Here is a 115,343-nt window from a genome sequence, read left to right on the forward strand (position 1 = left end):
GCAGATTATGCACGAATGTTAAGAAATCCGGAGTGCAAATATCAACCAAAAAGAAGATCGTTTTTTGATTTATGAAAGAGATCTAATAATGCTTTTATTTTTTATTGTTTGAATTGCGCTTTTCTTTTCATACTCAATAGAGGAGGTTTGAGTAGTATTTGATATTTTTGACATTCGCATTGCTTTGAAAGGTACAAAAATAGCTTTAAGTTCATCATAGGATGCTAATAGTTGAAGCTCGTTGTCGAAAGAAAGTTGTAGGCCACCCTTAATTTTTTCACGCTGCTCATATAAATAATTTAATTGATGTTCAGCTTGTGAATATTCAGCACTGCCCTTGGGGTACTGTTCTTTTTGGGATTCATAATGCTTAATATGTGATATCTGAGAATCTGTTAAGTGTCCTTTTTTATCAAGATGTAATAAAATTTTTTCTTCTAATAAAGTTAAAAAACTAGTTTTTCCGCTTCCATTTTTACCTGTAATAATTAAATTTCGTCCGTATAAAGGAATATTAATAGCTTCAATTTTTAAATGTGGAATCTCTCCACTGATTTGCATTAAGTATTTCATATATTAATAATAAAGGGCTGAATAATCAGCCCTTTATACACAAATTAGATTAAATTAACAACACCTTAAAGCGCTGCAATTTGCTCCATATTCGCTTTAATTTTCGCTAACTGATCAGCAAACTCAGCAAGTTTTACTTTCTCACCTTCAACCACAGCAGCAGGTGCTTTTGCCACAAAACCTTCATTGCCAAGTTTAGTGGCAATTTGGTCGTGCTGTTTTTGAACCTTGTCTAAGTCTTTTTGTAGACGAGCCAATTCCGCTTTAGGGTCAATTAAACCCTTCATTGGAACGAATACAGACACATGACCCACGACAGATGAAGAAGACAATGGCGGTTGTTCAGCATCAGCTAAGAATGTAATGCTTTCAACTTTTGCCAATGCTTTAAACAATGGTTCAATACGTGCGATTTGTGCTTTTTCAGCATCAGTGGTGTTTTGAAGTAGTACAGGCAACAAGCGAGCATTACCTAGACCCATTTCACCACGAATGTTACGTACAGCACCAATCAAACCTTGCAGCCACTGCATATCTGCTTCAGCTTGTTCATTAATCAATGCTTGTTCAGCAACAGGGTACTGCGCCAACATAATGGTTTCGCCAGAAATGTTCAGTTTCGGCGCAAGTGTTTGCCAGATTTCTTCTGTTAGGTACGGCATCAACGGATGAGCCAAACGTAAAGACGCTTCCATCACAGAAAGAAGAACACGACGTACTTCAGCTTTACGCTCAACCGATACATTTTCGTCATTCAGAACAGGCTTAGTCAGCTCTACATACCAGTCACAGTATTCATTCCAAATGAACTCGTAAATCGCTTGTGCAGCCAAATCTAAACGGTATGTTGCAAATGCTGTTTGCACCGCTTGTTCCGCCTTTTGTAGACGGCTTACGATCCACTGTTCAGGCAATTCCCAAAGGTCCTGACGCACTTCCTGACCAATCACTTGCTCTTCGCAGTTCATCATCACGAAACGAGTAGCGTTCCAGATTTTGTTGGCAAAGTTACGGTAACCTTCAACACGTTTCATGTCGAACTTAATGTCACGGCCAGTGTTCGCAAGCGCACAGAACGTGAAACGAACCGCGTCAGTACCGTAAGATTGAATACCTTCTGGGAATTCTTTACGTGTTGATTTCTCAATCTTCGACGCCTGTTTCGGGTTCATCAAACCAGTCGTACGTTTTTGTACTAACGTTTCAAGGTCAACACCGTCAATCAAGTCTAATGGGTCAAGTACGTTACCCTTAGATTTAGACATTTTCTGACCTTCGCCATCACGTACCAAACCGTGTACATACACAGTTTTGAACGGCACTTGAGGCGTACCATCTTCATTTTTCATGAAGTGCATCGTAAGCATAATCATACGAGCAACCCAGAAGAAGATGATGTCGAAACCTGTTACAAGAACATCAGTCGGGTGGAAGGTATTTAAGAAATAGTTTTCTTTATCTTTCGCTTCGTCACCTGTCCAACCTAAAGTTGAGAATGTCCAAAGACCTGATGAGAACCATGTATCCAATACGTCTTCATCTTGATCTAGTTGAACATCTGCAGGGATGTTGTTTTTCGCACGAACTTCATCTTCGTTACGACCTACATATACATTGCCTTCTGCATCGTACCAAGCAGGGATACGGTGACCCCACCACAATTGACGTGAGATACACCAGTCTTGAATGTTGTTCATCCAAGCCATGTACATATTGCTGTATTGCTCAGGAACAAACTTAATACGACCGTCTTGAACCGCTTCAATTGCAGGTTTCGCAAGTGGTGCAATCTTCACATACCATTGGTCTGTGAGTAATGGCTCAACAATTACACCTGAACGGTCACCACGAGGTGGCTTCAATGTATATGGTTGAATTTGATCTAACCAACCTTCAGTTTCCGCTTGTTCAACTAACTTTTTACGTGCTTCAAAACGCTCTAAACCAATGTAGTCTGCAGGCGCAGGGATGGTTTTAGAAATTTGCTCACCCGCTTTTGCGATATATTCAAACTCAGCCAACACTTCAGCATTTTTGTTGAAGATGTTGATAATTGGCAATTCGCAACGTTTACCCACTTCATAGTCATTGAAGTCATGCGCAGGGGTGATTTTTACACAGCCTGTACCGAATTCTTTGTCTACATATTCATCTTTAACGATAGGAACAGCACGACCTGTAATTGGTAGGATGATGTTTTGACCTACAAGGTGTGCATAACGTTCATCATCAAGTGCAACTGCAACAGCTGTATCACCCAATAAAGTTTCAGGGCGAGTGGTTGCCACAACAATGTGATCTTTACCATCGTGCGTGCGAAGTGACTTATCTTCAAAGAAATATTTGAAGTGCCAAAGCGAACCTTGTTCTTCTTTATCAGACTCAACTTCTAAATCAGAAAGGGCAGTTTGTAATTTTGGATCCCAGTTTACAAGGCGTTTACCACGGTAAATCAAACCTTCTTCATGCAGTTTTACAAACACTTCTTTTACCGCGTTTGATAAACCTTCATCCATGGTGAAACGTTCACGAGACCAATCTACAGAAGAACCTAAACGACGGATTTGACGGGTAATATTACCGCCAGATTGTTCTTTCCATTCCCATACTTTTTCGATGAACTTTTCACGACCCAAGTCATGACGACCTACGCCTTGTGCACCCAACTGACGCTCTACAACCATTTGCGTTGCGATACCTGCGTGGTCAGTACCCGGTTGCCAAAGCGTGTTAAAGCCAGACATACGCTTATGACGTGTCAAAGCATCCATGATGGCATTGTTAAAACCATGACCCATGTGCAAGCTACCAGTGACGTTTGGTGGCGGAATCATGATACAGAAAGACTCGCCTTTTTCAGACGGCTTAAAGTAACCGCGTTCTTCCCAAGTTTGGTACCATTTTTTCTCGATCTCGGTCGGATCGTAGGTTGTAGCAATATTTTGCGCTGAATCAGTCATAGTTCGAACAGATCAAAAGTAGATAAAAAATTGCATCTATTGTAGCAAAAAAAATGCATGGAGAGGCACGTTAAGCAAATGCATTCTCGTTTCAAATCACACACAATCGAACAGTAATTGATTTTGAATAACACTAAAGCCAGCGTCAACTCGCGGAATCGGCCTGACAATAAAGGATAACAATAGCATGACCTATACTATTTCTTTGCGCTTACAACCTGAAACTTATCAGCAATATCAAACCATTCACCAAAAACTCAATGCAGGAGATCGTGAAGCGCAAGCTAAAATTCTTGGAGATAATCTGTCCAAAATTGCTTGTGAGATTATTGATCAAGCCTTTGGCACACTGGTCAAAGATTCTAATGCAAAGGATCAAGACTCAGCAAAAGTATTGAAACAAGTGCAAGATGCAATCTTGAAATACATGCCTTGGTCGGTATCATTTTTTAGTAATGATCGCTTAATGCCTATGGTGAATCATGTACAAAGTTTGATGTATGAACAAGATGGAAAATACTATATTTCGTACCCAGTTGAAAAAGTTATTGTGAATGAGCTACTGGGCTGTGCAGAACGTATGCGTGAAGGTCAAAACCAATATGTTGCCCCTGGCTTAAAAGCATTCACTAAAGTGGTTGATCAAGGTGTTACGAGCTTAATTCGTGAACCTAAAAAAATGCTGAAATTTAATATGGTGGTGGATAAAACCTTAAATGGTGTGATCAGTCTGACCACAGGATTGGGCTATAAGCGATTTGAAAATTTAAGCAAAATTCATGATGCACAAAGTATCGTGAAGTACTTTGACCATTTTTTGGTTTTTCTTGATAATGAAGGACAGCAAAAAGCAAAATTAAATGCTTAAACCATAAGGATAAAGGGAATGGCAAAGTTGGAACAGCTTGATCAGAAAGTGGTGTGGATTACAGGCGCATCATCGGGTCTTGGTAAAGCGTTGGCTGCTGAATGTGCAAGTTTAGGGGCACAGGTTATTTTGACGGCTCGTCGTTTTGAAGAGTTAGAAACGGTTAGACAGTCTCTGGCGCACCCAGAACGACATATTTCCATTAAAGCGGATATCACGGATGAATCCCAAGTTCGGCATGCTTATGAACAAGTTCTCCAACAAAAGGGACGTATTGATTGGTTAATTAATAATGCAGGTCTATCACAACGTGCATTAATTAAAGACACGACCATGCAAACTGAACGTGCGATCATGGAAGTCGATTATTTCTCTCAAGTCTTTTTAACCAAAACGGTTTTGCCGACTTTTCAGCAACAGAAGTCAGGACGAATTGCCTTTATCTCAAGTGTCGCTGGGTTATTGGGTACACAATATCGTGCGACTTATTCGGCAGCCAAAGGTGCGATCCATATGTGGGCGAATAGCTTACGTGCAGAAGTTGCGCAAGATGGTGTGGGTGTCTCGGTGATTTTCCCGGGATTTGTGAAAACCAATGTGTCCTTTAACGCGTTAAATGGTGAAGGAAAGCCCCAAGGTTACCAAGATGAGGCCATTGAAAATGGTTTAGAAGCAGAGGAATTTGCTAAACAAACCGTACAGGCATTATTGAAAGGGGATGAGTATATTGTCGTGGGTGGAGCAAAAGAAAAATTAGGCGTTTTTATTTCACGGTTATCACCAGCAATACTGTATCGAATGATCCGAAAAATGAAAGTGAAGTAAACTTTAATGATCATGCGCATATCGATGAGAAAAATTTAATCAAATATGTTTGCATTTCTATCTCAATGATCATGCGAGTGATAAGGGATTTAAAGACTCCTCAAGTAAAGTGTACGGCTTGAGTGACTACTACATACCTGTAAGAAAAAGAGAGACTTTTAGTCTCTCTTTTGTATAGCAGTTCCGTAAGCGAAAACTTCAACCATTCCACCTTGAAGACCTAAATCTGTGGTGCTGAGTCTTAATCCTAAGATTTCAGTTGCGCCCATTTTTTCAGCTTCAAGTTTAAGTCTAACGATAGCTTCACGTCTTGCACGTTCAACAATACTTTCATAACTGCGTAAGCGTCCACCAAAGAAATTTTGGATTTGCGCAAGTACAAACTTAAAATAATCATGCGAAATCACCACATTACTGCTGATCATTTGTCCGTGGTTTTCAGAAGTTTTAAAACGCTGACTATCTAACTTGATATAAGCTAAGCGCACTTCTTGTTCATCAAGTTGCTTAAGATGCTTTTGTTCATTATAGCGACCAAATCCAAATCCAATACAAAATAGGATGAGAAAGATAACCACCTGAAAAATGATACCATCCATAACGAATCCTTAAGAGGTGAATGGATCAGGAATTTTAGGTGCATTCGGTGTGACATACACAGCTGTGCCATAAACAAATAATTCGGAAGCACCTTGGGTAATATTGGAAGTCGAGAAACGAATTCCGACAATCGCATTCGCCCCTAAGCCACGCGCTTTATCAATCATACGGTTCATTGCTTCTTGACGAGACTCTTCAAGTAATTCCGTGTATGCGGTAAGTTCTCCACCGACGATATTCTTAAGTCCTGCGAGTAAATCACGTCCAACGTGTTTACTTCTGACGGTACTACCATATACCACGTCAAATTGTTGTTGAATTTGATGACCAGGTACAGATTCTAAATTACTTAACAGCATGTGATTGAAGTCGTTATAAAAAGGATAATTAATGACAAAATATCAGTATTTGGGACAATAAAAAAGCCCACCGAAGTGAGCTTTGTTTAAACAAAAAATTACTTCTTGTCGTATTTTAAATCTGAGCTTGAAGGCTGATAAATCACTTGATCCGTAGTATTAGTTTTTAAGCCACCACCGAGTGATTTATAGAGCTCGATTTGGTTGTTAAGGTTCGCTTGTTCAAGCAGCAATAAACCTTGCTCAGCACTATACGATGTACGTTGCGCATCTAATACAGTTAAGAAACTGTCAATACCAGCGCGGAAGCGGGCATTTGAGAGTTTGTAGGTTGTATTGGTCGCATCAACTAAACGGCGTTGTGCAGTTAAACGTTCACCGATATTTTGACGCACTGCCAAAGCATCATTCACTTCACGGAACGCAGATTGAATTGATTTTTCATAATCAGACAATGCAATCTGTTGCTGTGTTTCAGAGACTTTAATATTGGCACGACGTGTACCCCAGTCAAAGATTGGAATATCTAGACTAGGACCAACAGACCAAACAAAAGCGCCAGACTTAAATAAATCACTTAAGTCTGTTGATGCATAACCTGCTGAACCTGTGAGGCTAATGGTTGGGAATAAACGCGCTTTTGCAGCACCGATATTCGCACCAGCCGCACTCAGCTGATATTCAGCCGCTTTAACATCTGGACGGTTGTTGAGTAGATCACTTGGCAAACCAGCCGCAAAAGCAGTGGTTGATGTCACACGTGTGATTCTCTCTTTAGGCAATAAATTGTCAGGTAGTGGTTGACCTACAAGGAGGTTTAACGCATTAACCGCTTGTGCAATTTGAGTCTTGTATTCAGCAACATCGCCACGTGCCGTTTCAACAGAAACTTGAGCCTGACGAAGCGGAACTTCACTGTCGATTCCCACATCAAAACGTTTTTTGTTGAGATTGTAAGATTCAAGTTGAGCTTTCAGCGTCTGTTCAGCGAGCTTAAGATTCGCTTGCGCATATGAGTAAGCCAACCAAGCTTGAGCTGTTTGGCTAATCAAGGCAATTTGAGTGGCATCACGTGCGCTTGCAGTTGAAAGATAAGTGTCTAGGGCATTGTCTTTCAAACTTCTAACACGACCCCAAAAATCAATTTCATAAGCCGTTAAACCTAAACCTACATTATAGGTTGTTACTGGGCTTGGCGAATTGATCGTGTCTTGTCGTAAAACACCACCACTTGCACCAATCGTAGGCAATTGATTGTTTTGGCTGATTTGAAATTGTTGACGTGCTAATTCGATATTTAGCGTTGCTTTACGAAGATCGCGGTTATTTGCCAAGGCTAAATCCAAAACTTGGATTAAGCGTTGATCTACAAAAAAATCCTTATAACCTTGCTCCGCAATAGATGGACCAGAAGCATTGCCAAGATAACTTCCTGGAATATTGGCTTGAGTGACCGGTTCTGGACCACGCATGCTTTGACATGCTGTCAAAGCAAGCGCAATTGCAGATACCGCAATGCTACGACCTGTAATAGACCATACGTTTTGCATCACGAAATTTGCTCCTGTTTATTTTGTTTTGGTTTTGTTTTAAAGATACTTCGGATCCATACATAGAACACTGGAATAAAGAAGATCCCTAAAAGTGTTGAGCTGATTACACCACCAAGTACACCATAACCCACGGAATGTTGACTTCCTGCACCTGCGCCAGAAGCGAGAGCTAGTGGAAGAACACCAAAACCGAAAGCCAATGTGGTCATAATGATTGGACGTAAACGCATTTTCGCGGCATGCAAGGTTGCTTCGAAGAGTTCTTCACCTTGATCTTGAAGCTCTTTCGCAAATTCTACAATCAAGATCGCATTCTTCGCGGACAAACCAATCACGGCAATAATCGCCACTTGGAAGTAGATGTTATTTGAAAGGTTTGGATCTTTCAAAATAATCATTCCCAAGAATGTTAAAGCAAGTGCACCAACAATACCCAATGGCACAACCATGAGTACAGAGAATGGGATAGACCAACTTTCATATAAGGCTGCCAAGCAGAGGAAGACAATCAATAACGAAAGAGCATAAAGGAATGGTGCTTGTGCGCCAGACTCACGTTCTTCAAGAGATAAACCAGTCCATTCGTAATCGAAGCCTTGTAAGCCCATTGAAGGAAGCTTCGCAATGATTTCTTCAACCGCTGCCATTGCATCACCCGAACTCACACCTGGAGCTGGAGTGCCTGTAATGTTCATGGAAGAAACGCCGTTATAACGCTCTAAACGTGGTGAACCATAAGTCCATTCGCCTGTTGCGAACGCTGAGAATGGAACCATCGTACCTTGGTTATTGCGGACATACCACTTGTCTAAGTCTTCAGGCATCATACGAGAGCTCGCTTCACCTTGGACATACACTTTTTTCACACGACCACGATCGATGAAGTCATTAATGTATGTACCACCCCATGCCATACCCATCGTACTATTGATTTCAGCAATGCTGACTCCCATAGCACCTGCTTGAGCATGATCGACGATGACACGATATTGAGGCGTATCTTCTTGTCCGTTAGGACGAACACCTGTTAAACGCTGATCTTGAGAAGCTAAGCCGAGTACAGCATTACGTGCTGCTAATAATTGCTCGTGACTTTGACCTGCAGCTGCTTTTAACTGTAGGTTAAAGCCTGCACTCACGCCCAACTCCGGCATTGCTGGAAGTTGAAGAGGCATGATATAGCTGGCATCTTTCACAATCATATTCAGTGCCATACCACGTTGGATAATTGCACCGACCTGAGATTCAGGAGAGGTACGGTCTTTCCAGTCTTTCAACTTAATGAAGGCAAGACCCGCATTTTGACCAATACCCGTGAACGAGAAACCAGCAACACTAAATACAGATTCAACATGTTCTTTCTCGTTATTGAGGAAGAAGCCTGTCATTTGATCAATTGTTTTACCAGTGCGTTCAAGCGTTGCATTTGGTGGTAGCTGAACGAGAGTCATCACCACACCCTGGTCTTCATCTGGTAAGAATGAAGAAGGAAGGTTGACAAACAACCAACCCATCACAGCAATCACAACACCATAAACCAATCCTGCAAATAGCTTGGCATGTGTTAAACGGTTTACGCCGTTTTGATATTTCACCGAAATTTTGTCAAAACCATTGTTAAACCAACGGAAGAAACGGGCAAAAATGTTATTGCTTTGAGGTTTGTTGGCATCATGTTTTTTCAACATGGTCGCACACAATGCAGGGGTAAAGGTTAATGCAACAATCAATGAAAGGATCATTGCTGTAACGAGTGTGATAGAGAATTGACGATAAATTACACCTGTCGTACCCCCCATGAATGCCATAGGTACGAATACTGCAGTTAAGACAGAGGTAATACCAATCAATGCACCAGAGATCTGTCCCATCGACTTTTCAGTCGCTTCCACAGGCTCAAGATGCTCTTCTGCCATAACACGTTCAACGTTTTCTACGACGACAATCGCATCATCCACCAAAAGACCAATGGCGAGAACCATAGCGAACATGGTTAATGTGTTGATCGAGAATCCGAACATGTTGATCACGGCAAATGTACCCAATACAACCACGGGAACAGCCATTGTTGGAATAATGGTTGCACGCCAGTTTTGTAGGAACAAGAACATGACCAAGAATACGAGGATAATCGCTTCAATTAAGGTTTTCACAACACTTTTAATTGAGAGCTCAATAAATGGTGTTGTGTCAAAAGCAAGTTTGTCCACCATACCTGTTGGATAGTTTGGACGTAATTCTTTTAAACGATCTTCAATCGCTTGGGCTGTATCTAATGCGTTTGCACCCGTTGCCAAACGAATCGCTACACCACCTGCAGGTTGACCATTAAATTTAGAGTCAAATGCATAGTTGTCTGCACCTAATTCAATTTTAGCGACATCACCTAAACGAACTTGTGCACCATTCGGTGAGTTCTTAAGGAAAATATTTGAAAATTGTTCAGGTGTTTGTAAAAGACTTTGAGCAGTTACAGTCGCATTTAAAACTTGACCTTGTACAGAAGGTGCACCACCTAACTGACCTACCGCCACTTGCGCATTCTGAGTTCTTAATGCATTTGCAATATCACTCGGTGTAACTTGCAAGTTGGCCATTTTGGATGGGTCCATCCAAATTCGCATAGCATATGAACCACCAAATACTTGCACTTCACCAACACCAGTCACACGGCTAAGTGGTTCAGAGATATTTGAGTTTACATAGTCTTTAATGTCATTTGCATCTAATGCATCTGACTCAGAATAAAACGCAATAACTTGTAAGAAGCTTGCGCCAGACTTGGTAACTTTTAAACCTTGACGTTGTACGTCTTCAGGCAAAAGTGCAGTCGCTGATTGAAGTTTATTTTGAACTTGTACCTGAGCAATATCAGGATCGATACCTTGTTCAAAGTTTAGTGTAATGGAAGCTTGTCCATTACCCGCACTGTTAGATGAGATGTAACGCAACCCATCCAAGCCATTCATTTGTTGTTCAATAATTTGCGTTACTGTGTTTTCAACAGTTTCAGCAGATGCACCCGGATATGTTGCAGAAATCGATACCGTTGGTGGTGCAATCGTTGGGTATTGGGCAATTGGCATCTTGGTGAGGGATAAAATACCCGCCAACATGATGACCAATGCAATCACCCAAGCGAAAATTGGGCGATGGATAAAAAAGTGAGCCATTCAGTCTACTCCTTATGCATTTGAAGTAGCTTTTTGTTCAGATTGAGCTGCTGGCTTTGCTTGTTGACCATCTTTGCCGGCTTGAGGTGCTGCAGCTTGAGGTTGGTAAGGTTTAGCTACAACTTGTTGTTCAGGTTTAACTTTCGCCACACCATCTACAATGACCTTGTCACCTGTATTTAGACCTTTGGTCACAATCCAATCTTTACCTTGAACACCTGCTGTCTCAATTGGACGTACTTCAACTGCACCTTTCGCATTCACGATCATCGCAGTCGCTTGACCTGTTGGTGTACGGGTCACAGCCGCTTGAGGCACTAAAATCGCATTAGGAATTACACCTTGCACAATTTGAGCATTAGTGAACATTCCTGGCAATAATAATTGGTTCGGATTTGAGAACACAGCACGAAGGGTAACTGTCCCTGTTTCTGGATTTACACTTGCATCAGAGAATGCAAGATTACCTTCAATAGGGTAAATGCTGCCATCTTCAAGTTTTAAACGAACTTTAGTATTGTTGCTGCGGTCGATGCTGCCTTGACTCAACTGTTGACGTAAGCGAAGAAGCTCTGCACTTGATTGGTTGATATCAACATAGATTGGATCAAGCTGTTGGATTGTCACCAATGCTTCAGGTTGATTAGCCGTTACTAATGCACCTGCAGTCACACTAGAGCGACCTGATTGCCCTGAAATTGGTGAACGAACAGTAGAATAACCTAAGTTAATCTGCGCATTTTTCACCGCTGCTTCTGAAGCTGCAACATCTGCTTGTGCCAATTTTACTTGTGCTTGTAGATCATCAAATTCTTGCTTAGATACAGCATTGATACCGACAAGTTGGCGATAACGGTCAGCTTTAACTTGAAGCGCATTGATATTGGCTTTTTGACGAACTAAGGCTGCTTTTGCACTGTCTAAGTTCGCACGGTTGGTATTTGCGTCAATTTCGTACAGAGGTTGTCCTTCACGCACAAAACTACCTTCAGCAAACAGACGCTTTAAAATCACACCGCTTGCTTGCGGACGTACTTCAGAAATTTGATAGGCTGAAGTTCGACCCGAAAGCTCGACAGTTTGTTCAACACTTTGTGGTTGAGCAACGATGACACCAACTTCAGTTGGTGGCATTTGCTGTTGTGCAGCGGCTTGCTCTGCATCTTTTGGATCTTTGCTACAACCCACAAGTGCAATACTTGTTGCAAGAGCACAAGCAGTGAGGGCAGGGGCCCAAAGCTTTGCCGACATCATTATTCCACCTCGTTAGATTTTTCTCTAAAAATAATTGTTTGCTTTGCTATCCGTTGTGATAGGACTAACCACAGTATAGTCAGCCATATCAACGCAATACTCCAACCTGCAACAACATCTGTCGGGTAATGAGCACCGAGATAAACCCGTGAAAAACCCATGCCAACAAACCATATACAGGCAGCGACAAAAATGATTCTACTTTGATGATGGTTTCGAAAGATCATGATCATCAAACCAGCAATCACTGCTGCATAGAGACTATGTGCGCTTGGAAATGCGGCTCCATAAGTTTCAACGATTTGATAAATTGCATTTGGACGAGGTCGGTCGAAAGCATATTTGAGTAACCAGCCAAGACAGGCACCACCAACGAGACCAAGTGAGATAAATAGACAGTTAGCATATTGTTTTAATCGCCATTGCTGTAAGGTCAAAATCGCCACGCACATCAGCATGATCGGTAAACCGCCAACATGAGACAATAAAACCGCAATTCCATCTATGAGGGGATAGCGGTGTTGACTCATCCATGAAACAGCAGTGAGATCGAGCTGTTGTATCGTTGGAATATAGATTCCTATACTACTTATCGTTATTCCTAAACAACCTATTAAAATCAGTAAGTAAGGCATATAAAATAACCTGAGTTATATTATAGTCGCATACATTTATTGCATGAATGCGTCAAAGTGTACTCGCCAGTACACTTTTTTTCAAGTCAGTGTAAAAGCATAATTTATAGTAATTTCATTACAATGTGCATCTTATTTTTAGCACAAAAAATAACACAAATATCTAATGAGAAGATTTCTTTGGTGAAATTGGATCTTCGACCTCTAAAGGCTGTTTTGGGGGCCAGAAAAAGTCCATTGGTCGTGTAACAAAGTGAGTAAATACTAATTTTGCCAGAGGTTTCCATTGTTCAAAACGAACACGTCGTGCGCGTAATGCCACAATAATAGTGAGACTAAAGCTGACAAATAAGTTGGTCAAACCAATTAATAATACACCAAGGAATGAAACAATAATGAGCCCTATTTCAGGCGTGCCATTGATACTCAATAGGCCCTGCATAAAGTTTGCTGAAGCAAAGGCAATATGGCGAATATCTAAAGGCAGACCAAGAATAAAACCAATTGTCCCCATGCTGCCTAGCATGATTCCGAACAGGAAATTCCCGGCTAGTGCTCCTAAATTACGTTCAATATAGTTTGCAAACTTTTCCAGTCTGTCAGCACCTAGCCAGTTTTTTAAGCGATGATGTGCTTTTAAGCGAGGTCCGACTTTACGATACACTGCCATGTTGTCGAAGTAACCTGCGATCAAACCAGATAAAAATAGACATACACCTGCAATAGCTGCATGTGGTACTGCTAGGGATGTAAAAGGATTTAAACTATGAAGTAAATATGTTGCTTTACTGTGATTGAGTAATTGTTCACCCAAAATCAACGGCCACATCATGGTGATCAATGCTGCAACCGGGATTGCAATGGAAATATTGCCGAGAATAGCGACAAACTGCGTACGGATAATATTGATAATCAGTGCAGCAAGTTCTGCGATTTGTGCAGTTCGAGACCCTTTCTTTTGTTGAACTGTCGCGGCTAGGGCAGCTGCAGTCATAGCAGGTTGTTTGGTCGCAACCGTAAAATGCAGTACATGGATTAACATGAAACCTAATGCATAGTTCATGCTATACGCGAAGGCTTGCATGATAGGTGCCATGGCGATGCGCGCAGTGAGAATCTTCAAGGTCGCCATGATAGCGATAATGACGCCTGCACCTGCGGCTGATTTGTACATACTGAAGAAACCAGCTTTATTGGTACTTACATAATGTTCACCTGTTTTACTGGCATTTTCAGTGACTTGTAATGCGATTAATTCACTGTTTGTTTTTAAAAGCTCTCGAACACTTCGCTCCTCATAGTGAGCCGCAACTAAATCTTGACATAACTCAGCTAGTGCTAAGTATTGAACTTTTCCAGTTTCAGTCAATAAGTTCAATAATAGTTCAATACGATCTAAACATTGCTCAAGCAAAGACAATAAATAAGTGAGACTTAAACTTACCCCAATTCTTTTCGTAGCACGACGAATCTTTAAAACAACATCGCGACACTGCTCAATCATCACCAAAGCTTGGTTGGCGTCGGGTACGACCATAGCTGTAAGATCATCAGCTTCACTATAATGTTTTTTGTATAGCTCAATAAATTCAATGATTTCACGATTCTGCACCAAAAAAGGTGACTCATATTCAGTCAGTTCTGGTTGTGCATTAATAAACTCAGGATAAAGTCCAATACCGCTGATACGGTAAGATAAAACAGTAATGGCTTTAATCATGTCGCGTTTGATGCCAAATTTTGCATCTAAGCTGCCATTACTTTGATTGACAATCTGAAAAAACTGAATCCATTGCTGATCTTCAATATTTTCTAGCCAATATTTATCGCTACGTAAATGAAAGACACGGAAGACTAAATCTTTTAAATCAGTTTCATCGGTCAAAAGGGGAAGAACATGCGCTCCCATTCGTTGACCCAACTGATTCCAAAAACCATCTAGAGAAAGAATCCCACTGTCCGCATAAATAGTGGTTTGTTTATAGCGATTGATCAGATGAACGATATAGGCTTGAAAAGTGGTGGCTGCAGTCGGCGTAATTAATAACGCTTGTATCAACGCCTGAAATTTTTGATTAATTTCTTCTAGGTTATAACTGTCTGATGGACGGATGCGATTAACGAGTTCAATGAGTATGTTTTCGTCTGGAGCAGCTTGATTATGGTCAAGTTGCTCCTGCATTTGTTTAAAAAGATCATTAAAGTTTATATGCATACGCAAATTTTTTTTAGTTGAAGTTTATTGGATTCGATCTAATGCTAATTGCGCCAAATTATCAAGCGCTTGACGATAAATACTTTCAGGCAGTTGTAACAATGCCTCACGAGCTGCTGTAGTTTCTTCAACAGCACGTTCGCGACAGTAATCTAGTGCACCAGAGTTTTGAACAATCTGAATCACTTGATCCAAATGTTCAGTCCCACCTGTAGTGATGCTACGACGGATAATATCGTGCTCTGCACCAGAAGTTTTTTGTAGAGCAGCAATCAGTGGCAGTGTTGGCTTACCTTCCATTAAGTCATCGCCAATATTTTTACCAAGTGTTTCTGCGTCAGAGGTGTAATCGAGTATGTCATCTATGATTTGAAATGCATTCCCGAAATGACCTGCGTATTTTCTGAGTGCTTCACGATATTGATGTTGATTGGCAAGAATCGCAGCGCCTTCAGTCGCCAATTCAAACAAACGAGATGTTTTGCCGTGAATAATGTCTAAATACGTCGCTTCAGTGGTTTCAGGCTGATGTTGAGATTGCAGTTGAAGTACTTCTCCTTCAGCAATTTCACATGTTCCTGTTGAGAAGTCTTTTAATAACACCATATTGTTCAAATCTACGAGCAAATCGAACGCTCTAGAAATGAGGAAGTCTCCAACGAGGACAGCGGTTTGGTTGTTCCATGTTGCATTCGCTGTAGGACGACCACGGCGTAACCCAGACTCATCTACGACATCATCATGTACCAGTGTAGCGGTATGCAGCATTTCAATAATTGCAGCTAACTTTTGGGCATGCTCTAGGTTGGTTTCACCGCAAGCGCGAGCAGCCAATAAACACATAATAGGACGCATGCGTTTACCACCTGCCTCAACCACATGTTTGCTGACTGACATCACCAAAGCAACTTTAGAGCTGATTCCTTCATTAATAAGTTGGTCCATCGCAGCAAAGTCTGTAGCAACAGGTGCGAGAATGTCTTGCTTAAAATCGATGGCCATAACAATGAAGTCCTTATACAAACAGTAGATGTTACTCAGCTAGTGTAACAATTTAAGTGAAAGTTTTGGTCGCTTTGCCACATGAATATGCATGATTTTCTTAATGTTGTTCAGTTTCTATTCATGTTTGTGATTTAATCTTCATAATACCAATAAAACTTGATATGTCATTTGATATTCGAAGTAGTTCATTTTGTGAATAAATATAGTTTAATCAATCAGCAAATTGTTATTTTCATGTAAGAAATAGATATTTCGGGATGAAAGTTAACTTTTAGACAAAAGACCTTGTTGTTTATTTCATTATCACTTAAAATCCTTGCCCTTGAATAACCCCCAGTGGCGTTCGTTTTAAGATCGATATATTCCTTTATCGGCACGACGACACGGGCCTGTTGGAGTACATTATGTACGCAGTAATCCAAAGCGGTGGTAAACAACACCGTGTTGTTGAGGGTGAAACCCTTAAAGTTGAATTATTGAAAGCTGAAACTGGTTCTACTATTACGTTTGATGACGTATTAATGTTAGTGAACGGTGATAGCATTCAAATTGGTGCTCCAGTTGTTGCTGGTGCTAAAGTAACTGCTGAAGTAGTTAGCCATGGTCGTCACGACAAAATCCGCATCATCAAAATGCGTCGTCGTAAACACTATCGTAAACAACAAGGTCACCGTCAATGGTTCACTGAGTTGAAAATTACAGCTATTTCAGGCTAATTACGAGGAGTAAATAGACATGGCAACTAAAAAAGCCGGTGGTTCGACACGTAACGGTCGTGACTCAAATCCTAAAATGTTAGGTGTTAAAATGTTCGGTGGTCAAGCTGTGACTGCTGGTAACATCATCGTTCGTCAACGTGGTACAGAGTTCCACGCTGGTGCTAACGTTGGTATGGGTCGTGACCATACTTTATTTGCTACCGCTGATGGCGTGATCAAATTCGAAGTTAAAGGTCAATTTGGCCGTCGTTATGTATCTGTTGAAACTGTATAAGTTTTATCAGGCATAACCAAAAAACCCACTCTTGAGTGGGTTTTTTTATATCTGAAAGAAAGTTTTTGAACTGAAGTGAATCTTCATCATGATGAAGTATTCTCAACAATTTAGCTAAATAACAATACAAAAGTTCTTATTTTCTCAATTATTAGCGATCAAATTTGGTTTAAGATGACTCCATATCAAATGATGATCAATAACAAAAGGTGGGATCATGACAATGCTTCGTAAAACGATTGGTGCAATTACAATGAGTGCTGCAATGATGGCACCAGTCGCAAGCACTCAAGTTTTCGCAGCGCCAGTGGCTGCTTCGGAGCAACAAGCGACCGCAAACTTGGTTCGTCAATTAAACGGAATAAAAAGTTTAACGGCAAATTTTGAACAAACAACGAAAGCAACTAAATCTAGTAAAGCACCACAAAAACAAGGTTTGAGTGCTCAACATATGAATCAGACTTTCACTGGGGTGATGAAAGTTGCTCGTCCAGGTAATTTCTATTGGGAAACTACAGCACCAGCAAAACAAACAATTGTGACTTCTGGAAAGATGATTTGGATCTATGACCCAGATCTACAGCAGGCAATTCGTCAAAATATGGATGAGCAAGTTGCCAATACTCCAGCATTATTATTGTCTGGTAACACTAACCAAATTATGCAGTCATATCGTGTAACACAGCCCAATAAAGCTAAAACTTATTACACGTTATATCCTAAGCAGAAAGATGGAGCCTTTCAGAGTCTGACCATTAGTTTCGGTGCAAATAAAGCGCCAAGCTTAATGATTTTAGAAGATTCATTAGGACAAACTACACACGTTAAATTTAGTAATGTGAAAGTGAATGCAGGTATTCCGGATTCGACATTTAACTTTACACCGCCTAAAGGCACAGACATTATTGACCAATAATATAAAAGCAGCGTTCATCGCTGCTTTTTTTTAACTACAAATTTCAACTGAATTCATGTCAGCTAGAATTTATAGTCTCTGTGTTAAACACTCATTTTTATTGGAGGCTATATGCTAAAACACATGAATCGGTTTGGAAAAGTGAGTGTTATTTGTGCATCAATGATCATGTTAGGCGCTTGTCAGCCTAAATCTGATGCAGAAACTAAAAAAAGCAATGAGACTGCTGCGCAAGTAAAACAATCAGAATCTTGGTATATCGAATCGAAGAATGTCGAATTAAAGCCTAAACAGAAGCAAGTATGCGATGAGGCAGGGTGTACAGAATATTCATTCCAAACGGTTGAAACTAATCATCCGTGGATTAATACGTATTTTAAAAATCGAATTGAAAAAGCAGACCCTATACCATTCCAATCGGCTACTAAGAATACAGAGACAACTACTGTGGATCCGCTGAAGTTGAGTCAGAGTCAGACTGTGGTACGTTATTTAAGTCAACATCAGAATATAGCGAGTTTTGAATATCTGAGCTATGTATATCCTGCTGGTGCAGCACATGGGATGTACCACAAAGAATATGTTCATTTCGATTTAAAAACTAAAAAAAGAATAGCACTACAAGATTTAATTGTGAAAGGTCAAAATAAAAAGCTATTAGAAACACTTTATAGTGCTAATAGTATGTGGCTTACAGATCACAATATTGAACAAGATAAACTCGAATTAAGTGACAATTTCTATTACGGAGTTGATGGTATCGTCTTTGTTTATCCGCTGTATGAACTCGCGTCCTATGCTGAAGGAATGTCTGAACTCACTTTACCTTATGTGAGTGTGAATGGTTTGATACAGTCAGAATATCTTCCAAACCTACCCAAACTCGCTGCTGAGTAATTGACTCTATTTTAATTTGATTCAATAAGCTTCAGCTGTCAGCGCTTCGACTGTATTTTTTTCAACGAAGCGCTTACACTATAGGCAGTTTTTTTCCCTGAAAAGATTAACCATGATCGACCCGAAATTACTTAGAAATAATATAGAGGCTGTAAATTTAGCCTTAGCTAAACGTGGCGTGCAACTCAACGTAGAAGAATGGGCATCTTTAGAGGCTCGTCGTAAAGAAATTCAGTCTAAGACTGAAGCTTTACAAGCAGAACGTAATTCGGGTGCTAAACAAGTTGGTCAAATCAAAAAAGCAGGTGGTGATGCCTCTGAAATCATGGCTCGTATGAGCGCGATCGGAGATGAAATTAAAGCCGCTGAGCTTGCGTTAACAGAACTACAAGCTGAAATTGAAGCAAAATCACTTTCTATTCCAAACCTACCTCATGAGTCGGTGCCAGAGGGCAAAGATGAGAATGACAACGTTGAAATTTTAAAATGGGGTACGCCTCGTGAATTCAACTTTGAAATTAAAGATCACACTGATCTTGGTGAGTGGATGGGTGGACTCGAGTTTGAAACAGCGACTAAGTTAACAGGTACTCGTTTCAGTGTGCTCAAGGGCCCGCTTGCACGTTTACAACGTGCACTAACGCAGTTCATGTTAGATACACATACATTGAAAAATGGCTATACAGAAGCTTATGTACCGTATTTAGTAAATGCTGATTCATTACGTGGAACTGGTCAGTTACCTAAATTTGAAGAAGATTTATTCAAGCTTCAAGGTGACAAAGAATATTACTTGATCCCAACTGCTGAAGTGCCTGTGACCAACTTTGTGCGTGATGAGATTATTGATCCTGAGCGTCTACCATTGAAATATGCTGCTCATACACCTTGTTTCCGTAGTGAAGCTGGTTCTTATGGCCGTGATACACGTGGTTTGATTCGTCAGCACCAATTTGACAAAGTAGAAATGGTTCAAATTGTTAAACCTGAAGACTCTATGCAAGCATTGGAAGAGTTAACAGGGCATGCTGAGGGTATTTTACAGGCGCTTGGATTGCCATATCGCAAAATCATCTTATGCGGTGGTGATATGGGCTTTGGTGCAACGAAGACTTATGACTTAGAAGTTTGGGTACCAAGCCAAAATACCTATCGTGAAATTTCATCGTGTTCAAACATGGGGGATTTCCAGGCTCGTCGTATGAAAGCTCGTTACCGTGCTGATCAAAAGAAAACAGAGTTTGTTCATACTTTGAATGGTTCAGGTTTAGCAGTTGGTCGTACTTTGCTCGCGGTAATGGAAAATTATCAACGAGAAGATGGTTCGATTGAGATTCCTGAAGTCTTGCGTCCTTATATGGGTGGACAAAGTTTTATCGATTAATCGATAAAACACAAAAAAGCTAACTCAATTGAGTTAGCTTTTTTTTTTGAGTGTTTTAATGAATGAGTTGAGCACTGCCTGTTTGCCTTTCAATAATTTTTTTTAAGGTCTCACTCGGTTTTTCCCCAAATGCATCTTTATACTCAAGTGAAAAACGACCTAAATGTGTAACACCCCATTTATAAGCAATTTCAGTAATATTAATTTTATGCGTAGACTGTGAAATTTCATTATAAATACATTTAAGTCGGTAATGGCGTATATAAGCATTTGGACTGCATTTTAAATATTTTTTGAAAATTGTATTCAGCTTTTTTTTGCTTAATCCAGATGCATATTCTAAATCTGAAATTTCAATTTTTTGATGTATATTTTTTTGTATGAATTCTAACAAGCGAGTAAAGAAGTCAGGATAATCTAAAGTATTTTTATAAATTAAATCACTATAGTTATTGGGTTGAGATAATAATAATGACTTCACAATAATATATTCAAAATCTGAGCGCATTTCTTGAAAAAATGAAGTATTGGTAAAATTGTTTGTGAAATTTTTAATACTGTCAATTAAATCCCACCATGCTTTAATTTTCGGGTTGTTTTGATCCATCACATTTTGAAATACCAAAGGTTCGGTAACTGGCTGAGAGATTAAATCTGAAAGTATTTTTTCAACAAAAGTCTTTGAAAAAGAAATGAATGTTTGCACACAGTCTTTGTCAATAATTAGTTCAAATTTATCTTCAGGTGAAACAATGGATGCTTGATCATAACAGGCGTAAAAAGTTTGACCATCTTTTTTAAATAGTGGTCGCCCATTTTTAGGGCGCGTTATACAAAAGTGGTTCATATTTTCATGCGTATGCGTTTTGAAAATTACATCTTTACCATATGTTAAATCCCCAATAATCATACGACCGATTTGCGATCCATTAAAACTAAAATCCAATGGTTCATATTGATTAAAATCGACTAAATCATGTGGGCCAATGATTAAATCAAGACAATGGTTGGCATCATGAATATTCTGCGTATGTGATTGAATCGTAGAAATAGACCTGTGTTGCTGGCTATACATAAATACCTCTATCCTTAGCTTGCTTATCATTACTTATGCAAAAATCAATCCATGATTTTGCTTTTTTTGTTTTATCTCAAATAAATAAATTAATCTAAAATAGTAGAATATAAAAATACTCTTTTGGTACTAAATTAGATTAATTTGATATGTTATTTAAAAGTGGTAAGCGACGCGTAACATAGGGCTACTCGCGGTCGCTCCTGAACCAGCAACACCAGATGCATCATTACCATATTTATTTTTCCAGTATTGATAAGCAATCCCAGCTTTCAATTTTGGTTGATTGGCAGATTTATCTTTAAGTAAAGAATACATTAAAGACATGTCTACAAAGATTTCACTGGCGGTAGGCTCACCAAAAGGATCTTTCCCTTTGGTACTCATCCAAACACCTATGCCTTGATAATTCCAATTCGATTGCATAATAGGAAAATCCCAAAGCACTTGAAGTGCTAAGTAAGGATCATAGGTATATTTTTTACTCAGTACATTAGCATCATTGCTCTCGTAATAGCCTAGCAAACTGAGATTAAGATAGCCTGGTGTATTTAATGTAACACTTGGACCAGCAACATACATTTGTCGATTTGAACCATAATCATCATTCTTTGTATTCCAGTCAAAACCTACTGTAAAACCATATGTCTTGAACCAACTAGAATCATTCGGTTTGTGTTGCGTGATACTTGGGATATCTAAGGTATGACGATAAATTGCATATGCCTCTTGAGCTCCTCGACCAGAAGCTTTGTTTGCATTTGGTTCAGCTGAGGATTGATGCATATTGAGTTGAAAAAAATTGGTGCCATATTTATAGCCGCTTAGGTGTACAAGACTAAAAATATATTTGTCAAAATCACCGTCTTTAAATGGTTCTGAGAAATCTTGACCATAACTGACAGCCAGTGAAGTATCACTCCAATTTGCCGCTTGAACTGCAGTGCCTAATGCAAAGCAGATTGATCCAGTGAATAACCCCTTTAAAATATAATTCACAGCTAAATTCCCTCTTAAAATAAATAAGCCGACAGTGAAACGGTCGGCTTAAGTGGTGGATTAACGAATATTATGCTTTTCCAAAATTGGTAAAACATGATCACGGAAATACGGAAATTCGCGGCTATAATCGAGGAATGAAAGAGTCGTTCCTCTAAAACCAGCTTCATGTAAATCTAAAATACCTTGCGCGACTTGTTCAGGTGTACCGACTAATGGAAAGCCACCATGGCCTACACTCATTGCATCTCGAATGGATTGTTGAACCTCTTTTGGGAAACTTTGAGCATGTGCAAACATTAAGCTCATCAGATTGTCAACGGCAACAGTATCAGCATTGTTTAATTGACGATCCCATTCTGCTTTGGCTTCCTCTTGTGTAGGTCTGCAAATGACATGGGAGAAGGTCATCACATTGACTTCTCGGTTTACGTCGCGACCTGCTTGTTTAAGCTCATCAATTTCAATCTTGCTTCTGCCCAAGTCTGAAGCTGGTGTAAAAAGAAAGTCCGCATTATTAACGGCAAATTCACGTCCATTTTTTGAACCAGCAGCATTGAAGATAGGCGGATGTACAAGTGGTTTTGGTTTTCCATAAGTTCCTTTGGTTTTGAAAAACTTACTTTCAAAATCAAATTTTTCTTCACTGGTCCATACTTTTTTAATCAGGTCATACCAGTCTTGTGCATAACCATAACGAGTTTCGTGATCATCAGGTAAATGTAGACCGAGTGCTTCATATTCAGGTTTATTCCAGCCTGCAACAATGTTAAGTCCAATACGACCTTGACTAATCTCAGATAGCGTTGCAATCTGCTTGGCAACTACAACTGGATGATTGGGGACGGTCTGAATTGTCGCAAAAACTGTAATGTCTTTGGTTAAAGCCAATAATGCGGCCGCCCAAGTCATGGTCTCTAAAATTGTTCCCTGAAAGTCTGTTTCACCGCCATAGCCTGTAAAGCGAGCAATCGGTAACATGAAGTCGATACCAGCTTCATCTAGCATTTTTCCAAGTTCGAGATTCTTTTCCCAGCTCGCACTCCATCGATCTTCAAGAGTTGAAATGGTCATTCCACCTGAGCAGTTAGAAGCAAATGAGCCGAGTAGAAAGCGATTATCATTGAAAAAGTGATGTTGATTCATTTTAAAAATCCTTAAATTTCGTGAATTCGCTATACACCAGCAAATGCTTGATGAAGATTTGCTTGTTTATATTGCCCGTTATGGAACACCAATGGATTTCCAAGCTGATTACGGCAGGCTTCAATTTGTCCCACAATAATGTAGTGATCCCCAGCTTCATGAAGCTCATACTGACGACAAACAAAAGTGGTTAAGGATTTATTTAGAATGGGGATGCCCATATACTCATCAACGTCATCTAAGCCTTCGAATTTGTCATCAGAAGATTTTGAGAAATGCTTAGACTCTTGATACTGATCTTCACTCAAGATATTGATGGCAAAATATTCTGCCTGTTTGAAATCTTCGAAATGTGTCGCAGATTTTGCGATGTTCCATAAAATTAAAGGTGGATCAAGCGATACAGAAGTAAATGAGTTCGCTGTCATTCCAATTTTTTTATGATTTGAATCTAATGCAGTTACCACTGTAATCCCAGTTGCATACTGACCTAAGAGTTGGCGTAACGAGCGTTGCTCCAACTGTATTACAGGTGTCATTTCATTTAACATGATCATAATCCTTCATCTTAATTCTGATTGTCAGAATGAGTTCCTTTATTCGCCAATCGGTTTATTTTCACTGGATGGCCAAGTTGGCATCAGTTCATTTGAGGGTAAAGTTTCATCTAAAAGTTTCTTGGCAGTTTCAACACCTGCAACAGGTAGTCCAGTTGGATCTAATACGCCAATTTGCACCAGTAAACTTGCCTGATCCCAATAGATATGCTCATGACATAGTTTCGGTCCACGGAACTTGATAATGCCGAGCATTGGAATCTCTACATATTTTCCCGTCGGTTTAATTCCAGGAATTAACCAATCAATTTCCTCATCATGAGTAAAACTCATAATGAATTCATCAACGACTTGAGTTGCGCCTACAGTTCGTGAAATAGGCGTCAGTTTCATATCTTTTGGATTGTTATGAACAAAATGGTATTGATAGAAGCGAGCTAATTGTTTGTAGCCGACGCCACCTGTCAATGTTGGAATGTGATTGACATAAGGCTCTGCCACCATTGTTGCCATCGTGTCTGGAACATTTCGAGTGTCAAATTCAAATCGAACATGCTCTTCCCATAGCGCAGCAAGGTCGTAATTTGGTCCTATTGCTTTGCGTAAAGCTGTAATGGTTCTTTCATGTGCCATGAGTGCACTAGGCTTGTGATAATGCATACTCTGTGGGCGAGCAAAGGCATGATCGACATCTGGATAAATATATGTTTCGACTTTTGAGTTGTTTTGCAGAGCAAGTAGGATTTGATCACGAGTGTTAGAATCACAGAATTGATCTTGTTCAGCAAAATGAAGAACCAGTTTGGATTGAATGTTGACTGCTTCTTCTAGGTTTTGCTCGATTCCTACACCATAGTAAGAAACAGAACAATTTAAATCTGGAATGCGGCAAGCTGCGAGATATGCCAATTTACCGCCTAGGCAGTATCCGACCAATCCAGTACCTGCATCTTGATCAACTGTTTCAAGGGATTTGAGTTTTTCAATTGTAGATTTGATATCTTCAATACCCAGATCTTGATTAAATTGAGTATATAAGTCATATGCTTTTTGAAAGTCTTCTTCGGTATAACCGAGTTCTACATTAGGTTGAATACGCCAAAATAAATCAGGAACAATAACGGTATAACCTTCTTCAGCCAAAAAATCTGCCTTTTGACGCATAACTTCATTAACACCGAAAATTTCCTGACATAACACAAGACCAGGACCTTTACCTACCTCAGGTACTGAAAGATATGCTTTAAACGAACCTGCTGATGAATGTACATCAATATATGAACCAGCCATCTCGATAATCTCCTTTACTGTTGAACTTATCATCGGCATCAGCAGGATTTTTGACTATCCAAATAGAGTTCAAGTTTTATCCGTTTTAGGTCCCTTCATCGATATGCATCTGTTAAAAAAGCTACCACTTGCTTACTTTTAAGCAGCTTGAGTAGTGGAGAAGGTGCTAAAATATAGTGGGCATATGAGGATCGATTCAGTGGATATTTTTCCAATTTCATTAAAATTGCAGCAGCAACCTTGTTTGATTGTCGGTGGAGGGCATATTGCATATCGCAAAGCACTGTTACTGCAAAAATCAGGAGCAAAAATTTCGGTTATTTCACCTGAGATTGAGGCGCAACTTTTAGAGATTGTCGAGAAAAGCTCTGGTCAATACATTCAAGCTCATTTTGAAGATCACGATTTAAAATTAAACGATTACCGTTTAGTGATTGCTGCCACAGATCAGCCTTTAGTGAATCAACAAGTTTTTGAAGAATGTGAAATCTTAAATGTATTGGTGAATAGTGTTGATGATCCACCACATTGCCGATTTATGGTCCCTGCAATTGTTGATCGCTCTCCACTTGTTATTTCAATTGCGAGTAATGGTGCATCCCCAGTATTGTCCAGACAGATTAGAACTCAACTTGAGACTGTTATCCCGCATGGAATGGGAGCATTAGCTAAAATCTCTGGTGAATGGCGACAACGTGTAAAACAAAAAATTGAAAATCCTGATGAACGCCGTATCTTTTGGGAAGAGCTGTATGCTGGACCTTTCAAAGAGCGTGTATTTAATAATAATCTGGCTGAAGCAGAAAAAATTATTCATCAATCTTTAATAGAATGGAACAAACCTAAAGGTGAAGTTTATTTAGTTGGGGCAGGTCCAGGTGATCCCGAGCTTCTCACACTCAAAGCTTTAAGGTTGATGCAACAAGCAGATGTTGTGATTTATGACCGTTTAGTTTCTGGTGCTATTATGGAGTTATGCCGCCGGGATGCTGAAAAAATCTATGTGGGTAAAGCAAGGTCAAATCATGCTGTTCCACAAGAAGGTATTAATGCTTTACTCGTGAAATATGCGAATGAAGGCAAACGTGTCTGCCGTTTAAAAGGAGGAGATCCTTTTATTTTTGGGCGAGGTGGTGAGGAAATTCAAGAACTCTATGAGGCAGGAATTTCATTTCAGGTCGTTCCCGGAATTACCGCAGCATCAGGGTGTTCAGCCTATGCGGGTATCCCTTTAACTCATCGTGATTACGCACAAAGTGTTCGCTTCTTGACTGGACATTTGAAGGAAGGTTCTCCTGAACTTCCGTGGAATGAACTCGTGTATGAACACCAAACATTGGTACTGTACATGGGGCTTGTTGGATTAGAAAAAATCTGTGAAAAGCTTATTCAACATGGTCAACGAGCAGACATGCCTGTTGCTTTAATTTCTAAAGGTACGACACCAGAACAAAAAGTTGTTGTGGGGACTTTGGCAGATATCGCTTCGAAAGTGTTAGAAAATCAAATTCAGGCGCCAACTTTGACCATTATTGGTGAGGTGGTGAAATTAAGAGAACAGTTGAAATGGCAAGACGAACTGTAAAAGTCTGCTATAAAGTTGAGAAATTATTGTGATTCATGTTGTTTTATACGAACCAGAAATTCCTGCAAATACAGGAAACATTATCCGTTTATGTGCAAATACAGGAGCACAATTACATTTGGTCAAACCGCTAGGTTTTGAGCTGGATGATAAGAAGTTAAAGCGTGCTGGATTAGATTACCATGAATGGGCTCGCATGCAGATTTGGGATAATATCGAAGCTTGTCTGGAAAATCTAACGAGTCAAGGTGTCGATCAAGATTCGATTTATCCTTTAACGACCAAAGGTACCGAAACACCACATACCTCGAATCTGAATAGACCAGTTGCTTTACTCATGGGGCCTGAAACGCGCGGACTACCTGAACATGTTCGTATGATGTTCCCAAAGCAACATTGGATTCGTTTGCCCATGGCGCCAAATTCTAGAAGCTTAAATTTATCTAATGCTACGGCAGTGATTGTTTATGAAGCATGGCGACAACAAGGATTTAAAGATTTAACTTAAGTCAGTAAGGTCATCGAAAGGTGACCTTTTTTAATGCATAAAAGTTTAGTAAAACTTGGCTAATATGATGAAATATTCATTAAGAATAAAATTAAAATAATGATTTTAAATACGATTTGATTTTATATTTCGGGAATCAAATTTTTTTGAGTAAAAGTCTAAAAAATATACAAAACGGTCAAATTTTTTCATTTGTTAATGAAATTAATATTTATATAAAACAGAGTGTTAGGTTTGATTTTTGTTGATCTTAAACTAGCTGTCATCCAAACGAGATATTAGAAATTCGACCAATTGGTATATTTGTTGCTTAGTTAAAGTGAATATATGGTTCCGATAAATTTGATAGACGAACTGTGATTTGTACATAAACGAAATGAATTTATCAATGTACAGCCAATGTCTAAAGATGTTCGACATTGGCTCACATTACCAATGGGGTGGTATGTGATGAAAGAGAATTGGTTTTCCAAATTTACTCCTTTTAAAGGGGATATTGAAAAAACTCCCGTTGCCATGAACGAGTACTTGCCTGCAGGACAAAGTATTGTACTTGGACTTCAACATACATTTGCCATGTTTGGTGCAACAGTGTTGGCACCGCTGCTCATGGGGTTTGATCCTAGTCTAACGATCCTGTTATCTGGTATTGGCACGATATTATTTTTCCTTATCACAGGTGGGAGAGTGCCAAGCTATCTTGGGGGTAGTTTTGCTTTTATTGGTGCTGTGATTGCTGTAACAGGCTATACCGGTTCAGGGTTAAATCCAAATATTGGGATTGCCTTAGGTGCAATAGTGGTATGTGGTATTTTCTATGCCTTGATGGGTTTACTTGTAATGAAAACGGGTTCTCAATGGATGGAGAATCTTTTACCACCAGTTGTTGCTGGTGCAATCATTATGATAGTTGGATTAAATTTAGCACCTGGGGCGATTAAAGCTGTATCAGGTAATGAGTTTGATACATGGATGGCTTTGTTGACCGCAATGTGTATTGGTGGTGTCGCAGTATTTACAAGAGGAATGTTGAGACGATTATTGCTATTGGTGGGTTTGATAGTTTCGTATCTTGTATATTTTGTTTTAGCTAACATGATGGGAATGGGTAAACCAATCGATTTTAGCTCGGTTTCAAATGCGGCATGGTTTGGTTTACCAACTTTATATCAACCTGAATTTCAAATGAATGCAATTCTGCTGATTTTACCTATCGCATTTATTCTTATTGCTGAAAATCTTGCGCATTTCAAAGTTGTAAGTGAAATGACTGGCAAAAATATTACGCCTTATATGGGTAGAGCATTTTTGGCAGATGGGGTATGTACCTCTATGTCTGGTGCTGTAGGAGGAACAGGATTAACTACATATGCAGAGAATATTGGGGTCATGGCGGCAACGCGTATTTACTCTACAGTGGTTTTTGTAATTGCGGGTATTGTCGCCATTATTCTTGGATTATCACCAAAATTTGGAGCACTCATTAGCACATTACCTGTCGCAATTTTGACAGGAACTTCAATGATTGTTTTCGGCTTAATCGTAATCGCTGGTGCGAAAATCTGGATCGAAAATAAAGTCGATTTTACTCAAAACGGCAATATTATTGTGGCATCTGTGACTGTGATTATGGGCGCAGGGAACTATTCGATTATGGTTGGTGGACTTGATCTCGGCGGCATTACAACGGCGACATTTGCGGGAATTATTCTAAATCTGATTTTTAATCGAGCTAAGCAAAAGCAGAATCAAATAGTAGCAGACGTTGTACCAGAAAAAACTTAAGTTTGAGACTTAGCTTTAAAGACAAATTTTAGCCAACCCTAAATTGTCGAAAGTTTCAGCAAGATAATGAACATGTAAAAGATGTATACCTGATACAAGGGGATAAAAATGGGAATACCAGTAATTGATTTAGCAGGCGTAGATATAAACAAACCAGAAAGTCAGGCGACTAAACGTGCAGTTGCTGAACTGAGAAAAGCTGCGATGCATTCAGGTTTTTTCTATGTGAAGAATCATACAGTTCCTTTAGAAATGATGACGCGACAGTTTGCATTAGCAAAAGAGTTATTGGCGCTTCCAGAAGACGTTAAGCAAAAATATGATGTACGTAACTTTTTTGGATTCCGTGGATTTGATAAGCTGAATGGTCAGCAATTAGACCCTTACGGCAAGCCAGATTATAAAGAAGGGTTTTATTGTGGTCGTAATTATCCTCAAGATCATCCTTTTGCAATCGCTAAATATCAAAACTATGGTCCAAATCAGTGGCCTGAAGAATTACCTCAATGTGAATTGATTTGTCAGGAGTACATCGATGAAATGTATAAACTGGCAAATTTTCTGATGCAACTTTTGGCATTAACGTTAAATTTGCCATCGAACTATTTTGATGCTTCAAGTAAAGATCCTATGGGAACATTACGTATGTTGCGTTATCCACCTACACCTAAAGATGATGAAACATATGGCGTTGGCGCGCATACAGATTGGGGGTCAGTCACCATTTTGGCACAAGATCAAATAGGCGGATTAGAAGTGTGCATGCCTGACGGAGAGTGGGTTGCAGCACCACCAATTGAAGGAACATTTGTAGTTAATCTAGGTGATATGATTCCAAAATGGACCAATGGTCTATATCACTCCAATCCACATCGAGTAAAAAATAGTTTTTCAAATGGTGCTTATCGTTACTCAATTCCATTTTTTTATGAACCAGACTATCACGCTGTGATTGCGCCAGTTCCAGGAACATTGAAAGAAGGTGAATTACCTTTATATGCACCATGTACAGTAGGGGAGCATTTAGAAGAAATGTATAATCGTTCGTATAAAAAAGCGGAAGAGAATGCGGTAGCTTAAATATCGCGATACAAAAAAAGCATTATCAATATAATGCTTTTTTTAATTATTCTAATGATTTATGAGCGATATTGATTGATAAAGTCCTCAGAACTTAGTCCTTTTTTAGCATGATGAATTGATGCTCTTTCCGCATATATTTGTCTGATATAGCGTGCTACTTCGCAGCTATCTGCAAACATATTATATTTCCAACCCAAACCATAGGACCATAAATTAATATTATCCACGGTCATGATTTCAATATTTGTATCCTCATGATTTAAATAATGATCAATCATCTTGCGAATGACCTCTTTGGTGCAGCTTAATTTATATGCATGCCATTCATCATGGGGACAAGCATTTTTTGGTGGCTGCCTAAATGGGTATTGAATGCCTCTTCCAGGGCGATTAAGACCGTGACCTTCCCATGGGCTGTATTCTTGGGACCATGTATTTAATGGCCCGTTTGGAACCGCAGGACGTATTTGCCCCCAATGTACCAAATTTTGATTTAACCAATCATCTGCAAAACTATCGCAGTTGAAAGGATCAAGCTTTCTAATCGCTTCTTGGTCATGTTGAAAAGAGATATAAGATTCGATTGGATTTTCGATTTTGAAAATACAGTGGCTATAGTCCATCGCCATTTTAAATGGAATACCTTGATGATTGACTAAAGCTGCAACTTTTTCTACCCGGCGATAATCTTCAGACCAATTATCTACGTGATTTTCAAAGGTAATGGTTATACCCTTACTTTGAGCATACTCATAAAAATATAAATAGGCATCAGCAACTTGTTGATCATTAAGACAGTTGAATTTACTGTCTTTTGCTGCAAGCATAATGTTGTGGTAGTTGGCGCCTACAGCACATGTAAGCTCGATATTTTCTTTGAATATTTTTTCATGTTCTCCCCAAATATAGCATCCGTAACCTGAATAAACTGGAATATTGTATTTTTGACTCCCTTTAATGTAATCATCAATCATTTCACGATGAGTCGGAATGTGATCGATAAAATCCCACACGCTCGATTCTGCAAGTAGATCGAATTTTTCCATTATTGATGGTTCTTTAAGAGATACTGGATGCTCAAATGATGTGGCTTGTATGCCTAGTCCAGCACAGCCTAATGGAAACATTTTTTTCATAAATTCAATACCAAAAATATATAATTAAATCAGTGAATTGATAATGCAAAAAAAATGCCTTAATCCTTTAATATTTCAATCTATTACATTATTAAAATGGCTTTTTTAAAATATCAGTTGTCTAATACGAACATAAATTTATCGAAATAAATTAGATAGGGGATGTATGATTAAAAACATTAAAAAATACAGCTATGGAATTATAGTAATCATCTGTGCAGGAATGACGACCTCTAAAGTGATGGCACAAAATGAAAATAAAGCACAAGCGGATTTAAATAATATTAATCCATTGACTCAACAGGAAATCGATCAAGCATTAGCTCAGATGAAAGCAAAAATGTTCAAAAATTTGGAAAATTGGAGTGCGGCGTTAAAACGAAATGATTTTGAGCGGACAGGAAAAAATTTAGTTTTAAAAAGTAAGAAACAGCTTGAATTATGTCATATATATCAAGCTTCTGTAGATGAAACATATTCTTTAGCGCAAAAAAATCGCCATCGTATGTCTATAGATGAACAGAAAATTGTGGATGATCGAAATAGGTTTATTGAGTATTTAGGATTCAAAGATAATCAAATTGATACTAAATTAGGTTTTAGTTGTCGATTAATTTAAAAAAGCACGGATGAAAAATCCGTGCTTTTTAAACTCTAGAAACGGTAACCAATTTTAAAGCTATATCCAATAGCTGTATTGTCTTTAAAATCTGCATCATAGCGATCGGTTCCGAACCAACTAGCAGATTGAGCTTTTGCATCACCTAACCAAAAATATCGTGCACCCGCTTGAATGAATGTATTTTTATTAAAGCTGTACTGACCACCTAATCCTGCACTCCAAAAACCTTCAGATGGACCTAAGGTAGAAACATATTCACCTGCACCAGAGTCCCATCCTCCGATAATGGTCAATGCGAGTTTTTCATTTAATTTTCTTGCGATACCGAATGTTGCAGATATTTGATCTTTTTCATAAGCGATTAAGTCGAAACCACGAGGTCCTTTACCTTGTCCCTCCGTAATCGAAGAAGTTAAAACTCCAAATTTGTATGGACGGATTTTGAACTCAGACCAATCTACCCAACGTAAATTGATATAAGCTAATGTATCAGCCATGATACCTGATTGGAAATCAAGGTTAACTGATTGTGGAGTTGATGCTGAGGTTTTACCTTCTGTATATTGGTAGTCGGTACCAAGTGCCCCAATTTTATCTACAATATGCCACCCAGGATGTACAATAGGTAATGTATCTGTAATCACTTCAGGCATACTTTCTTCAGCTTGAACTGAATAAGAAATTTTTGATCTGTAGGTTAATGAAGCTCTTAATGCAATTTCAGGAATTTGAAATGCAGCACCCGCTAGCCAACCAAAAGCACCTTCTTCAGGCATACTTGCTTTATAGCCTTGATAATCTTTTCTTGTATCACGACCAAGAAGATCTCTTGAACCTGTACCTTTTTCCTTAAAAGTACTACACAGTCCTACACCACTAGTCTGTGAATTACATAAATAACCACCTAATAGACTGTAAGCAGTTCCTTGTAAACTAAGATCACCTTTTACTGTTTGATAAACTGGGCCTGCATAAAAATTAAGGTGTTCATTAGGTTGGAAGCCTACGACTAGAGATAAACTATTTGTCGATACTTCAGCCTCTGTACTGCCATACTCACTGTGAAATGCACCATATTTTGTCGCAGATTCAAGGTCACCTAATGGCAATCGTCCTGAGCTGTTGACTCTGGAATGTTTTTTATCAGAGTTTGAATAAGAGGCTTTTGCTCCGAAAGGTTGGTCATAAATTAAACCTAATGAAATATTGTCAGTCACTTGAAATTTTAAATTAATATTTGCAAATCCGAACGTGTCAGCAATATCACTCAAATTTGAGCCCGCAATTTCCCCACCTGCATTAATATCATCTGCTGTAGGCATATTCCAACCATTCGGGTCTCTTAATCCTGCAGAAGCAGGGCCCGAAGGTTCAGTTCTCATTGTTCCTGAAAGATCAGCATCCAAAATTGAATAACTAAAATCTACATAGTTTCCTGGCTGTAAAAAGCCATTCATCGATTGGCCTGAACGATCCATAGCTGCAGCATAAGCGCCCGCGGTTGGAAACATTGCGACCAAAATCGCCCCAGTAAGTGTATTCAAACGCATTATTACATTCCATGTGTAATGAATATTATTAGAGCATTTACTCAAATATTTTGCTCTTTATACACATCGTGTAATTTTTGGTCAATGAGTATACTGACAAATATGTAATTTTTTGCCAATCATTTTTTATTTAATTTCATGTATTTACGTTTAAATGTGTTATTTCTCTCATTATTTTGAAATAAAGCTGCCTATTAGGATGTAGAGTTTATTTTTTAAATCAGAAATTTTGATTGATGTTTGATCATTTTGGTCAATTTGCATAATAAAAAAAGGCGCCTAAGCGCCTTTTCTAAAAAATCAATTTTTAACGATCATTAAACTCATCATGTTGAGGAGCAGGGTATTTAAAGCCTTTGGTTTTATAACCTAAATACAAAATACCACCAATCGCCCAAATCAAACCATATTTAAGCGATGCTTGATCGACCTCTAGCCACAATGCAAATACTGCAATAAAGCCGAGTAATGGTACGATAACGAAATTAATAATTTCTTTCGCTGTTTTAGTACGACCATCGCGTAACGCATACCGTGAGATAACAGATAAGTTCACAAAGCTAAATGCTGTTAACGCACCGAAGCTAATTAATGAAATAACAAAGTCTAAATCCATAAAACCAGCGGTTAATGCGACTGCACCTACGATCATGATGTTATATGATGGAGTGAAGTTTTTAGGGCTGATGTGACCAAAAATTTTCTTATTGATGACACCATCGCGTCCCATAACATACATGAGGCGTGATACACCTGCATGCGCAGAAATACCAGATGCCATAACAGTAATGATGGCAAATGCCAGTACATAAGACTGGAACAAAGATCCACCAACCAACAACAAAATTTCAGGTTGAGTTTCTGCAATATTCTGGAAGTATGATCCCGGATTATTAGGGAAATAGATCTGCATGAAGTAAGTGCTGACGATAAAGATAATCCCTGCAATTAAAGCAGTTAAGAAAATCGCTTTTGGTAGCGTTTTCTCAGTATCTTTAGTTTCTTCAGCGAGAGAACTGAGCGAGTCAAATCCTGTGAATGAGAAGCAGAGTAATGTCGCACCTGTGATCAAGGCACCCACTGAAGTTAACTCATTCCAAAATGGTTCTAAACTCCAAAGTTGGTAGCGTTGTTCAGCAGAGATTGGACCATCCGCGTTATATCCCATTTGGAGCTTGGTATAGACCATCCATGTAAATACAGCGATCACAATTAATTGTACGAATACGATTAAGCTGTTGAAATTTGCAACAAATCGCGCACCCCGAAGGTTAATACCCGTCATAAATGCTGTTAGCACAATGACCCAGACCCAATGATTGACATCAGGGAATAAAGCCTCAAGATAAATCACCGCAAGGATGATGTTGACCATGGGTGAGAGCAGGTAATCTAACCATGATGACCAGCCAACCATAAAACCAACGTTAGGGTGGATAGATTTTTGAGCATAGGTATAGGCTGAACCTGAAGATGGATATCTACGGATCATATGACCATAACTCAATGAAGTCAGTAAGATTGCAACAAGTGCAAAAATATATGATGTAGGAACGTGGAAATTACTTTCTTCTGATACTAAACCGAAAGTATCAAACAACGTCATTGGCTGAATATAAGCTAAACCGATAATAATGATGTGCCAGAGTCCTAGCGTTTTTTGCAGTTTAGCTGCCGATTGAGTCCCAGTTATATTAGTCAACGGCTTTATCCTCTTAATCGTTGATCAAGGATCAGTCAAATCAATTAAGGATCGTTTGAGACGAACGATCCCCCCTAATGTTTTTTCAAAAGTGCGCCAATCTAAACCAAATTGATGCAGTTTGTCAGTAGTTTGTGCGAGTTTTTTTAGCAGGATTTATGCCAAAGGTGTTGAACTCATGAGTTAAAACAACTAACAAATGAAAAGCCTGATGTCTAAAAAAACATCAGGCTAGTTTTAAGCGTATCTTTACTTATTTTGCGAAATTTACCAAGCTTTTTCTAAGATAGATTTCAAATCTTTTAATGTGGCTTCTTTAGGGTTGAAAATGATAGATCCGTCATTTAACGCTTTTTCGGCAACTTCATCTAATTGAGATTGCGTAACTTTGCCTGTCTCACGTAATGTACGTGGCAGTTTAGTTAAATCATAAATGCGATCACGCATTGTGTTGATAATCGCAATAGCTTTATCTGCACGTTGATTTGCTGGTGTCTGTGCATAGATATCAGTACCTGCAAGCGGTAGTAACAGGTCAGCAATCTTATCGCCATTCACATCCTTGTTGTAATCGAGCACATAAGGGAGGAATAAGTTCATGCACAAACCATGTGGTAAGTGAGCAACTGCACCTAGAGCGTGTCCAAGGGAGTGAACAATACCGACCATTGCATTTGAGAATGCAATTCCAGCCATGGTTGATGCTTGAGCAAGTTCTAAACGGGCATCAGCATCTTTAGGATTTTCCAAAACTTTAAACAAGTTTTCACTAATTTTTTTAATTGCAGCAGTAGCGTAAGCATCACTGATAGGATTCGCTGCCAAACACGTATAGGCCTCAACTGCATGTGTCATTGCATCCATTCCTGTCATTGCTGTCAGGTGTGGAGGTAGTGTTAAAGTCATACGTGGATCTAAAATTGCAGCACTAGGCATTAAATATTTTGAAGCAAATGCCATTTTTTGATTATTCGCTGTATCTGAAACCACAGCAACCATCGTGACTTCAGAGCCTGTACCTGATGTTGTTGGGATAACAAAAAAAGGCTTTAATGGGCGAGGCAGGTTGTGAGCACCTGAATATTTCAGCAGATCATCGCCTCCTTCCGAGACGAGAATATTGGCAGCTTTTGCTGTGTCGATGACTGAACCACCACCAATTGCAATGATGGCATCGCATTGATTGTTGCGATACATCTCAGTCACGGCTTTTACTGTTTCTAAACTTGAGTCCGGCGGAACTTCATCAAAAATTGAGCCAATTTTTACTTCTGTCGCTGCAAAAGCAGCTTCCACTGGTTCAAGTAGACCATTGGCACGTACGCCTTTGTCTGTGATGATGAGTGGTTTTTTTGAACCCATTGAATCTAGCTCAAATGGAATGTGTTCAAGCGCAGCATTACCAGCAATCACTTTAACTGGACAGAAAAATTCATAATATGGTTTAGCCATGCTTAAGCACTCCCTTTAATATATGACTGAGCAACTTTGAGATAAATATTTGCTGCACCTGTCAATTTTTCTTTTAATGACAGATTGACCGGATATTCTTTGACTGCAAGTTCAGCGACTAATTTTGGAAGAATAAGGGCTTCCATTTTATTTAGACAACGCACTAAACGTATTGCATGACCTAAATCGCCATCAGCAATCATACGGTCATTTGCAAATGCTTGTGCAGTACTTTCTTGGAAAGAAAATACCAAAAAAGCATGATGCATATGTTTAAAGGTAATCGTTAAATCTGGTTTTTTTGATGCATGGTCGACTAAGACAAGTTGATGTTGTGGATTCACTTGTGCAATAAAAGCCGCATCACTGTTGAAAACGTCCATTGAAATCGTGAAGCCGACAGGAAATTTAGCAATTTCCTGTTTTATTTCTTCATCGACTTGACTTGCCATCGCTAAGCCTCTGCCAATCACGTCAAGCATGAGTTTGACATAAGCTTGTTCTAGCGCGGGCTTTACAGAGTTAATAGAAATCACTCACTTGTCCCTTATCACATAGTTTTATAATTTAGAGTAAATACTCTAAAATTATCTAATGACAAAGTAAAGGAGTTTTAATGATCTTTCACGATAATTTGACTGAACAGGTCACTTTTTTTTAGATAGGCAATAAGGTCTTGAACTAGCGTATCGAAACTTGGGTAGGGATTTATCAAATCAGAGATTCTGACCATTTCAAGACCTGCATAACCACATGGATTAATGGTTTGGAAGCCTTCCAGATCACAATCTATATTAAGCGAGAGTCCATGATAGCTGCGACCTTTGCGGATTTTAAAGCCCAGAGATCCAATTTTTCTACCATAAACATAAACACCAGGTGCATCTGGTTTAGCATAGGCTTCGATACCGTATTTTTTTAATAAATCGATCATGACATTTTCTGCATAGCTGACCAAAGTACGGACATTCCAGCCTAATCGATTTAAATCAAACATAAAATATGCAACTAATTGTCCTGGACCATGCCAAGTGACTTGTCCACCACGATCAGTTTGAACAACTGGGATATGGCTAGGCACTAATATATGTTCTGGTTTGCCAGCTTGTCCTTGGGTAAGCACAGAATTGTGCTGCAAAATCCAAAATTCATCTGCTGTTTGTTCGTCACGCTGTTCTGTCATCAGCTTCATTTCTTGGAAGCGATCTTCATAAGAAGTGGTTTGGGTATAGTGACGAATAATCAATTGAGGTTTGGTTTTGACATCCACGGAGGTTAAGGCTCACATTCAAAAATAAGTTTTATTATAGACAATATTGTTGAATTAAGTGTGACCTAGGCACATACTTGATGAATAATTAACAAACATAAAAAAAACACGCATGAAGCGTGTTTTTTTATTAAAGTGCAGTTTTAATTAAAGGGCAAGCAGCCAAGTCTGCATAAACTTGATGTACTTGCTCAAGCTCTTCAAAACGAAGTTGCGCAGTAATTGAATGATACTTGCCTGTACGCGATGGTGTCACTGTCATTGCATTCCCATCAAAATCAGGGAAATGTTTAACAAAAATGTCATTCACTGCTTTGCGTAAATCCTCACCTGCAAGACCAATCAATTTAATTGGATAATCCATCGGAAACACCCAAAGATGTTCTTGTAGTTCGCGTGATGGAGTGCGATCGATCATGTCAGTCATAGGACACCTCATTAGTAAAAATACCTGCTATGCGCAGGTATTTAGAATTATTTGCTACATGCTTTATATTATGGGGGAGTGTCCCCCATATTCAAGCCTGTATTATCCTATGGATAGATTAGTCATTCTCAAGGAACGAGCGTAAATGTTCAGAACGCGATGGATGACGTAATTTACGTAACGCTTTTGCTTCGATCTGACGAATACGTTCGCGTGTTACATCAAACTGTTTACCAACTTCTTCCAAAGTGTGGTCCGTCGGCATATCAATACCAAAACGCATCTTCAAGACTTTAGCTTCACGTTCAGTGAGGTTTTCAAGTACCTCACGTGTTGCTTCTTTCAAGCCTTCTGAAGTTGCAGCATCAACTGGTGAAGTGATGTTACCATCTTCAATGAAGTCACCAAGATGTGAGTCTTCATCATCACCGATCGGTGTTTCCATCGAAATTGGTTCTTTAGCGATCTTAAGCACTTTACGAACTTTGACTTCGTCCATTTCGAGGCGTTCACCTAACTCTTCAGGTGTAGGTTCACGTCCCATTTCTTGAAGCAATTGACGAGATACGCGGTTGATCTTGTTAATGGTTTCAATCATATGTACAGGGATACGAATCGTACGTGCTTGGTCAGCAATTGAACGTGTAATCGCCTGACGAATCCACCAAGTTGCATAAGTCGAGAACTTATAACCACGACGGTATTCAAACTTATCTACGGCTTTCATCAAGCCAATGTTACCTTCCTGAATTAGATCGAGGAACTGTAAACCACGGTTGGTATATTTTTTCGCAATGGAGATGACCAAACGTAAGTTCGCCTCAACCATTTCTTTTTTAGCACGACGTGCTTTTGCTTCACCAATCGCCATACGTTTAGAAATATCTTTAATTTCACGTACGGTAAGGTCGAGATCTTTTTCGATATCAGCGATTTTTTGTTGGAAAGCAAGAACGTCAGGGCGTACTTTCTCTAAGTATGGTTTTTGGTCAGCAGTGGCTTTAGCAATTTGCTCATCTAACCAAGCTGGGTTTGATTCTTGACCAGGGAACGTTGTACGGAATTGAGTACGATCCATACGACCACGACGAACTGCGTAGCGCATTACTTCACGTTCTGCTGTACGAATTTGTTCATGCGTGCCACGAATCATTTCAGAAATGATGTCAAACAAACGTGGTGTGAACTTAAACATCATAAAGACGGTTGCGAGCGACTCAAGAGCTGCTTTACCTTCTTTACTGTTACGACCATGTTTTGCGATCGCATCCTTAGTCGCATTCCACGCAGCTTCTAACTCTGCAAAACGCACTTTTGCGATTTCAGGGTCTGGACCTGAATCACCCTCAGAATCATCATCACTTTCAGACTCTTCTTCATCATCGTCATCAAGTTTTACATCTTTAGTTGGTTTAGTCTCTGTTTCTTCTTCAAGATCAGCATCAACTTCTTCTAAAACTTCTGGAATTTCTTCATCAGACTCTGGATCTAAATAGCCTGAAAGGATATCGGCTAAACGACGCTCGCCAGTTTCGTAATCTTTATATTCTTGTAATACAACTTCAACCGCATTTGGCCAATAAGCAATTGAGTTTAAAACGTCACGAATACCTTCTTCGATACGTTTTGCAATCTGAATTTCGCCTTCACGAGTCAACAGTTCAACTGTTCCCATTTCTCGCATATACATACGAACAGGATCAGTTGTACGACCAGGCTCATTTTCTACAGATGCTAAAACTGCAGCTGCTTCTTCTTCAGCAACTTCGTCAGTCGTTTCTGCGCTACTACCATCAAACATTGCATCGTCAGATTCTGGCGCACGTTCGTGTACAGGAATACCGACGTCTTGAAGCATCTGAATGATATCTTCAATCTGTTCGCTTTCAGTGATCGAGTCTGGGAGATGATCGTTAACCTCAGCGTAGGTTAAGTAACCTTGTTCTTTGCCTCGGCTAATCAGAGCCGCTACTTGTGAAGTAGGGGAATGCATATCGCTCATCTTTGCTCTCTTCTCGTTGAATCTGTGGCGGGGAAAAACCGTGCATTCTAGCACAATTAACTTATCTTTAGTATCGTATTAACTCAGTATAATTGGTTTTGAAAACCAATGAATTAAGCTATTTAAGTCAATATTGGGTCAAAATTGTTCATTTCAAGCACATCATGCTTTTTATTTTAAACCAACAATAAGGCTCTGATCCTTGATTAAATAATGACATATTTTTTTGTCCAAAAAAAACTAAAATTTGTATAAATATCAGCGAAAAATAAAATAAAACTTGACAAGTTTTCTGAACAAAGATAAATAGCGCCTAGCCCCATTCATTTTTTCACACATGAGGTAGTTTTAGTGTCTTCTACAGATTTTGAACTAGATGATAACTACGGTGATGATGATGTTAGTTTTGATGAAACTACGAGCAAAATTAGCGCCAAAGAATCATTAGAAAAGCGTCGCTTGATTGATGACTTACTTGCACAGCGTCGTTTAGATCGTGAATTGAAAGATCTTGAATATGATTTTGACGATGATGATTTCGACGATGATGAAGACTAAATTAGATTGGGTATCCTGATCTAAAATGTTATTCTACGGAATTAAGATACAACCTTTGGAAATACAATGAGTGCATTAGATTTAGACTTGTTAAGTGACTACTTAGATGGCGACCAAAATGAGCATGGTCTAGATTTTGCTGCAACTCATGGTTTTTTGTGTGCGACAGCTGTAGGTCCTCAATTTGATCGTTGGTTGGATGAGTTATTTGACAATAATCAAAAGAAAGTGCCTGCAGAGATCGTAGCTCAAATTAAACTTTGGTTAGAAGATTTACGTCAAAAACTTGCCAATGAAGAAGGTATTGAATTTCCTTTTGAAATTGAAGAAGCAGATGTAGAGTCAAGCCTTGGGGATTGGAGTGTAGGCTTTGTCGATGCAATGTTCTTAAATGAAGATGCATGGTTCACACCTGAGTTTGAAGAGCAATTGGTTGATCTCACTCTGCCAATCATGGTGTTTAGTGGAGTTGACGAAGAAGATCCTCAAATGGAGTCTTTCCGCCGTAACGGTCAATTGATGGATGAGCTTGCAGAAGAAATTCCAGATAACTTGAATGAATTGTATTTGATGTATCACACGCCGAACTAATTAAAAAGCACCGTAAGGTGCTTTTTTATTTTGAGTGCTTTCTTTTTTGTCTGCGGTACACAATCCAAATGATTATGCTGATCACAATAGCAATAATTAGATAGCTGACTTGGCTAAATATTTTGTGCATCATTTCAGTATTATTTCCAAAATAATAACCCACATATGCTAAAAAGGTGGTCCATATAATCGTGCCTAAACCACTATAAAACATAAACTTTGCAAAAGGCATTTTGCTCATGCCTGCAGGTATGCTAATCAGAGATCGTACTGCTGGAACCATACGTCCAAAAAAAACGATTCGATGTCCATATCTTTCAAACCATTCTAATGATTTATCAACATCAGCTACTTTAATAAATAAATACTTTCCATATTTATCAACGAATGCATAGAGCTTTTGATCAGATATCTTACGTCCTAACCAATACAGCGTAGCGGCAGCTAAGAGCGAACCTATACTTCCTGAAATAATGACACCGATCAAAAGTAATTGACCCTGAGAAGCGGTATAGCCAGCTGAAGGCATAATAATCTCTGAGGGTATAGGTGGAAACACATTATCGAGAAACATTAATAGAGCAATGCCGAAATAGCCCAATTGCTCCATCACTGAAATGATCCAATCTTTCATAAGTGATTTGTATTTTAAAGTTAAACCTATGCTAGATGTTTTTAGGAAAAAATACAGTGAAATTAAGTTAATTCATTAATTCAGGATGTTGCATTTGTATAAGTGTATGAACATAGACTTCTCGTAGGATATAGCTAACGAGAAGGGGAGCTATGCTGATGATGAAGATAAGACTCATTGAATCTCTCATCTGAAAACCGATTGCTAAAGCAATAATTGCGCCGATACAAGCACCTAATGTTACGATAAAATAATGGGATTGGTTACGTATATGCAATTTAACATCAGAATTATGTGAGTCGATATATATAAATTTTAAATGTGTCGGTACAACCGATACATGATTTAAATGATTATGGTGAGCAAAATTTCGTTGAACAGGAAGATATTTGAATGGCACTCGATTCATGACTTTCATCCTTGAGCTAAATTTATTTCCTTCGTATTAAATTTATCTGAATGACTTCATGTGTTTTGTGTTGTTATAAAATAACTTTGTAATGGTGATATATCAGATTTGAAATTTTGTTTGTTCAATGTAAAAAGCGTCATCTACACTGTAATGTAGACAACGCTTTTGTAAGTTAAATAAAATATTTTTTATTTAGAGGCGTTTACGTTTTGCAGCAATAATCTGAGACTGGCGCATACGGAAACCTTCTTTCTGCTTTTCTGTTGTTTTATCGATACAATAAACACATGATACGCCATGTTCGTAGCTTGGTAATGCTACTTCTTCAGGGGTTAATGGCCAACCACAAGCATGGCACTTCACATTTTGACCTTCTTCCACTCCGTGTGTAACCGCAGTACGACCATCAAAAACAAAGCATTCACCTTCCCATAAACTTTCTTCAGGAGGGGTTTCTTCTAAATATTTAAGAATACCACCTTTGAGGTGATATACCTCTTTAAAGCCTTCTTGAAGAAGTAGTGAAGTTGATTTTTCACAACGAATCCCGCCTGTACAAAACATGGCAATCTTTTTATCTTTATGCTGTTCAAGATTGTTTTTTACATATTCAGGGAATTCGCGGAACGTTTCAGTTTTTGGATCAATTGCCCCTTTGAATGTGCCTGCTTTGTATTCGTAATCATTTCTTGTATCGACTAAGATCACGTCATCACGTGCAATGAGTTCGTTCCATTCTTTAGGGTCTAGATAGTGACCAACTAAGTCGCGTGGCTTCACTGGAACACCTAAAGTCACGATTTCTTTTTTATGTTTGATTTTCATTTTACGGAATGGTTTTTCGTCACTGTGTGACTCTTTATATTCCATGTCATTAAACCCTTCATTTAAAAGGAATTGATGAATGACATCAATTGCATGGCGGTCACCTGCAACTGTTCCGTTAATCCCTTCATGGGCAACAATAAGAGTACCGCATAGGTTGATGGTTTTTACCAACTCAAGTAATTTTTGTTGAAGTGCTAGAGAATCTTCAACTTCTTTAAATTGATAAAGTGCCGCAACAACCCAACCAGTGGTCGCTTGCTGTTCTACAGGTGCAAGCTGTTCTACAGTAGCGTTCATGGAGTACTCCAAATGTATTAATATAGGGATAAAATCAGGCGCGTATTCTAACGCGATTTTTGAAAATATGCGAGAAAGCCATAGAAAATTTATGGTTTTATATGAGGAAAATATTTTGAATACAGCGCGTCGAATCCCTTCATTAACACCATGTGCGGGACGTTGTTCAACAGTGTTTGGTGATGCGGTATGTCGTGGTTGTCGACGTTTTAATCACGAAGTAATTCAATGGAATACTTATAATGAGGAACAACGACTGAGTATTTGGAAACGTTTAGATCAACAACTGGATCAAATTTTGGTTCCAATGCTTCCTCATGCTCAACTTTCTGAGGTGGAAAAATTCATTGAATCAAAAAGAATCCGAGTATTGGAGAATGCTTCAAAAGGCCGAAAATTATATCATGCGCTTAAAATTTGCGAAAAAAACAAGCATTTAGCAGAGCAGAGTGGTTTAGGTATTTCAGCTCCACATGTTAAACCGATCTGGACTGAGTTTGAACGTCGGGTATTGGCTTTGGCGAATGCCAGTTATGAATTAGCTTGGCTAAGAGCAGATGGGATTAGCCAGAGCTTGCAGTTGGTGGATGAAGAGTAATTCTATGATAATTTGTTATAAAAAAACTCGCTAAAGTAAGCGAGTTTTTAGTCAATCATTAAGCAACTTGGACAGGAATACAATTTGCTGTGTGATTCACAGTGTTATCTGGATTTGCATAAACCAAACGTGGTTTATGTGCATCAGCTTCTGCAACAGTAAAATCACCGAAAGTCGCGATAATAATAATGTCACCTAAATCTGCTTGGTGAGCAGCACCACCATTTACAGAAATAATGCCTGAGTTTTCTTCACCACGGATTGCGTAAGTTGTAAAACGCTTGCCATTAGTTACATTCCAAATATGAATTTCTTCATATTCACGAATACCAGCTAAATCTAGTAATACACCATCAATTGCACATGAACCTTCATAATGAAGTTCAGCTTGTGTTACAACTGCACGGTGGATTTTAGCTTTTAATAAACGAGATAGCATGGGAAGCGTCTCCTGAGTTGTTCTAAGATTGTTTTATTATCTAGAAACAACAGTTTTTTAATTTGGGTGAAGCATTTGAAAGCGCATTTTGCCCTCAAATTTTCATCGTGGCAAGAAAAATTGTTGAACAAAAATTAAATTTATCAACTACGGCTTGTAGGCATTTATTTGATTCATTGCCTGCTGAATTTCACCATTCACTAATAATTTTGTACGACTTAGTGCGTGATGAATTGCATCGTCAATGAGCGTTTGTTCACTTGAGGGTGCTTTACCTAGAACATGACCTGATACACGGTCTTTTGATCCAGGGTGTCCAATTCCAATACGTAAACGATGGAAGTTAGGGCCAGTATGAGGAACAATGTCACGTAAACCGTTATGACCACCATGACCACCACCCGTTTTGAGGCGAATGATACCTGGATCCATATCAAGTTCATCGTGAGCAATAAGCATTGCTTCTGGAGAGATTTGGTAGAATTTTGCGAAGGGTACAACACTTTGACCAGAACGGTTCATAAAGGTTGAAGGTAATAAAAGTCGAACATCTTGTCCTTCTATATTACCGCGACCACTTAATCCATTAAACTTAGGGTCATTTTTAAGTGTTATGCCATATTGTTCTGCAAGACGTTCTACATACCAGAAGCCTGCATTATGGCGGGTTTGAGCATACTCTTTACCAGGGTTGCCCAAACCAACAATCAGTGAAATATGAGACACTAATTTACACCATCAACACTTATGCGCGTTTGAAGTCAGCGTGCATTGGAGTGTTTTTAGCTGGGTGACGTTGTAAAGCTTGGATTTTAACGCTTTCAACTTTACCATCAACATCAATTTCAATTACTTCTTCAAAGAAAGCGTTGTCTTCTAAGTATTTAACAAGCTGACGAAGCTCAAGTGTAATTGCTACAGGTGCAGCATCACCACCATAGATGATAGCAGGAACTTTAGATTGAAGACGAAGGCGGCGGCTCGCACCTTTCCCTTGTACTGCTTCTTCACGTGCTACTGCATTTAATACGAAGTTTGCCATGAGAGACATCCTATTTAAGTTAAGTGAACTAGATCTGCGACCGATCTAGTGATAGAAAGCCCTACCAAAAGGCAGGGCTTTAAAATTTTAGCGCTCTATTATAGATAAGAATCAAACATTGCGCTAATAGATTCTTCGTTGTTAATACGACGAATTGTTTCAGCAACCATACTCGCAACTGAAACTTGGCGAATCTTACCAAGAGCTAAAGCTTCTTCTGAAAGCGGAATTGTATCTGTCACAACAAGTTCGTCGATAACAGAGTTTTTCAAATTCTCGATCGCTTTACCAGATAAAACAGGGTGAGTAGCATATGCTACGACACGACGCGCACCAAAAGTCTTCAATGCATCAGCGGCTTTACATAAAGTACCAGCTGTATCAACCATGTCATCAACGATCACACAGTCGCGATCTTTAACATCACCAATCAAATGCATCACTTGTGATTCATTTGCTTTTTGACGACGTTTGTCGATGATAGCTAAATCGATATCGCCCATTTGTTTCGCAACAGCACGAGCACGAACAACACCACCAACGTCTGGCGAAACAACCATAAGGTTGTCATGAGACTGTTGACGTAAGTCAGCTAAAAGCGCTGGCGTACCGTAAATGTTGTCTACAGGGATGTCGAAGAAACCTTGAATTTGGTCAGCATGAAGATCGATCATCACAACACGGTCAATACCTACAGTTGTTAGCATATCTGCTACTACTTTTGCAGTAATTGGAACACGTGAAGAACGAGGACGACGGTCTTGGCGAGCATAACCGAAATAAGGAATCACAGCAGTGATACGACCAGCACTTGCACGACGCAATGCATCTGCCATTACTAAGATTTCCATAAGGTTATCATTAGTTGGAGCACAAGTAGGCTGAACGATGAATACGTCTTTACCACGGACATTCTCAGTGATTTCGACAGCGATTTCACCATCAGAGAATTGACCTACAGATGCAGCACCTAGAGGGATATGCAAGTGGCTAACGACTTTTTGGGCGAATTGTGGATGCGCAGTTCCACTAAAAACGACAAGATTGGGCATGAAGCACCCTTGGCGGTTGAAATGTATAGAATGAGATGGCAGGGGCGGCTGGATTCGAACCAACGGATGGCGAGATCAAAACCCGCTGCCTTACCACTTGGCGACGCCCCTAATGCGGCAGAACTTTAATGGTTTTATATGGGTTTGTCAAGATTGTTTGACTCAACTCATGATACCAATGTTCTGTCTTTTTGAACTAAATTGGCAGGGGCGGCTGGATTCGAACCAACGGATGGCGAGATCAAAACCCGCTGCCTTACCACTTGGCGACGCCCCTATCATTTAAACGATGATTTGATTCAATGGTGATTGTTCTAAACTATTCACTAAGTAAGCTTTACAAGGTGAATGAGCAAGAATGTCATCAATGTTCATTTCAGTCGTTACTTCAGTAAAAACACAAGCACCTGTACCTGTAAGTTTTGCAACACCGAACTGATCTAAATATTGCATTGCTTCATCGACTTCAGCATATAGACTTCTTGCCAGAGGTTCAAAGTTATTTCTGAAATCAGATGGCTTTATCTGATAGGCGCAAAATTTAGAGGTCTTCGTGTCTCTTGTCAACGATTTTTGTGAAAAAAGCAGTTGAGTGCTGATAAAACAGTCAGGTTTTAACACAATGTATTGTTTTTGATCTAAGTCTATGAATGTTAAGTGTTCACCAATACCTTCTGCCCATGCATTACGACCATGGATGAAGATGGGAACATCAGCACCCAGTTGTACACCAATTTCTGCTAATTGATCACGATTTAAGCCACATTGCCAAAGTTGATTCATGATTAATAACGCGGTAGCCGCATTTGAAGAGCCACCACCGAGTCCTGCACCCATCGGTATATTTTTTTCGATGTTGACATGAATGCCTAATTTTTCACTTTTGGCATAGGGTTTCAGCATCATCATTGCACGATAAATCAAATTTTGTTCAAGACTTACTTCTGATAGGCCTGAAATGGAGATAGATTGGTTAGAGATTGGAGTAAATTCCATCCAATCACAAAGATCTATCAACTGAAAAATAGTTTGCAACTCATGGTAACCATTTTCACGGCGCCCCGTAATGTGTAAAAACAAATTCAGTTTTGCAGGGGAGGGTACACGAATCATAAATAATCAAACTTAACGATTTTGAATTACCATTGTAATACGATTTTCAGTTCCATCTTCAAGTTGTTGCTTTAAAATCAAACGGTTTGGTTGTGTAGATTGACCGTTGTAAGATAATTGAATATGCCAACCTTGTTCTTTAATTTCACTGATTCGCATCGATTCGTCTTTTTGAATTTCAGCTTCTTCAGTCGCTTGCTTAGCTTGTACCCAATCGACTAAATAAGTAATTGGTGCTTCCCAACCTGTTGCACGAAACAATAACTCTTCAGGTGAGTTGGCTGTAATTTCACCAGTTTTGGCACTGTTCAGTGTCACTTGACCAGGTTGACCTGAGATTTGAGTTTTACCGACTCCAAGAATTCCGCTTAACTCGATATCAAACTGTTCATCTTGCTGTTGCCAAGTAAAAAAAGCACTGCCTGATTGCTTGGGGGTCTTGACGCCAATTTTACCCTGAAGATTAAATTGATTTGATTGTTCAAGGTTTTGCGTTGTTGGCGGTGATGGTTGAGTTTGAATTGCTTGACAGCCAGTTAACCCAAGAAGTGCACTACTTGTGGCAATCAGCAATAATGATTTTAAATTTAAGATCATACAGTATTAACTCTTTTTGATATTTTGTGGCAACAATAAACTATCGAGTTGATCCAATTGAGGATGATTTGGATGATTTTTATGGAGTTGATGTAACACTTGGCTAAATTCTTCCAGTGAACCCAGCATATAAAGCGATTTAGCATATCGAATGCCGATATTTGGACTTTGGCTGAGTTGATATGCTTTCGCAAGTACACGGGTGGAAGTGTCAAAATCGTTTTGAAGAAAGCAGATATAGCCTAAGGTATCTAAGATAGATGCTTGTTCTGGGGCATTGTCTAAAGCTTGTTCGGCATATTGTCTCGCCTCATCTAAACGACGATTTTGCAACGCCAGAGTATATGCATACGCATTCAGATATGTTGGACTATTAGGTTCGATCGTGAGTAATTTTTTAAGCAATTCATCTAATTGATCGCGATCCGTAAATGGATCAAGTAATAAGACTTGAGAATATAAAATTTCAGGGTCATCAGTTAAGTTTTTAGCCGCTTCTTTGAGTAAGCCCAAGGCAGCTTTGTTATTGCCCATTTTTTTGAGTATTTCAGCTTGTGCTTGATATAAGAAACTCGCATGTTGGGGGTAATTCACCCGTTCCTGAGTCAGAAAGCGCAGCGCATCACTTAAGCGATTTTGTTTGTCATAGATTGAAATTAGATTTCGTCTAGAAACCATATATAAATTACCATCTACAAGTCGATAATAAGCTTTAGCTGTTTCAAAATGTTGTTTTCGTTCAGCATTTAATGCCAAATAAAAATAAGCATCATTTTGATACTGTCCAGATGCACGTAGTTCGACCAAATACTGTTCAGCAAGCTCATATTCTTTGAGATCAATTGATGTTAGACCAGCGATAAAAAGAGCTTCTTCCGAATCAGGCCATTTTTTTATGATGCGTTTTAATTTGCTTAACGCCTGTTCATTTTTATTCAGTTTAATTAAGTAGCGGATTTCAGCCAGACTGAGCTCTAAATTATTACGATTTTTACGAGCACTTTTTTCAAACCATTTTAGCGTCTCTTCTTCGTCGCCTAAAGCCATGAGTAAGTTTGCTTTCAGTAAGATAAACCCTGTTGATTTGGGGCGTTTTTTTAATGCTTTATTTAAAGTAATTAAGGCATTTTCGATTTCATTATTTTGTGCTTGTAAACTCGCAATCAAAACGAGAATTGAAGGATTGTTACGCGTTTTACTATTACGCAAAGTGTTTAATAAATATGCTCGATCCTCAGGGGATTCCGGAGAAATTCCTTCAAGAATTTGTTCTAAATCTGATTCAGGATCTAAATTTAAAATATCATCGAGCACATCAGCAGCAAGTTCATATTCGTGTGACTTTAATGCGATATGCGCAAGATAGAATTTTGCAGGTACATCTTTGGGTTCTTGCACGACCCAATGGGTTGCAATATCTAAAGCGGCTTGTAAGTCGTTTTGTTCGAGTGCGACGTTAAGTGCACGTTGTTTTAAAGCTGTTGAACTGGTTTGGATTGCAAGTACGGTATAGTTGTGTAAAGCAGTCGGTGTGTCATGTGCAGCTAAAGCAAATTCTGCAACCATAGCCTGTTGTAAAACTTTATGATTTGAATTGGCATGGTAAAATTCTCCAGATGCTCTAATATGAGCACTGTAAGTCATGCTACTCACTAACAAGAGTGTGGTAGAATACTGTCGAATTGTCATGCCGGTTGTGCGGCTCATTGTTTGACGCAATTTTTTTATCCAAGTACTGCTTTTTATGACACCGTTATTGCACAATAGCATAAATTTAGCCAATTGATGATCTGATATGTCTTTCTTTGCATTGGGTGTCAACCATCAAACAGCCTCAGTTGAATTACGAGAGCAAGTTGCTTTTAACCCTGAAAAGTTAAAACTTTTGTTGGCTGAACAAAGTCACCATGACCAGCTGAACGATATGGTTGTGGTGTCAACCTGTAATCGTACTGAAGTCTACGCCATCGCTGATAATGCGGAGATGGTATTAGATTGGCTCGCTCAAAAAAATGGCATTGATGTAAAACAATTACAAAATCATATTTACCGTTATGAAAATACAGATGCTGTGACACATTTGATGCGTGTTGCATCAGGATTAGATTCACTCATGCTTGGAGAGCCTCAGATTATGGGGCAAGTTAAGTCTGCACTTAATTTAGCAAAAGAGTCTGAAGTTGTTTCACAAAATTTAAATCGTATTTTCGAATATGCATTTTATGCTGCTAAGAAAGTGCGTTCAGAAACAGCGGTCGGTAGTCATGCTGTATCCATGGGTTATGCGGTAGCACAGTTAGCACTACAAGTTTTTAGTAAGCCTGAACAATTAAGCGTTATGGTGGTTGCAGCAGGTGAAATGAATAGCTTGGTTGCAAAGCATTTAGCCGAAATGGGCGTTGCTAAAATTTTAATTTGTAACCGTGGTCAGGAACGGGCGGAAATTTTAGCGCAAGAAATATCACATCGCGTTGCGGTAGAAATTATTCCTTTTGTTGATTTAGCTCAAAATTTACATCGCGCTGATGTGATTTCAAGTTGTACAGGAAGTTTACATCAGGTCATTTCCTATCAAGATGTTAAGTCAGCACTCAAAAAACGTCGTTACCGTCAAATGTTGATGGTGGATTTGGCTGTTCCTCGCGATATTGAATCTAAGGTTGAAAGTTTGGATGGGGTTTACCTTTATGGGGTGGACGATCTTCAAGGTGTTATTGATGAAAACTTAGCGCAGCGACGCCAAGCCGCTGTTGAAGCTGAAGTGATGGTCAATCAACTAGCAACACAATTGGTGACTCAGCAGAAAGTTTCACAAGCTGGAGCGACAATTAGTGAGTATCGTGCTCATGGAGATAAAGTTAAAGCATTTGAATTAAACCATGCATTAGATCGTTTAGCCTCTGGAGATGATGCAGCCATTGTCATGCAGGAAATGGCTCATCGTTTGACGCAAAAGCTATTACATCCTACTTCCATCTTACTCAGAGAAGTCGCTAAAGATGAAAATCCTGATGTCTATGAAACGATTAAAGATCATTTAGAAGATATTTTTAGTGCTCAGCGAAAACTAAAAAAATAAAAGCGGTCACTGACCGCTTTTATTTATTCATGTAGTAAGCGTAGTCCAATTTTTTTGGTTAGCTCATTCAGTTGTTGTCTTAAGTTTTTAGACTCGTTTAATGATTTTGCTGCTTTAAATTTGATTCTCAGATATTTTTCTTGAAGTGAAAGCGAGTATTCTGAGGCAAGTTTATCAGCCATTTCAGGGGCTTCAGTAAGTGTTTGAATATTGGTACGTTTTAAAATCTCAGAGAGTTCATGATGAAATGGGCTACATGCACCCAAAATATAATAACTCGCCAACTCTTGGTCATCTGGCAGATCATCAAAAATGACATTAAAGATTTTTAATACTTTTGCAAGCAATTCATCTTCAGGAATCACTGCACGTAATACTTCAAAATGAATATAAAGAAAAGGATGGTACATTAACATTGCCACTGCGAAATCTTCATCTCGTGTGCGAATATTAAATGATAATGAAGCGTCAAGACTCACTTGAGGCTGCCACTTTTTATTGAATCCTAATTTCTCTTTGAAATATTGACGAATCAAATAGCGATACGAACCTTGCTTAGGCATCAGATTGGTGAGTTGATTTAACTCAGCCATGACCTGACTTTTACCTTCAGGTGTATTGATTTGATATTGTTGACTGAGAAGAGAAAAAGCAAACTCTGATAAGAGTGGTGATTGTTGCCAAAGTCGATTGAAAGTTTCAACACCGTCCTTACGAACTAATGAGTCAGGATCATGCTCCGCAGGTAGAATAAAAAATTTCAGTTCACGACCATCATTTAAGAGGGGAAGTGCAATTTCTAAAGTGCGTCGAGCTGCTTTTTGACCAGCCGAATCACCATCAAAAGCAATAGTTAACTGATTGTTTTGTTTAAATAATAGATTCAAATGATCAGCATTGCTCGCCGTCCCCAAGGTGGCAACTGCGCCAGGAATGCCAGCTTGCTGTAATGCGATGACATCCATGTAACCTTCAACCATTAACCAATGATTGGCTTTGAGCTTACGACCTTCATATAAGCCATAGAGTAGTTGGTTTTTATGGAAAACTTCAGAGTCAGGCGAGTTGATATATTTGGGTTTGATCTCGTCATTCAATGCTCGTCCACCAAATCCGACAACGCGACCTTTTGCATCACGTATAGGAAAAATGACACGTTCTCGTAGTAGATCAAAATCACGACCAGAATCACTGGTTCTGATCAAACCGAGTAGTTTTAATCCTTCAATATCTTGCGGAAATGCTTTTTCAAGATGTTGCCAATCTTCTGGCGCATAACCTAATCGCCAATACTTAATCGTGGTATCACTTAGTCCGCGTCGCTGAAAATACTGTTGCGCAATTTGGCTATTTGGAAGTTGTTTTTCATAAAATAAAGCAACATTTTCAAGAAGATCGTATAAATTACCTTCAGGTGCGACCTCAACTGAATTCAAGTCATCTGAATTAAATTGATACTCATCGAATTCATAGTTTTGAAATGCTTCAAAAGGATCTACATCAAAAGCTGAAGCAGGCGGAGAAATGATTTCTCCTGCATCTGCTTCAATGGGTGCCTGCGGTTGCTTTTCTGGGTTAGGTTTAATAGGTTCTCTCTTGTATGAGAGTTTTTTATTATCTTGATTGTCTTTAGGTAATTCGATACCGGTTTGGCTTGCCAGGTCTTTAATCACCTCGATGAAATTGCGATTATCAATATCCATCATAAAGCGAATAGCATTTCCATTGGCTTGGCAACCGAAACAGTGGAAATATTGCTTATCACGGTAGACGTGAAAAGAAGGTGTTTTCTCTTGATGAAAAGGACAACAGCCTGAATAGGTACGACCTGACTTTTTTAATTTCACACGTTGGCCAATAAGATCGACGATGTCAGTTCGATCTAAAATTTGATCAATCGTATGTTGTGGAATTGCCATAATTAAAAAGCCATAAGAATGAGGAATAAAGTGATTGAATTAAGTCTATCCTAAACACTTAAGACGATAAATAAAGCCATGCAATAAAAAAGGTGGGTAATCCCACCTTTTTTGATTCGTAAGAATGGATTATTGACGCTGTGGGTCGTACATACTTTCATTTGCTGGCGCACTTTCCACATTGTGATCTTTATTACCAAGCAAGCCAAAGCTTAAGCGATTCAATAAACCGGGTTGTGTATTGGTGTTGTCAGATTGCTCTGCTGATACTTCAGCCGTTGTTTGACTGCGTGCTTCACGACCTAAAATACCCAAGGTTGCACGATTTAACCAACTTCCATCTTTACGTGCTGCGCGTAAATCGACCTCACCATTAGACTTCACAAGATGAGGGTAGTTTAGCTTTAGCACTTCAACGTATTGTTGAGATGTTGCCTTGTCACCGAGTTTATCGTATCCGTAAGCAATCGTTGCAAGCGCTTCTGGTACTTGAGGTGTTTGAGGGAAATGTTCCACAACCCATTGTCCACGCTCAACTGCTGCAAGCCAAGCTTTACGCTTTAAGTTAAAGCGAGCCGCATTCATTTCACTTTCAGCAAGTTCTTGACCAATAAATTTCATGCGCTGAGCAGCATCTACAGCATACTGACTACTTGGGAAACGACGAATGAAATCAACAAAATTTTGATATGCAACTTTTAAATAGCTGACATCACGATGAGCCTGTTGGAGTGATGTATAGCGGATGAGACCATCATAGTTTTGCTCCATATTCGCCACACCACGAACATAGTAAGCATAATCAACATTAGGATGTTGAGGATTTAAACGAATAAAACGGTCTGCTAGCGCAATAACAGCTTCATAGTCTTTTTGTTGAAAACGAGCATATAAAAGATCGAGTTGAGCTTGTTGAGTATATTGACCTGTAGGGTAATAAGTTTCAATTGCTTCTAATGATTGTGCTGCATCGCTATATTGACCACGATCTAATGCTTTTTGTGCTTTATCGAAATAAGATTGTTCGGTTGATTTAGGTCCAGTATCCACAACATCCTTCTTGGGATTACTGCTACAGCCCACAAATGTTGCTGCTAAGCCTAGCGATAAAGCAAGCATTGTAACTTTATAACGTGGTAGCGACATAAAAATTCCTCTGTTTATACGGGCAATAGGCTACAATTGCACTATTAAACCACTTTTGTCCGAATGAGCAAATGACTTCAGCACAAACTTCTAATTCTAATTTCCCAGAAATCGACATCAATTTACTTGAAGATTCTGAGGATGCAGATAACCATACTTCAGCCCCAACTGCAACACGTTTATCGTTGCAATTTCAAGTGGATGAGAGTTCTCTTGGTCAGCGAATAGATCAAGTTGCAGCACTCGTTTGGAACGAATTTTCGCGTGAAAAATTGAAACAATGGTTAAAGGATGGTCATTTGTTGGTAAATGGTCAAGTTGTGAAACCAAAATATAAAAGTGAAGGGAATGAGCTACTCACGCTTAATGTAGAGCTTGAAGCCCAAGTCACCAGCCAACCTGAAAATATTCCCTTAGATATTATTTATGAAGATGATGATATCTTAGTCATTAACAAGCCAGTGGGGATGGTTGTACATCCTGGTGCAGGAAACCCGAATGGTACTATGGTTAATGCTCTTTTATATCATTTTCCAAAATCAGCAGAATTATCTCGAGCTGGTCTAGTACACCGTATCGATAAAGATACCAGTGGTCTCTTGGTTGTAGCTAAAAATTTAGAAGCTCAATTTTCCTTAAGTAAACAGTTAGCGAAAAAATCAGTTTATCGAATTTATGATTTAATTTGTTATGGCAATATTATTGCAGGCGGTAAAATTGATGAGCCGATTAAACGTCATCCTGTAGATCGTGTAAAAATGGCGATCTTACCAGGTGGTCGTGATGCCGTGACTCACTATAATGTGAAAGAAAGATTCCAAAATTTCACACGTGTTCAAGCACAATTAGAAACTGGACGTACTCATCAGATTCGTGTGCATTTCACTTATATTGGTTTCCCTTTGGTCGGTGATCCAGTTTATGTCAGTCGTGTCAAAGTACCTGCTGGTGCTTCGGAAAAACTTGCTACTCATTTACGAGAGTTTAGACGTCAAGCGCTTCATGCATCAAAATTGGGGTTAATACATCCACGGACAGGTGAAGAAATGATGTTTGAAGCACCATGGCCTGAAGATTTCACAGCATTACTTGAGACTCTTCGTACGGAAAATAAGGCTTACTAAATTAAAGGAAAGTTTACATGCAAATTGTGCAAGGTTTGCCCAAAGGTGTCGTGGTAGGACAAACAGAATTGAGTCACCCTCACGCACTGAAAACACCACAGACTGATTTAGAAGGTTTTAACTTGGCGTTGCATGTAAATGATCAACCAGAACGTGTTCATCGGCATAGAATGAGCTTGTTAAATGACTTTTCAGTCTATGGGGTGAATCGATTAACTTGGATGAACCAAACGCACAGTACAATCTGTCACGTTGTAAATGATGACATGAGCTTACACGCCCTAAATGGCGATGGTTTAGTGACACAGCAAAAACAACATGCATTAATGATGATGACGGCAGATTGTTTACCGGTGGTTCTCGGTAACAAAGATGGTACTGAAGTCGCTAATTTGCATGCAGGTTGGCGAGGATTGGCAAATGGCATTATTGAAAATACAGTCAATGCCATGAGCACTCAACCCTCTTGGGCGTGGTTAGGTGCGGCAATTAGTCAGCCATGCTTTGAAGTGGGTGAAGAAGTAATGCACACATTCTGCGATAGGATTCCAGAATTAAGTTCAGCATTTCAAAAGGGAGATCTAGAGGGTAAGTATTACGCAGATCTGTATGCGATTGCTCGCCATATATTGAAAAGTTTAGGGGTGGAACAGGTTCTTGGAGGTGAGCGATGTAGCTACACGGAGGATCAGACATATTATTCTCATCGCCGTAATTCAAAAACCGGCCGCATGGCAACATTTGTATTTATGCACAGTAATCAAGAAACTCATCTGATTTCTCAAAGTTTCATACTATGACTGACCAAACTTCGTAAAAGCATCGCTATCGTTTATTACATCCCATTTTGTCACACTAACAAAGTCGCCGAACATATCGCCATTGGTGCACAAAAACTCAATATTGAGGTATTGCTCATCAATGTTACAGACGTGAACTGGGAGTTGCTTGATCAAGCTGAATCTATTGTATTTGGCTGTCCTACTTATATGGGAAGTCTAACCTCAGCGTTGAAATTATTTATGGAGCAATCTTCAAAGCGTTGGCTAGCGAGAACATAGCAGGGCAAATTGGCAGCTGGTTTCACAAATGGTGGAGGATTAAGTGGATATAAGTTGGCTGTGCTTCAGCATATCAATCTTTTTGCAATGCAACATGGCATGATTTGGTCTGTACTACCGCTAATGTCTACAGGTAGATCGCATCAAGATCTCAATCGTATGTCTAGTTTTTTGGGGACTCATGACGCAGTCTGATAATGCGCCTGTGGAGGTAACACCTCCGAGTGGGGATATTGAAACGGCCACATGGTTTGGTGAACATTTAGCGAATACCGTATTTAGGTTAAATTGCATGGATTAAAAAATCATTTTCATCTAATTTAATTATTTATTGCTCGCTTTCAATGTAAATACAAAATGAAGTTAAATTAATTAAGTTATTGAAAGCGAATTTATAATTTTTTATCTCAATCTTGAATATCCACATAAAAATCTGATCAACTAATTACAAAATAGTGCTAAATATTTCACATTAAATTTTGAAAATAATTATAATTAATCATCGAATAAAAACGTGCGCAATTGGACTTGGTTGCCAAAAAATTACAAGGTTTGGAGTCATTCATGACCTACATTTCAAAAAAAATAGGGTTCAATTTAGCTGTTTTAATGTCTGTTCTCATGTTCTCACCACTGGTGTGCGCTCAAACTACGATGGAAAAATTGGACGATCGGGAGTTGTCTGACATTTCTGGTCAAGCTTTATTAAGTATGAGTTACATCGACCCCAATGATGGGGCAAACAATATGCGAGGTAAAGGTGTTGGCTTTTATAAGCTTGGAATGGAAGCAGATATAGAACTCAATGCAAATATTAAGCATTTACAACTTGGTTGTGGTGGTATTAATGGAGCAGGTGGATGTGACATTGATATCGAAAATCTGAGTTTGAGTGGGATGTCAGACACCAGAGAAGGTCGTGTAGGTTCTTCAGCCAAGTTAACCAATCCATTTTTAGAGTTTGCGATAAAAAATCCAACATCGGCATCAACGCGAGAAGTTGTTGGTTTGCGTCTCAGTGCTGAAAAAGTATTAGGTTTGCTGACGCTAGGTGATGAAAACTCTGCCAAACCGAATGGTATTAACTCGCTCAGTGGTTATTTAAAAATTGACCCTAGTACGGGGATTGGACAAACTGCGGCAAGAAATATGACTTATCAAGATACTGGGAAAGTAATTAAAGCGAACATCGATGCAAGATTATGTTTTGTTCTATGTACAACAATCCCATTAGGAGTGGAGTCTAAAAATTACAATTTAGCTTTAGAGTCATCGAATGCTAACATTTTTTTAAATGGTACAACTGTTAACGGTACACGAATGAATTCTGCGCAATTGAGTGGGTATGCAGATATTAATCGTATTAATTTTGCTGGTGATTTGGAGGCAAGTTTAAATATTACTGGTGGTTTATTTAAGATTGAAAAACCAGTAGAGGGTGGAAATATTACAGGTCTTAAAGCAAACATTACCGTTAATCAGAATTTAGGATTAATACATAAAATACCTTTGAATAATCCTTTTTCTCTATCAATGCAAAATCAAGAAACTTGGTGGCCTGGAGCAGAGGTTCCTTCGAAAGTTGGATGGTGGATGGCTTTTGAGGACAGTATTAATATTGGCGATGTAACTCCCTCGGAAAAGATTCAAATCACTAATGGTGTGTTACAACAGGTCATTGACCCAATAAGTGGATATTTAACGAAATCTCCTATTCAATGTCAGGGCTTAATTGGGTGTGTTGGAGGTACTCCTTTGACTATAGGAAATATTCATTTACCGAATACAAGTGTGAATTTTCCATTAAAAGACCTCCAACTAAAAAATCAAACTTTTGCTCCAAACTGTTATGGAAATTTAAGATTCTGTTAAATAAGTGATGTGCGTGAATTTTTAGTTTGCATTTCATCGGATAAATGATTATTTACATCACGCTTTAATGTTGTGTAATGTGATGTAAGTCTCTAAAAAATATTCAATTTTGTTATAATTTCTATATTTCAACCCATTTAGCAAGTTTTTGTGCCTCTTTATTTTTTTCAGTAATTTATAGATAGTAATGCTGTTGCTTATGGATTAAGCCTGAATAAAAATAATACGGAGACTCTAATGTTGAAGAGTTTACTTGTTTCTATCAAATTGATTTTATCAACATCTTGCTTAGTGTTGATTCCTTTGTCTGCAACTGCTAATAACATTCAGAATGATTTAAAAATGATGACTGATGAAGAGTTATCTGCGACAAACGGTCAAGCTTTATTAAGTATGAGTTATATTGATCCCAATGACGGGGCAAACAATATGCGAGGTAAAGGCGTTGGCTTTTATAAGCTTGGAATGGAAGCAGATATAGAACTCAATGCAAATATTAAGCATTTACAACTTGGCTGTGGTGGTATTAATGGAGCAGGTGGATGTGATATTGATATCGAAAATCTGAGTTTGAGTGGTATGTCAGACACTAGAGAGGGTCGTGCGGGTTCTTCAGCCAAGCTAACCAATCCATTTTTAGAGTTTGCGGTAAAAAATCCAACATCTGCATCAACTCGAGAAGTTGTGGGTTTGCGTCTCAGTGCTGAAAAAGTATTAGGTTTACTGACGCTTGGTGATGAAAACTCTGATAAACCGAATGGTATTAACTCACTCAGTGGTTATTTAAAAATTAATCCCACTCAGGGTATGGGCTATACTAATGCTCGAAGTATGACCTATGCCGATACTGGTCAAACTATCGATGGAAAAGTGAATGCAAGAATTTGTTTGATTTGTATTATTGCACCTACTTTGACACTCGATTTTAAATCGAATAATTACAATTTAGCATTACAAGAAACGACTGCACCAATTCAAATTAATGGAACTACGGTCTCTGGTACTCGAATGAGTTCTGCACAATTGACAGGTGTTGCCAATATCAATCAATTGAATTTTGGTGGTAATCTCACGGCTAATATCCAAGTGCTAGGGGTGGGATTACTGAATTTGCAAAAAGAGGTCAGTGGTAACATTACAGGTTTAAAAGCCAACATTACGGTAGATCAAAACTTAGGTTTAATTCATAAAATCCCTGTAAACAATCCATTCTCACTCTCTGTTCAAAACAGTGAAATCTGGTGGCCAAATGCTGACGTTGCTGCACAGCAGGGTTGGTGGATGGCATTTAATGATTCGATCAATATTGGGGATGTAACACCTGAGAAGCGTATCGATATTACGAATGATGTGTTAAAACAAGTGGTTGGACCAATCAGTGATTATATCAGTCGAAATCCTCCATCTTGTAATGCACTTGATTGTCTGTTTGGTGACAAACTTGGTGTTGGGAATGTTCATTTGCCGAATACCAATGTAAATTTTCCATTAAAAGATTTACAACTTAAAAATCAGACCTTTGCTCCAAACTGTTATGGAAATTTAAGGTTTTGTTAATAAAAAAACCGCTCAAATGAGCGGTTTTTTTATTTATGAAAAATTCTTGCTTTATCACGCTGCCAATCGCGGTCTTTTTCAGTGGCACGTTTATCGTGTAATTGTTTACCTTTAACAAGTGCAATTTCGAGTTTGACTAAACGACCTTTCCAATAGCACGCCAAAGGTACACATGTGTAACCTTTTTGATTGATCGCTCCTTGGAGTTTCTCGAGTTCGCGACGTGAAAGAAGTAGCTTACGAGTACGTGTTGCTTCGGGAACGATATGAGTTGAAGCAGAAAGAAGAGGTTGAATTTGAGCACCAAATAAATAAGCTTCATTATTTTTGAAAATAATATAGCTTTCCGTGATACTCATGCGTCCAGCACGAAGAGATTTTACTTCCCAACCTTGTAACGCTAAACCAGCTTCAAATTTTTCCTCAATAAAATAATCGTGACGTGCACGTTTGTTAAGCGCAATAGTGCCACTATTATTTTTTTTTACTACAATCGATTTCGACATAATACAAATATTCCAAGATTAGACCTATTTTGCCTCAAACTTGGCTTGAGGTGAAGTCATTTCACTGTCAACAAGTGTGCGTGTGAATTGAGTTTTTGTTAAACTATGCGCCTACATAATAATCTTAGAGTATAAATGGATGTCTAAAACTCGTGTCATCTATCCGGGAACATTCGATCCTATTACCAATGGTCATATTGATCTTGTATCTCGTGCTGCAAAAATGTTTGATGAAGTTGTAGTTGCGATTGCAATTGGTCATCACAAAAATCCAGTGTTTAGTTTAGATGAGCGAGTTGCGCTTGCAAAATCATCGTTAAGCCATTTAGACAATGTAGAGTTTGTTGGTTTTGATGGTTTATTGGTGAATTTTTTTCAAGAGCAAAAGGCAACAGCTGTACTCAGAGGTTTAAGAGCAGTGTCTGACTTTGAATATGAGTTTCAACTTGCAAATATGAATCGTCAATTAGATTCAAATTTTGAAGCTGTATTTTTAACGCCGTCAGAGCAATACTCGTTTATTTCATCCACATTAGTTCGTGAAATTGCACGTTTGAAAGGTGATGTGACGAAATTTGTGCCAAAAGCAGTTGTTGAGGCATTTGAACGTAAGCATCAGCAAGGTTGGTAGAGTGTCTTTAATTATTACGGATGAGTGCATCAATTGTGACGTTTGTGAGCCTGTATGCCCAAATGAAGCGATTTATATGGGTGAACTGATCTATGAAATTGATCCGAATCTATGTACTGAATGTATTGGTCATTATGACCAACCCCAGTGTTCATTATTCTGCCCGGTAGACTGTATTCCTAAAGATCCTAATCATGTGGAATCTGAGGATGAATTGCTGGAAAAGTATAAAAAACTAATTGCTCAAAAAAGCACGAGCAATTGATCTCAAAGTTTGTTAAGATGCGCCACTTGAAGTGAGCCAGACGATCGCTGCTGTGAAGGTCTTCGTGACTAAAGCAGGGGAGGAAAGTCCGGGCTTCATCGGGCAAGGTGCCAGGTAACGCCTGGGAGGCGTAAGCCTACGGAAAGTGCAGCAGAGAGTAGACCGCCATTTTGCAACTGAACTTCGGTTTAGCCTAGAATATGGTAAGGGTGAAAGGGTGCGGTAAGAGCGCACCGCATGACTGGTAACAGTTCATGGCATGGTAAACCCCACCTGAAGCAAGACCAAATAGGAATCCTTAAGGTATGGCCCATACTGGATTCGGGTAGGTCGCTTGAGCATATGAGTGATTGTATGCCTAGAGGAATGATCGTTCTAGACAGAACCCGGCTTATCGGCTCACTTCAACAAATTTTGATCAAACAGTGCCGATATTACTTGACGGATACATCAATCAAGTAGATAATGCGCCCACAGTTTACGGCTATGTAGCTCAGTTGGTTAGAGCACCGCACTCATAATGCGGGGGTCACAGGTTCAAGTCCCGTCATAGCCACCATTTTTATAGACCACACTCACTAGTGTGGTCTTTTTTTATGTGTGAAATCTTGAGTTCTCATTGGCACTGAATAAGCTGAGAATCTAGCTTAATTTTTGGAAACTCTTGTTCAAATTGTGCTAAAACGGCTGTCTGATTTACATTTGAAAACACAATATTTTGCAAGCTTTCAATTTTTTGCTCACACAAATAAAGCTGTGCACAATGAAGAGCAACCGCATTCTCTTTACTCACGGCAAGTTTATGATCTTCAGGAATGACATCAATATGCACGAGCTTTTGTTGAGCACGGCTTAATTGAACTAGAGTTCGTTTTTGTTGCATGGTTATAAAATTTTGAGCATTGATCCATTGAGCGACATCCATGCGTACACCGTGATAATTCACAAATATGGGATGAATCGTTTGGCATCCGTTCACAAGGCTTAAACAGCATATGAGAATGAAATATTGAGGATTGAGCATGATTTTGATGTTATTGAAACCTTACTATTACAATAAAATCATATAATTATGGATTAATTTTGTTCAAATAAGGTTTATTTGTATAAAGGGTGATCATTAGTGCTTTCGTATGCTTGACGATACAACGATAACTTAAGATAATGCGCACACAGTTTACGGCTATGTAGCTCAGTTGGTTAGAGCACCGCACTCATAATGCGGGGGTCACAGGTTCAAGTCCCGTCATAGCCACCATTTTTATAGACCATGCTCACCGCATGGTCTTTTTTTTATTTCTCAAAATGTCCTGAGATAAGGTCAAGTGTAGATTGTGCTTGATAAAAAGGCTGAATCAAACTTTGAATTAATTGTTCTAGAATGCCAAAATCATTTAACATGGTGATAAGTTGAGGTGCAAAACGATGGGCTTCGATCACTAAATCTTCTTGAGTTAGTCCAACAGCCGTAAGTAAAGCTTGTAAACTGTAATCACCAAAATATTCATAGAACTCATCAACCACTTCTAAAATGATGGACTGAATCTCAGCGGATTGGCGTAAATTTCTCCAGGTTTCATAGACCAGAATAAAAAAATCTTCGACATCAATGGCTTCAATCTGCTCAAGCTGAGCTGAAATTTTTTGAAATTGGAGATCTGACCAAATATGTTGAATGATTTCATAAAGTTCATTTTGAGGCAGTGTGATAATTTCGCCTAATTGAACCAATATTGCATTTGCAAGTTGGGATTCTAGTTTTAACTCTAATGTTTGTTGCTGATCTTGGAGAAAATTAAAAATCTTTGATTTGACCGTATTATTTTGAACTTTATTTTTTCGAAGCCTATCCAGCCAAGGTGTATATTTTTCTAAAATTTGATTTGCTAATTGAAGACTTACTGCATGTGCCTTCTCATTACTTAAAATTTGTTGTTTTAAACCATAACGTACTTGATCTAATTCAAGAATTTTATTTAGCCATAGCCCAAAATCATGGTCAGAAATTAAATCTCCGATTAAAGCATTTGAATCCTTTAAATGAAGGTAAATACGTTGTGCAACTGCGCCAATAAACTCTAGTAAATCAGGTCCAAGATTTAATTCAAAAGCATATTTTGAAACAACAGCATGAAGTTGTTCAAGATTTACAATGTCTTTTAGTTTGATTCGATTGAACTGAGCATAAGCCTGTGAAACAAACGTGTCTAGTACAGCATTAGATTCAGCATTTAATAAATACTGTTGCGTAAACCGAATTTGCTCAAGCATAAGTGCTTGAGCAAATTGATTGAGTTGTGTCGAGTTAGACACCTGCTTTCCATCCATTTACGATTGGATAGCGGCGTTCGCGGCTAAACGCACGAGAGGATATACGTGGACCAATTGCACCCTGACGGCGCTTATATTCGTTGCGATCAACCAATCCAATGACCTTAGTCACGATATCTCGATCAAAACCTTTAGAAATAATATCTTCAAGACTCTGATCTTCTTCAATATATGCATATAAAATTGCATCAAGAACATCGTAAGGTGGTAAAGAGTCTTGATCTTTTTGATCAGGGCGCAATTCAGCAGAAGGTGGGCGAGTAATAACACGTTCAGGGATTACAGGCGTATCTTCCAAACTATTACGGTATTTTGCTAACTCAAATACAATCGTTTTATAAACATCTTTAAGTACAGCAAAACCACCGACCATATCACCGTACAGTGTGCAGTAACCAACAGATAATTCAGATTTGTTACCTGTAGATAAAACAAGATTACCAAATTTATTCGACAGACCCATTAATAAGGTGCCGCGTGCGCGAGCTTGTAAATTTTCCTCAGTTGCATCAGCAGGAGAATTGCCGAAGAATGGGTGTAATGTCTGCATAAAGCTGTTGACGATTGGGTGAATTTCCGCAATACCAAAAGTGACTCCCATACGTTTTGCCTGCTCAGTCGCGTCTTCAACACTAATTTGAGAGGTATATGTGTAAGGCATCATAACAGCTTGAACTTTATCTGCTCCAATAGCATCGACAGCGATTGCAAGGGTGAGTGCTGAGTCGATACCACCAGAGAGACCAAGAATGACACCAGGGAAACCTGAGCGTTGTACATAATCTCGTGTTGCCAAAACCAAAGCTTGGTAAATTTCTGCAATCGTATCTAATGCAGGTGCTTTGGTAGCGGCTTTAAAAGATTTAAGCTCTGCTTCATATTCAACATGAAAAAGGTCTTCTTTAAAGCTTGGTGCTTCAAGTACAACTTCACCATTTGCATTCACAACGAAACTTGTTCCGTCGAAAATGAGATCATCTTGCCCGCCTACTTGGTTGACATAAACAAGATTGAGATTCAATTGTTTAGCTAACTCTTTAAGCGTAACAACACGGTGTTGAGGCTTTCCAACTTCGTATGGTGAGGCATTTAACACAAGAACAGTTTTAACATTCAGTTTAGCAAGTTGTTGAACACTCTCAAGTGTCCAGACATCTTCGCAAATTAATACACCGAATTTATGTCCTAAATACTCAAATACAAGGTGTTGATGACCCTCAGCGAAATATCTCTTTTCATCAAAAACACTATAATTTGGTAAATTTTGCTTGTTATAAATACCTAATACTTGCCCATCTTTCATAACGGCTGCAGAGTTATAGCGTGCACCCGAATCAGCTTGATTAACAAAACCAAATACCATCACAATGTCTTTCACTTCAGCCAGTTTTTCGAAAGCTGATGCTGTACGTTTGCTTAGGCTTGGACGAAGTAGAAGATCCTCTGCAGGATAACCAATGGTCGAAAGTTCAGGAAACACAATGATATTGGCATTTTGCTGTTTGGCTTCGTTAGCGAGTTCAATCATTCGTTGAACATTGGCTTCTAAATTGCCGACAAATGGAGAGAATTGAGCAAGAGAAACTTTAAAACTATTCATTTAAACCAAGTCCTATCCTATAGGTTTATATACAGCACGTGCTGATTTTATTGGAGTAATTATTCAGCTGTGTGTATGTGATATTACATAACTGCCAAATGGCTCAAATTTACATCATTCAAACATGATAAAAGATCTTATTTTTTGCACAGCAAAAACTACGATTCATATGTATTCTATCTAAAATAAAAGTAGATACTAGCTTTTGCCATTGTTTGTACATAAAAAATTAAATCGTAATGGATTTGCGACACAGTAAATCAGATGTCAAAGCTGATATGGTGTTTCTGATTCACAAATCAATAGCTTGAATAAAAAATATTCTTTTAATTTTACAATTTTTATTGATTCAAAATAATATTCGGAATCTTTTTCAAAAATATATCTCTAGCTATATCGCCTTGTTGTTCAATGTTGTAGTCATTGAAATTTTTTTTTGGGTCAAATTTATAGGCATAAGGATTATACTTTTTGAAGGAAATAAAATACGCACTTTGCAGAAAAGCGCCTTTGAGCAAAACATTTTGTCCTTGTTGGTGTTGTAAAATATGAGTCATCTCGTGAATGAAAATTCCTTGATAGATTTTATTTTCTTTCGAATAGTCAGTTTTGAAATGTTTGTTACGAATATGCAAATAGCCCTTTGGTGCCATAAATACCGCTGAGGGTTGCCACGGTAGAAACGGATGATTCATGATTTTCACCCTGTCATAATCTATAAGATCACCAAAGACACTTTGGCTCAACGTGATTTCACCTTGGGTGAGTGATCTACATCTAAAAGCGTCAAATTTTATCCATTTTAAAATAAGTGGCATCCACAACATCATACTTATTTCTTAATCTACTTAAAGTTTATGTGACATTCAAAATATCACTATTTGGAATCATTACTTGTTAAAAATGGTGTTGACCTTTAATGATAATGAAATGGTATTTACTGATTAAAACTTAATAATTTTGTTAGACAATCTTGATGAATGAGCAATTATGCCATCTCTAAAGATTTATTATGCAAATGGCTATTTCGTCTTTTTATCTTAATTTTTTAGAAACGTCGAAGAATTCACATTATTTGAATTTATTCACTGAGATAAAAGAGAAGGTTCGCCATGTTATTAACTCAGCCACTAAAAAAAATTTCTAAATTTCTAAACGGTTCTAAATTTGATCCTGAGAATCAATCAAAAGCTATTCCAATTCGTCATATGAAATTTGATTTTGATCATCAAAAGATTGATCCAAAATTTTATTTGAATGCGGAATTAGCAAGTGCTTACTTTGCGTCACTTTCAATTTTTTTAACCTATGGTGAGGATCTCGTTATTGATACAGCACGTTATCATCGTGACTTTATTCAAGATCCATTACTTAAGCAAAGAGTGACAGCACTGATTGGGCAAGAAGCTTTACATTCTAAACTTCATGAAGAATTAAATGACGCTTTTTTAAAGGCAGATTTGCCTGTCAAATTGTTTAGATTTCTGGCGCATCACGTTTTTGAATATGGTTTTAATCGGTTGCCTCAGCCAATGAAATTATCGCTTATGGCTGGGATTGAGCATTTTACCGCAGTGCTTGCTGAATACATGATGAATCATGAGCATATTTTCTTCGAATCTCAAGATGAGAAACAACGCGCAATTTGGATGTGGCATATGCTTGAGGAATCAGAGCATAAAGATATTGCATATGATGTGTTCCAACTTCTTTCGAGTAACTATGCTTTAAGAATAGCAGGCTTTTTCCCAGCGCTTATTACGATTTTAGTGCTGATTTCTGCTGCATCCTTAATTGTGCCATTTTATCGTAAGCCATCAAATCTAATCAGTTTAAGTTACTACAAAGATATGTATCGAAGTATAGGTCTGATTTTTGGGCTAAAAGATGGTGTTTATGGCAGTTCGCTCAAACATATTTTCGAATATCTCAAACCAGACTTCCATCCGAATGATCATGACACATCAGCATTCTTAGAGTACTACAAAGAACGTTTATTAAATCCAGTGGATGGTATTTTGACACCATACTTTACGAAGGAATTCATGCCAGCTTTAAAGGTATAAGAATAAGGATAGTTCATGCTTTTTTTTAAGAAGAAAATTAAACCGAGCCATCAGGCTTATGCTGTGGTAACGGGTGCGGGAAGTGGTATTGGACGCAGTTTTGCATTGGAAATTGCAAAACGTGGTGGTCAAGTGGTGTGTGCTGATATTAATTTAGCTGCAGCTGAAGAAACTGTTCAGCTGATTTCTCAGACCACAGGGCAAAAAGCATTTCCTGAATCCTGCGATGTGGGAAAAAAGGAAGATGTTGAGCGACTGGCGAATCAAGCAGAAAACCTTTTTAATCATCCTGTGACACTTGTTATTAATAATGCTGGCGTGGGGTTAGGTGGTAAGTTTGATGAGATGACACTAGAAGATTGGCAATGGTGTATGCATGTCAACTTATGGGGCGTGATTCATGGTTGCCACTTTTTTGTACCGAAGTTTAAACAACAAGGTTATGGGGCAATTATTAATGTTGCTTCAGCAGCAGGATTTACAGCTGCACCTGAAATGACAGCTTATAACGTGACGAAATCTAGTGTACTTGCATTATCTGAAACGTTATCTGCAGAACTACATCAAGATAATATCCGTGTGAATGTGCTTTGCCCAACTTTAGTACCTACTAATATTATGAAGAATGGGCGATTACCTTCCAATTACTCGGGTTTAGCGGATGATTTATTGCAGAATCATGCATTTGTCACAAGCGATCAAGTTGCACAAAAAACCTTAAACAATTTAGATAAAGGTATTCTTTATACGATTCCACAACCAGACGCGAAATTATTTTGGTTGATGAAGCGTGCTTCACCGACCTTATATACCAAAATGTTAGGTGTAGGTTATCCATGGTTTAAGCGTTTTGTAAAATAATAGAGAGATAAAAGAATGACACTCGATAACGAATTAGAGAGCAATGCAGATTTAAAAATTCAAACTGCTGATCAATCTGAAAAAGCAGAAGTAAAAGTAAAGAAAAAAAATAACGCAGATAAAGAACTTAAAGTCGAACAATCAAAAAAGGTGTATGACACGGTTGTTGTTGGTGCAGGTATTTCCGGTATCGCTGCGGCATATAAAATGAATCAGGCAGGATATCGCGACTACATTGTGCTGGAAAAAGCGAACCGAGTTGGTGGTACATGGCGCGATAATAATTATCCAGGATGTGGATGTGATGTTCCTTCAGCCTTATATTCTTTTTCCTTTTCGCCAAGTCACAAATGGAGTCATTTGTTTGCCAAGCAGCCAGAAATCTTAAGTTATCTTGAGGAAGTGGTTGAGAAGCATCAACTGACTGAAAAAATCCAATTTAATCATGAATTAAAAACAGCACGTTGGGATAACGAGAAGGCGCAGTGGTCGTTAGAAACTTCTCAAGGAAAGTATCTAGCAAAAACGGTAATCTTTACAACGGGACCGATTACTGAGCCATCATTTCCAAAAATTAAGGGCATAGAAAGTTTCAAGGGGGTAATGTTTCACTCTGCAAGATGGAATCATGAGTACGATCTGAAAGGTAAACGTATTGCTGTTATTGGTACAGGTGCTTCAGCGATTCAATTTATTCCTCAGGTTCAGCCATTAGCGAAAGAACTCTTTGTGTTTCAGCGTACAGCACCTTGGGTGTTGCCAAAAGCTGATATGAATTTGAATGATCAAGCGAAATCACTGATCCAGAAATTTCCCGTGATTCAATCCACTTGGCGGAGCAGTATTGCCCAAATTTTAAATGGCATTAACTTTGGTTTGCGTAATCCGAAAGTGCTGAAGCCTGTGAATTTCTTAAGCAAACAATTATTGAAGTTGCAAATTCAAGATGATGAATTAAGAAAAAAAGTCACACCAAATTTTGATATTGGCTGTAAACGTCTTTTATTTGCCAACAATTACTATCCAGCATTGCAACAAGATAATGTGAAACTAATCAATGAGGGATTGGTTGAGATTGATGGGAATACGGTTGTTGCGGCCAATGGTGAGCGTCATGAAGTGGATGTCATCATTTGGGGTACGGGTTTTGAGGTATCGCATCCGCCAATTGGTAAGCGCATTTATGATATGGATGGGAAGCTCTTAGCGGATCGTTGGAAAAATAGTTCACCAGAAGCTTATTTAGGTGCAAGTATTACCAATGTACCAAATGCATTTTTGGTGTTAGGACCAAATATTCTGGTTTATGACTCATTTATTGGTATTGCTGAAGCTCAATTGGATTATATTCTTGATGGTCTACTAAAGATCAAAAAGCAAAACATTAACAAGCTTGTGATTAAAGACGACGTTGTTAAGCGACATAATCAATTGGTTCAAAAGCATCTTAAAACTACTGTATTTAATGCAGGGGGCTGTAAGAGTTACTATTTGGATGAAAATGGTCGTAACTTTGCAGCATGGCCATGGTCTCTTGCAAAATTAAAACAGCAGTTAAGCTCATTAAACTTGGATCATTATTCACAACACTGATCAAAAAAGCCTGATTTAATCAGGCTTTTTTTTTGTTTGTAGATATTCTAGATATACGAGGTTTCTATTTCATTAGGGCTGAAAACAATATTTTGTTGTTAATCAGATAATAAAAAACCACCCAAAGGGTGGTTTTTTGACTGTCGACGCAGTTCGAATTAACGAACGATATCGCGTTGAACTTCGCCAGTGTAAAGTTGACGAGGACGTCCAATCTTGTATGGGCCGCTGTGCATTTCTAACCAGTGGCTGATCCAACCAACAGTACGTGCAAGTGCGAAGATTACAGTGAACATTTCTGTTGGGATACCAATCGCTTTAAGGATGATACCTGAATAGAAGTCAACGTTTGGATAAAGGTTACGCTTGATGAAGTATTCATCAGAAAGTGCGATACGCTCCAATTCCATTGCTAAAGCTAACTGTGGATCATTGATACCTAAAGCACCAAGAACTTCATCACAAGTTTCTTTCATTACTTTAGCACGTGGATCGAAGTTTTTATAAACACGGTGACCGAAGCCCATAAGTTTAACTTCTTTAGTCTTCACTTTTTCCATGAAGCCAGCAACGTTTTCTACAGAGCCGATTTCATCAAGCATCTTAAGAACAGCTTCGTTTGCACCACCGTGAGCAGGGCCCCAAAGTGCAGAGATACCAGCAGCGATACATGCATACGGATTAGCACCAGTAGAACCAGCTAAACGTACTGTAGACGTAGAAGCATTTTGTTCATGGTCAGCATGAAGCGTGAAGATACGATCCATTGCTTTTGCAAGAATAGGGTTAACTTTGTAATCACGATCTGCTGGAGTAGCAAACATCATGTACAAGAAGTTTTCTGCATAGCTTAAGTCATTACGTGGGTAAACGAATGGTTGACCAACAGTATACTTGTAGCTCCACGCAGCAAGAGTAGGAATTTTAGCAATCAAACGGATCGCAGTAATTTCACGGTGATCAACATTTTCGATATCAAGGTTGTTGTGATAGAACGCTGATAACGCACCAACAACACCCACCATAATAGCCATAGGGTGTGCATCACGGCGGAAACCGTTATAGAAGCGGCTAACTTGATCGTGAACCATAGTGTGGTTACGAACTTTAGCGTCAAACTCTTCTTTTTGCTCAGCTGTAGGAAGCTCACCATTTAATAATAAGTAGCAAGTTTCTAAATAATCAGCTTTAGTAGCTAGTTGGTCGATTGGATAACCACGGTGTAATAGAACACCTTTATTACCATCGATAAATGTGATTTTAGACTCGCAAGACGCTGTAGCCATAAAACCAGGATCAAAAGTGAAGTGACCTGCGGCCAATACATCTTTAACGTCGATTACATCTGGGCCCAATGTGCCGCTGTAAATTGGTAATTCAATTTCTTTGCCATCAAGCTGTAATACGGCTTTTTTGCCAGTTGCTTCAGACATTCAATAGATCTCCTGTCCTGGTGAATGTTTTATCTAACCCGAAATAATCTGTTGTAATCCGTGAGTTAGACGGTTTCAAAATTTGCTCTAAGCTTAGTGAGTAGTCAAAAATTGTCAATTATACTTATGGATAAAAATGACGACCTAAAGTGACTGGTTCTAAACTCAGTTAATCAGTAGGAATTTATCTGCTTTTCACTAGCGCCGCCGTATAATAAGACAATTTCAACGGTAGTGGCATAAAAAAAAAGACAAAAACGTGCATATTTTGATGATTTAAACCAAGTAATGCTTGATTATTAATACCTTTTATCAATATGTTGAAGGTTGTTAAAAGCGATTGTTTATAGAATTTGTCTGTTTTTTTAAGATGATAGACTGAATAAATAGACCAATAATGACAATGAAATATTTTTTTTCACTTTATTTACTAATTGATTAAAAAGTGTCTAATTTATAATGTTTCATTACATTTTAAGTGGTGAGCTCAACATTAGAAAATGAAGTTTATTTTGTAATTAATTTATAAGTGCATATGATTTTTATCCTTTTTTACATTTGAAATTACTCAATTCAATTAGATAAAAAAACAATGACCATGTGAGCAATATTCATTTTTCTAATTAGTTTTAAAAGTACAAATTATTTGAGATTTAATTTTCTTTAAGTTTTTGAAAAATAAAATAAATATTATATTTCTTAAAAAAATATATTTTTGTAGTGAGTTGTGCTTTAGTCTAATTAAGACAAATCGAACATTTGAGTTCAGTAACACTAAATTAAAATAAATTGATATAAATATTAATGGCTTAGTGTTTGTATTTAAATGGAGAGATGACTTAACTGTAAGAAAGTAGATGTAAATGATTCTTATTTAAAAATAATTTATGGTTGACGCCTGCTTCGTAGGTTTGTAATTTGAAATTGCACGTTTTATAATTCCGTGTCGTATAAAGGTTTAGACAATTTATTTGTCTAACAAATGCCAGCTTTCCTTCGAATTAATTCCAACAAACTCCGGATGGAGTTTTTAACTACAGGATGCCCGCTGTGAAAAGCAACAGACCTGTCAATTTGTCCATGGGTCAAGTTTTAGACGTAAACTTAAAATCCCCTGTGGCTATTGCATCTATTTTACACCGTCTTTCAGGTGTCATCGTATTTTTACTCGTACCAGTTCTTTTATGGATCTTAGACAAATCATTGTCTTCTCCTGAGGGCTTTGCACAAGTTCAAGCTATTTTTGATAGCTTTATCGTGCGCTTCATCGTATGGGTATTTGTCGCTGGCTTAATCTACCACTTCATCGCAGGTATCAAGCATTTGCTTGCTGATATGGGTATCGCTGAAGAGTTACAAAGTGGTCGTGTAGCAGCAACAATCGCATTAATTTTATCTGCAATTGGTATCGTTGCATCATTTGTATGGATCGTACTCTAATGAAAAGTGCTACTGGTTTAACGGGTTCAGGTTCTCGCGATTGGTTTATCCAGCGTGTAAGTGCTGTAGTTTTAGCTGTTTATACTGTTGTGGTGTTTGGTTGGATCCTTTGTAATGGTGGTTTCAACTTCGAACAGTGGTACGGCTTTATGATGACATTACCGATGAAGATTTTATCTTTATTGGCAGTCTTATCTCTTGTTGCACACGCATGGATTGGTATGTGGCAAGTATTCACTGACTATGTGACGACTCGTCAAATGGGTCCATCAGCATCAGGTTTACGCCTTGTACTGACTTCAGCAGTTATTATTGCTGTATTTGCATATGCGATCTGGGCAATCCAGATTTTTTGGGCGAATTGATAGGAAACAATCATGGGCGCTATAAACCCTAAAGAAGATTATACAAATATTCCACACGAAACTTTCGATGCTGTCATCGTTGGTGGTGGTGGTTCTGGTATGCGTGCTTCTTACCAACTTGCTCAAGCTGGTTTGAAAGTTGCGGTATTGACTAAAGTATTCCCAACGCGTTCTCACACTGTAGCTGCACAGGGTGGTATTGGTGCTTCTCTTGGTAACATGCAAGAAGATAACTGGCACTACCATTTCTATGACACAGTAAAAGGTTCTGACTGGTTAGGTGACCAAGACGCAATTGAGTTTATGACTCGTGAAGCGCCACAAGTTGTATATGAACTTGAACATCTAGGTATGCCATTTGATCGTAACGCTGACGGCACAATTTACCAACGTCCATTCGGTGGTCACTCTGCGAACTATGGTGAAAAAGCTGTTCCTCGTGCTTGTGCTGCTGCCGACCGTACAGGTCACGCACTTCTTCACACGCTTTATCAAAGCAACGTGAAAATGGGTACACAATTCTTCGTAGAATGGATCGCGCTTGATTTGATCCGTAATGAAGCAGGTGATGTACTTGGTGTTACAGCAATTGACCAAGAAACAGGTAAAATTGCAGTATTCCAAGCGAAAGCAACATTGTTCGCAACGGGTGGTGCTGGTCGTGTTTACCGCGCATCTACAAACGCATATATCAACACTGGTGACGGTCTTGGTATGGCTGCTCGTGCAGGTATTCCATTACAAGATATGGAATTCTGGCAATTCCACCCAACGGGCGTTGCAGGCGCAGGCGTATTGTTAACTGAAGGTTGTCGTGGTGAAGGTGCAATCCTTCGTAACAAAGACGGCGAACCGTTCATGGAGCGTTATGCTCCAACTTTGAAAGACTTGGCACCACGTGACTTCGTATCACGTTCTATGGACCAAGAGATCAAAGAAGGCCGTGGTTGTGGTCCTAAAGGTGATTATATCCTTCTTGATATGACGCACTTGGGTGCTGATACGATCATGAAACGTCTTCCATCTGTATTTGAGATTGGTAAGAAGTTCGCGAACGTTGACATCACAAAAGAGCCAATTCCTGTTGTACCAACAATCCATTACCAAATGGGTGGTATTCCAACTAACATTCATGGTCAAGTTGTTGTTCCTGAATCGCGTGAAACTACTCCGCTAGAAGCACATTACGACAAAGACAGCGATACTTATTCTACCAATGCTGCGGATCGCAATTTCACTAAACCAGTGAAAGGTTTCTATGCGATTGGCGAATGTTCATGTGTGTCTGTACATGGTGCTAACCGTTTAGGTACAAACTCATTGCTTGACTTAGTTGTATTTGGTAAAGCTGCTGGCGAACATATCATTGACTATGTGACTAAGCATCACGGTGATGAATATGCGCCGCTTCCAACAACTGTGCTTCAGCAAACTGTCGAGCGTATCCGTCGCTTAGATGAGTCAACTTCTGGTGAGAATGCGCAAGAAGTTGCTGATGCAATTCGCGATATCGTTCAAGATCATGCAGGTGTATTCCGTACAACTGAACTTCTTGAAAAAGGTGTGAAAGAGATTCTTGCACTTGAGCCTCGTATCCGTAATATCCACTTAAAAGACAAATCAAAAGTATTTAATACTGCGCGTATTGAAGCACTTGAAGTGGAAAACTTATACGAAGTTGCAAAAGCAACCTTAATCTCTGCTGCTGCACGTAAAGAATGTCGTGGTGCGCATACTGTTGTAGATTTTGAAGAATCTCCAGATCATCCAGCATATCCTTACGGCCGTCGTGATGATGAGTGGATGAAGCATACTTTATGGTTCTCTGCTGATAACCGTCTTGAGTACAAGCCAGTACGTTACAAGCCTTTATCAGTTGATGCTATTCCACCTAAACCACGTACATTCTAATTGGGAGAAGTAAGATGAGTAGAGGTACTCGTACATTTAATATCTACCGCTACGATCCTGATAAGGATAAAGCACCGTACATGCAAACATTCAAGCTTGAGTTGACTGATAAGCACCGTATGTTGCTTGATGCGCTACTTGCATTGAAAGTTCAAGACGAAACTTTAACGTTCCGTCGTTCATGTCGTGAAGGTATTTGTGGTTCAGATGGTGTAAACATCAATGGAAAAAATGGTTTAGCGTGTCTTTGGAACCTAAACGATTTGCCAGAAGTAATTACTATTCGTCCATTACCAGGTCTTCCAGTAATCAAAGACTTGGTTGTAGACATGAATCAGTTCTATGATCAGTACGACAAAATTCAACCGTTCTTGATTAATAATCAACCTGCACCACCTAAAGAGCGTTTACAATCTCCAGAAGAGCGTGAGCATCTTGATGGTTTGTATGAATGTATTCTTTGTGCATGTTGTTCAACGTCTTGCCCATCATTCTGGTGGAACCCTGATAAATTCTTGGGTCCTTCAGCATTGTTGAATGCATATCGTTTCATTATTGATTCGCGTGATACTGCTACTCAAGACCGTTTGGCTCGTTTAGACGATCCTTTCAGTTTATTCCGTTGTAAAGGTATCATGAACTGTGTATCAGTATGCCCTAAAGGTCTAAATCCAACAAAAGCGATTGGTCACATTCGTAGCATGTTGTTAGATCAAGCTGGATAATGCTGTTCCAAAAAAAAGCACACTTAGGTGTGCTTTTTTTTTAATCAAAACTTGATGTTAAATTTAGTTTTCGAGATATTTTGGTTGAAGTGGTTAGATTTGCCCCAATCATAAAAAAATATGCACTTTAGGGATAAATGAAAACGTTTTGCATCTGCAAATATCTTTTTAAAATGTTAAGATATCGGTTTTATGATCCAAGTTGCATGTATTTAAATCTATAATTTTAGGCTTTAGTCTAATAATTATGAATTTTAATAGAATTTATCTAAATGCACCTTATATTATCTCAATGGTTTATAGTTGTATTTAGCTAATTTATGAATGGTATGTGTCAATAAAATCAGTTTGAAGTGAAGTTCATGGTAGGATTTGAACAAAATTTTTAGCATGAATATTATTCAATCTGTACATTAAATCAACATTTTGGTGGTTTGGTGTTAAGCTGAAAGCAGGGATAATCAAATTGAAAAGTTGCTTTAGAAAAGACTAATATTTTTATTTTTTTCTAAGTCAATTTGCAAAAATTGCTCGGTAATTTTATCGAGTATAAAGATGAGTGATGATGCCAATGAGGGCGTTATGATTCGTCATTGGTATTAGAAACTCTCTAATGCTATACGCCCCATGGTCTTTTGTACCAGATGGGTGAATGTCAATTTACCGATTTGGCATTATCAATCATGGGCGAGCTTAGAAAGCTCCCTGTAATGTTTTGCAATAGGAAATGGGTCCACAAATGCAAGAAGTTGCTGACGCATTGCGTCTTGACACTGAACTTTCCGCTGACAGTGCAGCGTATATTGAAGAACTTTATGAGCAGTATTTAGTTGCTCCAGAATCAGTCGGTGCTGATTGGCAAGAATACTTTGGTAAGTTCCCAAAAGGGGATCAACCACACAGCAATGTACGTGAGCAATTCCTTTTATTGGGTCGTAACTCAAACCGTATTCAGCCTGTCGTTCAAAGTTCAGTTAGTTCTGAGCACGAGCGTCGTCAGATTGGCGTATTACAATTAATCGCTGCATACCGTAACCGCGGTCATCAAAAAGCAAAATTAGATCCATTAGGTTTGGCAAAACGAGAAGAAGTGCCTGATCTTGATCTAGCGGCTCATGGTTTAACCAAATCTGACTTAGATACTGTATTCAATACAGGTAATCTTGCAATTGGCAAAACTGAAGCAACTTTAGGTGAAATGGTCAATGCGATGGAGGCGACGTATTGCGCTTCTATTGGTGTTGAATATATGCACATTGTTGACACTAAAGAGAAACGTTGGATTCAACAACGTCTTGAAGGTGTGAAAGGTCAATTTGGTTTTTCAGCAGAACAAAAGAAACATGTTCTTGAACGTTTAACTGCAGCTGAAGGCTTAGAGAAATACTTAGGCAATAAGTATGTTGGTGCTAAGCGCTTTGGTGTGGAAGGCGGTGAATCTTTCATTCCGATGGTTGATGCTGTTATTCAACGCGCAGGTTCTGTGGGATGTAAAGAAGTTGTGATCGGTATGCCACACCGTGGTCGTCTCAACTTGCTTGTCAATATCATGGGTAAAAACCCAGCAGATCTTTTCGGTGAATTTGAAGGTAAATCACTTCACAAGAAAGGTTCTGGTGACGTTAAGTATCACCAAGGTTTCTCGTCAAACGTAATGACTCCAGGTGGCGAAGTTCATTTGGCATTGGCATTTAACCCATCACACTTAGAAATCGTAGGGCCTGTAGTTGAAGGTTCAGTACGTGCTCGTCAAGTTCGTCGTAAAGACATTGGTGGTGATGACGTATTACCAGTAATCGTACATGGTGATGCTGCATTTGCTGGTCAAGGTGTGAACCAAGAAACCTTCCAAATGTCACAAACACGTGGTTATACGGTAGGTGGTACAGTTCATATTGTTGTCAATAACCAAGTTGGTTTTACAACATCAGATCCACGTGATGCACGTTCTACTGAATACTGTACTGATATCGCGAAAATGATTCAGGCACCAATCTTCCATGTGAATGGTGATGATCCTGAAGCTGTATTGTTTGTTGCTCAACTTGCACATGATTTCCGTCATACTTTCCGTAAAGACGTTGTTATCGATATGTTCTGTTACCGTCGTCGCGGTCACAATGAAGCAGATGAGCCAGCAGCAACTCAGCCAATGATGTATCAAGTCATTAATAAGAAAACGACGACTCGTGCATTATATGCTGACAAATTAGTACAAGAAGGTGTAATTGATCGTGCGACTGCAGATCAGATGATCGAAGATTACCGTGCTGATTTAGAAGCAGGTAAACATGTTGCTAATGCACTTGTACTTGAACCGAATAAAAAAATGTTCGTTGACTGGACGCCATACTTAGGTCACGAATACACTGACGTTTGGGATACTACTTTCCCTGAAGAGCGTTTAAAAGAACTTGGTCGCAAAATGCGTGAGCTTCCTGAAGGCTTCGTGATGCAGCGTCAAGTTTCTAAGGTGATCGATGATCGTCTTAAAATGCAAACTGGTGAAATGCCATTGAACTGGGGTGCAGCTGAGACTCTAGCTTATGCTTCGTTATTGGACGAGGGTTATCTTGTTCGTTTAACTGGTGAAGATGTTGGTCGTGGTACATTCTCGCATCGTCATGCGAAGCTTCATAACCAAGTAGACGGTTCGACGTATATTCCACTTTGCCATATTAAAGAAAATCAACCGCGTACAGCGATTTATGACTCATTATTGTCTGAAATGGCAGTATTGGCATTCGAATATGGTTATGCAACAACTCTACCTAAGAGCTTAATTATTTGGGAAGCACAATTTGGTGACTTCGCGAACTGTGCTCAAGTTGTTATTGACCAATTCATTGCTTCTGGTGAGACAAAGTGGGAGCGCGTTTGTGGTTTAACGATGCTTCTTCCACATGGTTTTGAAGGTCAAGGCCCAGAACACTCATCTGCACGTTTAGAGCGTTTCTTACAGCTATGTGCTGAAGAAAACATGCAAGTGATGACGCCTACAACTCCTGCACAGATTTTCCATGCTTTACGTCGTCAGGCGATTCGCCCAATTCGTAAACCAATGATTATCATGTCTCCAAAGTCATTATTACGTCACAAATTAGCGGTATCTAATCTTGATGAATTGGCGAACGGAACTTTCCAAACTGTGATTGATGAAGTTGATAACATTAATAAGTTGGATGTGACTCGTGTAGTGCTTTGCGGTGGTAAGGTTTATTACGATTTACTTGAAAAACGTCGTGAAAATGAATTGAACAACACTGCTATTGTTCGTGTTGAACAATTGTACCCATATCCAGAAGCACGTTTAGCGGAAGTACTTGCACAATATCCAAATATGAAAGAGCTTGTTTGGGCGCAAGAAGAACCGAAGAACCAAGGCGCATGGTTATTCATCGCACCACGTTTATACGAAGGTGTTATGAAGTCAGGTCAACAAATTCAAATCAGCTATGCAGGACGTGAAGCATCTGCTGCACCGGCTTGTGGCTCACCATATTTACATGCAAAACAACAAGCACAACTCGTTAACGAAGCGCTTGCGATCGTAGCAGAATAATCAGGAGAATCTTAAGAATGGCAACCGAAATTAAAGCACCGGTATTCCCAGAGTCAGTTGCAGACGGAACAATTGCAACTTGGCACAAACAACCAGGTGAAGCGGTATCACGTGATGAAGTGATCTGTGATATCGAAACGGATAAAGTTGTACTTGAAGTTGTTGCTCCTGCAGATGGTACGATTGCAAATATCATTAAAGGCGAAGGCGACACAGTTCTTTCTGATGAAGTAATTGCTACATTTGAAGCAGGTGCTGTTTCTGGTGCTTCTCAAACTCAAGCTGTTCAATCTGAAGAGAAAGTTGAACAAGCTGCGGCTGCTACAGAAGCGGGTGCTGCTCCGGTTGTTGAACGTGCTCAAGCTCCTGTTCAAGACCAAGCTCCAGCTGTTCGTAAGGCATTAACTGAAACTGGTATCAATGCATCAGAAGTTTCAGGTACAGGTCGTGGTGGCCGTATCACTAAAGAAGATGTGGCGAATCACCAATCTAAACCTGCTGCTCCTGCTGCTGCACCATTAAGCGTAGCTGTAGGTGAGCGTATTGAAAAACGTGTTCCTATGACACGTCTTCGTAAGCGTGTGGCTGAGCGTTTACTTGCTGCAACGCAAGAAACAGCAATGTTAACGACGTTCAACGAAGTCAACATGAAGCCAATCATGGACATGCGCGCTCAGTACAAAGATGCTTTTGAAAAGCGTCATGGTGCTCGTTTAGGCTTTATGTCATTCTTTGTTAAAGCTGCAACTGAAGCACTTAAACGCTACCCAGCTGTAAATGCTTCAATTGATGGTGATGATATCGTTTATCACGGTTACTATGACATCGGTGTAGCGGTATCTTCTGACCGTGGTTTAGTAGTTCCAGTATTACGTGATACTGATCGCATGAACTATGCTGAAGTAGAAAATGGTATTCGTGATTACGCATTCAAAGCACGTGATGGTAAGCTCGGCATTGAAGATATGACAGGTGGTACATTCACGATCACTAATGGTGGTACTTTCGGTTCATTGCTTTCAACACCAATTTTAAATACGCCACAAACTGCAATTTTGGGTATGCATAAAATCCAAGAGCGTCCAATGGCGGTAAATGGTCAAGTTGAAATCTTACCAATGATGTATTTAGCGCTTTCTTATGACCACCGTTTAATTGATGGTAAAGAAGCAGTAGGTTTCCTTGTAACAATCAAAGAATTGTTAGAAGAACCAGCTAAACTTATCCTTGATCTTTAATTCTAAAGAATAAATCCATGGGCTTAGAGCGATCCTCTAGGCCCATTTTTGGAGAGAAGAATGTCTCAACAATTTGATTTAGTAGTAATCGGCGGTGGTCCAGGTGGTTATGAAGCTGCTATTCGTGCAGCACAACTGGGTTTCAAAGTTGCATGTATTGAAAAGCGTATTCATAAAGGAAAACCATCTTTAGGTGGTACTTGCTTGAACGTGGGTTGTATCCCATCTAAAGCACTTTTAGACTCTTCACATCGTTATGAAGATACTGTTCATCATTTAGATGATCATGGTATTACAACGGGCGAAGTGAAATTCGATCTTCAAAAGTTACTTGCTCGTAAAGATAAAATCGTCAACCAACTTACAATGGGTATCGATGGCCTATTGAAAGGTAACGGTATTGAATGGTTGCAGGGTACAGGTAAATTATTAGCTGGTAAAAAAGTTGAGTTTGTTCCACATGAAGGTGAAACTCAAATTTTAGAACCTAAATATGTCATTCTTGCCTCTGGTTCTGTTCCTGTAAATATTCCTGTTGCTCCTGTAGATCAAGATCTTATCGTTGATTCTACCGGTGCGCTTGAATTCCAAGAAGTACCTAAACGTTTAGGTGTAATTGGTGCAGGTGTAATTGGTCTTGAACTAGGATCAGTATGGCGTCGTTTGGGTGCAGAGGTTGTTGTTTTTGAAGCAATGGATGCTTTTTTACCAATGGCTGATAAAGCTTTGGCTAAAGATTACCAAAAAGTATTAACGAAGCAAGGTCTTGATATTCGTGTTGGCGCAAAAGTAGCTGGTACAGAAATCAATGGTCGTGAAGTGACAGTTAAGTACACTCAAGGTGGCGAAGACAAAACTCAGACTTTCGACAAATTGATCGTTTGCGTGGGTCGTAAAGCGTATGCAGAAGGTTTATTAGCAGAAGATTCTGGCATTAAACTTACTGAACGTGGTTTGGTTGAAGTAAATGATTGGTGTGCAACTTCTGTTGAAGGTGTATATGCAATTGGTGACTTAGTACGTGGTCCAATGCTTGCACATAAAGCAATGGAAGAAGGCGTAATGGCTGTTGAACGTATTCATGGTCACGCAGCTCAAGTGAACTATGACACGATTATTTCTGTGATCTATACACACCCTGAAGCGGCGTGGGTTGGTTTAACAGAAGAACAAGCGAAAGAAAAAGGTCACGAAGTTAAAACAGGTCAATTTGGTTTCGCAGCGAATGGTCGTGCGATGGCAGCAGGAGAAAACGCTGGTTTCGTGAAATTTGTTGCTGACGCTAAAACGGATCGTTTGCTTGGTATGCACGTGATTGGACCTGCTGCGTCTGATATCGTTCACCAAGGTATGATCGCACTTGAATTTGTATCAAGCGTTGAAGATCTTCAATTAATGACATTTGGTCACCCAACATTCTCTGAAGTAGTTCATGAAGCTGCGTTAGCAGTAGATGGGCGAGCGATTCACGCGATTCAGCGTAAACGTAAATAACACAAAAAAGAGCGGCTGAGGCCGCTCTTTTTGCATTTGGTGGTTGTTTTTGTTTGAATAATCATCTAAAACTAGAATACTAAATTTAATAAATGCCAATATTTATTGCGAAGGAAGTTTAAATATTGGTGTGTCATAAAAAGTGAAAAGTAGTAAAAGGTAAAACAATGAATTTACACGAGTATCAGGCGAAATCGCTGTTAAAAAAATATGGTATGCCAGTTCAGGAAGGCATCATCGCTACAAATGCAGAGGAAGCAGTAAAAGCATTTGAACAGCTAGGCGGCAAATTCGCTGTTATGAAAGCACAAGTACATGCCGGTGGGCGTGGAAAAGCTGGCGGCGTTAAAGTCGTTAAGTCAGCTGATGAAGCAAAAGAATATGCTTCGCAAATTATTGGTACTCGTTTAGTTACATATCAAACGGATGCAAATGGGCAACCAGTTAACAGTGTACTCGTTGCAGAAGATGTCTATCCAGTTGAGCGTGAATTGTATTTAGGCGCAGTTGTTGATCGTTCATCACGTCGTATTACTTTCATGGCTTCTACTGAAGGTGGTGTCGAAATTGAAAAAGTCGCTGAAGAAACTCCAGAAAAAATTATTAAAGTTGAAGTAGATCCATTGGTTGGCTTACTTCCTTTCCAAGCTCGTGAAGTCGCTTTTGCTTTAGAGCTGAAAGATAAACAGATTAATCAATTTGTTAAAATTATGTCTGCAGCTTATCAAGCGTTCGTAGAAAATGATTTCGCATTGTTTGAAATTAATCCATTGTCAGTCCGTGAAAATGGTGAAATTTTGTGTGTTGATGCCAAGGTCGGTATTGATTCGAATGCTTTATATCGTTTGCCAGAAGTTTCTGCTTTAAGAGATAAATCGCAAGAAAATGAGCGTGAGCTCAAGGCATCTGAGTTTGACCTTAACTATGTTGCTTTAGAAGGTAATATTGGTTGTATGGTGAATGGAGCAGGTCTTGCAATGGCAACCATGGACATCATTAAACTCTATGGTGGTCAACCAGCAAACTTCTTGGATGTAGGTGGTGGCGCAACCAAAGAGCGTGTAATTGAAGCATTCAAGATCATTTTAGCGGATCAGTCAGTACAAGGTGTGCTGATCAATATCTTCGGTGGTATTGTGCGTTGTGACATGATTGCTGAAGCAATTATTGCAGCGGTTCAAGAAGTAAATGTAACAGTGCCTGTTGTTGTTCGCTTAGAAGGGAATAATGCAGAACTAGGTGCAAAATTACTTGATGAATCTGGTCTTAAACTAATTTCTGCAAACGGCTTATCTGATGCCGCAGAAAAAATTGTTGCTGCAGTAAAAGCATAAGGAGTATCAATCATGAGCGTATTAATTAATAAAGACACTAAAGTATTGGTACAGGGCTTTACGGGTAAAAATGGTACATTCCACTCAGAACAAGCTTTGGCTTATGGTACTAAGGTTGTGGGTGGTGTGACTCCAGGTAAAGGCGGTCAAACTCATTTAAATCTACCTGTATTCAATACAATGAAAGATGCAGTGAAAGAGACTGGTGCTGATGCATCGGTCATTTACGTTCCTGCACCATTTGTATTGGATTCTATCGTTGAAGCAGTTGACTCTGGCGTTGGACTGATTGTTGTTATCACTGAAGGTGTACCAACCATTGATATGCTGAAAGCGAAACGCTATCTAGAAACCAATGGAAATGGCACTCGCTTAGTGGGTCCAAACTGTCCAGGTGTTATCACGCCGGGTGAATGTAAGATTGGTATTATGCCAGGACATATTCATCAGCCAGGACGAATCGGTATTATTTCGCGTTCTGGTACGTTGACCTATGAAGCTGTTGCACAAACTACGAAGTTAGGATTAGGTCAATCAACGTGTATTGGTATTGGTGGAGATCCAATCCCTGGTATGAATCAGATTGATGCTTTGAAACTGTTCCAAGATGATCCAGACACAGATGCAATTATTATGATTGGTGAGATTGGTGGTACAGCTGAAGAAGAAGCGGCAGAATATATCCAATCAAATGTGACCAAACCCGTTGTTGGTTATATTGCTGGTGTGACTGCACCGAAAGGTAAGCGAATGGGTCATGCTGGTGCTATTATTTCAGGTGGTAAAGGCACGGCAGAAGAAAAATTCGCTGCGTTTGAACGTGCTGGAATGGCATATACACGTAGCCCAGCTGAACTTGGTTCAACGATGCTAGAAGTACTTAAAGAAAAAGGTCTAGCTTAATGCTTTAAGTAAAAAAGCCTCCTGAGTGGAGGCTTTTTTTCATGCATAATAATAAGATATAGAAACGTAAAATTAATATGATTCAAAATTTAAAACTTTATTTACAAGCTTTGATGTTTTTTTCAATTTCTGCTGTTCACGCGAATTCCTTGGATCATGATGAAAATACGAATGATCAAAATCTCATTTTTAATTTTTTTGAAGCTCAGCAAGAACTTCACTATGAGCCTGCCATAGAAGATTTAAATAGTGAACAGACCAAGATTGCAGAATTAAATGAGAAAGAATATTCGAGATTTAATGTATTGACGCATTCAATTTTTCAATCCGAACGTATTCAATTTTTTAATTTCACGGCTTTTGATCGGAATGAATTGAAGAATAAACTTGATACAGGTCATTTTGACTTATCAAATCTGGAACAATTAAGCATTACGTTTGGATATGGTGTTGAGTATTTGCTGAAACAGAATCAAACGATAGGGTACGAGTTTTTATCCTCGTTTCCCTACGATCGAGGCAGATTGATTCGGATTTTTTGGAATCAGACGTTTTAAATGTCTAATCTATTTTTCGATAAAGGCCTGATTTAACTGTTCCAGCTTTGGTTTCTTTTATGAGGTGCCATGAAGAAGGTAGATTAAGTGATGACAATGGTTGATCGGCTTCGACATAAATAAATGCATCTGCTTTGAGTTTTGGGTCAATCAATGAAGCCAACTCCTCCCAAAGATTTAAACTATAGGGAGGATCTAAAAAAACTACATCGAATTGATTGTTTGAGAGTTGTTTTAGCGCGATTTGGGCAGTGCTTTGAATCAGTTTTGCATTATTCACATTTAAAAGCGCTAAGTTTGATTTTAAAAATTTATTTTGCTCTAAATTAGGTTCGATCATCGTGACATGAGCTGCCCCTCGAGATAGCGCTTCAAAACCTAATGCACCAGATCCAGCGCAAACATCTAGCACCTGCGCTTGTTGAATATCCCACATTAACCAATTAAATAAAGTTTCGCGTACACGATCTGGTGTTGGTCTTAAACCCTCAATAGTGGCAAAAGGTAATACACGGCGTTTCCATTCACCACCAATGATGCGGAGTTGATTTTTCATTTATTGACTCGTGTTACGTTGAGTGTCAGTGTTTGCATTCGTTGCATTCGTTGCATTCGTTGCATTCGTTGCATTCGTTGCATTCGTTGCATTCGTTGCATTCGTTGCATTCGTTGCATTCGTTGCACTGTTGCTGTTACGTGATGCTTGGAGTTCACGAGGAAGTGCATTCGGATCGGCTGACAAATTGGTAGATCCGCTAGGTAATTCACCAGGCTTAATGCCTGCTGTCATTAGGCCGCCACTGACAACATGATTCATCGGCTTTATTGGTTTACGATCACGATGGAGTAACCAATAATCTAATACAGGTCGTGCGAGTGCGGTTGCTCCTGAACCTCCACGACCATTTTCCCATATCACTGCAATCGCTATTTCTGGGTTGTCGGCAGGGGCGAAGCCTACAAATAAGCCGTGATCGAGTTGACGTTCAGTTAATAAAGCTTCGTTATACTTTTTACCTTGCGCAATACTCTTGACCTGAGCGGTACCTGTTTTACCCGCAATTTGATATTGCAGTCCACCACGAATACCTTTACCTGTTCCAGATTGGATCACATCCACCATGGCATCACGCATCTTTATCCAATCTTCATCAGTACCATTGAAGGCAATTTTATAATCTGGTGCATTGTGAACTTTGAATTGCTTTGTTCCTTTGGTTTCACGCAATACGTGCGGTGTAACATGGGCGCCATGATTTGCTGTAATTGCAGTTGCCATCGCGAGTTGTAAAGGGGTAGAAGTGAATGCACCTTGCCCAATACTGACTGAGATTGTTTCACCTTTGAGCCATTTAGAATTGCGAGTACGCATTTTCCATTCTGGCGAAGGATACAAGCCTGTACTTTCGCTAGGAAGGTCTACACCCGTTTTCTCACCAAATCCAAACTGACGCATCCATGTGTTCATACGATCGATCCCCATCTGGTAAGAAAGAACGTAATAGTAAGTATCACAAGAGACAACAATGGATTTGTGCATATTGACTACACCATGACCCGTTTTTTTCCAGTCGCGGAATTTGTGAGAGTCTCCTGGTAAGTGGAAATAACCTGGATCTGAAATAGCAGTTGACCAATCGACAATACCGTAGTGAATACCCCCTAATGCAGCCATAGGCTTAATGGTAGAACCTGGTGGATAAGTCCCTTGAACTGCTCGGTTATAAAGTGGTTGATCTAAATTGTCACGAAGGGCACTGTAGTCCGTATGACTGATACCGGTTACGAATAAATTTGGGTTGAAACTCGGACTTGAAACGAGCGCTAAAATTTCACCTGTACGTGGATCCATTGCAACAATTGCACCACGACGCCCCGCAAGTTGCTCAGCAGCTACGGTTTGGAGACCATAATCAAGTGATAAATAGAGGTCATTACCGCGTACAGAATCTTTACGCCCTAATTTCCGTAAGACATTACCGAAAGCATCTGTCTCAATAGATTCAAAGCCAGGTGAGCCATGCAACAGGTCTTCATAAAATTTTTCTACACCAATTTTACCGATCAGATTTGTACCTGCGTAAGCATCTTTATCAATGCTTTTGAGTTCTTTATCGTTAATACGACCGACATACCCAATAACATGGGCAAATAATTCACCATGTGGGTAATAACGCGTCATTTGGGTTTCAATAGAAACACCAGGAAATTTAAACTTTACTTCGCTAAATTTGGCGATATCTGTTTCAGTTAAGTTTAGTTTAAGCGTTACACGTTCAGTCTTTTTTGCGGTTTTCACACGACTCATGAAGCGTTCGATGTCTTCTTCGCTCAAGTCAATAATCTTTCTAAGGCGTTCTACCGTATCTTCAATATCAGGTACATCCGCTTTACTTAATGTAGCCGTAAAAACTGGATAATTGTCAGCCAGTAGAATGCCGTTACGATCAAAAATATAACCGCGGGCAGGGGAAATCGGTTGTAAACGAATTCGGTTTTTGTCCGATGCATCTTTAAACTGGTCGTAATGCACAATTTGCAGATACGCATATCGAGACAATAGAACAAGTAAAAAAAAGATTACCACGCAAATAGCAAACACCACTCGACTGCGAAAAATTCGCTTTTCTTGTTGTACATTCTTCAGTGGGAACTGCTGCTTCATAGATCTTTACTTTTTTGCGGGTAAAAGCTGACTTTATATCAAAGTATTTTAACTCAGATTGACTATAAAATTTGAAAAATTCATAAATAGTTCGTATGTTATAAAAATTAAAATTTGACCAAATAGACACTAATTTTAAAGCTTGTTGTATATAAGAACGAAAATTATTCTGTTAAAGTCGAAGCACTATGGATGAATAATAATATTGTTCTCAGTTTGAGAGAATGGAGAAAATAATGAGAAAAATCGTTTCCTTTGCTGTCATGATGTGGGTAGGGAATTTAGCATACGCAGATTTTTCATCGTTTTATCCTGAAGCAAAATTGAAACCAGAACAATTTTCTAAAATAAATGTGGGTGCTGGTGTTACACAACGGTTAGCGCATGGGAATTTAGAATACGTCACTCCATACGGTATTGGATACGGAAAGCTTGGCGCTTTCTTAAATGACGACCACGATGTGGGTGCTCAAGTCGGTTTTCGTTACCCAATAATTCTCGGAACTAAGGACTTAAATGGATTTTATTTAGGTGCATTTGCTGGTCATCTAAAATCAAAAACAGTCAATGGTGAAAAGGAATCTCAACTCGGTGGTGGTATAGATTTATCTTATGTCATGCTGAATAAAGAAAGAATTAGTACATTTAGTGTAGGGATAAAAGCAGGAGAGGAAATCACGCAAGGAAACCAAGTGATTTTTGAAACTAAACCAGAACTACAGTTTTCCTACACCTTAAGTGTAGGATTTTAGAAAGCTTTATGGTTTTATACCTCAAGTTCGACTGCAATTAGATATATGAATATGAGAGTCATGAATGTTTGGATATGTGAGTGATTTGTGGCAAGCCTTCGTCAATCGACCTGATTTTTATGCAGTACTGAGTATTATCCCAGTAACCGCATTTGTGACTTGGGCTCACGTCTGGATGGCACTCAAAATGGTGTTTTATCCAATTAAGTTTTGGGGTTTTCACTTAGGTCCGCTTCCGGTGGGATGGCAAGGAATTGTTCCACGTAAGGCAGGACGTATATCGGGTATTATTACCGACAATACACTATCAAAACTTGGCTCCTTACGAGAGTTCTTAGATGCGATGGATCCCGAGGATACTGCTCGTATCATTGGTGAACAGGTTGGCTTCGAGTTAGAGCACTTAATTGATGAAGTGATGATGGATCGCAATGCGGTTCTATGGGAAAACTTACCTTACTCAATCAAGCGACGTATTTATGCGCAAGCACATAAGCAACTTCCAAATGTTTTGAAAGAGCTCGTAACCGAATTAACTTTAAATGTTGAGTCGCTCGTGGATATGCGTGCGATGGTAGTGAGTCAAATGGAAGGCGACCGTCAATTGATGGTCAATATGTTCCTAAAAGTGGGCCAAAAAGAAATTAACTTCATTTGGCATATCAGTGCATTAATTGGTATGTTCTTCGGTATCTTCCAAATGATCGTTTGGTTTGTCGTGCCTTGGCATTGGACCGTACCATTCTGGGCAGCAATTTGGGGCTTTTTAACGAATTGGATTGCAATTTGGATGGTATTTAATCCAGTTGAGCCACATTATATTCGTTATCCACAATTCTTTGAGTTAACTCAAGATCGTAAATTCCCTTGGATAAAACCTGTTATTCCACGCATTGGTTCTTATAATATTCAAGGTGCGTTTATGAAGCGCCAAGAAGAAGTATCAGATGTATTTGCCCGTGTAGTGACTGAAGATTTGATTACATTGAAATCTATTATGATGGAAATGATGTATGGTGGAAAAAAAGACAAAACACGCCGTATTGTCAAACGTCATATCAATGAAATCATGGAAACACCATTGGTTCGTACATCATTACAGCTATCTTTAGGTCCAAAAGAGTATGCAAAACTCAAGACAGACTTGATCGATCGCTCAATTGAAATTACGATGGTGCCTGTATGCGACCCAGCTTTTAATGCGAGCCGCGCACAGAAAATCTATCAAATGTTTAAAGAACGTATCCGTGAATTAACGCCGCGCGAGTTTCAAAATCTATTACGTCCTGCATTCCAGGAAGACGAATGGATCTTAATTGTGCTAGGTGGGGTAACAGGTTTCTTCGCGGGTCTGATTCATTTATTTGTGGCTTTCTTATAAATAGATGCTGGATTGGTGCCTACCAAAGACATTAACCAAGTATCGTCGATATAGTTAAAATGAGGATGTTTATTTATGCGCATTATATTACTCGGACCACCTGGAGCAGGTAAAGGTACTCAAGCTCAGTTGATCTGCAAGCGCTACAATGTCCCACAAATTTCAACCGGTGATATGCTCCGTGCTGCAATTCGTGAAGGAACTGAACTCGGTCTACAGGCAAAATCTGTAATGGACAATGGTGGTCTAGTTTCTGACGAACTGATTATTGGTCTGGTTAAAGAGCGTATTGCACAACCAGATTGTGCAAATGGTTGTATCTTTGATGGTTTCCCTCGTACGATTCCTCAAGCTGAAGCTTTGGAAAAAGAAGGCATTGATATTGATCACGTGATCGAAATTGATGTGCCTGATGAAGAAATCGTTAAACGCTTATCGGGTCGTCGCCAACATCCAGCATCAGGTCGTGTTTATCATATCGTCTACAACCCACCAAAAGTGGAAGGCAAAGATGATGAAACTGGTGAAGATTTAGTTCAGCGTCCAGATGACCAAGAAGAAACAATTCGTAAGCGCTTAGGTTCGTATCATACTGAAACTGAACAGTTGGTTGGCTTTTACCAAGGGCGTGCAGCTTCAGGTGAAAATGCGCCAACGTATGATAAGTTGAATGGACTTCGTCCTATTGAAGAAGTTCAAAAAGAACTTTTTGCAATTTTAGATCAAACTAAATAACCATTATTCAGCTTTGACAAAAAAGAAGCCCTAAGTCATATTAGGGCTTCTTTTTTATGATGTGAAGGTAAACAAGTGCAAAATATTGCCATTATTTTATTGATGCTTGCATGCTTGGCAGTATTGTCTTTTTTGGTATTTATAAGTTTTAAATTACTTCGCGATAGTCAAAAACAGATGAAATTAGATAAAGAGAAAAAAGATCAAAAAAAATCTCTTGATCGTTAAACCTGTTTTAAATCGATCTGTCTTGTCGCTCCATATTCGAAACGTTCAGGCCAGTTGCACACATCACTCACAACACACTCATTGCACTTTGGCCTCCGCGCAATACAGCAATAACGTCCATGTAAAATTAACCAATGATGAGCGTCTACAATAAACTCTTTTGGAATCACTTTAACTAGACGGTGTTCAACTTCGAGTACATTTTTTCCTACCGCAAGTCCAGTACGATTACCTAATCGAAAGATGTGGGTATCAACGGCCATGGTTGGTTGACCAAAAGCGGTATTTAATACCACATTTGCAGTTTTTCGACCTACGCCCGGAAGTGCTTCTAAATCAGCACGGTTGTGAGGAACAATACTGTTGTGTTGTTTAATCAATATTTCACAAGCTTTGATGACATTTTCAGCTTTAGAGTTATAGAGACCTATTGTTTTAATATAAGATTTTAATCCTTCTACACCTAAGGCATAGATTGCTTCAGGTGTGTTTGCTACAGGGAAAAGCTTATCTGTGGCCTTATTTACGCTTACATCAGTGGCTTGTGCTGATAAGGTCACAGCAACTAACAACTCAAAGGGTGAAGAATAATTCAGCTCTGTTTTAGGGGTTGGGCGTTGAGCTCTTAATCTTTCAAAAAAAATTTGAATTTGCTTTTTTGTCATGTTTTTTACAGTTTTAGGTGTTTTAACGTTCATTTAAACACCCTCAATTGAATTGAGTTTTTCATATAAAGTATTGAGTTGCTCTTGCTTATCGACACTCTCACGTACAGCAAGTTGTTTTTCAAGCTTTTTAATTTGTGTACGTAATTTGGCAAGTTCGATTGTAGATTTTGCATCTAATGTCTTATGAAGCGCTGTTTTTTTTATCGTTTGAATAGTAGGTACTGATTGTAATTGTTTTGAAAACTGAGCAAAAAGCGCAGTATCAATTTCAGCTTTAACGACAGGACCTTTGCGATGAAGACTGCGATTTTCCTCACGTTGAATATGAGCATAATAACGATTTCTAAGATCATTTTGTTCTAGGAAGCGGGCTTGCTGATTTGGTATGGGCTGTAAATCTTCAACAAGATCGATACAGTCAACTGGACAAGGTGGTATACATAATTCGCATCCAGTACAAAGATCAGTTAACACAGTATGCATTAACTTTCCTGATCCAATGATGGCATCTACAGGGCAAGCACTGATGCATTTAGTGCAACCAATACACTCGTCTTCACGTATGATCGCTTTCATACGCTGTGGGCGACCATCAGATTGAATTGGCCAAACGCTTTCTTCAGCTTTAAGCTTAGGGCGATTCAGTAAGTGAGCAATTGCGTCAGCAACAGGTTGACCGCCAGGGACACATTTATTCGCGTCTTCTCCTTCTACAATAGCTTTAGCATAAGGTAAACAACCATCACGGTGGCCACATAGACCACATTGGGTTTGAGGTAGGAAAGCATCAACTTGTTGTATCAATGAGATTTGTGCGTGCATGTACGTTAAAACTTAATCAAGCGAAAAGGAGATCATAGGTGCGAAATATGAATGATTTTAACATGATTAGTGTTAGTTTGGGGTGCGCTGTTATGGGTCATTTATCGCGCAATAAAAGCGCCGAATAAGCATTAATCCATAATTAAAAGTAATGAATTTGATAATTTAAAATTATTAAATACTATAATTAAGTAATTGAAATTAAAAAAATATTAAAAAAAATTATGAAAACTATTGTACAGTGCCTGTAAAAGATATTTAATACTTTGCGCCAAAACTTATCAATATATTGAAATTTTGACCAATTTTGATCCATTTTCTGCTGAGGATTAAGCGTTGAAATACAACAGCCTTAACGACTTCCTAGACTACGTTAAAACACGTGATGCACATCAACCAGAATTTCTTCAAGCTGTTGAAGAGGTGATGACAAGCTTATGGCCTTTTATTGAAAAGAACCCTAAGTATGCAGCTCATGGTTTATTAGAACGTTTAGTTGAACCTGAACGTGCGATTCAATTCCGCGTTTCTTGGGTTGATGATCAAGGTCAAACACACGTTAACCGTGCGTTCCGTGTTCAGTACAACTCAGCAATTGGTCCATTCAAAGGTGGTATGCGTTTCCACCCTTCAGTGAACCTTTCAATCCTAAAATTCTTAGGTTTTGAACAGACTTTCAAAAATGCGTTAACTACACTACCAATGGGTGGTGGTAAAGGTGGTTCTGATTTTGACCCTAAAGGTAAATCAGAAGGCGAAATCATGCGTTTCTGCCAAGCACTCATGATCGAGTTATACCGTCACTTAGGTTCTGACACAGATATTCCTGCGGGTGATATTGGTGTTGGTGGCCGCGAAGTTGGTTACATGGCTGGTATGATGAAGAAGCTCAGCAATGACACTTCATGCGTGTTTACAGGTAAGGGTTTAACTTTTGGTGGTTCACTAGCGCGCCCTGAAGCAACTGGTTACGGCACAGTGTATTTCGCTGAGGAAATGCTTAAGACTCGTAACGACAGTTTCAAAGACAAGGTAGTTACAATCTCTGGTTCGGGTAACGTTGCACAGTTTGCTGCTGACAAAGCAATGTATTTGGGCGCAAAAGTTGTTTCACTTTCAGATTCAGCTGGTACTGTATACATTAAAGACGGTTTAACTCCTGAGCTTTTAGCTGAAGTAATGGAGCTTAAAAACGTTCAACGTGGTCGTATCTCTGAGTTTGCAGCGAAGCATGGTTTTGAATATCTTGAAGGGCAACGTCCTTGGGGTATTAAGTGTGATATCGCACTTCCATGTGCAACACAAAATGAATTAGATGCTGATGATGCGGATAAATTGCTTGCAAATGGTGTGATTTGCGTAGCTGAAGGTGCAAATATGCCTTCTACACTTGCAGCAGTTGAAAAATTCGTTGAAGCAAAAATTCTATATGCTCCAGGTAAGGCATCCAATGCAGGTGGTGTTGCAACTTCTGGTCTTGAAATGTCTCAAAATGCGCTTCGTTTAGGTTGGTCTTTCGAAGAAGTAGATGAGCGTTTACATGCAATCATGAAAGAAATTCACCGTAACTGCGTAAAATTCGGTACTCAAGAAGATGGTACTGTGAATTATGTAGATGGTGCGAACATTGCTGGTTTCGTAAAAGTTGCTGATGCGATGTTAGCTCAGGGTGTATTCTAAGAATATATTCAAAAATAAAAAAACCGAGGCTTAGCCTCGGTTTTTTATTCTTTATAAAGAACCTTTTACAGCTTCACGCTCTACAGCCATATCAAAAATATAAGCATACTTTGATTGATCTGCAGCAGGATTTTTAATTTCATAACGTTTTACACGAATGATTTGACGTTCATTCGGACTATGTGAAAAACCTTCAATTTGATCGTAGAATAAAGTCCAGTCTTTATCGACTTGCGTTTTAATACCACTATCGTTGTATTTTATTTCTCTGACTTGTAGACAAGTTTGGGGAGCTACACCAGTACATTGTTTAGTTTCTGGCGAAATTTCAAGAAATATGGTTTCACCTTGAGTTTTGTATTTGGTTTCAGGTGTCATTTTACCCGTGAAGATAATCTTTTCACCATTCGGCTGTACCAAAGTCAACGTTGGATTATCACGATCATTTAAATTAAGCACGAAAGGAACAGCAGCTTGGGAAAATAGATTTCCAGCAAAGCGTTCTTGTTCGGCAGCCAAACCATTACATCCCTTCATGGTAGATGCAAGTTGAGCAGCTACGATAGTATTGTTTTTTAGCTCAAACCCGCCAAATAAAGTATTGCAGCTCGTATGAATTGAAAGTTTTTTATCAGCGGTGAAGTTTAAAGTGATTGGTTGAGGCGCATTTTGTGGATTGGCTTGCCATTGGTATGCAGCGAGAGTTTGATCAGCATTTTGTTGTTGAAGCACAGACACAGCTAAATCCCCAGCTTTTTGTAGATCGGAAGTCTGACACGCAGCAAGTGTGATAGGCAAAATAGCCAAGGTAATTAATTTTAATTTCATAACAAGCTTTCTAAATTGTATTGATCCGAGGAAGGATAACGCAGGAGATCTAAAAAATTATGGATACATTCTGCACTTTTCAGTATCAAAATGTATCCATTGATCGATGATTATTTCGTGATGGTCATTTAAAAAATGATATTTTATTTTCTCTCAATCAAAGCGATAAATATCCATTCCTAAAGCACCCATGGTAAAACTATTATGTACAATGCTAAAACGATCACCAGTGCCCATAGAGAAAAATAAAGGTGCAAAGTGTTCTATCGTAGGGTGGTTACGATGAACATAAGGAATCGTATTCCACGCTAAAATAGCAGGATAATCCGAATGAGTGAGCTGCTGCACCACGTAGTTTCTAAAAGTTGATGCCCATTCTGGAACTTCACTCGTTTCACCATGCCAAGCAAGCTCTCTTAAATTATGAGTAATGCTTCCCGAGCCAATTAATAATATTTGCTGATCTCTTAATGGAGCGAGAGCTTGACCAATTTTAAATATCTCTTCAGCAGACATCGTCATGGGTAAAGAGATTTCGACTACGGGGATATCAGCTTCTGGATACATATGTAATAAAGGCATCCATACGCCATGATCACGAGGTCGCGTACTATTGGCATGTGCAGTAATTTGTGCCTCAGCGAATAAATTTAAAACTTGTTCAGCAACATCTGGAGCACCAGGGGCAGGATAGCGAATTTCATAGAGTGCATCTGGGAAACCTCGAAAATCGTGCCATGTTTCAGGTCTAATCCCCGTACTTACTTCGAGTGCATTGCTTTCCCAATGCGCAGACATGACGATTATCGCTCTAGGTTTGGGCAAATTGAGACTCAAGCGATGTAAAGCTGGACCAACCTGTTCAGGATTCAAAGCCAGCATTGGAGAGCCATGTGAGATGAATAAGCCAGGTAGCGTTTGAATAGTCATGAGGGTGGTTCCATTCTTAGATGTATGAGGTGATCATCGCAAATTTTAGAAGTCAGAGTAACCATTTAAATTTGAACATCATGTTGCAAATTCGGAACGATTATCCAGCACGATGGTACGGATGGTTATGATTAATGCTTATGGCACGGTAAAGTTGTTCAATCAACAGAATGCGAACCATAGGGTGGGGTAGCGTTAATTTAGATAAAGACCAGTGCCAAGCAGCAGCTTTACGAACTGCATCAGAATGTCCATCAGGTCCACCAATCGCGAGCACAACATCATTCCCTTCAAGCATCCAACCTTTCATGGTTTCAGCTAATTTTTCTGTACTAAACTCTTTTCCTCCCACTTCAAGTGCAATTAAAAGTTCATTTCCTTTCAGTGCATTTAAAATGCTATCGCCTTCGATATTACGGTATTTTAAAATATCAGCTTCAGAGTCATTCTTTCCGCGTTTCGCCATAGGAAGCTCAACAATTTGAGTTTGTACAAAAGGTTGAATTCTTTTGAAATAATCTTCAAAACCAGTAAGAACCCATGCTGGCATTTTTTGACCAATGGTCAAGATACGAATTTTCATGAAAATGTGTCACTAGAAGTTTCACGATATTATACATTTCAAAGTGATGAATTTATAAAATCAAAAGTTAAAACATAATGAGTTGTTAAATTTGCATCCATTGATATCTTATAAAAAAAGAGAGCCTAAGCTCTCTTTCTTCAGTTAAAAGACCCATTAGTGTCGTGCAGATTTTGATTCGTCAACTGCCTTCACAATGGGTGTTTTTACTAATGGTTTAGGCATAGAGGTTAATGCTAGTGGTAAAATTTCATCAATTGATTTTACAACTTTGATATCTAAACCTTCTTTCACATTATCAGGAATTTCGACTAAATCACGTGCATTTTCCTGTGGAATAAAGACCATTTTTACACCGCCACGATGTGCAGCCAGTAATTTTTCCTTTAAACCACCAATACGCATTGCACGGCCACTCAAGCTGGTTTCACCAGTCATTGCAATGTCAGGTCGAATCGCAATGCCAGTAAACGCAGAAACTAATGCTGTCGTTAAAGCAAGACCAGCTGAAGGACCATCTTTAGGCGTAGCGCCTTCAGGTAAGTGCACGTGAATATCGGTTTCTTCAAAGCGAGTAGAATCGATACCCAAAGCATCAGCTCGTGTACGCACTACGGTCATCGCTGCAGTAATAGACTCCTTCATAACATCACCTAAAGAACCAGTGGTTACGAATTTGCCTTTACCTTTCATTGCTGCAACTTCAATTGTCAGTAGTTCACCACCAACTGAAGTCCAAGCTAGACCATTAACACGACCGACTTGAGCTTCTTCTTCAGCCATACCGAAATCGAACTTATGCGGCCCTAAGTAGTCAGGTAGATTTGCAGAATTAACCTCAATTTGAAGGTTTTTCGCTTTTTTACTAACCGCTTCTTTAACCACTTTACGTGCGATTTTAGAAACTTCACGCTCTAAACTCCGAACACCAGCTTCACGTGTATAGCGTTGTACGATATCTCGGATTGCTTCTTCATGTACACTTAATTCCTTAGCACGTAAGCCATTATTCTTGATTGCTTTAGGTACTAAGTAACGCTCAGCAATGTTGATTTTCTCTTCCTCTGTATAACCAGGAAGGCGAATGACTTCCATACGATCTAACAAAGCTTCAGGAATATTCATACTGTTTGCAGTACAAATAAACATGACTTCAGATAGATCAAGATCAAGATCAAGATAGTGATCGTTGAATTTGTGATTCTGTGAAGGATCAAGCACTTCTAACAAGGCAGATGCAGGATCACCACGATGATCTTGAGCCATTTTGTCAATTTCATCGAGTAGGAATAAAGGGTTTTTTACACCGACTTTAGAAAGTGATTGCACAATCTTACCTGGCATCGCACCAATATAAGTTCTGCGATGTCCACGAATCTCAGCCTCATCACGAACACCACCAAGTGCCATTCGAACGAATTCGCGACCTGTTGCTTTGGCTACAGACTCACCTAGTGAGGTTTTACCTACACCAGGAGGACCTACGAGACACAATACTGGTCCACGTAGTTTTTTTACACGTGACTGAACAGCGAGATATTCAACGATACGCTCTTTAACTTCATCCAAACCATAATGATCAGCATCGAGAATATCTTGAGCTTTTGTAAGATTAATACTTACTTTGCTCGCCTTATTCCATGGTGTATCTAAAATAGTTTCGATGTAATTACGAACGACCGCAGCTTCACTCGATGCAGGCTGCATTGCTTTTAGCTTACGGAATTCACCTTCTGCTTTTTTACGAACATGCTCAGGAAGATCAGCTTCAGCTAAACGTTTTTCAATCTCTGCGATATCATCTTCAGCACCGCCATTCATGTCAGAAAGTTCACGCTGAATAACTTTCATTTTCTCATTTAGAAAATATTCGCGCTGATTCTTTTCCATTTGACGTTTTACATTGTCATGTAAATTTTGCTCAATCTGTTGTTCTTCAGACTGTTGAAGTAAATAAGTCATTAACTCTTGTAAATGAGCTTCAAATTCATCGTGTTCGAGGAATTTTTGTTTCACTTCGATGTTTAACGGCACGCGTGTAGCGACGAAGAACATGAGTTGCAATAAATCATCGATTTTATTTGCAGCATTAATTAACTCACGCGCATTACGTAGTTTTGCTTCAGCGTATTGGCTGAAAAGACCACGTAATTCTTCGAGGCGAGTTTGTTGAGTTGCCGACTCCATACGGATCGTCATTGGGCTAAGGCTGTGCTCAGCTTCTAAATAATCGTTTTGATCGTAAATGTTAACCAATTTAGAGCGATAAATACCCTCGATTAAAACCTTAATGCAGTTTTCATCGTTTTCATGATTTACGACTTGTACAATCTTCGCGACAGTACCGTATTGATATAAATTGTCGTGATCAATTTCTTCTGTAAGAGAATCTTGTTGAGCTACTACAAAAACTAAATTGTCACTGTTACGAGCTACATCAACTGCTTTAATCGATTTTTCACGGCCGACAAAAAGCGCAATTTGCATGTGGGGATAAACCACAACATCACGCAAAGCTAATAGCGGTAACACGCTAGGGGTCTGAAGTTCTAAGTTTTCTTCATTCATAATAATATCAGTCATGAGCACTCCTAATGAGTGACAACGGTGTTGCCATATTTTTATAGTGATGTGTAATTTAAAAAATACAAGGGTGAAAATCGATAAAATTCGATTTATTTCTACTAATCTTGATAAATTCAGTTGGATTTAGGGTGAATTAATATTCTTCGTTTGAATTTTAATCGTTTTCTAGGGGTGATTAACTCATCTAATGGCTGATCCCAAGGTTGGCGCTTTAAAGGATCTAAGATTAATTGAAAGTCATGCGCTAAACCGATGCGATAGGGTTGATTGCTCGCATGCTTTAACGTTCTATCATAAAAGCCACCTCCCATACCCATACGTGTTCCATGATAATCACAGGCTACTAGGGGCATCAATAGTAAATCAATTTGTTTTACATTTTGCCCCAATCTATGCATAGGCTCATACATGCCTAATTTATGTTTAGTAAAACGTTTATTTAGATATTGATGCTTTGAAATTGGAACCCATTTTAAAGTTGAATCAAGTCTGGATACTTTTGGGAGATAAACGACTTTATGCTTCGAAAAGCAATGCATGATTAGGATATGTGTTTGTATTTCACCGAATGCATCTAAATAAATCCCAATTTTTTGTGCAGATTTAAATTTAGAGTGAGATTGGATTTTTGACAAAACCTGAAAAGCAGAACGTCGTTGCGTAAAATTTGAGAGTTGTCTTCTACGAGAGCGTAGAGTTTTTCTTAAAAGTTGTGTTTGCAACTGCATTTCAAACTATACCAATCTAAGTGCATGTGTAAGGTAAGTAGTTTATCGATTTTTACTCAGGTTTAATCAACCTGATTTAAATATTTTCGATAGTATATTTTTCATTTACTCTAGGTGTAACAAATAAAAGATTAGGGTCAATTTAATTTTAAATTGAAGCCGATAAGCTGAACTCTATCGGATCAATTAAGGTCTGATCATAAAAAATAGAAAAGGGAAGATAATGAAAAATAAAAAATACGGTATTCTATTTAAAAAGAGCAAGCATGCTTATCGTATGGTTATGCTCACGACAGTAATTAGTCTTTCTGGTCTAATCACAAATCATGTAAATGCTCAAACTAGCTCTAAGTTGGATTTATCACTGTCCAGCCATTCTGTGAATAAAATAAAAAAACTACTGAATGATCCAAAAGTTTGGCAACAGATTCCGAAACAAGTCACCTTATGTGTGTATTCACCGAGCGGTGCTCATGGTGAAGCATTTGAGCAAGCGACGAGCTATATGAGTGAATTACCACGAATTGCTAAAGTTGCTCAAGATTTCGGCGTGCAAATGACTGTCAATCGTACGGCTAAGCTACAAATGCAGATAGATTTGAATTATCCAAAATTAAAGCAAAAAACATCCACTGAAGTTAATTTAAAAGTCTATACAGATGAACGGGTTTTAACTGAAGACTTTAGAAGTAAACGTTGTGATGGTGCTGGAATAAGTAATTTACGTGCCAAGCAATTCAACTCTTTTGTTGGAAGTATTGATGCAATAGGTGCAGTTCAAAACTATAAACAACTAACTAAAGTGATTCAGCTGTTAGCAAGACCTGAATTTGACTCGAAAATGGTCAATAAGGATTATGAGGTTGTTGGTATTGTGCCTTTAGGTGCTGCTTATATAATGGTAAATGATCGTAAAATTGATACTTTATCTAAAGCAGCTGGGAAAAAAGTCGCTGTAATGAGTTTTGACGCAACCCAAAAAAAATTAGTCCAAAATGTTGGTGCTCAACCAGTTACAGTGGATTTAACTTCGGTAGGCGGGAAATTCAACAATAAGGAAGTTGATATTATCGCAGCGCCTGCAATCTTATTTGAACCTTTAGAACTCTATCGTGGAATGACAAGCAAGGGCGAGGTACGAGGCGCAATTATTCGTTTTCCACTCGTTCAAGTAACGGGTACATTGATTATGCATCGAAATAAATTTCCTGCTGGAATGGGGCCTATAGCAAGGGAGATTATTTCCAAGCAATTAACACCGGCTTATAAATTTATTAATCAAACTGAATCTAAAATTGATCCTAAATTTTGGATGAATATAAGAGATGCTGAGAAACCTGGATATTTGAAAATTATGCGCGAAGCTAGAATTCAGATGACAAAAGAAGGGCATTATCATCCTGAAATGATGTCTATCCTTAAAAAGATACGATGTAGTGATGATCCTAAGAATTATGAGTGTGCGCTTCAAGATGAGTAACTAATAATCTAAAAAATAGATTGTTTTTATAATTTTAATCGGTTTTATTTGTTTTTAGCCATGCTTTAAATTACTCACATCTAGGTTAAAGAGTAAATGTGAGATGAAAATTTTTATCGCAGTAGTTACTTCTACTTTGTTGATGAGTGCATGCGCATATGATCCAGTGCATTATGAGCAGCTTAGAATGTCAGAGAACGCGCAACACATGAAATTAAATGGTTAAAAAAGCCCCCAGATGGGGGCTTTATGCCTATTTCTTTTTAACGATATCGCTCCAAGACACATTAGTTGGCACGCCTGAGTTAAAGCGAACTGATGCGGATGATGAATAATCTTTAGTTTGTTCAACGACAATCTTTTGATTGTACTCATCAATAATTTCTAACTTACCGCCTGCTTTCGGGTAAATTCTCCACGACTCTTTTTCGAATGGTTGAGTTACACTGAAGTTGAATGCATATGAAAAATTAGCATCTTTAGGTTGGCCAACGATTGTACCTTTACTTGACACACTTTGTAATTGATCATCAAAGAAACGGTATTCATAATCCTGTAGCCCCATATATTCCAATGTAGTGCTAGGGTTGTTTTTATCTACAATCTGGAATTTTAAAGGATCTTTTACAGAATAAATTGCGCCATTAGAACCAACTGTATCTTTTACAATTTTACCAGTGACTAAATATAGTTTAGATGTATCAGTCCACGGTGTATAAAGCGCATTATTAAACTCAACTGTGGTTGAGCTTAATGTTTCAGTAAGCGAAATAGATCCTCCTTTAAATGTTACGACTTCCTTGCCGAAACTAGTAGCACAAGAATCATTACCACTTTTTAGCTTGATTGTTTGAGTAGTTCCACTTTTAGTTAGGTCAGTACAAATTAAATTTCTAAAAATTGTAAATGCACTTGTTCCTTGATCTGTTAATTCAATTACTCTACCTGTACGAGTAATGGGTCCATCACCCAATGTTTCGCCAATCATGTGTCCTAATGCTTGATTAAATCGATCATCCATGACATTCAAAGATTCTGAAAAACCAAGCGTTTCTTTAAGTTTTGTTAAAAAATCCTTATCTTTAAAAGGTATAAATGTAGAGCTCACATCGCCTGGTTTAATATAATTATCATTTGGCGTGTCAAGCTTCGAGTCACTTCCACCACCACATGCACTTAGTAATGCAGCAATACTCGCAACCCCAGCCAATTTTGCTAATTTAGACATATTCTCTTCCTTTAAATATAAATCTATTCTCATTGTTTATAATGTTTGACTAATAATATAAAGTCTTTAAACAATAAGAAGACATTAAAATGAAATACTATTTGTGTAATTTCTATTATGGGGAATAATAATTTAAATTTTAGAAAAGTTACTAGGTCCTTATTAACCAAATTTACAAATAATATGTCAATTTTTTTATATTGTTAAATATATATAAAGTAATAGTTTTAAACAATTAAATAATATTGAGAGTTAAGTATATTTGTTTTAGATTAGTGTCTAATAAGTTGTTTATAGTGAAAATAATGTGATAAAAATCAAAAAATATTAATATTGATTATTAATTTGGGATAAAGCGCAAGGATGTTTATTCAAAAATAAGAAAAAAGAGAAAATAAAATAAAGACTCCGGAGATGCCGCTGCATGTGTCGTTACCCTGAACCCGACGAGTTCAAGGTGGACGCGACGTATACTTGCTGGGTTTCCCACTCGAGGTGGGCATACGCTCTAAATATACAGAACACAATCCATAAGTTTAAGTATCGGCAGGGGAATAGACCCGCTGGCGAACATCCCAGAGTTAAATTAAGTATAACGAAATGAGTGAGATTGGCAAACCTTGGTGTACCCATTATTTGCGTGATAATTCACTCAGTAAAACTGACTGTGCAAACTTAGATCAAATTTATACAGTTTTTTCAACGTCTTCCAAGATTGTTGCAAGTAAGCGTTCACAATGAGAATATTCTTGTAAGGATTTGTTCATTGTTAAAACTTCTTGCATAAGCTCTAAAGCCACCATGATAACGAGCTTATTGTGTTCTACGTTAGGTGCTTTTCTACGAAATTCTTGAAATTTCTCATTCAGCAAATCACCAGCACGTTGTAAATCATCTTTCCGATCTTGAGTGGTTGAAAGTCTAAATGTTTGTTCAATTAGTCTTAACTCGACTGTAACGACTTCAGACATAATTATGCTTCCTCATTTTGTTCAGCCGGATTTTCTAATTGTTGGATTTCTTGGGCATGATGATCTTGATCAGTACCTAAAATGGCTAAGCGTTGAATGATTTGCTCAACCTTAGTTTTAGCGAGTTCATTTTTTTTGATTAAACGTTGATTTTCAGCCTTCAATTCATCAATTTCTTTTTGAGCTTGACGTTGCTCAGCCAACATTTTTTCTTTAATGACTCTCAGCTCATTTCTTTCAGCCAAGATTTCCTGAAATCTATTTTTTAAATCAGTACAACTTTTTTCTAAACGACTATAACGTTCTGCTAAAGCAGTAGCATCTTGATTTAAAGTTTTATAAATACCATCTAATTGATTGTATTTGTCATTTAGACTTTCAATCTGTTCTTGCTTTTGAGTGATGATGGTATTTTTTTGAGCGGTTTGAATTTGATGAGTTTCCTGAAGTTCTTTCTGTTTAGCTTCAAGAGAACTATTCATTTGTTCGGTTTCGGACAAACGATGTTTAAGCGTGCCTAAATGCGTTTGTAAACGCTGTAATTGTTCTAACATAACGAGGTCGCGTAGTTTCGCAATCAAAGGTAATATATACAGAAGTATAGAGATTGGAAAAGCGAATGCAAGACGATATTTCAGGTTGGACAGATTGGAACCAACATTTCGGTTCAATTGAGGAAATTACTAGTCCAAGTGAGTTACATGGTTTACTTACAGGTATTGTTTGTGTAACTCAACCGCCATCTCATGAGGAGTGGTTACAAATTTTGTCTACATTGAATGTGCCTCAATTAGAACCTGCTGCACTTAATTTACTTGCTGAGGAATCTGAAGATGTTTCGCATGCTTTGTCAGAAGATGAATTAGATTATTTACCCATTTTGCCTGATGATGAACATTTATTGTCTGAGCGTGTTCAAGCTTTAGCAGATTGGTGTGCAGGAGTGGTATTAGGGTTTGGATTAGCGTCTGGGCATATTCGTGCTGATGAAGCTGAGTTGATTGAACACTTGCAAGATATTGCAGCAGTCGAGTTTGAAGATTCTGATAATGATGAAGAAGGTGAAATTAGCTATCAAGAACTTTATGAATTTGTTCGATTAATTCCAGTGAGTTTATCTGTTGGACGAACCAAGATTGCTGTTGAAGAAAGCTCATTACTGAAACATGTAAAACCAACAATTTCGAAAAAAAATGAGCAAAGTGTCGTTGAGATGTTTACACCTCATCGACCAAGTTGATTACATTTAATCAAGAGTACTACTTAACATATAAGTAGTACTGTATTTTCTTAAATTAAAAGCCTAAGCTGCAGAAAAGATATGAAACTTACTCAATCAGATTTTCAAAAACGACGTGATCAATTAGCCGCTGAAATAGGCCTAAGAAGCATTGCAATTATTGCAACACGTGAAGAAATGTTTAGAAATCGTGATGCTGATTATAAATATCGCGCTGATAGTAGCTTTTTTTATCTAACGGGATTTGCAGAGCCTGAAGCAGTTGCTGTAATTGAAACATTTGATACTGAAGAAGAAGGTTATACCTACAGTTTATTTTGTCGTGAACGCAATCGGGAGATGGAAATCTGGACAGGTTACCGTGCAGGGATTGATGGTGCAGTCGATGATTATGATGCGGATGAAGCTTATGCGATTGATCTACTAGACGAAGAAATCATCGCAAAGCTTCAAGGAAAAGAAAGATTATTTTATAGAATTGGTCAACAAGCCAGTTTTGATGCAAAAATTACAAAATGGATTGCAGAAGCAAGTGGTGAAAGCCGACGTGGTACCGCTGCACCTACACAATTGATTCAGTTAGATACAATTTTAGATGAGATGCGTCTACACAAAGAGCCAAAAGAAATAGAGTTAATGCAAATCGCATCTGATATTTCTGCTCAAGCACATACGCAAGCGATGAAATCTGTACAACCAGGAATGATGGAATATGCTTTAGAAGCGGAGCTGAATTATATTTTTGGTAAAAATGGTTGTGTACCATCGTATAACAGTATTGTGGGAGGTGGTGAAAATGCTTGTATATTGCACTATGTTGAAAATAACAAACAACTTAATGACGGCGATTTAGTTTTAATAGATGCAGCTTGTGAGTATGAGTTTTACGCATCAGATATCACTCGAACATTTCCAGTAAATGGTAAATTTAATCCTGAACAAAAGGCGCTTTATAATATAGTGCTTGATGCTCAAATCGCTGCAATAGATGCGGTTAGAATTGGTAACTCTTACAAAGAGCCACACTACGTTGCTGTTCGTATTTTAGTGCAAGGCTTGCTTAATCTTGGAATCATGCAGGGTGATCTCGATGAAATCATTGAGACAGAAGCCTATCGTCAATTTTATATGCATGGAACTGGTCACTGGTTAGGCATGGATGTTCATGACGTAGGGGGATATAAAGTCGATGGAGAATGGCGAACATATCAAGAAGGTATGGTGGTGACCATTGAACCAGGTTTATATATTGCCCCTGATGATGAAACTGTCGATCCAAAATGGAGAGGGATTGGTATTCGTATTGAAGATGATATTGTTGTCACCCAAGATGGACCGAGAAACCTGACTGCTAAAGTAGTGAAAACCATTGAAGATATCGAAGCCTTGATGGCGAGTTAACCATTTTCACAAATCTCAAAAGTCGATGGAAACATCGGCTTTTTTTTTTAAATGTCATATTCAATATTGAAAAATGAATTATGGCTTCATCTTCAATAACGCTAATTCATTATAAAAAGTAAAAACTTTATTGTAAGATGAATTTGATTAAGAATTTATGTGTATGCAGCTATTGCTTGCTTTTATAAGGATCAAAACATGCAACAAGAAGTCATCATTGTCGGTGGTGGAATGGTCGGATTAAGCCTTGCTCTTATGCTGGCTAAAACTAACATTGCAGTGAAATTGTTAGAGGCGATCAGCTATCCTAACTATGATGATGCTAACCTTGCACCATATCATTCAAGTTTTGATGCCCGTAATAGTGCGCTGTCACGTCGAAGCGTGCAAATTTATCAAGAATTGGGAATTTGGGATTCACTGCAACAATATGCAACGCCTATTTTAGAAGTAAATATCACAGAAGAAGGAAGCTTTGGTAAAGCACGTTTAATCGCGGCTCAAGAGAAAGTAGAAAGCTTTGGCCAAGTAATTGAGAATGCATGGCTTGGACGAGTATTGTTATCAGAAGTCAAAAAAAATCCACTCATTGAGTTAATTGATGGTGTTCAAGTGACGTCGCTTAAACAGGATGAACATTTAGCTTATCTCGAAGCTTTAAAAGCGAATGAACATTTGCAGTTTCAATCCAAGTTAGTCATAGCAGCAGATGGACGTGATTCTTTCTGTCGTAAAGCACTTGGTGTTGGTGCATCAGTGCATGATTATGATCAAGTGGCGATTGTCACTACAGTGCAGACATCCAAACCTCACTCCCAAGTCGGTTTTGAACGTTTCAGCCCACTTGGCCCTTTAGCATTATTACCTTTACCTGGTGAATACCGTCGTTCTGTTGTTTGGCCAGTGCCTAAAGGTACTGAGGGAGAGTGGTTAGGTGATGAAAATGATCAGCATTTTATAGATGCTCTTCAAAAAACCTATGGCGATCGAGCTGGTAAATTTGAGAAAACTGGTCGTAGATTTAGTTTTCCTTTATCTCAAGTTTTGTCTGAAAAACAAGCAATAGGACGTGTTGTACTTATGGGTAATGCTGCTCATACCATTCATCCAGTCGCAGGTCAGGGTTTTAATTTGTGTATGCGTGATGCATATGTATTGACCCGATATTTAAAACAACAGGTCATCAAAAATGCCGATTTAGGTGAAGTTGCTGTACTGAAAGAGTATGAAAAATCTCGACTCAAAGATCAGCAACGTGTGATTAAGTTTTGTGATTCTGTGGTGCGAGGCTTTAGTAATCAAAATCCAATACTAAAATTTGTGCGAAATACAGGTCTAATGTGCTTTGAAAATATTCCAGGTATTAAGCCACTCGTTGCCAATTATGCAATGGGGTTAAAAGCATGAATGATGCTATTTTAGATGTCGTGATTGTGGGCGGTGGTTTAGTCGGAGGATTAACTGCTTTATTGCTGGCTAAAGGTGGAGTTCAAGCGACTGTACTTGATGCAGCACCGATATTGGATCACGAGAAGACCTTAGAATCATTGAATCCTCGTGTACTTGCATTGAGTCAAGCCACTATTCATTTGCTTAAGCATGTTGATGTATGGGATAAGTTGGCTCGTCAACAACCCTACACGGGAATGCAGGTGTGGAACAAAAATGGCTTTGGTGAAATCAATTTTGGAACATCAGCGCATTCTAAACCTGATCAAGCACAAATATTAGGTTCAATGGTCGAACCAAGTATCTTGAACCTTGCCATTCAGAGCATGATGATCGACCAGATTGATGATTACCGTACTCAAATCCAAGTGAAACGTATTGAGCAAGGAAATGGTTGTTGGATTCTTCATCTCGCTGATCAAACTCAATTGAAAACGAAACTTTTAATTGGTGCGGATGGTGCAAATTCATTCGTACGTGAACAAGCCATGATTGATTTGGATGTTTTGGATTATCATCAGGCTGGTATTAGTTGTGCGATCAAGACGGAACAAGCTCATGAACATGTTGCGAGACAAATCTTCTTAGAAACAGGACCACTGGCTTTTCTCCCAATGGCAAGTTTAGAAGATCAAGAATATGGTCATTGGCAATCCATTGTGTGGACTTTACCAGATGATTATGCAGACGAATTTGCGTCACTCTCAGATGAAGATTTTGTACAATTACTGACACGAGAGAGTCATCATATGTTGGGTAAAATATTAGCCGCAACGCCTCGAGCAAAATTCCCACTGAAAGCACGAGCTGCTCAACGTTATATTAAAGATGGCTTAGCCCTAATTGGTGATGCAGCCCATGTTATTCATCCACTTGCTGGTCAGGGGGTGAATATTGGTTGCCTTGATGCAGCAATTCTATGCGATGTGCTACTTTCTGATTACGCCCGTGGCGTTTGGGCTCATGAGCAAACTTTATTGAAATATGAGCATCGCCGTAAATTTCAAAACGATGCCATGATGCATAGTATGTCTATGATTGGGTGGATGGAATCTGCTCCTGTTTTTCCTATTGTTTGGGCGAGAAACTTTGGTTTGAAACAAGTTGAAAATATAAGTGCGTTAAAATCGGCGTTTATGTCGCAAGCGAATGGTTTGAGTCAGCTCAGTAATACAAGATATCAAGTGAATTGAAATCTGATCTAAAAAGAATCATCAGTATATATTTTTTTACCAATATGATTAAAAAATATACAAATGAGGTGCTTTAGATACTATGCGAACGATAAAGAGCTTGATACATTTCTCTAAAAATCAAAGCACGTTCCAATCAGGTGCGTGAAAACATTGATGGGGAGTTTGAAATGACAGACGCAAATGATTTTGATGACAACGAAGACAGTGTTGTAGACGAAAATGAATCACAAGCAGCAGAAAAAGGTGCGGCCGTAAGTGACGTTACTGTATCTGATGCCGATGTCGCGGAAGCTGAAACATTAACAGTGACAGCTAAACTCAAACAACGTCAGGCACTGGAAGATGAAGTTGCTGCTTTTCTAGCACGTGGTGGTCGTATTACTGAAGTTCCACCTGATGAATCAATAAAAGATTAATAAAAAAAGCACCATCAATATGGTGCTTTTTTTATTTTACTTAATCATTCGCGCCACTGAGCTCTAGCGCGCGTTGATATGCGACTTTCTTTTTGATTCCAGTGAGATCAGCTGCAAGTTGAGATGCTGCTTTTACAGATAAATCTTGCAATAAACGATTGAGTAATTTATCTAATTCTTCTTGCTGCATGTCTTTTTCAGTGGCTGCTCCAGCAATGACGAGTACAATTTCCCCTTTTTGCTGGTGATGATCATTTGCAATAAATGAGTGTAAATCTCCAAGGGTCATTTTTTTGATTGTTTCGAAGGTTTTGGTAATTTCACGTGCAAACCCGACTTCACGGTCAGCCCCGAACACAGAGACCATATCCGTTACAGAGTCTAGGATTCGATGTGGTGCCTCATAGATGATCATGGTATGCGTGTTGTCTTTCAGTTTATTTAATTGAATAAGACGTTGTGATTGTTTCGAAGATAGAAATCCTTCAAAACTAAAGTGATCACTGGGTAGACCTACAGCGCTTAATGCTGCAATAGCTGCACATGCACCTGGAACAGGAACGACACGAATACCATGGTCCTGAGCTGCACGAACCAATTTAAAACCAGGATCACTAATCAACGGTGTACCTGCATCACTGACAAGTGCAACATTTTCACCATTTTTTAACTTATCGATAATTATATCAATTTTGTTACTTTCATTGTGATCATGGCACGCTGTAAGCGGAGTTGAGATATTATAGTGTTTCATTAAAAGAGCGGACTGACGTGTGTCTTCTGCCGCGATAAGAGAGACAGACTTTAAAACATCAATTGCTCGATAAGTCATGTCATCTAAGTGCCCAATTGGCGTCGCTACAACAAATAACTGAGCACTCATAAGGTTTCTCCATGTCGGATCTATTAAGAATAAAAAAAGAATTCATTGGTATTGGCTTATGTGGAATGATTTTCCAAGCCCAAGCGGAAGTATTGGTTATTTTACCTGATTCAGGCCCTATGGCGCGAGCAAGTAATAGCATTAAAAATGGTATTGATGAGGCTTATCAAAAGTCTAAAAGTGAAATGCCAATCAAATATGTCAATTCGGATCAAAAACGATTAAAAGAGATACTAAAGACGCAAGTCAGTCAAAACACCAAACTTATTATTGGTCCATTAGTCAGACAGGATGTCGAAGCAATAATGAAAGAACCGCTTAAAATTCCTGTTTTAGCACTGAATGAAGTTCCTTCTAAGCATGCAAAAGTGTGGCAGTTTAGTTTATCGAAAACTGATGATGCTCAAGGTTTAATTAAACAGATTGAAAAGGACCGAGTTCAACATCTCTATATCTTGCGTGAGTCTGGTACTGAGTCCGAGAGTTTAAGCTTTGTAAATGCCGTGTTTAAAAATTTTCATGGTAAGTTTTCTCTAGTCCAACAATTGCCTGATATAAAGTCAAATGAAGGGGTGTTGCTTTTAGGCAGTATGGCGTGGATCAACTCATTGAAGAATAAGCCTTCAAAACGTTTGTATGTTCAGGCTTTTGCTATTGATCATAATATGGATATTCCGAACGGAACTAAATTCTGTGATGTTCCAGTCATGGTTCAATTTTTAAAAAAACCTAATCAAACAACAGAAAATACTGCTGCATTCCAACGTCTCAATGCCTTCGGTCAAGATGTTTGGCGTTTGGCGGATTTGATGTTGAAAACGAAGAATCCTGATCAAATATCAATTCAAGGTCAGACTGGGCACTTGAGTTTTAAAGAGCATCGGATCGAAAGAAAACCTGCGTGCTTCGAGAAAACATGGTTTAGATTAAAAAATATTTAAGAGGACTTAAATGGATGAGTTCTCAACAATTAGGTATATGGGCTGAAGACCAAACTGAAAAAGTCTTGATCTCACAGGGTTATATTGTGCTGGCTCGAAATTTTCATTCTCGTTATGGTGAGATAGACCTGATTGCTCAACGTGATCTTGAGCTTGTATTTGTTGAGGTCAAAGCCAGATCAAAAACAACCTATGCTTCAGCCCTAGAATCAATATCATCGAGCAAGCAAATTAAAATTGCGAAAACAGCAATGTCATTTCTACAAAAATTTCCAAGCTATACAGAGTTTTATTATCGTTTTGATGTGTTTTGTTTTGATTTTCATAAAAAAATTGCAAAACCGTTACAGCATGAAATTTCTGATATAGATTATGATCTCGAGTGGATTGAAAATGCATTTACAATAAATGCAGACTTGATTAATCTATGAACCGAATGAGCTAAGCCATTTCCAACAATAGAAAAAATTCAAGTTTCACGAGGAGACGGATTGAGTGTTGAAGCGTATTGTAATTTCGATGGCGTGTGTTGCTAGTCTTTCAGGCTGTGCAAGTTTTATTTCAGGTGGAACTGGCGCAGAACCAGTTGGGGTGGTGAGTGGAGCTCGTTCTTTAGGTCAGGTATTTATTGACTCTTCAATTGAACGTACAGCAAAGATCAATTTATACAAATTGGATGCTCGTTTTAAACAATCTCGAGTCAATGTGAATAGCTTTCACAGTAATGTCTTGTTAACAGGTCAAGTGCCTGATGCGCATTTGAAACAGTTAGCAGAAGATAACGTTCGAGCGATGAGTGATGTGAAATCTATTCATAACTACATCACAGTTGGTCCTCAAATTGGTTACTCTACCATCATGCAAGATGCGACTGCGACAGCGAACACACGTGGCTTAATTATGCGTGCGCCAGTTGTTTCAGACAGTAAAGTCTTGGTTCATACTGAAGATGGCGTGTTATATGTGATGGGACGCTTAAATACAGCTGAAGAGCAAGATCTCATTGAAGTTTTACAACGAGTAGGGAATGTCACGAAAATTGTTACTTTGATTGATAACGTGGAATCTGCTCAAGTAGGCGCAGGTGTTCAATCATCATCACTTATGAACCCTTCAGCGGTGAGTACTCAACCTTATGTTGAAACACCCGTTGCAATTGATCCTGACGCTGGTGTCAGTTACCAATAATGTCGAATAAGATTGCGCAATTTTTTCCGAAATCAGTTCAGTTAAAACTGACCAAATTGAATCAAAAACTGAATGCTTTTCGCCCATATAATTTGGGTGGTTTGGCATTAAATCAATTGACCTCAAATAAAGGCTATTCTGTAAAAAGAAATATTGCTTATGGTCTTAAAGCTCGGCAACGACTGGATCTTTATGTTTGCCAAGCGCCAGCGAATAAACCTTTAGTTATATTCGTGCATGGTGGTGCATGGAGTAGAGGAAGTAAGGACGATTACAAGTTTCTTGGAGAAAGTTTGACACGTGCTGGATATAACCTCGCCGTAATAAACTATCATCTGGCGCCAGAACATATTTTTCCTCGTTACGTAACTGACCTTGCAGATTCAATTCAATATTTAATCAAAAGTGCTGATAAATATGGTATTTGTGCAGATCAAATAGCGCTTATCGGACATTCTGCTGGTGCTTTTAATGTGATGTCACTGATTTATCATCCTTCATTCATTGACTTTGAAGGACGAGATCGAATTAAAGCGTTGATTGGTTTGGCTGGACCCTATCACTTTAACTATCTAGGTGATCATTTATCTGAACATGCATTCGATAAAGCAGTAAATTTCAAAGCGGTGATGCCATACTATTTTGTAGAGAAAAATAATATTCAGCACTATATTTTTCTAGCAGATCAAGATACGTTGGTAAAAGATCATAATTCTGAAGAGATGCATCAAGCACTGTTAGCTGTAGAGAATCATAGCCAGCTCATTCGGGTGCCTCGTACTGGACATGTATCAATCATGGCAACAACTGCAACATTATTTGGTCGACTCTTCAAAACTCGATCTCTCATTCTGAAAGTTTTAGAAGAGTCCTTCAAATAAATCTATAACGATTCGGATTTGATTTATTCTGATTTGAAAGGAGTATTGTGAATGACATGGTGAATCATGGCATGCGCAATACTTCCTGCAAATGGAATTTCTGGTAAATCATCAAATTTAAAGAATTGGGCATCACTAATTTCATCTTCTTGAAGCACAATGTCACCTGAATCATACTCGGCCCGAAAAGCAATCATTAAATTACTTGGGAATGGCCAAGGTTGGCTGGCAAGATATTGAATATTTTTAACATTTAGACCAATTTCTTCCATGGTTTCGCGTTGCACAGCCTCTTCTAAAGTTTCACCAACTTCGACAAAACCTGCAATTAATCCATACATATTGGATTTATTTTTTGCATTTTTCGCCAGCAAAATTTCATTGTCACCTCGTGTGATTACGGTGATAACACAAGGTTGAACACGAGGGTATTGGTGATAATTACATGCTGGGCAGATCATGGCATATTCTGAACGGTGCACATCCGTTTCTGTACCGCAATGACTGCAAAATTTATGATTACGACGCCATTCTAATAATTGAACTGCTCGGCTCGCTTGTTCAAATTGTTGCTTAGACCATTGAGTGATCAACTGTCGGATTGGCACAAGTTGATAACCTTCAGGAATCGCTTCTTCAATATGTAGATCTCGTGCAATTACCTGATCACCAGATTTGAAAATCAGATCACTCTCTAAACGTTCAACACGTGGTAATTGGAAGTTTTCATCGACGAGAAGTTGATGTTGTTTAAAAATATAAGCAACAGAGAGTTCAGACATTAGGCAACCGCTTTAATTTTTTGACTGCTGATGAGTGCAGTCTCAGATACTGATTTATGAATAGGATAATCATACTTCAAGCCATCAAGATGAAGCTCTAGACTGGCAAGCACATCTAGAATGTGCTGAAGTTGTTGGGGGGTGAGTGATTTCTGAATATCGTAATAGTGTTCAACCGCCTCAGCACTATTTTTTAGCGCATTACTTAATTCTTGAGCATCAAGAAATAGAGCAGCACCGCTTAATTGTCTTAAATTGGTTGTGATGTTTAATAAATCATTTGTGTCTTTAGCATCGATGTTTTGAAAAAGCTTATCGCCTAGTTCTTGCAAGAGAATTCGAGCTTCTTTTTGCAGCGTTTCATGTGCATCATCTAGCCGATCCAGTGATATATTCATATTATTCACATCAAGTTGAATGCGAGTTGGTGCAAAATTTCGCTTCAAAATCCCGATAGAGTTCATAGCCGATAGCATGCTGTTCATTAATCGTTGAGCAAAATCGGTATTTTGTTGAATATAGGTTCGATGAAAATGATCTGCTTGCAGTTTCATCTCTGCATAAGCTTCATTAAGATTCATGACTAAAAAGATATTTGCCATACGATACAGCTTTAAGCGAATATCTAAAATTTGATCGTCGGTAAAACTTTGATAGTGACTTTCAATATCTAATCTTAATTGATTCAATTCTTCTGTAATCAAGTGAGCAACGGTATCCATTGTTCTTTGATCAGGTCCAAACAGATGGCGACTAAAAATTTGTAGTTGAACATCAGTCAAAATGTTGTCCGAGATTTGAAAATACTCACGAAGCATTTGTGAATCGTAGTTTTCTTGGCTAATACAAATCGCTAAAGCATTAGCAAAGTCAGTTTCATCGACCTGAAAATGCTGGGGTGCATTTAAAAACTCCCGAATTTGACTGCCAACTTTAGCCAACCATTTTAGGCGTGCATCACTGAGAATGAGTTGGTCAAGTTGATTAAATGCGATTTGCATCAGAAGCCAATATTGTTGACTCGGTGTTTCAAGAGAGAGCAGTGCTATATGATATACAATGAGTTTAAAACGATCAAAATCGTCTTCAGTTTCATTTTGCGTCACTAATTTTATTAAACAATCTTTATATAGTGTATTCCAATAATCAGATGAATTAATCTGATTCGATGAAGCTTGCGGTGTTAAAGTTAATTGTTTCTGAGTGGTCTGAATTCCATTACCCAAAGCTGTGCAAGGGATGTTCAATACTCGCTCAAGATGGTTAAGTGTATCTAAGAGAAATTGGGGGACATCGACTTCACGTAAGCAAATAAATTCGATATATCGCTTTAGCATCGTTGTACCATCACTTAATGCAGCAGCGTATTTCAGGTTTTTTGCAGTTGGATTTTGCATCATCTTTGACATGACTTGCGCACAGTAGTGTGCAAGTTGTGCGAGATGAGGAAGCTCGATCATGGCAAAAACTTGATTGGATTGTTCAAGTCGAATGAATGCGTCATCTATCCCAAAAGGAAGTGTTTGATCCTCAATAAGCTCTGATACTGTATTTTCGACCTGATCGAT

106 protein-coding genes, 4 tRNA genes, 2 other RNA genes and 1 pseudogene (1 of these 113 running past the window's edge) are annotated in these 115,343 nt (G+C 38.7%); 54 read left to right on the forward strand and 59 right to left on the reverse strand.

The features are described from left to right. Positions 1-69: 69 nt before the first annotated feature. Positions 70-561: a hypothetical protein gene (locus AC1M9C_RS09910; RefSeq protein WP_481953626.1), complete on the reverse strand. Its 492-nt coding sequence runs from the start codon at positions 559-561 to the stop codon at positions 70-72. 77 nt (positions 562-638) lie between these two features. After that, positions 639-3,533, reverse strand: coding sequence for a valine--tRNA ligase (locus AC1M9C_RS09915; RefSeq protein ID WP_481953627.1), 2,895 nt, complete (start codon positions 3,531-3,533; stop codon positions 639-641). Positions 3,534-3,720: 187 nt separating this feature from the next. Here AC1M9C_RS09915 and AC1M9C_RS09920 point away from each other — a divergent pair, with 187 nt between their 5' ends. Then, complete coding sequence (locus AC1M9C_RS09920) at positions 3,721-4,401, forward strand: hypothetical protein (RefSeq protein WP_481953628.1); 681 nt, start codon at positions 3,721-3,723, stop codon at positions 4,399-4,401. An 18-nt stretch (positions 4,402-4,419) separates the two neighbouring features. Then, positions 4,420-5,226, forward strand: a complete 807-nt coding sequence (locus tag AC1M9C_RS09925) for an SDR family NAD(P)-dependent oxidoreductase (RefSeq protein WP_035266703.1) — start codon at positions 4,420-4,422, stop codon at positions 5,224-5,226. A gap of 158 nt (positions 5,227-5,384) precedes the next feature. Here AC1M9C_RS09925 and AC1M9C_RS09930 read toward each other — a convergent pair whose 3' ends face one another. The 8 genes from AC1M9C_RS09930 to sdsA form a co-directional block, all read right to left on the reverse strand. Then, a complete protein-coding gene (locus tag AC1M9C_RS09930) occupies positions 5,385-5,825 on the reverse strand; it encodes a YbjQ family protein (RefSeq protein WP_481953629.1) in 441 nt (146 codons plus the stop codon). 9 nt (positions 5,826-5,834) lie between these two features. Beyond that, positions 5,835-6,185 (reverse strand): YbjQ family protein, encoded by a 351-nt coding sequence (locus tag AC1M9C_RS09935; RefSeq protein ID WP_092766864.1) that lies wholly within the window; start codon positions 6,183-6,185, stop codon positions 5,835-5,837. Between the two features lie 98 nt (positions 6,186-6,283). Beyond that, a complete protein-coding gene (gene adeK / locus AC1M9C_RS09940; RefSeq protein ID WP_481953659.1) occupies positions 6,284-7,735 on the reverse strand; it encodes a multidrug efflux RND transporter AdeIJK outer membrane channel subunit AdeK in 1,452 nt (483 codons plus the stop codon). Beyond that, positions 7,735-10,911: an efflux RND transporter permease subunit gene (locus tag AC1M9C_RS09945; protein ID WP_481610633.1), complete on the reverse strand. Its 3,177-nt coding sequence runs from the start codon at positions 10,909-10,911 to the stop codon at positions 7,735-7,737. Before AC1M9C_RS09945 ends, adeK begins: the two co-directional genes overlap by 1 nt. A gap of 12 nt (positions 10,912-10,923) precedes the next feature. After that, positions 10,924-12,165: an efflux RND transporter periplasmic adaptor subunit gene (locus AC1M9C_RS09950; protein WP_481953630.1), complete on the reverse strand. Its 1,242-nt coding sequence runs from the start codon at positions 12,163-12,165 to the stop codon at positions 10,924-10,926. Continuing rightward, positions 12,165-12,800 carry a phosphatase PAP2 family protein gene (locus AC1M9C_RS09955; protein ID WP_481953631.1) on the reverse strand — a complete coding sequence of 212 codons (636 nt, stop codon included), beginning with the start codon at positions 12,798-12,800 and terminating at the stop codon, positions 12,165-12,167. Before AC1M9C_RS09955 ends, AC1M9C_RS09950 begins: the two co-directional genes overlap by 1 nt. Before the next feature lie 163 nt (positions 12,801-12,963). Continuing rightward, a complete protein-coding gene (locus tag AC1M9C_RS09960) occupies positions 12,964-15,015 on the reverse strand; it encodes a site-specific recombinase (protein ID WP_481953632.1) in 2,052 nt (683 codons plus the stop codon). A gap of 24 nt (positions 15,016-15,039) precedes the next feature. Continuing rightward, a complete protein-coding gene (gene sdsA, locus AC1M9C_RS09965; RefSeq protein WP_035267858.1) occupies positions 15,040-16,017 on the reverse strand; it encodes an All-trans-nonaprenyl-diphosphate synthase in 978 nt (325 codons plus the stop codon). Between the two features lie 407 nt (positions 16,018-16,424). On the opposite strand from sdsA, the gene rplU reads away from it, so the two are divergent. The 5 genes from rplU (at position 16,425) to serS (ending at position 20,210) form a co-directional block, all read left to right on the forward strand. Further along, on the forward strand, positions 16,425-16,736 hold the full coding sequence (rplU, locus tag AC1M9C_RS09970) for a 50S ribosomal protein L21 (RefSeq protein ID WP_035267860.1): 312 nt from the start codon (positions 16,425-16,427) through the stop codon (positions 16,734-16,736). A gap of 19 nt (positions 16,737-16,755) precedes the next feature. Next, positions 16,756-17,013 carry a 50S ribosomal protein L27 gene (rpmA, locus tag AC1M9C_RS09975; protein WP_035267862.1) on the forward strand — a complete coding sequence of 86 codons (258 nt, stop codon included), beginning with the start codon at positions 16,756-16,758 and terminating at the stop codon, positions 17,011-17,013. 217 nt (positions 17,014-17,230) lie between these two features. Further along, positions 17,231-17,929, forward strand: coding sequence for an outer membrane lipoprotein periplasmic chaperone LolA (lolA, locus tag AC1M9C_RS09980; protein ID WP_481953633.1), 699 nt, complete (start codon positions 17,231-17,233; stop codon positions 17,927-17,929). Between the two features lie 111 nt (positions 17,930-18,040). Further along, a complete protein-coding gene (locus tag AC1M9C_RS09985; protein ID WP_481953634.1) occupies positions 18,041-18,826 on the forward strand; it encodes an RsiV family protein in 786 nt (261 codons plus the stop codon). 112 nt (positions 18,827-18,938) lie between these two features. Beyond that, positions 18,939-20,210, forward strand: a complete 1,272-nt coding sequence (gene serS, locus AC1M9C_RS09990) for a serine--tRNA ligase (protein ID WP_179997729.1) — start codon at positions 18,939-18,941, stop codon at positions 20,208-20,210. A 55-nt stretch (positions 20,211-20,265) separates the two neighbouring features. Here serS and AC1M9C_RS09995 read toward each other — a convergent pair whose 3' ends face one another. The 5 genes from AC1M9C_RS09995 to AC1M9C_RS10015 form a co-directional block, all read right to left on the reverse strand. Then, positions 20,266-21,285: an AraC family transcriptional regulator gene (locus tag AC1M9C_RS09995; protein ID WP_481590631.1), complete on the reverse strand. Its 1,020-nt coding sequence runs from the start codon at positions 21,283-21,285 to the stop codon at positions 20,266-20,268. Between the two features lie 156 nt (positions 21,286-21,441). Next, positions 21,442-22,284 (reverse strand): hypothetical protein, encoded by an 843-nt coding sequence (locus AC1M9C_RS10000; protein ID WP_035267867.1) that lies wholly within the window; start codon positions 22,282-22,284, stop codon positions 21,442-21,444. A gap of 60 nt (positions 22,285-22,344) precedes the next feature. Next, positions 22,345-23,430, reverse strand: a complete 1,086-nt coding sequence (locus AC1M9C_RS10005; RefSeq protein WP_179997731.1) for an LLM class flavin-dependent oxidoreductase — start codon at positions 23,428-23,430, stop codon at positions 22,345-22,347. A 29-nt stretch (positions 23,431-23,459) separates the two neighbouring features. Beyond that, a complete protein-coding gene (locus tag AC1M9C_RS10010; protein ID WP_179997732.1) occupies positions 23,460-23,981 on the reverse strand; it encodes a flavin reductase family protein in 522 nt (173 codons plus the stop codon). A gap of 45 nt (positions 23,982-24,026) precedes the next feature. After that, on the reverse strand, positions 24,027-25,277 hold the full coding sequence (locus AC1M9C_RS10015; protein WP_481586497.1) for a dienelactone hydrolase family protein: 1,251 nt from the start codon (positions 25,275-25,277) through the stop codon (positions 24,027-24,029). 199 nt (positions 25,278-25,476) lie between these two features. Between AC1M9C_RS10015 and cysG the strand changes: the two genes are divergently transcribed. From cysG to AC1M9C_RS10035, 4 genes are all read left to right on the forward strand, one after another. After that, positions 25,477-26,862: a siroheme synthase CysG gene (cysG, locus tag AC1M9C_RS10020; RefSeq protein ID WP_481586496.1), complete on the forward strand. Its 1,386-nt coding sequence runs from the start codon at positions 25,477-25,479 to the stop codon at positions 26,860-26,862. A gap of 28 nt (positions 26,863-26,890) precedes the next feature. Next, positions 26,891-27,370, forward strand: a complete 480-nt coding sequence (locus AC1M9C_RS10025; protein WP_481586495.1) for a tRNA (cytidine(34)-2'-O)-methyltransferase — start codon at positions 26,891-26,893, stop codon at positions 27,368-27,370. Positions 27,371-27,820: 450 nt separating this feature from the next. After that, positions 27,821-29,155 (forward strand): solute carrier family 23 protein, encoded by a 1,335-nt coding sequence (locus tag AC1M9C_RS10030; protein WP_481953660.1) that lies wholly within the window; start codon positions 27,821-27,823, stop codon positions 29,153-29,155. A 108-nt stretch (positions 29,156-29,263) separates the two neighbouring features. Then, positions 29,264-30,235 (forward strand): isopenicillin N synthase family dioxygenase, encoded by a 972-nt coding sequence (locus tag AC1M9C_RS10035; RefSeq protein WP_481953635.1) that lies wholly within the window; start codon positions 29,264-29,266, stop codon positions 30,233-30,235. A gap of 59 nt (positions 30,236-30,294) precedes the next feature. Here the strand turns inward: AC1M9C_RS10035 and AC1M9C_RS10040 are convergent, their stop codons facing one another. Then, entirely contained in the window at positions 30,295-31,374 is a 1,080-nt protein-coding gene (locus AC1M9C_RS10040; RefSeq protein WP_481953636.1) for a hypothetical protein, read from the reverse strand. A gap of 166 nt (positions 31,375-31,540) precedes the next feature. Here AC1M9C_RS10040 and AC1M9C_RS10045 point away from each other — a divergent pair, with 166 nt between their 5' ends. Then, positions 31,541-31,993, forward strand: coding sequence for a hypothetical protein (locus AC1M9C_RS10045; protein WP_481953637.1), 453 nt, complete (start codon positions 31,541-31,543; stop codon positions 31,991-31,993). A gap of 35 nt (positions 31,994-32,028) precedes the next feature. On the opposite strand, the gene AC1M9C_RS10050 is transcribed toward AC1M9C_RS10045, so the two are convergent. From AC1M9C_RS10050 to rpoD, 7 genes are all read right to left on the reverse strand, one after another. Continuing rightward, positions 32,029-33,546, reverse strand: a complete 1,518-nt coding sequence (locus AC1M9C_RS10050) for an outer membrane protein transport protein (protein WP_481953638.1) — start codon at positions 33,544-33,546, stop codon at positions 32,029-32,031. A 307-nt stretch (positions 33,547-33,853) separates the two neighbouring features. Then, positions 33,854-35,248 (reverse strand): APC family permease, encoded by a 1,395-nt coding sequence (locus tag AC1M9C_RS10055; RefSeq protein WP_035267885.1) that lies wholly within the window; start codon positions 35,246-35,248, stop codon positions 33,854-33,856. 267 nt (positions 35,249-35,515) lie between these two features. Next, positions 35,516-36,700 carry an iron-containing alcohol dehydrogenase gene (locus tag AC1M9C_RS10060; protein ID WP_481591777.1) on the reverse strand — a complete coding sequence of 395 codons (1,185 nt, stop codon included), beginning with the start codon at positions 36,698-36,700 and terminating at the stop codon, positions 35,516-35,518. Positions 36,701-36,702: 2 nt separating this feature from the next. Then, a complete protein-coding gene (locus tag AC1M9C_RS10065) occupies positions 36,703-37,236 on the reverse strand; it encodes a hypothetical protein (RefSeq protein WP_179997739.1) in 534 nt (177 codons plus the stop codon). A gap of 77 nt (positions 37,237-37,313) precedes the next feature. Next, positions 37,314-37,970 (reverse strand): lipoyl(octanoyl) transferase LipB, encoded by a 657-nt coding sequence (gene lipB, locus AC1M9C_RS10070; RefSeq protein ID WP_481953639.1) that lies wholly within the window; start codon positions 37,968-37,970, stop codon positions 37,314-37,316. A gap of 130 nt (positions 37,971-38,100) precedes the next feature. After that, entirely contained in the window at positions 38,101-38,388 is a 288-nt protein-coding gene (locus tag AC1M9C_RS10075) for a YbeD family protein (RefSeq protein ID WP_035270687.1), read from the reverse strand. Positions 38,389-38,515: 127 nt separating this feature from the next. Next, positions 38,516-40,453, reverse strand: coding sequence for an RNA polymerase sigma factor RpoD (rpoD, locus tag AC1M9C_RS10080; RefSeq protein WP_228133303.1), 1,938 nt, complete (start codon positions 40,451-40,453; stop codon positions 38,516-38,518). A 297-nt stretch (positions 40,454-40,750) separates the two neighbouring features. On the opposite strand from rpoD, the gene AC1M9C_RS10085 reads away from it, so the two are divergent. After that, positions 40,751-40,957 carry a PA3496 family putative envelope integrity protein gene (locus AC1M9C_RS10085; RefSeq protein WP_092766845.1) on the forward strand — a complete coding sequence of 69 codons (207 nt, stop codon included), beginning with the start codon at positions 40,751-40,753 and terminating at the stop codon, positions 40,955-40,957. Positions 40,958-41,023: 66 nt separating this feature from the next. After that, positions 41,024-41,548, forward strand: a complete 525-nt coding sequence (locus AC1M9C_RS10090) for a YecA/YgfB family protein (RefSeq protein WP_179997742.1) — start codon at positions 41,024-41,026, stop codon at positions 41,546-41,548. Between the two features lie 25 nt (positions 41,549-41,573). On the opposite strand, the gene AC1M9C_RS10095 is transcribed toward AC1M9C_RS10090, so the two are convergent. The 3 genes from AC1M9C_RS10095 to trhO form a co-directional block, all read right to left on the reverse strand. Beyond that, complete coding sequence (locus tag AC1M9C_RS10095) at positions 41,574-42,182, reverse strand: DedA family protein (RefSeq protein WP_035270685.1); 609 nt, start codon at positions 42,180-42,182, stop codon at positions 41,574-41,576. A gap of 67 nt (positions 42,183-42,249) precedes the next feature. After that, positions 42,250-42,591 (reverse strand): hypothetical protein, encoded by a 342-nt coding sequence (locus AC1M9C_RS10100; RefSeq protein WP_481953640.1) that lies wholly within the window; start codon positions 42,589-42,591, stop codon positions 42,250-42,252. A gap of 195 nt (positions 42,592-42,786) precedes the next feature. Then, positions 42,787-43,719, reverse strand: coding sequence for an oxygen-dependent tRNA uridine(34) hydroxylase TrhO (gene trhO / locus AC1M9C_RS10105; RefSeq protein ID WP_035270894.1), 933 nt, complete (start codon positions 43,717-43,719; stop codon positions 42,787-42,789). 91 nt (positions 43,720-43,810) lie between these two features. On the opposite strand from trhO, the gene AC1M9C_RS10110 reads away from it, so the two are divergent. Then, positions 43,811-44,317 carry a DUF1289 domain-containing protein gene (locus AC1M9C_RS10110; RefSeq protein ID WP_171076814.1) on the forward strand — a complete coding sequence of 169 codons (507 nt, stop codon included), beginning with the start codon at positions 43,811-43,813 and terminating at the stop codon, positions 44,315-44,317. 58 nt (positions 44,318-44,375) lie between these two features. On the opposite strand, the gene panD is transcribed toward AC1M9C_RS10110, so the two are convergent. The 9 genes from panD to AC1M9C_RS10155 all read right to left on the reverse strand — a co-directional run bounded on the left by panD (position 44,376) and on the right by AC1M9C_RS10155 (position 50,279). Then, a complete protein-coding gene (gene panD / locus AC1M9C_RS10115; RefSeq protein WP_035269276.1) occupies positions 44,376-44,756 on the reverse strand; it encodes an aspartate 1-decarboxylase in 381 nt (126 codons plus the stop codon). A 147-nt stretch (positions 44,757-44,903) separates the two neighbouring features. Further along, complete coding sequence (pth, locus tag AC1M9C_RS10120) at positions 44,904-45,482, reverse strand: aminoacyl-tRNA hydrolase (protein ID WP_481953641.1); 579 nt, start codon at positions 45,480-45,482, stop codon at positions 44,904-44,906. Between the two features lie 19 nt (positions 45,483-45,501). Continuing rightward, positions 45,502-45,798, reverse strand: a complete 297-nt coding sequence (gene rplY / locus AC1M9C_RS10125) for a 50S ribosomal protein L25 (RefSeq protein ID WP_035269282.1) — start codon at positions 45,796-45,798, stop codon at positions 45,502-45,504. Positions 45,799-45,896: 98 nt separating this feature from the next. Further along, positions 45,897-46,850: a ribose-phosphate pyrophosphokinase gene (locus AC1M9C_RS10130; protein ID WP_035269283.1), complete on the reverse strand. Its 954-nt coding sequence runs from the start codon at positions 46,848-46,850 to the stop codon at positions 45,897-45,899. A gap of 36 nt (positions 46,851-46,886) precedes the next feature. Further along, a tRNA-Gln gene (locus tag AC1M9C_RS10135) sits at positions 46,887-46,961 on the reverse strand. Positions 46,962-47,052: 91 nt separating this feature from the next. Then, positions 47,053-47,127, reverse strand: a tRNA-Gln gene (locus AC1M9C_RS10140). 5 nt (positions 47,128-47,132) lie between these two features. Next, positions 47,133-47,963, reverse strand: a complete 831-nt coding sequence (gene ispE / locus AC1M9C_RS10145; protein ID WP_035269285.1) for a 4-(cytidine 5'-diphospho)-2-C-methyl-D-erythritol kinase — start codon at positions 47,961-47,963, stop codon at positions 47,133-47,135. A gap of 12 nt (positions 47,964-47,975) precedes the next feature. Continuing rightward, the gene (gene lolB, locus AC1M9C_RS10150) at positions 47,976-48,560 is read right to left on the reverse strand and encodes a lipoprotein insertase outer membrane protein LolB (RefSeq protein WP_092766842.1); all 585 of its coding nucleotides are present in this window, start codon (positions 48,558-48,560) and stop codon (positions 47,976-47,978) included. A 6-nt stretch (positions 48,561-48,566) separates the two neighbouring features. Continuing rightward, positions 48,567-50,279, reverse strand: a complete 1,713-nt coding sequence (locus AC1M9C_RS10155) for a tetratricopeptide repeat protein (protein WP_481586487.1) — start codon at positions 50,277-50,279, stop codon at positions 48,567-48,569. Between the two features lie 76 nt (positions 50,280-50,355). Here AC1M9C_RS10155 and hemA point away from each other — a divergent pair, with 76 nt between their 5' ends. Next, positions 50,356-51,639, forward strand: a complete 1,284-nt coding sequence (gene hemA / locus AC1M9C_RS10160; RefSeq protein ID WP_481586486.1) for a glutamyl-tRNA reductase — start codon at positions 50,356-50,358, stop codon at positions 51,637-51,639. 23 nt (positions 51,640-51,662) lie between these two features. On the opposite strand, the gene AC1M9C_RS10165 is transcribed toward hemA, so the two are convergent. Next, positions 51,663-53,558 (reverse strand): DNA primase, encoded by a 1,896-nt coding sequence (locus tag AC1M9C_RS10165; RefSeq protein WP_481586485.1) that lies wholly within the window; start codon positions 53,556-53,558, stop codon positions 51,663-51,665. A gap of 129 nt (positions 53,559-53,687) precedes the next feature. Next, positions 53,688-54,704: an outer membrane protein assembly factor BamD gene (locus AC1M9C_RS10170; protein ID WP_179997751.1), complete on the reverse strand. Its 1,017-nt coding sequence runs from the start codon at positions 54,702-54,704 to the stop codon at positions 53,688-53,690. A gap of 71 nt (positions 54,705-54,775) precedes the next feature. Between AC1M9C_RS10170 and rluD the strand changes: the two genes are divergently transcribed. The 5 genes and pseudogenes from rluD (at position 54,776) to AC1M9C_RS10195 (ending at position 60,318) form a co-directional block, all read left to right on the forward strand. Further along, positions 54,776-55,828 (forward strand): 23S rRNA pseudouridine(1911/1915/1917) synthase RluD, encoded by a 1,053-nt coding sequence (gene rluD / locus AC1M9C_RS10175; protein WP_481951963.1) that lies wholly within the window; start codon positions 54,776-54,778, stop codon positions 55,826-55,828. Positions 55,829-55,845: 17 nt separating this feature from the next. Further along, complete coding sequence (pgeF, locus tag AC1M9C_RS10180) at positions 55,846-56,628, forward strand: peptidoglycan editing factor PgeF (RefSeq protein ID WP_481953642.1); 783 nt, start codon at positions 55,846-55,848, stop codon at positions 56,626-56,628. Beyond that, a pseudogene (locus AC1M9C_RS10185) lies at positions 56,629-57,190 on the forward strand (flavodoxin family protein). A 263-nt stretch (positions 57,191-57,453) separates the two neighbouring features. Then, positions 57,454-58,761: a hypothetical protein gene (locus AC1M9C_RS10190; protein WP_481586482.1), complete on the forward strand. Its 1,308-nt coding sequence runs from the start codon at positions 57,454-57,456 to the stop codon at positions 58,759-58,761. 237 nt (positions 58,762-58,998) lie between these two features. Next, a complete protein-coding gene (locus AC1M9C_RS10195; RefSeq protein WP_481586481.1) occupies positions 58,999-60,318 on the forward strand; it encodes a hypothetical protein in 1,320 nt (439 codons plus the stop codon). 29 nt (positions 60,319-60,347) lie between these two features. Here the strand turns inward: AC1M9C_RS10195 and smpB are convergent, their stop codons facing one another. Next, positions 60,348-60,824 carry an SsrA-binding protein SmpB gene (gene smpB / locus AC1M9C_RS10200; protein WP_035269908.1) on the reverse strand — a complete coding sequence of 159 codons (477 nt, stop codon included), beginning with the start codon at positions 60,822-60,824 and terminating at the stop codon, positions 60,348-60,350. A 139-nt stretch (positions 60,825-60,963) separates the two neighbouring features. Here smpB and coaD point away from each other — a divergent pair, with 139 nt between their 5' ends. From coaD to AC1M9C_RS10220, 4 genes are all read left to right on the forward strand, one after another. Beyond that, positions 60,964-61,455, forward strand: a complete 492-nt coding sequence (gene coaD, locus AC1M9C_RS10205) for a pantetheine-phosphate adenylyltransferase (RefSeq protein ID WP_035269911.1) — start codon at positions 60,964-60,966, stop codon at positions 61,453-61,455. Between the two features lies 1 nt (position 61,456). After that, a complete protein-coding gene (locus AC1M9C_RS10210) occupies positions 61,457-61,720 on the forward strand; it encodes a YfhL family 4Fe-4S dicluster ferredoxin (RefSeq protein ID WP_180027945.1) in 264 nt (87 codons plus the stop codon). 28 nt (positions 61,721-61,748) lie between these two features. Beyond that, positions 61,749-62,130: RNase P RNA component class A (rnpB, locus tag AC1M9C_RS10215), an RNA gene on the forward strand. Between the two features lie 72 nt (positions 62,131-62,202). Beyond that, positions 62,203-62,279: transfer RNA gene (locus AC1M9C_RS10220), tRNA-Met, on the forward strand. A 57-nt stretch (positions 62,280-62,336) separates the two neighbouring features. Here the strand turns inward: AC1M9C_RS10220 and AC1M9C_RS10225 are convergent. After that, entirely contained in the window at positions 62,337-62,699 is a 363-nt protein-coding gene (locus AC1M9C_RS10225) for a hypothetical protein (RefSeq protein WP_481586480.1), read from the reverse strand. A gap of 202 nt (positions 62,700-62,901) precedes the next feature. On the opposite strand from AC1M9C_RS10225, the gene AC1M9C_RS10230 reads away from it, so the two are divergent. After that, positions 62,902-62,978: transfer RNA gene (locus AC1M9C_RS10230), tRNA-Met, on the forward strand. A 35-nt stretch (positions 62,979-63,013) separates the two neighbouring features. On the opposite strand, the gene AC1M9C_RS10235 is transcribed toward AC1M9C_RS10230, so the two are convergent. The 3 genes from AC1M9C_RS10235 to AC1M9C_RS10245 all read right to left on the reverse strand — a co-directional run bounded on the left by AC1M9C_RS10235 (position 63,014) and on the right by AC1M9C_RS10245 (position 66,481). Next, positions 63,014-64,033: a hypothetical protein gene (locus AC1M9C_RS10235; RefSeq protein ID WP_481586479.1), complete on the reverse strand. Its 1,020-nt coding sequence runs from the start codon at positions 64,031-64,033 to the stop codon at positions 63,014-63,016. Beyond that, positions 64,026-65,651 (reverse strand): NAD+ synthase, encoded by a 1,626-nt coding sequence (locus AC1M9C_RS10240; RefSeq protein WP_481586478.1) that lies wholly within the window; start codon positions 65,649-65,651, stop codon positions 64,026-64,028. The genes AC1M9C_RS10235 and AC1M9C_RS10240 overlap by 8 nt, the downstream gene beginning before the upstream one ends. Before the next feature lie 341 nt (positions 65,652-65,992). Beyond that, positions 65,993-66,481: a hypothetical protein gene (locus AC1M9C_RS10245; protein WP_092766833.1), complete on the reverse strand. Its 489-nt coding sequence runs from the start codon at positions 66,479-66,481 to the stop codon at positions 65,993-65,995. A gap of 282 nt (positions 66,482-66,763) precedes the next feature. On the opposite strand from AC1M9C_RS10245, the gene AC1M9C_RS10250 reads away from it, so the two are divergent. From AC1M9C_RS10250 to AC1M9C_RS10260, 3 genes are read left to right on the forward strand one after another with little or no spacing between them, the layout of a single operon-like run. Continuing rightward, positions 66,764-67,717 carry a metal-dependent hydrolase gene (locus AC1M9C_RS10250; RefSeq protein ID WP_179997758.1) on the forward strand — a complete coding sequence of 318 codons (954 nt, stop codon included), beginning with the start codon at positions 66,764-66,766 and terminating at the stop codon, positions 67,715-67,717. A gap of 15 nt (positions 67,718-67,732) precedes the next feature. Next, the gene (locus AC1M9C_RS10255; protein WP_481586477.1) at positions 67,733-68,578 is read left to right on the forward strand and encodes an SDR family NAD(P)-dependent oxidoreductase; all 846 of its coding nucleotides are present in this window, start codon (positions 67,733-67,735) and stop codon (positions 68,576-68,578) included. A gap of 15 nt (positions 68,579-68,593) precedes the next feature. After that, positions 68,594-70,171 carry a flavin-containing monooxygenase gene (locus tag AC1M9C_RS10260; RefSeq protein WP_481586476.1) on the forward strand — a complete coding sequence of 526 codons (1,578 nt, stop codon included), beginning with the start codon at positions 68,594-68,596 and terminating at the stop codon, positions 70,169-70,171. A gap of 158 nt (positions 70,172-70,329) precedes the next feature. Here AC1M9C_RS10260 and gltA read toward each other — a convergent pair whose 3' ends face one another. Continuing rightward, complete coding sequence (gene gltA, locus AC1M9C_RS10265; RefSeq protein ID WP_035269948.1) at positions 70,330-71,604, reverse strand: citrate synthase; 1,275 nt, start codon at positions 71,602-71,604, stop codon at positions 70,330-70,332. Between the two features lie 1,041 nt (positions 71,605-72,645). On the opposite strand from gltA, the gene sdhC reads away from it, so the two are divergent. The 10 genes from sdhC (at position 72,646) to AC1M9C_RS10315 (ending at position 85,133) form a co-directional block, all read left to right on the forward strand. Beyond that, entirely contained in the window at positions 72,646-73,044 is a 399-nt protein-coding gene (gene sdhC / locus AC1M9C_RS10270) for a succinate dehydrogenase, cytochrome b556 subunit (RefSeq protein WP_179997761.1), read from the forward strand. Next, positions 73,044-73,409: a succinate dehydrogenase, hydrophobic membrane anchor protein gene (gene sdhD / locus AC1M9C_RS10275; RefSeq protein WP_035268511.1), complete on the forward strand. Its 366-nt coding sequence runs from the start codon at positions 73,044-73,046 to the stop codon at positions 73,407-73,409. The genes sdhC and sdhD overlap by 1 nt, the downstream gene beginning before the upstream one ends. A 12-nt stretch (positions 73,410-73,421) precedes the next feature. Then, a complete protein-coding gene (gene sdhA, locus AC1M9C_RS10280; protein ID WP_035268510.1) occupies positions 73,422-75,320 on the forward strand; it encodes a succinate dehydrogenase flavoprotein subunit in 1,899 nt (632 codons plus the stop codon). 14 nt (positions 75,321-75,334) lie between these two features. Then, positions 75,335-76,045 (forward strand): succinate dehydrogenase iron-sulfur subunit, encoded by a 711-nt coding sequence (locus AC1M9C_RS10285; RefSeq protein WP_035268507.1) that lies wholly within the window; start codon positions 75,335-75,337, stop codon positions 76,043-76,045. Positions 76,046-76,784: 739 nt separating this feature from the next. Then, positions 76,785-79,607, forward strand: a complete 2,823-nt coding sequence (locus AC1M9C_RS10290; protein WP_035268518.1) for a 2-oxoglutarate dehydrogenase E1 component — start codon at positions 76,785-76,787, stop codon at positions 79,605-79,607. 17 nt (positions 79,608-79,624) lie between these two features. Then, positions 79,625-80,845, forward strand: coding sequence for a 2-oxoglutarate dehydrogenase complex dihydrolipoyllysine-residue succinyltransferase (odhB, locus tag AC1M9C_RS10295; protein WP_035268505.1), 1,221 nt, complete (start codon positions 79,625-79,627; stop codon positions 80,843-80,845). Positions 80,846-80,905: 60 nt separating this feature from the next. After that, positions 80,906-82,339, forward strand: coding sequence for a dihydrolipoyl dehydrogenase (gene lpdA / locus AC1M9C_RS10300; RefSeq protein WP_035268502.1), 1,434 nt, complete (start codon positions 80,906-80,908; stop codon positions 82,337-82,339). Between the two features lie 167 nt (positions 82,340-82,506). Next, positions 82,507-83,673 carry an ADP-forming succinate--CoA ligase subunit beta gene (sucC, locus tag AC1M9C_RS10305; RefSeq protein WP_035268500.1) on the forward strand — a complete coding sequence of 389 codons (1,167 nt, stop codon included), beginning with the start codon at positions 82,507-82,509 and terminating at the stop codon, positions 83,671-83,673. Positions 83,674-83,685: 12 nt separating this feature from the next. Next, entirely contained in the window at positions 83,686-84,576 is an 891-nt protein-coding gene (sucD, locus tag AC1M9C_RS10310; protein ID WP_035268498.1) for a succinate--CoA ligase subunit alpha, read from the forward strand. Positions 84,577-84,653: 77 nt separating this feature from the next. After that, positions 84,654-85,133: a hypothetical protein gene (locus AC1M9C_RS10315; protein WP_481586475.1), complete on the forward strand. Its 480-nt coding sequence runs from the start codon at positions 84,654-84,656 to the stop codon at positions 85,131-85,133. A gap of 4 nt (positions 85,134-85,137) precedes the next feature. On the opposite strand, the gene rsmD is transcribed toward AC1M9C_RS10315, so the two are convergent. Then, positions 85,138-85,689, reverse strand: a complete 552-nt coding sequence (rsmD, locus tag AC1M9C_RS10320; protein WP_035268497.1) for a 16S rRNA (guanine(966)-N(2))-methyltransferase RsmD — start codon at positions 85,687-85,689, stop codon at positions 85,138-85,140. After that, the gene (gene mrdA / locus AC1M9C_RS10325; protein ID WP_481953643.1) at positions 85,690-87,798 is read right to left on the reverse strand and encodes a penicillin-binding protein 2; all 2,109 of its coding nucleotides are present in this window, start codon (positions 87,796-87,798) and stop codon (positions 85,690-85,692) included. A gap of 236 nt (positions 87,799-88,034) precedes the next feature. Here mrdA and AC1M9C_RS10330 point away from each other — a divergent pair, with 236 nt between their 5' ends. The 4 genes from AC1M9C_RS10330 to AC1M9C_RS10345 all read left to right on the forward strand — a co-directional run bounded on the left by AC1M9C_RS10330 (position 88,035) and on the right by AC1M9C_RS10345 (position 90,894). Beyond that, positions 88,035-88,550, forward strand: a complete 516-nt coding sequence (locus AC1M9C_RS10330; protein ID WP_481586473.1) for a hypothetical protein — start codon at positions 88,035-88,037, stop codon at positions 88,548-88,550. Between the two features lie 64 nt (positions 88,551-88,614). Then, on the forward strand, positions 88,615-89,931 hold the full coding sequence (locus tag AC1M9C_RS10335) for a hypothetical protein (protein ID WP_481586472.1): 1,317 nt from the start codon (positions 88,615-88,617) through the stop codon (positions 89,929-89,931). 75 nt (positions 89,932-90,006) lie between these two features. Beyond that, positions 90,007-90,666 (forward strand): adenylate kinase, encoded by a 660-nt coding sequence (adk, locus tag AC1M9C_RS10340; protein ID WP_035268488.1) that lies wholly within the window; start codon positions 90,007-90,009, stop codon positions 90,664-90,666. A gap of 75 nt (positions 90,667-90,741) precedes the next feature. Further along, on the forward strand, positions 90,742-90,894 hold the full coding sequence (locus AC1M9C_RS10345) for a hypothetical protein (RefSeq protein WP_171076785.1): 153 nt from the start codon (positions 90,742-90,744) through the stop codon (positions 90,892-90,894). Here AC1M9C_RS10345 and nth read toward each other — a convergent pair. After that, on the reverse strand, positions 90,891-91,592 hold the full coding sequence (nth, locus tag AC1M9C_RS10350; protein WP_481586471.1) for an endonuclease III: 702 nt from the start codon (positions 91,590-91,592) through the stop codon (positions 90,891-90,893). The genes AC1M9C_RS10345 and nth overlap by 4 nt on opposite strands. Further along, entirely contained in the window at positions 91,593-92,384 is a 792-nt protein-coding gene (locus tag AC1M9C_RS10355) for an RnfABCDGE type electron transport complex subunit B (protein WP_035268482.1), read from the reverse strand. Positions 92,385-92,720: 336 nt separating this feature from the next. Here AC1M9C_RS10355 and gdhA point away from each other — a divergent pair, with 336 nt between their 5' ends. Further along, positions 92,721-94,064, forward strand: coding sequence for an NADP-specific glutamate dehydrogenase (gene gdhA / locus AC1M9C_RS10360; protein WP_481586470.1), 1,344 nt, complete (start codon positions 92,721-92,723; stop codon positions 94,062-94,064). 51 nt (positions 94,065-94,115) lie between these two features. On the opposite strand, the gene AC1M9C_RS10365 is transcribed toward gdhA, so the two are convergent. The 5 genes from AC1M9C_RS10365 to AC1M9C_RS10385 all read right to left on the reverse strand — a co-directional run bounded on the left by AC1M9C_RS10365 (position 94,116) and on the right by AC1M9C_RS10385 (position 99,719). Then, positions 94,116-94,892, reverse strand: coding sequence for a DUF4377 domain-containing protein (locus AC1M9C_RS10365; protein WP_481953644.1), 777 nt, complete (start codon positions 94,890-94,892; stop codon positions 94,116-94,118). Between the two features lie 153 nt (positions 94,893-95,045). After that, positions 95,046-95,822 (reverse strand): DODA-type extradiol aromatic ring-opening family dioxygenase, encoded by a 777-nt coding sequence (locus tag AC1M9C_RS10370; protein ID WP_481953645.1) that lies wholly within the window; start codon positions 95,820-95,822, stop codon positions 95,046-95,048. 100 nt (positions 95,823-95,922) lie between these two features. Continuing rightward, on the reverse strand, positions 95,923-96,405 hold the full coding sequence (rlmH, locus tag AC1M9C_RS10375; protein WP_481953646.1) for a 23S rRNA (pseudouridine(1915)-N(3))-methyltransferase RlmH: 483 nt from the start codon (positions 96,403-96,405) through the stop codon (positions 95,923-95,925). 156 nt (positions 96,406-96,561) lie between these two features. Beyond that, complete coding sequence (lon, locus tag AC1M9C_RS10380) at positions 96,562-98,988, reverse strand: endopeptidase La (RefSeq protein ID WP_481953647.1); 2,427 nt, start codon at positions 98,986-98,988, stop codon at positions 96,562-96,564. Between the two features lie 116 nt (positions 98,989-99,104). Beyond that, positions 99,105-99,719: a 5-formyltetrahydrofolate cyclo-ligase gene (locus tag AC1M9C_RS10385; RefSeq protein WP_481586467.1), complete on the reverse strand. Its 615-nt coding sequence runs from the start codon at positions 99,717-99,719 to the stop codon at positions 99,105-99,107. 223 nt (positions 99,720-99,942) lie between these two features. Between AC1M9C_RS10385 and AC1M9C_RS10390 the strand changes: the two genes are divergently transcribed. After that, complete coding sequence (locus AC1M9C_RS10390; protein ID WP_481586466.1) at positions 99,943-101,199, forward strand: putative solute-binding protein; 1,257 nt, start codon at positions 99,943-99,945, stop codon at positions 101,197-101,199. 253 nt (positions 101,200-101,452) lie between these two features. On the opposite strand, the gene AC1M9C_RS10395 is transcribed toward AC1M9C_RS10390, so the two are convergent. The 4 genes from AC1M9C_RS10395 to AC1M9C_RS10410 all read right to left on the reverse strand — a co-directional run bounded on the left by AC1M9C_RS10395 (position 101,453) and on the right by AC1M9C_RS10410 (position 103,952). Continuing rightward, entirely contained in the window at positions 101,453-102,427 is a 975-nt protein-coding gene (locus tag AC1M9C_RS10395; RefSeq protein WP_481586465.1) for a hypothetical protein, read from the reverse strand. Positions 102,428-102,828: 401 nt separating this feature from the next. Then, positions 102,829-103,012: non-coding RNA, 6S RNA (gene ssrS / locus AC1M9C_RS10400), on the reverse strand. A gap of 101 nt (positions 103,013-103,113) precedes the next feature. Further along, positions 103,114-103,398: a cell division protein ZapA gene (locus tag AC1M9C_RS10405; protein WP_180027932.1), complete on the reverse strand. Its 285-nt coding sequence runs from the start codon at positions 103,396-103,398 to the stop codon at positions 103,114-103,116. Positions 103,399-103,400: 2 nt separating this feature from the next. Next, positions 103,401-103,952, reverse strand: a complete 552-nt coding sequence (locus AC1M9C_RS10410; RefSeq protein ID WP_481586464.1) for a hypothetical protein — start codon at positions 103,950-103,952, stop codon at positions 103,401-103,403. A 65-nt stretch (positions 103,953-104,017) separates the two neighbouring features. On the opposite strand from AC1M9C_RS10410, the gene AC1M9C_RS10415 reads away from it, so the two are divergent. The 5 genes from AC1M9C_RS10415 to AC1M9C_RS10435 all read left to right on the forward strand — a co-directional run bounded on the left by AC1M9C_RS10415 (position 104,018) and on the right by AC1M9C_RS10435 (position 109,100). After that, positions 104,018-104,638 (forward strand): UPF0149 family protein, encoded by a 621-nt coding sequence (locus AC1M9C_RS10415; RefSeq protein WP_481586463.1) that lies wholly within the window; start codon positions 104,018-104,020, stop codon positions 104,636-104,638. 81 nt (positions 104,639-104,719) lie between these two features. Further along, positions 104,720-106,039: a Xaa-Pro aminopeptidase gene (gene pepP, locus AC1M9C_RS10420; RefSeq protein ID WP_481586462.1), complete on the forward strand. Its 1,320-nt coding sequence runs from the start codon at positions 104,720-104,722 to the stop codon at positions 106,037-106,039. A gap of 198 nt (positions 106,040-106,237) precedes the next feature. Beyond that, the gene (locus tag AC1M9C_RS10425; RefSeq protein ID WP_481586461.1) at positions 106,238-107,446 is read left to right on the forward strand and encodes an FAD-dependent monooxygenase; all 1,209 of its coding nucleotides are present in this window, start codon (positions 106,238-106,240) and stop codon (positions 107,444-107,446) included. After that, on the forward strand, positions 107,443-108,681 hold the full coding sequence (locus AC1M9C_RS10430) for an FAD-dependent monooxygenase (RefSeq protein WP_481586460.1): 1,239 nt from the start codon (positions 107,443-107,445) through the stop codon (positions 108,679-108,681). The genes AC1M9C_RS10425 and AC1M9C_RS10430 overlap by 4 nt, the downstream gene beginning before the upstream one ends. 170 nt (positions 108,682-108,851) lie before the next feature. Beyond that, complete coding sequence (locus tag AC1M9C_RS10435) at positions 108,852-109,100, forward strand: hypothetical protein (protein ID WP_035269751.1); 249 nt, start codon at positions 108,852-108,854, stop codon at positions 109,098-109,100. A gap of 40 nt (positions 109,101-109,140) precedes the next feature. Here AC1M9C_RS10435 and rsmI read toward each other — a convergent pair whose 3' ends face one another. Next, positions 109,141-109,983 (reverse strand): 16S rRNA (cytidine(1402)-2'-O)-methyltransferase, encoded by an 843-nt coding sequence (gene rsmI, locus AC1M9C_RS10440; protein ID WP_481586459.1) that lies wholly within the window; start codon positions 109,981-109,983, stop codon positions 109,141-109,143. Between the two features lie 11 nt (positions 109,984-109,994). On the opposite strand from rsmI, the gene AC1M9C_RS10445 reads away from it, so the two are divergent. The 4 genes from AC1M9C_RS10445 (at position 109,995) to AC1M9C_RS10460 (ending at position 112,993) form a co-directional block, all read left to right on the forward strand. After that, positions 109,995-110,924 carry a penicillin-binding protein activator gene (locus AC1M9C_RS10445; RefSeq protein ID WP_035266822.1) on the forward strand — a complete coding sequence of 310 codons (930 nt, stop codon included), beginning with the start codon at positions 109,995-109,997 and terminating at the stop codon, positions 110,922-110,924. A gap of 14 nt (positions 110,925-110,938) precedes the next feature. Next, positions 110,939-111,355, forward strand: a complete 417-nt coding sequence (locus tag AC1M9C_RS10450; protein WP_035266825.1) for a YraN family protein — start codon at positions 110,939-110,941, stop codon at positions 111,353-111,355. 64 nt (positions 111,356-111,419) lie between these two features. Then, the gene (locus tag AC1M9C_RS10455) at positions 111,420-112,112 is read left to right on the forward strand and encodes a BON domain-containing protein (protein WP_035266827.1); all 693 of its coding nucleotides are present in this window, start codon (positions 111,420-111,422) and stop codon (positions 112,110-112,112) included. Continuing rightward, positions 112,112-112,993: an alpha/beta hydrolase gene (locus tag AC1M9C_RS10460; RefSeq protein ID WP_481586458.1), complete on the forward strand. Its 882-nt coding sequence runs from the start codon at positions 112,112-112,114 to the stop codon at positions 112,991-112,993. Before AC1M9C_RS10455 ends, AC1M9C_RS10460 begins: the two co-directional genes overlap by 1 nt. A 23-nt stretch (positions 112,994-113,016) precedes the next feature. Here the strand turns inward: AC1M9C_RS10460 and nudC are convergent, their stop codons facing one another. Together nudC and AC1M9C_RS10470 are read right to left on the reverse strand one after the other, a co-directional pair. Next, entirely contained in the window at positions 113,017-113,775 is a 759-nt protein-coding gene (nudC, locus tag AC1M9C_RS10465; protein WP_180027922.1) for an NAD(+) diphosphatase, read from the reverse strand. Next, positions 113,775-115,343: the 3' portion of a hypothetical protein gene (locus AC1M9C_RS10470; RefSeq protein ID WP_035266835.1), read on the reverse strand. Its footprint extends 72 nt past the window's final position; the window shows 1,569 of its 1,641 coding nt (coding positions 73-1,641); its start codon lies beyond the right edge, outside the window; it ends in the stop codon at positions 113,775-113,777. The genes nudC and AC1M9C_RS10470 overlap by 1 nt, the downstream gene beginning before the upstream one ends.

This window comes from Acinetobacter sp. 24-47-39, assembly GCF_056783825.1.

What these genes read in the sequence shown, in the direction of transcription:
- AC1M9C_RS09910 (WP_481953626.1), bottom strand. Translation starts at nt 561, where the DNA reads ATGCAAATCAGTGGAGAGATTCCACATTTAAAAATTGAAGCTATTAAT.
- AC1M9C_RS09915 (WP_481953627.1), bottom strand. Translation starts at nt 3,533, where the DNA reads ATGACTGATTCAGCGCAAAATATTGCTACAACCTACGATCCGACCGAG.
- AC1M9C_RS09920 (WP_481953628.1), top strand. Translation starts at nt 3,721, where the DNA reads ATGACCTATACTATTTCTTTGCGCTTACAACCTGAAACTTATCAGCAA.
- AC1M9C_RS09925 (WP_035266703.1), top strand. Translation starts at nt 4,420, where the DNA reads ATGGCAAAGTTGGAACAGCTTGATCAGAAAGTGGTGTGGATTACAGGC.
- AC1M9C_RS09930 (WP_481953629.1), bottom strand. Translation starts at nt 5,825, where the DNA reads ATGGATGGTATCATTTTTCAGGTGGTTATCTTTCTCATCCTATTTTGT.
- AC1M9C_RS09935 (WP_092766864.1), bottom strand. Translation starts at nt 6,185, where the DNA reads ATGCTGTTAAGTAATTTAGAATCTGTACCTGGTCATCAAATTCAACAA.
- adeK (WP_481953659.1), bottom strand. Translation starts at nt 7,735, where the DNA reads ATGCAAAACGTATGGTCTATTACAGGTCGTAGCATTGCGGTATCTGCA.
- AC1M9C_RS09945 (WP_481610633.1), bottom strand. Translation starts at nt 10,911, where the DNA reads ATGGCTCACTTTTTTATCCATCGCCCAATTTTCGCTTGGGTGATTGCA.
- AC1M9C_RS09950 (WP_481953630.1), bottom strand. Translation starts at nt 12,165, where the DNA reads ATGATGTCGGCAAAGCTTTGGGCCCCTGCCCTCACTGCTTGTGCTCTT.
- AC1M9C_RS09955 (WP_481953631.1), bottom strand. Translation starts at nt 12,800, where the DNA reads ATGCCTTACTTACTGATTTTAATAGGTTGTTTAGGAATAACGATAAGT.
- AC1M9C_RS09960 (WP_481953632.1), bottom strand. Translation starts at nt 15,015, where the DNA reads ATGCATATAAACTTTAATGATCTTTTTAAACAAATGCAGGAGCAACTT.
- sdsA (WP_035267858.1), bottom strand. Translation starts at nt 16,017, where the DNA reads ATGGCCATCGATTTTAAGCAAGACATTCTCGCACCTGTTGCTACAGAC.
- rplU (WP_035267860.1), top strand. Translation starts at nt 16,425, where the DNA reads ATGTACGCAGTAATCCAAAGCGGTGGTAAACAACACCGTGTTGTTGAG.
- rpmA (WP_035267862.1), top strand. Translation starts at nt 16,756, where the DNA reads ATGGCAACTAAAAAAGCCGGTGGTTCGACACGTAACGGTCGTGACTCA.
- lolA (WP_481953633.1), top strand. Translation starts at nt 17,231, where the DNA reads ATGACAATGCTTCGTAAAACGATTGGTGCAATTACAATGAGTGCTGCA.
- AC1M9C_RS09985 (WP_481953634.1), top strand. Translation starts at nt 18,041, where the DNA reads ATGCTAAAACACATGAATCGGTTTGGAAAAGTGAGTGTTATTTGTGCA.
- serS (WP_179997729.1), top strand. Translation starts at nt 18,939, where the DNA reads ATGATCGACCCGAAATTACTTAGAAATAATATAGAGGCTGTAAATTTA.
- AC1M9C_RS09995 (WP_481590631.1), bottom strand. Translation starts at nt 21,285, where the DNA reads ATGTATAGCCAGCAACACAGGTCTATTTCTACGATTCAATCACATACG.
- AC1M9C_RS10005 (WP_179997731.1), bottom strand. Translation starts at nt 23,430, where the DNA reads ATGAATCAACATCACTTTTTCAATGATAATCGCTTTCTACTCGGCTCA.
- AC1M9C_RS10010 (WP_179997732.1), bottom strand. Translation starts at nt 23,981, where the DNA reads ATGTTAAATGAAATGACACCTGTAATACAGTTGGAGCAACGCTCGTTA.
- AC1M9C_RS10015 (WP_481586497.1), bottom strand. Translation starts at nt 25,277, where the DNA reads ATGGCTGGTTCATATATTGATGTACATTCATCAGCAGGTTCGTTTAAA.
- AC1M9C_RS10030 (WP_481953660.1), top strand. Translation starts at nt 27,821, where the DNA reads ATGAAAGAGAATTGGTTTTCCAAATTTACTCCTTTTAAAGGGGATATT.
- AC1M9C_RS10035 (WP_481953635.1), top strand. Translation starts at nt 29,264, where the DNA reads ATGGGAATACCAGTAATTGATTTAGCAGGCGTAGATATAAACAAACCA.
- AC1M9C_RS10040 (WP_481953636.1), bottom strand. Translation starts at nt 31,374, where the DNA reads ATGAAAAAAATGTTTCCATTAGGCTGTGCTGGACTAGGCATACAAGCC.
- AC1M9C_RS10045 (WP_481953637.1), top strand. Translation starts at nt 31,541, where the DNA reads ATGATTAAAAACATTAAAAAATACAGCTATGGAATTATAGTAATCATC.
- AC1M9C_RS10050 (WP_481953638.1), bottom strand. Translation starts at nt 33,546, where the DNA reads ATGCGTTTGAATACACTTACTGGGGCGATTTTGGTCGCAATGTTTCCA.
- AC1M9C_RS10060 (WP_481591777.1), bottom strand. Translation starts at nt 36,700, where the DNA reads ATGGCTAAACCATATTATGAATTTTTCTGTCCAGTTAAAGTGATTGCT.
- AC1M9C_RS10075 (WP_035270687.1), bottom strand. Translation starts at nt 38,388, where the DNA reads ATGATCGATCGCACTCCATCACGCGAACTACAAGAACATCTTTGGGTG.
- AC1M9C_RS10090 (WP_179997742.1), top strand. Translation starts at nt 41,024, where the DNA reads ATGAGTGCATTAGATTTAGACTTGTTAAGTGACTACTTAGATGGCGAC.
- AC1M9C_RS10095 (WP_035270685.1), bottom strand. Translation starts at nt 42,182, where the DNA reads ATGAAAGATTGGATCATTTCAGTGATGGAGCAATTGGGCTATTTCGGC.
- AC1M9C_RS10100 (WP_481953640.1), bottom strand. Translation starts at nt 42,591, where the DNA reads ATGAATCGAGTGCCATTCAAATATCTTCCTGTTCAACGAAATTTTGCT.
- trhO (WP_035270894.1), bottom strand. Translation starts at nt 43,719, where the DNA reads ATGAACGCTACTGTAGAACAGCTTGCACCTGTAGAACAGCAAGCGACC.
- AC1M9C_RS10110 (WP_171076814.1), top strand. Translation starts at nt 43,811, where the DNA reads ATGGTTTTATATGAGGAAAATATTTTGAATACAGCGCGTCGAATCCCT.
- panD (WP_035269276.1), bottom strand. Translation starts at nt 44,756, where the DNA reads ATGCTATCTCGTTTATTAAAAGCTAAAATCCACCGTGCAGTTGTAACA.
- rplY (WP_035269282.1), bottom strand. Translation starts at nt 45,798, where the DNA reads ATGGCAAACTTCGTATTAAATGCAGTAGCACGTGAAGAAGCAGTACAA.
- AC1M9C_RS10130 (WP_035269283.1), bottom strand. Translation starts at nt 46,850, where the DNA reads ATGCCCAATCTTGTCGTTTTTAGTGGAACTGCGCATCCACAATTCGCC.
- ispE (WP_035269285.1), bottom strand. Translation starts at nt 47,963, where the DNA reads ATGATTCGTGTACCCTCCCCTGCAAAACTGAATTTGTTTTTACACATT.
- lolB (WP_092766842.1), bottom strand. Translation starts at nt 48,560, where the DNA reads ATGATCTTAAATTTAAAATCATTATTGCTGATTGCCACAAGTAGTGCA.
- hemA (WP_481586486.1), top strand. Translation starts at nt 50,356, where the DNA reads ATGTCTTTCTTTGCATTGGGTGTCAACCATCAAACAGCCTCAGTTGAA.
- AC1M9C_RS10165 (WP_481586485.1), bottom strand. Translation starts at nt 53,558, where the DNA reads ATGGCAATTCCACAACATACGATTGATCAAATTTTAGATCGAACTGAC.
- AC1M9C_RS10170 (WP_179997751.1), bottom strand. Translation starts at nt 54,704, where the DNA reads ATGTCGCTACCACGTTATAAAGTTACAATGCTTGCTTTATCGCTAGGC.
- rluD (WP_481951963.1), top strand. Translation starts at nt 54,776, where the DNA reads ATGACTTCAGCACAAACTTCTAATTCTAATTTCCCAGAAATCGACATC.
- pgeF (WP_481953642.1), top strand. Translation starts at nt 55,846, where the DNA reads ATGCAAATTGTGCAAGGTTTGCCCAAAGGTGTCGTGGTAGGACAAACA.
- AC1M9C_RS10190 (WP_481586482.1), top strand. Translation starts at nt 57,454, where the DNA reads ATGACCTACATTTCAAAAAAAATAGGGTTCAATTTAGCTGTTTTAATG.
- AC1M9C_RS10195 (WP_481586481.1), top strand. Translation starts at nt 58,999, where the DNA reads ATGTTGAAGAGTTTACTTGTTTCTATCAAATTGATTTTATCAACATCT.
- smpB (WP_035269908.1), bottom strand. Translation starts at nt 60,824, where the DNA reads ATGTCGAAATCGATTGTAGTAAAAAAAAATAATAGTGGCACTATTGCG.
- coaD (WP_035269911.1), top strand. Translation starts at nt 60,964, where the DNA reads ATGTCTAAAACTCGTGTCATCTATCCGGGAACATTCGATCCTATTACC.
- AC1M9C_RS10240 (WP_481586478.1), bottom strand. Translation starts at nt 65,651, where the DNA reads ATGAATAGTTTTAAAGTTTCTCTTGCTCAATTCTCTCCATTTGTCGGC.
- AC1M9C_RS10245 (WP_092766833.1), bottom strand. Translation starts at nt 66,481, where the DNA reads ATGATGTTGTGGATGCCACTTATTTTAAAATGGATAAAATTTGACGCT.
- AC1M9C_RS10250 (WP_179997758.1), top strand. Translation starts at nt 66,764, where the DNA reads ATGTTATTAACTCAGCCACTAAAAAAAATTTCTAAATTTCTAAACGGT.
- AC1M9C_RS10255 (WP_481586477.1), top strand. Translation starts at nt 67,733, where the DNA reads ATGCTTTTTTTTAAGAAGAAAATTAAACCGAGCCATCAGGCTTATGCT.
- AC1M9C_RS10260 (WP_481586476.1), top strand. Translation starts at nt 68,594, where the DNA reads ATGACACTCGATAACGAATTAGAGAGCAATGCAGATTTAAAAATTCAA.
- gltA (WP_035269948.1), bottom strand. Translation starts at nt 71,604, where the DNA reads ATGTCTGAAGCAACTGGCAAAAAAGCCGTATTACAGCTTGATGGCAAA.
- sdhC (WP_179997761.1), top strand. Translation starts at nt 72,646, where the DNA reads ATGCCCGCTGTGAAAAGCAACAGACCTGTCAATTTGTCCATGGGTCAA.
- sdhD (WP_035268511.1), top strand. Translation starts at nt 73,044, where the DNA reads ATGAAAAGTGCTACTGGTTTAACGGGTTCAGGTTCTCGCGATTGGTTT.
- sdhA (WP_035268510.1), top strand. Translation starts at nt 73,422, where the DNA reads ATGGGCGCTATAAACCCTAAAGAAGATTATACAAATATTCCACACGAA.
- AC1M9C_RS10285 (WP_035268507.1), top strand. Translation starts at nt 75,335, where the DNA reads ATGAGTAGAGGTACTCGTACATTTAATATCTACCGCTACGATCCTGAT.
- AC1M9C_RS10290 (WP_035268518.1), top strand. Translation starts at nt 76,785, where the DNA reads ATGCAAGAAGTTGCTGACGCATTGCGTCTTGACACTGAACTTTCCGCT.
- odhB (WP_035268505.1), top strand. Translation starts at nt 79,625, where the DNA reads ATGGCAACCGAAATTAAAGCACCGGTATTCCCAGAGTCAGTTGCAGAC.
- lpdA (WP_035268502.1), top strand. Translation starts at nt 80,906, where the DNA reads ATGTCTCAACAATTTGATTTAGTAGTAATCGGCGGTGGTCCAGGTGGT.
- sucC (WP_035268500.1), top strand. Translation starts at nt 82,507, where the DNA reads ATGAATTTACACGAGTATCAGGCGAAATCGCTGTTAAAAAAATATGGT.
- sucD (WP_035268498.1), top strand. Translation starts at nt 83,686, where the DNA reads ATGAGCGTATTAATTAATAAAGACACTAAAGTATTGGTACAGGGCTTT.
- AC1M9C_RS10315 (WP_481586475.1), top strand. Translation starts at nt 84,654, where the DNA reads ATGATTCAAAATTTAAAACTTTATTTACAAGCTTTGATGTTTTTTTCA.
- rsmD (WP_035268497.1), bottom strand. Translation starts at nt 85,689, where the DNA reads ATGAAAAATCAACTCCGCATCATTGGTGGTGAATGGAAACGCCGTGTA.
- mrdA (WP_481953643.1), bottom strand. Translation starts at nt 87,798, where the DNA reads ATGAAGCAGCAGTTCCCACTGAAGAATGTACAACAAGAAAAGCGAATT.
- AC1M9C_RS10330 (WP_481586473.1), top strand. Translation starts at nt 88,035, where the DNA reads ATGAGAAAAATCGTTTCCTTTGCTGTCATGATGTGGGTAGGGAATTTA.
- AC1M9C_RS10335 (WP_481586472.1), top strand. Translation starts at nt 88,615, where the DNA reads ATGTTTGGATATGTGAGTGATTTGTGGCAAGCCTTCGTCAATCGACCT.
- adk (WP_035268488.1), top strand. Translation starts at nt 90,007, where the DNA reads ATGCGCATTATATTACTCGGACCACCTGGAGCAGGTAAAGGTACTCAA.
- nth (WP_481586471.1), bottom strand. Translation starts at nt 91,592, where the DNA reads ATGAACGTTAAAACACCTAAAACTGTAAAAAACATGACAAAAAAGCAA.
- AC1M9C_RS10355 (WP_035268482.1), bottom strand. Translation starts at nt 92,384, where the DNA reads ATGCACGCACAAATCTCATTGATACAACAAGTTGATGCTTTCCTACCT.
- AC1M9C_RS10365 (WP_481953644.1), bottom strand. Translation starts at nt 94,892, where the DNA reads ATGAAATTAAAATTAATTACCTTGGCTATTTTGCCTATCACACTTGCT.
- AC1M9C_RS10370 (WP_481953645.1), bottom strand. Translation starts at nt 95,822, where the DNA reads ATGACTATTCAAACGCTACCTGGCTTATTCATCTCACATGGCTCTCCA.
- rlmH (WP_481953646.1), bottom strand. Translation starts at nt 96,405, where the DNA reads ATGAAAATTCGTATCTTGACCATTGGTCAAAAAATGCCAGCATGGGTT.
- lon (WP_481953647.1), bottom strand. Translation starts at nt 98,988, where the DNA reads ATGACTGATATTATTATGAATGAAGAAAACTTAGAACTTCAGACCCCT.
- AC1M9C_RS10385 (WP_481586467.1), bottom strand. Translation starts at nt 99,719, where the DNA reads ATGCAGTTGCAAACACAACTTTTAAGAAAAACTCTACGCTCTCGTAGA.
- AC1M9C_RS10390 (WP_481586466.1), top strand. Translation starts at nt 99,943, where the DNA reads ATGAAAAATAAAAAATACGGTATTCTATTTAAAAAGAGCAAGCATGCT.
- AC1M9C_RS10395 (WP_481586465.1), bottom strand. Translation starts at nt 102,427, where the DNA reads ATGTCTAAATTAGCAAAATTGGCTGGGGTTGCGAGTATTGCTGCATTA.
- AC1M9C_RS10405 (WP_180027932.1), bottom strand. Translation starts at nt 103,398, where the DNA reads ATGTCTGAAGTCGTTACAGTCGAGTTAAGACTAATTGAACAAACATTT.
- AC1M9C_RS10410 (WP_481586464.1), bottom strand. Translation starts at nt 103,952, where the DNA reads ATGTTAGAACAATTACAGCGTTTACAAACGCATTTAGGCACGCTTAAA.
- AC1M9C_RS10415 (WP_481586463.1), top strand. Translation starts at nt 104,018, where the DNA reads ATGCAAGACGATATTTCAGGTTGGACAGATTGGAACCAACATTTCGGT.
- pepP (WP_481586462.1), top strand. Translation starts at nt 104,720, where the DNA reads ATGAAACTTACTCAATCAGATTTTCAAAAACGACGTGATCAATTAGCC.
- AC1M9C_RS10425 (WP_481586461.1), top strand. Translation starts at nt 106,238, where the DNA reads ATGCAACAAGAAGTCATCATTGTCGGTGGTGGAATGGTCGGATTAAGC.
- AC1M9C_RS10430 (WP_481586460.1), top strand. Translation starts at nt 107,443, where the DNA reads ATGAATGATGCTATTTTAGATGTCGTGATTGTGGGCGGTGGTTTAGTC.
- AC1M9C_RS10435 (WP_035269751.1), top strand. Translation starts at nt 108,852, where the DNA reads ATGACAGACGCAAATGATTTTGATGACAACGAAGACAGTGTTGTAGAC.
- rsmI (WP_481586459.1), bottom strand. Translation starts at nt 109,983, where the DNA reads ATGAGTGCTCAGTTATTTGTTGTAGCGACGCCAATTGGGCACTTAGAT.
- AC1M9C_RS10445 (WP_035266822.1), top strand. Translation starts at nt 109,995, where the DNA reads ATGTCGGATCTATTAAGAATAAAAAAAGAATTCATTGGTATTGGCTTA.
- AC1M9C_RS10450 (WP_035266825.1), top strand. Translation starts at nt 110,939, where the DNA reads ATGAGTTCTCAACAATTAGGTATATGGGCTGAAGACCAAACTGAAAAA.
- AC1M9C_RS10460 (WP_481586458.1), top strand. Translation starts at nt 112,112, where the DNA reads ATGTCGAATAAGATTGCGCAATTTTTTCCGAAATCAGTTCAGTTAAAA.
- nudC (WP_180027922.1), bottom strand. Translation starts at nt 113,775, where the DNA reads ATGTCTGAACTCTCTGTTGCTTATATTTTTAAACAACATCAACTTCTC.